Origin of the sequence: Nonomuraea sp. B19D2, assembly GCF_040137845.1 — a bacterium.
Taxonomy (GTDB): domain Bacteria; phylum Actinomycetota; class Actinomycetes; order Streptosporangiales; family Streptosporangiaceae; genus Nonomuraea.
This window is the reverse complement of record NZ_JBEFAK010000011.1, coordinates 172,519-283,089: the sequence shown is the minus strand read 5'-3', so window position 1 is coordinate 283,089 and position 110,571 is coordinate 172,519. Positions and strand designations below refer to the sequence as shown.

At 70.0% G+C, this 110,571-nt stretch carries 110 protein-coding genes, 3 tRNA genes, 3 pseudogenes and 1 riboswitch (1 of these 117 only partly in view); of the genes and pseudogenes, 42 read left to right on the top strand and 74 right to left on the bottom strand.

What is annotated here, in order from left to right:
• Both ABN273_RS22525 and ABN273_RS22520 read right to left on the bottom strand, forming a co-directional pair.
• Positions 1 to 169, bottom strand: the 5' portion of a protein-coding gene (locus ABN273_RS22525; RefSeq protein WP_349450917.1) for a hypothetical protein. Its footprint begins 137 nt before the window's first position; 169 of the gene's 306 nt are visible here — the first part of the coding sequence; the start codon lies at positions 167 to 169; its stop codon lies off the left edge, out of view.
• A gap of 192 nt (positions 170 to 361) precedes the next feature.
• Positions 362 to 937, bottom strand: a complete 576-nt coding sequence (locus ABN273_RS22520; RefSeq protein ID WP_349450916.1) for a helix-turn-helix domain-containing protein — start codon at positions 935 to 937, stop codon at positions 362 to 364.
• An 87-nt stretch (positions 938 to 1,024) separates the two neighbouring features.
• Here ABN273_RS22520 and ABN273_RS22515 point away from each other — a divergent pair, with 87 nt between their 5' ends.
• Complete coding sequence (locus tag ABN273_RS22515; protein ID WP_349450915.1) at positions 1,025 to 1,864, top strand: EamA family transporter; 840 nt, start codon at positions 1,025 to 1,027, stop codon at positions 1,862 to 1,864.
• 304 nt (positions 1,865 to 2,168) lie between these two features.
• Here ABN273_RS22515 and ABN273_RS22510 read toward each other — a convergent pair whose 3' ends face one another.
• Entirely contained in the window at positions 2,169 to 2,756 is a 588-nt protein-coding gene (locus ABN273_RS22510; RefSeq protein ID WP_349450914.1) for a sigma-70 family RNA polymerase sigma factor, read from the bottom strand.
• A 246-nt stretch (positions 2,757 to 3,002) separates the two neighbouring features.
• Here ABN273_RS22510 and ABN273_RS22505 point away from each other — a divergent pair, with 246 nt between their 5' ends.
• Complete coding sequence (locus ABN273_RS22505) at positions 3,003 to 4,079, top strand: PLP-dependent cysteine synthase family protein (RefSeq protein ID WP_349450913.1); 1,077 nt, start codon at positions 3,003 to 3,005, stop codon at positions 4,077 to 4,079.
• 19 nt (positions 4,080 to 4,098) lie between these two features.
• Here the strand turns inward: ABN273_RS22505 and ABN273_RS22500 are convergent, their stop codons facing one another.
• Positions 4,099 to 5,058 carry an ABC transporter substrate-binding protein gene (locus ABN273_RS22500; protein ID WP_349450912.1) on the bottom strand — a complete coding sequence of 320 codons (960 nt, stop codon included), beginning with the start codon at positions 5,056 to 5,058 and terminating at the stop codon, positions 4,099 to 4,101.
• Between the two features lie 105 nt (positions 5,059 to 5,163).
• Here ABN273_RS22500 and ABN273_RS22495 point away from each other — a divergent pair, with 105 nt between their 5' ends.
• The 3 genes from ABN273_RS22495 to ABN273_RS22485 are packed head-to-tail and all read left to right on the top strand — an operon-like array spanning position 5,164 to position 8,041.
• Positions 5,164 to 6,198 carry a FecCD family ABC transporter permease gene (locus ABN273_RS22495; RefSeq protein WP_349450911.1) on the top strand — a complete coding sequence of 345 codons (1,035 nt, stop codon included), beginning with the start codon at positions 5,164 to 5,166 and terminating at the stop codon, positions 6,196 to 6,198.
• Entirely contained in the window at positions 6,198 to 7,241 is a 1,044-nt protein-coding gene (locus tag ABN273_RS22490) for a FecCD family ABC transporter permease (RefSeq protein WP_349450910.1), read from the top strand. Before ABN273_RS22495 ends, ABN273_RS22490 begins: the two co-directional genes overlap by 1 nt.
• The gene (locus ABN273_RS22485) at positions 7,238 to 8,041 is read left to right on the top strand and encodes an ABC transporter ATP-binding protein (protein WP_349450909.1); all 804 of its coding nucleotides are present in this window, start codon (positions 7,238 to 7,240) and stop codon (positions 8,039 to 8,041) included. Before ABN273_RS22490 ends, ABN273_RS22485 begins: the two co-directional genes overlap by 4 nt.
• 58 nt (positions 8,042 to 8,099) lie before the next feature.
• On the opposite strand, the gene ABN273_RS22480 is transcribed toward ABN273_RS22485, so the two are convergent.
• The 6 genes from ABN273_RS22480 to ABN273_RS22455 form a co-directional block, all read right to left on the bottom strand.
• Positions 8,100 to 9,776 carry a tetratricopeptide repeat protein gene (locus tag ABN273_RS22480; RefSeq protein WP_349450908.1) on the bottom strand — a complete coding sequence of 559 codons (1,677 nt, stop codon included), beginning with the start codon at positions 9,774 to 9,776 and terminating at the stop codon, positions 8,100 to 8,102.
• 242 nt (positions 9,777 to 10,018) lie between these two features.
• Positions 10,019 to 11,197: a signal recognition particle-docking protein FtsY gene (ftsY, locus tag ABN273_RS22475; RefSeq protein ID WP_349450907.1), complete on the bottom strand. Its 1,179-nt coding sequence runs from the start codon at positions 11,195 to 11,197 to the stop codon at positions 10,019 to 10,021.
• 88 nt (positions 11,198 to 11,285) lie between these two features.
• Positions 11,286 to 15,026, bottom strand: a complete 3,741-nt coding sequence (gene smc / locus ABN273_RS22470) for a chromosome segregation protein SMC (RefSeq protein WP_349450906.1) — start codon at positions 15,024 to 15,026, stop codon at positions 11,286 to 11,288.
• Positions 15,027 to 15,204: 178 nt separating this feature from the next.
• Complete coding sequence (locus tag ABN273_RS22465) at positions 15,205 to 15,399, bottom strand: hypothetical protein (protein ID WP_349450905.1); 195 nt, start codon at positions 15,397 to 15,399, stop codon at positions 15,205 to 15,207.
• 190 nt (positions 15,400 to 15,589) lie between these two features.
• Positions 15,590 to 15,877 carry an acylphosphatase gene (locus tag ABN273_RS22460; protein ID WP_349450904.1) on the bottom strand — a complete coding sequence of 96 codons (288 nt, stop codon included), beginning with the start codon at positions 15,875 to 15,877 and terminating at the stop codon, positions 15,590 to 15,592.
• A gap of 11 nt (positions 15,878 to 15,888) precedes the next feature.
• Entirely contained in the window at positions 15,889 to 16,791 is a 903-nt protein-coding gene (locus tag ABN273_RS22455; protein WP_349450903.1) for a LysR family transcriptional regulator, read from the bottom strand.
• A gap of 97 nt (positions 16,792 to 16,888) precedes the next feature.
• On the opposite strand from ABN273_RS22455, the gene ABN273_RS22450 reads away from it, so the two are divergent.
• On the top strand, positions 16,889 to 18,052 hold the full coding sequence (locus tag ABN273_RS22450) for an MFS transporter (protein ID WP_349450902.1): 1,164 nt from the start codon (positions 16,889 to 16,891) through the stop codon (positions 18,050 to 18,052).
• Here ABN273_RS22450 and mutM read toward each other — a convergent pair.
• The 8 genes from mutM to ABN273_RS22410 all read right to left on the bottom strand — a co-directional run bounded on the left by mutM (position 18,000) and on the right by ABN273_RS22410 (position 25,823).
• A complete protein-coding gene (gene mutM / locus ABN273_RS22445) occupies positions 18,000 to 18,845 on the bottom strand; it encodes a bifunctional DNA-formamidopyrimidine glycosylase/DNA-(apurinic or apyrimidinic site) lyase (RefSeq protein ID WP_349450901.1) in 846 nt (281 codons plus the stop codon). The two genes, ABN273_RS22450 and mutM, sit on opposite strands and share 53 nt — an antisense overlap.
• A gap of 115 nt (positions 18,846 to 18,960) precedes the next feature.
• Positions 18,961 to 19,680: a ribonuclease III gene (rnc, locus tag ABN273_RS22440; protein WP_349450936.1), complete on the bottom strand. Its 720-nt coding sequence runs from the start codon at positions 19,678 to 19,680 to the stop codon at positions 18,961 to 18,963.
• Positions 19,681 to 19,896: 216 nt separating this feature from the next.
• Positions 19,897 to 20,076 (bottom strand): 50S ribosomal protein L32, encoded by a 180-nt coding sequence (gene rpmF, locus ABN273_RS22435; RefSeq protein WP_139632166.1) that lies wholly within the window; start codon positions 20,074 to 20,076, stop codon positions 19,897 to 19,899.
• A 1-nt stretch (position 20,077) separates the two neighbouring features.
• Positions 20,078 to 20,647 carry a YceD family protein gene (locus ABN273_RS22430; protein WP_502911111.1) on the bottom strand — a complete coding sequence of 190 codons (570 nt, stop codon included), beginning with the start codon at positions 20,645 to 20,647 and terminating at the stop codon, positions 20,078 to 20,080.
• Between the two features lie 53 nt (positions 20,648 to 20,700).
• Entirely contained in the window at positions 20,701 to 21,177 is a 477-nt protein-coding gene (coaD, locus tag ABN273_RS22425; protein ID WP_349450900.1) for a pantetheine-phosphate adenylyltransferase, read from the bottom strand.
• 14 nt (positions 21,178 to 21,191) lie between these two features.
• Positions 21,192 to 21,758: a 16S rRNA (guanine(966)-N(2))-methyltransferase RsmD gene (gene rsmD / locus ABN273_RS22420; RefSeq protein ID WP_349450899.1), complete on the bottom strand. Its 567-nt coding sequence runs from the start codon at positions 21,756 to 21,758 to the stop codon at positions 21,192 to 21,194.
• 285 nt (positions 21,759 to 22,043) lie between these two features.
• A complete protein-coding gene (gene recG, locus ABN273_RS22415; RefSeq protein ID WP_349450898.1) occupies positions 22,044 to 24,218 on the bottom strand; it encodes an ATP-dependent DNA helicase RecG in 2,175 nt (724 codons plus the stop codon).
• A 57-nt stretch (positions 24,219 to 24,275) separates the two neighbouring features.
• Positions 24,276 to 25,823 (bottom strand): DAK2 domain-containing protein, encoded by a 1,548-nt coding sequence (locus ABN273_RS22410; RefSeq protein ID WP_349450897.1) that lies wholly within the window; start codon positions 25,821 to 25,823, stop codon positions 24,276 to 24,278.
• A gap of 210 nt (positions 25,824 to 26,033) precedes the next feature.
• On the opposite strand from ABN273_RS22410, the gene rpmB reads away from it, so the two are divergent.
• Positions 26,034 to 26,219 (top strand): 50S ribosomal protein L28, encoded by a 186-nt coding sequence (gene rpmB / locus ABN273_RS22405; protein WP_043618345.1) that lies wholly within the window; start codon positions 26,034 to 26,036, stop codon positions 26,217 to 26,219.
• Between the two features lie 176 nt (positions 26,220 to 26,395).
• Here rpmB and thiD read toward each other — a convergent pair whose 3' ends face one another.
• From thiD to ABN273_RS22390, 3 genes are all read right to left on the bottom strand, one after another.
• Positions 26,396 to 27,199 (bottom strand): bifunctional hydroxymethylpyrimidine kinase/phosphomethylpyrimidine kinase, encoded by an 804-nt coding sequence (gene thiD, locus ABN273_RS22400; protein ID WP_349450896.1) that lies wholly within the window; start codon positions 27,197 to 27,199, stop codon positions 26,396 to 26,398.
• Positions 27,200 to 27,207: 8 nt separating this feature from the next.
• Positions 27,208 to 28,848 (bottom strand): hypothetical protein, encoded by a 1,641-nt coding sequence (locus ABN273_RS22395; protein ID WP_349450895.1) that lies wholly within the window; start codon positions 28,846 to 28,848, stop codon positions 27,208 to 27,210.
• A 268-nt stretch (positions 28,849 to 29,116) separates the two neighbouring features.
• Positions 29,117 to 30,082, bottom strand: coding sequence for a thiamine-phosphate kinase (locus ABN273_RS22390; protein ID WP_349450894.1), 966 nt, complete (start codon positions 30,080 to 30,082; stop codon positions 29,117 to 29,119).
• Positions 30,083 to 30,129: 47 nt separating this feature from the next.
• Here ABN273_RS22390 and ABN273_RS22385 point away from each other — a divergent pair, with 47 nt between their 5' ends.
• Together ABN273_RS22385 and ABN273_RS22380 are read left to right on the top strand one after the other, a co-directional pair.
• Positions 30,130 to 30,363 carry an Lrp/AsnC family transcriptional regulator gene (locus tag ABN273_RS22385; RefSeq protein ID WP_344991475.1) on the top strand — a complete coding sequence of 78 codons (234 nt, stop codon included), beginning with the start codon at positions 30,130 to 30,132 and terminating at the stop codon, positions 30,361 to 30,363.
• 13 nt (positions 30,364 to 30,376) lie between these two features.
• The gene (locus ABN273_RS22380; protein ID WP_349450893.1) at positions 30,377 to 30,808 is read left to right on the top strand and encodes a DUF3515 domain-containing protein; all 432 of its coding nucleotides are present in this window, start codon (positions 30,377 to 30,379) and stop codon (positions 30,806 to 30,808) included.
• A gap of 40 nt (positions 30,809 to 30,848) precedes the next feature.
• Here the strand turns inward: ABN273_RS22380 and ABN273_RS22375 are convergent, their stop codons facing one another.
• The 3 genes from ABN273_RS22375 to ABN273_RS22365 all read right to left on the bottom strand — a co-directional run bounded on the left by ABN273_RS22375 (position 30,849) and on the right by ABN273_RS22365 (position 33,692).
• Positions 30,849 to 31,943: a D-alanine--D-alanine ligase family protein gene (locus ABN273_RS22375; RefSeq protein WP_349450892.1), complete on the bottom strand. Its 1,095-nt coding sequence runs from the start codon at positions 31,941 to 31,943 to the stop codon at positions 30,849 to 30,851.
• Positions 31,944 to 32,020: 77 nt separating this feature from the next.
• On the bottom strand, positions 32,021 to 33,031 hold the full coding sequence (locus tag ABN273_RS22370) for an NAD(P)H-dependent glycerol-3-phosphate dehydrogenase (RefSeq protein WP_349450891.1): 1,011 nt from the start codon (positions 33,029 to 33,031) through the stop codon (positions 32,021 to 32,023).
• 4 nt (positions 33,032 to 33,035) lie between these two features.
• On the bottom strand, positions 33,036 to 33,692 hold the full coding sequence (locus ABN273_RS22365) for a lysophospholipid acyltransferase family protein (protein ID WP_349450890.1): 657 nt from the start codon (positions 33,690 to 33,692) through the stop codon (positions 33,036 to 33,038).
• A 134-nt stretch (positions 33,693 to 33,826) separates the two neighbouring features.
• Between ABN273_RS22365 and cofC the strand changes: the two genes are divergently transcribed.
• A complete protein-coding gene (gene cofC, locus ABN273_RS22360; protein WP_349450889.1) occupies positions 33,827 to 34,462 on the top strand; it encodes a 2-phospho-L-lactate guanylyltransferase in 636 nt (211 codons plus the stop codon).
• Here cofC and ABN273_RS22355 read toward each other — a convergent pair.
• A complete protein-coding gene (locus ABN273_RS22355) occupies positions 34,457 to 35,668 on the bottom strand; it encodes an MFS transporter (protein ID WP_349450888.1) in 1,212 nt (403 codons plus the stop codon). The genes cofC and ABN273_RS22355 overlap by 6 nt on opposite strands.
• 57 nt (positions 35,669 to 35,725) lie before the next feature.
• Here ABN273_RS22355 and ABN273_RS22350 point away from each other — a divergent pair, with 57 nt between their 5' ends.
• Positions 35,726 to 35,965, top strand: coding sequence for a hypothetical protein (locus ABN273_RS22350; RefSeq protein ID WP_349450887.1), 240 nt, complete (start codon positions 35,726 to 35,728; stop codon positions 35,963 to 35,965).
• A 107-nt stretch (positions 35,966 to 36,072) separates the two neighbouring features.
• Here ABN273_RS22350 and ABN273_RS22345 read toward each other — a convergent pair whose 3' ends face one another.
• The 4 genes from ABN273_RS22345 to leuC form a co-directional block, all read right to left on the bottom strand.
• On the bottom strand, positions 36,073 to 36,372 hold the full coding sequence (locus ABN273_RS22345) for an HU family DNA-binding protein (RefSeq protein WP_349450886.1): 300 nt from the start codon (positions 36,370 to 36,372) through the stop codon (positions 36,073 to 36,075).
• A gap of 99 nt (positions 36,373 to 36,471) precedes the next feature.
• Positions 36,472 to 36,699, bottom strand: coding sequence for an SCO5555 family protein (locus ABN273_RS22340; protein ID WP_349450885.1), 228 nt, complete (start codon positions 36,697 to 36,699; stop codon positions 36,472 to 36,474).
• The gene (gene leuD / locus ABN273_RS22335) at positions 36,678 to 37,265 is read right to left on the bottom strand and encodes a 3-isopropylmalate dehydratase small subunit (protein ID WP_349450884.1); all 588 of its coding nucleotides are present in this window, start codon (positions 37,263 to 37,265) and stop codon (positions 36,678 to 36,680) included. Before leuD ends, ABN273_RS22340 begins: the two co-directional genes overlap by 22 nt.
• A 13-nt stretch (positions 37,266 to 37,278) precedes the next feature.
• Positions 37,279 to 38,664 (bottom strand): 3-isopropylmalate dehydratase large subunit, encoded by a 1,386-nt coding sequence (leuC, locus tag ABN273_RS22330; protein WP_349450883.1) that lies wholly within the window; start codon positions 38,662 to 38,664, stop codon positions 37,279 to 37,281.
• A 122-nt stretch (positions 38,665 to 38,786) separates the two neighbouring features.
• Between leuC and ABN273_RS22325 the strand changes: the two genes are divergently transcribed.
• On the top strand, positions 38,787 to 39,503 hold the full coding sequence (locus ABN273_RS22325; RefSeq protein WP_139632184.1) for an IclR family transcriptional regulator: 717 nt from the start codon (positions 38,787 to 38,789) through the stop codon (positions 39,501 to 39,503).
• A 58-nt stretch (positions 39,504 to 39,561) separates the two neighbouring features.
• The gene (locus ABN273_RS22320; protein ID WP_349450882.1) at positions 39,562 to 41,274 is read left to right on the top strand and encodes a hypothetical protein; all 1,713 of its coding nucleotides are present in this window, start codon (positions 39,562 to 39,564) and stop codon (positions 41,272 to 41,274) included.
• Positions 41,275 to 41,416: 142 nt separating this feature from the next.
• Here ABN273_RS22320 and ABN273_RS22315 read toward each other — a convergent pair.
• The 4 genes from ABN273_RS22315 to ABN273_RS22300 all read right to left on the bottom strand — a co-directional run bounded on the left by ABN273_RS22315 (position 41,417) and on the right by ABN273_RS22300 (position 43,162).
• A tRNA-Glu gene (locus ABN273_RS22315) sits at positions 41,417 to 41,489 on the bottom strand.
• Positions 41,490 to 41,509: 20 nt separating this feature from the next.
• Positions 41,510 to 41,585, bottom strand: a tRNA-Glu gene (locus tag ABN273_RS22310).
• A 79-nt stretch (positions 41,586 to 41,664) separates the two neighbouring features.
• Positions 41,665 to 42,246: a hypothetical protein gene (locus ABN273_RS22305; RefSeq protein WP_349450881.1), complete on the bottom strand. Its 582-nt coding sequence runs from the start codon at positions 42,244 to 42,246 to the stop codon at positions 41,665 to 41,667.
• 91 nt (positions 42,247 to 42,337) lie between these two features.
• Entirely contained in the window at positions 42,338 to 43,162 is an 825-nt protein-coding gene (locus ABN273_RS22300; protein WP_349450880.1) for a sensor histidine kinase, read from the bottom strand.
• Between the two features lie 89 nt (positions 43,163 to 43,251).
• Here ABN273_RS22300 and ABN273_RS22295 point away from each other — a divergent pair, with 89 nt between their 5' ends.
• Positions 43,252 to 43,443, top strand: a complete 192-nt coding sequence (locus ABN273_RS22295) for a hypothetical protein (RefSeq protein WP_349450879.1) — start codon at positions 43,252 to 43,254, stop codon at positions 43,441 to 43,443.
• Positions 43,444 to 43,449: 6 nt separating this feature from the next.
• Here the strand turns inward: ABN273_RS22295 and ABN273_RS22290 are convergent.
• Positions 43,450 to 43,521, bottom strand: a tRNA-Gln gene (locus tag ABN273_RS22290).
• 156 nt (positions 43,522 to 43,677) lie between these two features.
• On the opposite strand from ABN273_RS22290, the gene ABN273_RS22285 reads away from it, so the two are divergent.
• Complete coding sequence (locus ABN273_RS22285) at positions 43,678 to 45,645, top strand: M3 family metallopeptidase (protein ID WP_349450878.1); 1,968 nt, start codon at positions 43,678 to 43,680, stop codon at positions 45,643 to 45,645.
• A gap of 186 nt (positions 45,646 to 45,831) precedes the next feature.
• Here ABN273_RS22285 and gltX read toward each other — a convergent pair whose 3' ends face one another.
• Positions 45,832 to 47,205 carry a glutamate--tRNA ligase gene (gene gltX, locus ABN273_RS22280; RefSeq protein WP_349450877.1) on the bottom strand — a complete coding sequence of 458 codons (1,374 nt, stop codon included), beginning with the start codon at positions 47,203 to 47,205 and terminating at the stop codon, positions 45,832 to 45,834.
• Positions 47,198 to 47,974: a fumarylacetoacetate hydrolase family protein gene (locus tag ABN273_RS22275; protein ID WP_349450876.1), complete on the bottom strand. Its 777-nt coding sequence runs from the start codon at positions 47,972 to 47,974 to the stop codon at positions 47,198 to 47,200. Before ABN273_RS22275 ends, gltX begins: the two co-directional genes overlap by 8 nt.
• Positions 47,975 to 48,170: 196 nt before the next feature.
• Between ABN273_RS22275 and ABN273_RS22270 the strand changes: the two genes are divergently transcribed.
• The 7 genes from ABN273_RS22270 to ABN273_RS22240 are packed head-to-tail and all read left to right on the top strand — an operon-like array spanning position 48,171 to position 51,173.
• Positions 48,171 to 48,707 carry an Asp23/Gls24 family envelope stress response protein gene (locus ABN273_RS22270; protein WP_502911110.1) on the top strand — a complete coding sequence of 179 codons (537 nt, stop codon included), beginning with the start codon at positions 48,171 to 48,173 and terminating at the stop codon, positions 48,705 to 48,707.
• Entirely contained in the window at positions 48,704 to 49,036 is a 333-nt protein-coding gene (locus tag ABN273_RS22265; protein ID WP_349450874.1) for an Asp23/Gls24 family envelope stress response protein, read from the top strand. The genes ABN273_RS22270 and ABN273_RS22265 overlap by 4 nt, the downstream gene beginning before the upstream one ends.
• On the top strand, positions 49,033 to 49,206 hold the full coding sequence (locus tag ABN273_RS22260; RefSeq protein WP_349450873.1) for a DUF2273 domain-containing protein: 174 nt from the start codon (positions 49,033 to 49,035) through the stop codon (positions 49,204 to 49,206). The genes ABN273_RS22265 and ABN273_RS22260 overlap by 4 nt, the downstream gene beginning before the upstream one ends.
• Positions 49,203 to 49,580, top strand: coding sequence for an Asp23/Gls24 family envelope stress response protein (locus tag ABN273_RS22255; protein ID WP_349450872.1), 378 nt, complete (start codon positions 49,203 to 49,205; stop codon positions 49,578 to 49,580). Before ABN273_RS22260 ends, ABN273_RS22255 begins: the two co-directional genes overlap by 4 nt.
• 22 nt (positions 49,581 to 49,602) lie before the next feature.
• Entirely contained in the window at positions 49,603 to 50,220 is a 618-nt protein-coding gene (locus ABN273_RS22250) for a DUF6286 domain-containing protein (protein ID WP_349450871.1), read from the top strand.
• On the top strand, positions 50,217 to 50,795 hold the full coding sequence (locus ABN273_RS22245; protein ID WP_349450870.1) for an Asp23/Gls24 family envelope stress response protein: 579 nt from the start codon (positions 50,217 to 50,219) through the stop codon (positions 50,793 to 50,795). The genes ABN273_RS22250 and ABN273_RS22245 overlap by 4 nt, the downstream gene beginning before the upstream one ends.
• 18 nt (positions 50,796 to 50,813) lie before the next feature.
• Positions 50,814 to 51,173, top strand: coding sequence for an antibiotic biosynthesis monooxygenase family protein (locus ABN273_RS22240; protein ID WP_349450869.1), 360 nt, complete (start codon positions 50,814 to 50,816; stop codon positions 51,171 to 51,173).
• On the opposite strand, the gene ABN273_RS22235 is transcribed toward ABN273_RS22240, so the two are convergent.
• Positions 51,170 to 51,766: an HD domain-containing protein gene (locus ABN273_RS22235; RefSeq protein ID WP_349450868.1), complete on the bottom strand. Its 597-nt coding sequence runs from the start codon at positions 51,764 to 51,766 to the stop codon at positions 51,170 to 51,172. The two genes, ABN273_RS22240 and ABN273_RS22235, sit on opposite strands and share 4 nt — an antisense overlap.
• 168 nt (positions 51,767 to 51,934) lie before the next feature.
• On the opposite strand from ABN273_RS22235, the gene ABN273_RS22230 reads away from it, so the two are divergent.
• Positions 51,935 to 53,566, top strand: a complete 1,632-nt coding sequence (locus tag ABN273_RS22230) for a heparinase II/III family protein (RefSeq protein ID WP_349450867.1) — start codon at positions 51,935 to 51,937, stop codon at positions 53,564 to 53,566.
• Positions 53,567 to 53,841: 275 nt separating this feature from the next.
• Here ABN273_RS22230 and ABN273_RS59540 read toward each other — a convergent pair.
• Positions 53,842 to 53,998: pseudogene (locus ABN273_RS59540) on the bottom strand (IS5-like element ISMt1 family transposase); the annotation flags it as partial.
• A 63-nt stretch (positions 53,999 to 54,061) separates the two neighbouring features.
• On the opposite strand from ABN273_RS59540, the gene ABN273_RS22220 reads away from it, so the two are divergent.
• Positions 54,062 to 54,610: a GNAT family N-acetyltransferase gene (locus ABN273_RS22220; protein WP_349450866.1), complete on the top strand. Its 549-nt coding sequence runs from the start codon at positions 54,062 to 54,064 to the stop codon at positions 54,608 to 54,610.
• Positions 54,611 to 54,674: 64 nt separating this feature from the next.
• Here ABN273_RS22220 and ABN273_RS22215 read toward each other — a convergent pair whose 3' ends face one another.
• The 5 genes from ABN273_RS22215 to ABN273_RS22195 all read right to left on the bottom strand — a co-directional run bounded on the left by ABN273_RS22215 (position 54,675) and on the right by ABN273_RS22195 (position 59,987).
• A complete protein-coding gene (locus ABN273_RS22215) occupies positions 54,675 to 56,180 on the bottom strand; it encodes a serine hydrolase domain-containing protein (RefSeq protein ID WP_349450934.1) in 1,506 nt (501 codons plus the stop codon).
• 99 nt (positions 56,181 to 56,279) lie between these two features.
• Positions 56,280 to 56,924 carry a response regulator transcription factor gene (locus ABN273_RS22210; protein ID WP_349450865.1) on the bottom strand — a complete coding sequence of 215 codons (645 nt, stop codon included), beginning with the start codon at positions 56,922 to 56,924 and terminating at the stop codon, positions 56,280 to 56,282.
• A complete protein-coding gene (locus tag ABN273_RS22205) occupies positions 56,915 to 58,030 on the bottom strand; it encodes a sensor histidine kinase (RefSeq protein ID WP_349450864.1) in 1,116 nt (371 codons plus the stop codon). The genes ABN273_RS22210 and ABN273_RS22205 overlap by 10 nt, the downstream gene beginning before the upstream one ends.
• Positions 58,031 to 58,494: 464 nt before the next feature.
• The gene (locus ABN273_RS22200) at positions 58,495 to 58,779 is read right to left on the bottom strand and encodes a hypothetical protein (protein ID WP_349450863.1); all 285 of its coding nucleotides are present in this window, start codon (positions 58,777 to 58,779) and stop codon (positions 58,495 to 58,497) included.
• Positions 58,780 to 59,108: 329 nt separating this feature from the next.
• Complete coding sequence (locus ABN273_RS22195; protein WP_349450862.1) at positions 59,109 to 59,987, bottom strand: LysR family transcriptional regulator; 879 nt, start codon at positions 59,985 to 59,987, stop codon at positions 59,109 to 59,111.
• Between the two features lie 83 nt (positions 59,988 to 60,070).
• On the opposite strand from ABN273_RS22195, the gene ABN273_RS22190 reads away from it, so the two are divergent.
• From ABN273_RS22190 to ABN273_RS22170, 5 genes are read left to right on the top strand one after another with little or no spacing between them, the layout of a single operon-like run.
• Positions 60,071 to 60,526 (top strand): nuclear transport factor 2 family protein, encoded by a 456-nt coding sequence (locus ABN273_RS22190; RefSeq protein ID WP_349450861.1) that lies wholly within the window; start codon positions 60,071 to 60,073, stop codon positions 60,524 to 60,526.
• On the top strand, positions 60,523 to 61,200 hold the full coding sequence (locus ABN273_RS22185) for an SDR family oxidoreductase (protein ID WP_349450860.1): 678 nt from the start codon (positions 60,523 to 60,525) through the stop codon (positions 61,198 to 61,200). Before ABN273_RS22190 ends, ABN273_RS22185 begins: the two co-directional genes overlap by 4 nt.
• A 21-nt stretch (positions 61,201 to 61,221) precedes the next feature.
• Positions 61,222 to 62,052 (top strand): NAD(P)H-binding protein, encoded by an 831-nt coding sequence (locus ABN273_RS22180; protein ID WP_349450859.1) that lies wholly within the window; start codon positions 61,222 to 61,224, stop codon positions 62,050 to 62,052.
• A gap of 35 nt (positions 62,053 to 62,087) precedes the next feature.
• Complete coding sequence (locus ABN273_RS22175; protein ID WP_349450858.1) at positions 62,088 to 63,446, top strand: MBL fold metallo-hydrolase; 1,359 nt, start codon at positions 62,088 to 62,090, stop codon at positions 63,444 to 63,446.
• Between the two features lie 18 nt (positions 63,447 to 63,464).
• Positions 63,465 to 64,358 carry an alpha/beta hydrolase gene (locus ABN273_RS22170; RefSeq protein ID WP_349450857.1) on the top strand — a complete coding sequence of 298 codons (894 nt, stop codon included), beginning with the start codon at positions 63,465 to 63,467 and terminating at the stop codon, positions 64,356 to 64,358.
• 289 nt (positions 64,359 to 64,647) lie between these two features.
• Here the strand turns inward: ABN273_RS22170 and ABN273_RS22165 are convergent, their stop codons facing one another.
• From ABN273_RS22165 to ABN273_RS22150, 4 genes are all read right to left on the bottom strand, one after another.
• Complete coding sequence (locus ABN273_RS22165) at positions 64,648 to 65,013, bottom strand: hypothetical protein (RefSeq protein WP_349450855.1); 366 nt, start codon at positions 65,011 to 65,013, stop codon at positions 64,648 to 64,650.
• 150 nt (positions 65,014 to 65,163) lie between these two features.
• Positions 65,164 to 65,697 (bottom strand): hypothetical protein, encoded by a 534-nt coding sequence (locus ABN273_RS22160; protein WP_349450854.1) that lies wholly within the window; start codon positions 65,695 to 65,697, stop codon positions 65,164 to 65,166.
• 222 nt (positions 65,698 to 65,919) lie between these two features.
• Positions 65,920 to 67,497 (bottom strand): citramalate synthase, encoded by a 1,578-nt coding sequence (cimA, locus tag ABN273_RS22155; RefSeq protein WP_349450853.1) that lies wholly within the window; start codon positions 67,495 to 67,497, stop codon positions 65,920 to 65,922.
• Between the two features lie 194 nt (positions 67,498 to 67,691).
• A complete protein-coding gene (locus tag ABN273_RS22150; protein ID WP_349450852.1) occupies positions 67,692 to 68,336 on the bottom strand; it encodes a DsbA family protein in 645 nt (214 codons plus the stop codon).
• Positions 68,337 to 68,395: 59 nt separating this feature from the next.
• On the opposite strand from ABN273_RS22150, the gene ABN273_RS22145 reads away from it, so the two are divergent.
• On the top strand, positions 68,396 to 69,040 hold the full coding sequence (locus ABN273_RS22145; RefSeq protein WP_349450851.1) for an O-methyltransferase: 645 nt from the start codon (positions 68,396 to 68,398) through the stop codon (positions 69,038 to 69,040).
• Positions 69,041 to 69,107: 67 nt separating this feature from the next.
• Here ABN273_RS22145 and ABN273_RS22140 read toward each other — a convergent pair whose 3' ends face one another.
• The gene (locus ABN273_RS22140; protein WP_349450850.1) at positions 69,108 to 70,205 is read right to left on the bottom strand and encodes a branched-chain amino acid aminotransferase; all 1,098 of its coding nucleotides are present in this window, start codon (positions 70,203 to 70,205) and stop codon (positions 69,108 to 69,110) included.
• Positions 70,206 to 70,420: 215 nt separating this feature from the next.
• Entirely contained in the window at positions 70,421 to 71,467 is a 1,047-nt protein-coding gene (locus ABN273_RS22135; protein ID WP_349450849.1) for a 3-isopropylmalate dehydrogenase, read from the bottom strand.
• Positions 71,468 to 71,586: 119 nt separating this feature from the next.
• Positions 71,587 to 71,731, top strand: a riboswitch (cyclic di-AMP (ydaO/yuaA leader).
• A 207-nt stretch (positions 71,732 to 71,938) separates the two neighbouring features.
• On the opposite strand from ABN273_RS22135, the gene ABN273_RS22130 reads away from it, so the two are divergent.
• Positions 71,939 to 72,343: a C40 family peptidase gene (locus ABN273_RS22130; protein ID WP_349450848.1), complete on the top strand. Its 405-nt coding sequence runs from the start codon at positions 71,939 to 71,941 to the stop codon at positions 72,341 to 72,343.
• A 110-nt stretch (positions 72,344 to 72,453) separates the two neighbouring features.
• Positions 72,454 to 73,269, top strand: a complete 816-nt coding sequence (locus tag ABN273_RS22125; protein ID WP_349450847.1) for a class I SAM-dependent methyltransferase — start codon at positions 72,454 to 72,456, stop codon at positions 73,267 to 73,269.
• 422 nt (positions 73,270 to 73,691) lie between these two features.
• Here ABN273_RS22125 and serA read toward each other — a convergent pair whose 3' ends face one another.
• The gene (serA, locus tag ABN273_RS22120) at positions 73,692 to 75,281 is read right to left on the bottom strand and encodes a phosphoglycerate dehydrogenase (protein ID WP_349450846.1); all 1,590 of its coding nucleotides are present in this window, start codon (positions 75,279 to 75,281) and stop codon (positions 73,692 to 73,694) included.
• Between the two features lie 235 nt (positions 75,282 to 75,516).
• Here serA and ABN273_RS22115 point away from each other — a divergent pair, with 235 nt between their 5' ends.
• On the top strand, positions 75,517 to 76,371 hold the full coding sequence (locus ABN273_RS22115; RefSeq protein WP_349450845.1) for a hypothetical protein: 855 nt from the start codon (positions 75,517 to 75,519) through the stop codon (positions 76,369 to 76,371).
• 58 nt (positions 76,372 to 76,429) lie between these two features.
• Here ABN273_RS22115 and ABN273_RS22110 read toward each other — a convergent pair whose 3' ends face one another.
• Genes ABN273_RS22110 through ABN273_RS22100 form a run of 3 tightly spaced genes read right to left on the bottom strand, consistent with a single transcriptional unit; the run spans position 76,430 to position 80,192 of the window.
• Positions 76,430 to 79,009, bottom strand: a complete 2,580-nt coding sequence (locus tag ABN273_RS22110; protein WP_349450844.1) for an FtsX-like permease family protein — start codon at positions 79,007 to 79,009, stop codon at positions 76,430 to 76,432.
• Positions 79,006 to 79,686 (bottom strand): ABC transporter ATP-binding protein, encoded by a 681-nt coding sequence (locus tag ABN273_RS22105; RefSeq protein ID WP_349450843.1) that lies wholly within the window; start codon positions 79,684 to 79,686, stop codon positions 79,006 to 79,008. Before ABN273_RS22105 ends, ABN273_RS22110 begins: the two co-directional genes overlap by 4 nt.
• Positions 79,683 to 80,192, bottom strand: a complete 510-nt coding sequence (locus tag ABN273_RS22100; RefSeq protein ID WP_349450842.1) for a PadR family transcriptional regulator — start codon at positions 80,190 to 80,192, stop codon at positions 79,683 to 79,685. Before ABN273_RS22100 ends, ABN273_RS22105 begins: the two co-directional genes overlap by 4 nt.
• An 88-nt stretch (positions 80,193 to 80,280) precedes the next feature.
• Here ABN273_RS22100 and ABN273_RS22095 point away from each other — a divergent pair, with 88 nt between their 5' ends.
• From ABN273_RS22095 to ABN273_RS22085, 3 genes are all read left to right on the top strand, one after another.
• Positions 80,281 to 80,832, top strand: coding sequence for an FHA domain-containing protein (locus ABN273_RS22095; protein WP_349450841.1), 552 nt, complete (start codon positions 80,281 to 80,283; stop codon positions 80,830 to 80,832).
• Positions 80,833 to 80,934: 102 nt separating this feature from the next.
• Positions 80,935 to 82,479: a D-alanyl-D-alanine carboxypeptidase/D-alanyl-D-alanine endopeptidase gene (gene dacB, locus ABN273_RS22090; RefSeq protein WP_349450840.1), complete on the top strand. Its 1,545-nt coding sequence runs from the start codon at positions 80,935 to 80,937 to the stop codon at positions 82,477 to 82,479.
• A 167-nt stretch (positions 82,480 to 82,646) separates the two neighbouring features.
• Positions 82,647 to 83,408: a CAP domain-containing protein gene (locus ABN273_RS22085; RefSeq protein WP_349450838.1), complete on the top strand. Its 762-nt coding sequence runs from the start codon at positions 82,647 to 82,649 to the stop codon at positions 83,406 to 83,408.
• A gap of 151 nt (positions 83,409 to 83,559) precedes the next feature.
• On the opposite strand, the gene ABN273_RS22080 is transcribed toward ABN273_RS22085, so the two are convergent.
• Complete coding sequence (locus tag ABN273_RS22080; RefSeq protein ID WP_349450837.1) at positions 83,560 to 84,012, bottom strand: ABC transporter permease; 453 nt, start codon at positions 84,010 to 84,012, stop codon at positions 83,560 to 83,562.
• Positions 84,013 to 84,075: 63 nt separating this feature from the next.
• On the opposite strand from ABN273_RS22080, the gene ABN273_RS22075 reads away from it, so the two are divergent.
• Both ABN273_RS22075 and ABN273_RS22070 read left to right on the top strand, forming a co-directional pair.
• Positions 84,076 to 85,014, top strand: a complete 939-nt coding sequence (locus ABN273_RS22075; RefSeq protein WP_349450836.1) for an adenosine deaminase — start codon at positions 84,076 to 84,078, stop codon at positions 85,012 to 85,014.
• Between the two features lie 46 nt (positions 85,015 to 85,060).
• Entirely contained in the window at positions 85,061 to 86,290 is a 1,230-nt protein-coding gene (locus ABN273_RS22070; protein WP_349450835.1) for an acyltransferase family protein, read from the top strand.
• Here ABN273_RS22070 and map read toward each other — a convergent pair.
• The 16 genes and pseudogenes from map to ABN273_RS21990 all read right to left on the bottom strand — a co-directional run bounded on the left by map (position 86,277) and on the right by ABN273_RS21990 (position 100,437).
• Complete coding sequence (gene map / locus ABN273_RS22065; protein WP_349450834.1) at positions 86,277 to 87,044, bottom strand: type I methionyl aminopeptidase; 768 nt, start codon at positions 87,042 to 87,044, stop codon at positions 86,277 to 86,279. The genes ABN273_RS22070 and map overlap by 14 nt on opposite strands.
• A 70-nt stretch (positions 87,045 to 87,114) precedes the next feature.
• Entirely contained in the window at positions 87,115 to 87,840 is a 726-nt protein-coding gene (locus ABN273_RS22060; RefSeq protein ID WP_349450833.1) for a siderophore-interacting protein, read from the bottom strand.
• Positions 87,837 to 88,367, bottom strand: a complete 531-nt coding sequence (locus ABN273_RS22055) for a PadR family transcriptional regulator (protein WP_349450832.1) — start codon at positions 88,365 to 88,367, stop codon at positions 87,837 to 87,839. Before ABN273_RS22055 ends, ABN273_RS22060 begins: the two co-directional genes overlap by 4 nt.
• 111 nt (positions 88,368 to 88,478) lie before the next feature.
• A complete protein-coding gene (locus ABN273_RS22050) occupies positions 88,479 to 88,943 on the bottom strand; it encodes a hypothetical protein (protein WP_349450831.1) in 465 nt (154 codons plus the stop codon).
• Between the two features lie 52 nt (positions 88,944 to 88,995).
• Positions 88,996 to 89,415, bottom strand: a complete 420-nt coding sequence (locus ABN273_RS22045; protein WP_349450830.1) for an HIT family protein — start codon at positions 89,413 to 89,415, stop codon at positions 88,996 to 88,998.
• A gap of 46 nt (positions 89,416 to 89,461) precedes the next feature.
• Positions 89,462 to 89,899 (bottom strand): NUDIX hydrolase, encoded by a 438-nt coding sequence (locus ABN273_RS22040; protein WP_349450829.1) that lies wholly within the window; start codon positions 89,897 to 89,899, stop codon positions 89,462 to 89,464.
• Between the two features lie 168 nt (positions 89,900 to 90,067).
• Positions 90,068 to 90,532 (bottom strand): pyridoxamine 5'-phosphate oxidase family protein, encoded by a 465-nt coding sequence (locus ABN273_RS22035; RefSeq protein WP_349450828.1) that lies wholly within the window; start codon positions 90,530 to 90,532, stop codon positions 90,068 to 90,070.
• An 11-nt stretch (positions 90,533 to 90,543) separates the two neighbouring features.
• Positions 90,544 to 91,071 (bottom strand): annotated as a pseudogene (locus ABN273_RS22030) (zinc-binding dehydrogenase); the annotation flags it as partial.
• Positions 91,072 to 91,164: 93 nt separating this feature from the next.
• Positions 91,165 to 91,310: pseudogene (locus ABN273_RS22025) on the bottom strand (winged helix-turn-helix transcriptional regulator); the annotation flags it as partial.
• Positions 91,311 to 91,461: 151 nt separating this feature from the next.
• Entirely contained in the window at positions 91,462 to 92,175 is a 714-nt protein-coding gene (locus ABN273_RS22020) for an RloB family protein (protein ID WP_349450827.1), read from the bottom strand.
• Positions 92,175 to 93,368, bottom strand: a complete 1,194-nt coding sequence (locus ABN273_RS22015; protein ID WP_349450826.1) for an AAA family ATPase — start codon at positions 93,366 to 93,368, stop codon at positions 92,175 to 92,177. The genes ABN273_RS22020 and ABN273_RS22015 overlap by 1 nt, the downstream gene beginning before the upstream one ends.
• A gap of 455 nt (positions 93,369 to 93,823) precedes the next feature.
• Complete coding sequence (gene ilvC / locus ABN273_RS22010) at positions 93,824 to 94,807, bottom strand: ketol-acid reductoisomerase (protein WP_349450933.1); 984 nt, start codon at positions 94,805 to 94,807, stop codon at positions 93,824 to 93,826.
• A 23-nt stretch (positions 94,808 to 94,830) separates the two neighbouring features.
• Positions 94,831 to 95,355, bottom strand: a complete 525-nt coding sequence (gene ilvN, locus ABN273_RS22005; protein ID WP_349450824.1) for an acetolactate synthase small subunit — start codon at positions 95,353 to 95,355, stop codon at positions 94,831 to 94,833.
• Complete coding sequence (locus ABN273_RS22000) at positions 95,348 to 97,087, bottom strand: acetolactate synthase large subunit (protein WP_349450823.1); 1,740 nt, start codon at positions 97,085 to 97,087, stop codon at positions 95,348 to 95,350. Before ABN273_RS22000 ends, ilvN begins: the two co-directional genes overlap by 8 nt.
• Before the next feature lie 204 nt (positions 97,088 to 97,291).
• Positions 97,292 to 99,970, bottom strand: coding sequence for a putative bifunctional diguanylate cyclase/phosphodiesterase (locus ABN273_RS21995; protein WP_349450822.1), 2,679 nt, complete (start codon positions 99,968 to 99,970; stop codon positions 97,292 to 97,294).
• Between the two features lie 176 nt (positions 99,971 to 100,146).
• A complete protein-coding gene (locus tag ABN273_RS21990; RefSeq protein WP_349450821.1) occupies positions 100,147 to 100,437 on the bottom strand; it encodes an NAD(P)-dependent oxidoreductase in 291 nt (96 codons plus the stop codon).
• A 116-nt stretch (positions 100,438 to 100,553) separates the two neighbouring features.
• Here ABN273_RS21990 and ABN273_RS21985 point away from each other — a divergent pair, with 116 nt between their 5' ends.
• Positions 100,554 to 101,600: a PQQ-dependent sugar dehydrogenase gene (locus tag ABN273_RS21985; protein WP_349450820.1), complete on the top strand. Its 1,047-nt coding sequence runs from the start codon at positions 100,554 to 100,556 to the stop codon at positions 101,598 to 101,600.
• 57 nt (positions 101,601 to 101,657) lie between these two features.
• Here ABN273_RS21985 and ABN273_RS21980 read toward each other — a convergent pair whose 3' ends face one another.
• The 3 genes from ABN273_RS21980 to ABN273_RS21970 form a co-directional block, all read right to left on the bottom strand.
• Positions 101,658 to 103,652: a VanW family protein gene (locus tag ABN273_RS21980; protein ID WP_349450819.1), complete on the bottom strand. Its 1,995-nt coding sequence runs from the start codon at positions 103,650 to 103,652 to the stop codon at positions 101,658 to 101,660.
• A 92-nt stretch (positions 103,653 to 103,744) separates the two neighbouring features.
• Positions 103,745 to 104,407, bottom strand: coding sequence for a response regulator (locus ABN273_RS21975; protein WP_349450818.1), 663 nt, complete (start codon positions 104,405 to 104,407; stop codon positions 103,745 to 103,747).
• A 141-nt stretch (positions 104,408 to 104,548) separates the two neighbouring features.
• The gene (locus tag ABN273_RS21970; RefSeq protein WP_349450817.1) at positions 104,549 to 106,123 is read right to left on the bottom strand and encodes an ATP-binding protein; all 1,575 of its coding nucleotides are present in this window, start codon (positions 106,121 to 106,123) and stop codon (positions 104,549 to 104,551) included.
• Positions 106,124 to 106,261: 138 nt separating this feature from the next.
• Here ABN273_RS21970 and ABN273_RS21965 point away from each other — a divergent pair, with 138 nt between their 5' ends.
• The 3 genes from ABN273_RS21965 to ABN273_RS21955 are packed head-to-tail and all read left to right on the top strand — an operon-like array spanning position 106,262 to position 109,227.
• The gene (locus ABN273_RS21965; RefSeq protein WP_349450816.1) at positions 106,262 to 107,233 is read left to right on the top strand and encodes a Bug family tripartite tricarboxylate transporter substrate binding protein; all 972 of its coding nucleotides are present in this window, start codon (positions 106,262 to 106,264) and stop codon (positions 107,231 to 107,233) included.
• Positions 107,233 to 107,718, top strand: coding sequence for a tripartite tricarboxylate transporter TctB family protein (locus ABN273_RS21960; RefSeq protein ID WP_349450815.1), 486 nt, complete (start codon positions 107,233 to 107,235; stop codon positions 107,716 to 107,718). Before ABN273_RS21965 ends, ABN273_RS21960 begins: the two co-directional genes overlap by 1 nt.
• Positions 107,719 to 109,227 (top strand): tripartite tricarboxylate transporter permease, encoded by a 1,509-nt coding sequence (locus ABN273_RS21955; protein ID WP_349450814.1) that lies wholly within the window; start codon positions 107,719 to 107,721, stop codon positions 109,225 to 109,227. It abuts the gene before it with no gap.
• Here ABN273_RS21955 and ABN273_RS21950 read toward each other — a convergent pair.
• Positions 109,211 to 110,551, bottom strand: coding sequence for an MFS transporter (locus tag ABN273_RS21950; RefSeq protein WP_349450813.1), 1,341 nt, complete (start codon positions 110,549 to 110,551; stop codon positions 109,211 to 109,213). The genes ABN273_RS21955 and ABN273_RS21950 overlap by 17 nt on opposite strands.
• Positions 110,552 to 110,571: the final 20 nt, after the last annotated feature.

Below are 110,571 nucleotides of genomic sequence, written 5' to 3'. Positions count from 1 at the left end.
GACGTTTCACCGCCCCTTCCTGCCAACGGTAAAAACCATCTCTATACCGCACGACCAGGCCTATCCACACCGAGATGGTCTCGCCGTCGCCTACCTCGTACGCGTTGGTGACGCCCAGAACATGAAGCTCCACCTGGAGCTTCTCTGTCGCCGCTCGGGCCTCACTCACCCGCCACCCCCTGCCGACGTGCCGTCGTACACCAGGGATGTACCCAACAACGGGCATCAGCCGTCCAAGACATGCGGTAATCGTCACCCGCCGGCGGCTGAGGCCCGTGACCTGCTGTCACGTGAGCATCACGAGCGCATACGTTACCGATCGTGACCGGGATTTTCCACAATGTTGCCGAGGGCGTTACCGCTACTGGTCGTGCGCCTCGCGCGGCTCGGCGACCACCATGATCAACCTGAGCTCCTCCTCGCCCCTGTTCGCGTAGCGATGGGGCCGGTCGGCGGTGAAGAGCACCGCGTCGTCCTTTCCGATCACGTGGCTCCTGCCGTACACCGTGAGCGTCAGCTCGCCGTCCAGCACGGTCAGCATCTCGCGGGTGCCCGGCGGGTGGGCGTCGCCGTCGTGGTGCTCGCCGGGCGCCAGCCGCCAGTCCCACAGCTCCAGGATCATCGGCACGTCCGCGCCCACCAGCAGCCGCGCCTGCACGTCCCCCTGCTCGAACGTGACCACGTCGGACTTGCTCACGATCCGCACCGTGGGCACGTCGGCGACCTCGACGAGCCTGGCCACGGTGACGCCCAGGGCGGAGGCGATCCGGGTGAGCGTGGAGACGCTGGGGTTCGTCCTGCCCTGCTCCACCTGGACGAGCATGCCCCTGCTCACCCCCGACCTGGCGGCCAGCGCGTCCAGGGTCAGCCCGCGGTGCGCGCGCTGGGCACGCACGTTGTTCGCGATGGCCTGGTTGATCAGTTCCGGATCTTCCACGCAGTGCAGTCTAGTGAATTCCATGTGCAGCGGAATGTACTCTATGTGTTGTACTGAGAGTGCAACCTGTTGAACTGGAGGGTACCGGTGACGGTGATCCTGGCGACCGCGTGCGCAGTGGTGTACGGCACGGCCGACTTCTTCGGCGGCCTGGCCACGAAGCGCTCTCAGGTGCTGTCCGTCGTCGCGTTATCGCAGCTCGCGGGCCTGGCGCTGATCCTCGGCCTGCTGCCGCTGCTGCCGGGCACGGTCAGCACTCAGGCTCTGGCGTGGGGCCTGGCGGCGGGCCTGTCGGGCGCGACCGGCCTGGTGCTGTTCTATCGGGCGCTGGCCACGGGCGTCATGTCGGTGGTGGCCCCGACGACGGCCGTCACCTCCGCGGCACTTCCCGTGGTGTTCGGGCTGGCGACGGGCGAGCGGCCCGCGTTCTGGGCACTGGTGGGCGTGGTCCTGGCGCTCGGCGCGGTGCTGCTGGTCAGCCAGGACAAGTCCGCCGACCGGCGCGGTTCGCTCACCTCGGTGCTGACCGCCCTGGCCGCGGGGGCCGGGTTCGGCGGCTTCTTCATCCTGCTCGCCATGGCGCCGCACGAGGCTGGTCTGTGGCCGCTGGTGGGCGCCAGGCTGTCGTCGGTGACGGCCGTGGCGCTGCTGGCCGTGGCCACGCGGCGGGCGCTGAAGCCGGGCCCAGGCTCGCTGCACATCATCGTGGCGGCGGGCGTGCTCGACATGGCGGCGAACGTGCTCTACCTGCTGGCCCAGCAGGACGGCCTGCTCAGCCTGGTCGCCGTGCTGGTCTCGCTCTATCCCGCGAGCACCCTGCTGCTGGCGAGGCGGGTGCTGGGCGAGCGGCTGCACGGCATCCAGGTGGCCGGTGTGGCATGCGCGCTCGGGGCGGTGGCGCTGATAGCCGTTGCGCAGCCCCACTAGCGCTTGCTAAAAGGCGGCCGGGCCGGTCGTCTCAGGGCGTGGAGACCTCCAGACGGTAGTCGGGTCCGCGAAGCGCCAAGCACCCCGTTCCATAGCTCGCAGCGTCTGCGCCGCGAGTTCCCGCCAAAGGCGGGACGGGAGTCCTCGCCGTCACGGCGAGGTGCAGGTCAACCGGCTACATACCACCTGAGCCCGAATCCCCTCGGGGATACGGGCTCTGGATCAGCCGGCAGCTCTGCGATCTCGTGGAGCTGCGCAACGAAGGCGGCGTGTTACGCGTCCGCCTTCATTTCACTATGGGGTCTTAGGCCGCGGCGCGCTGGGCGGGGAGCCGGACGGCGCCTTCCTCGCGGGCGTACTCCTCCAGCATGCCGCGCAGCTGGCGGCGGCCCCGGTGGAGGCGGGACATGACGGTGCCGATGGGCGTGCCCATGCGCTCGGCGATCTCCTTGTACGCGAAACCCTCGACGTCGGCCAGGTAGACGGCCACGCGGAAGTCCTCGGGGAGCGCCCGCAGGGCGTTCATGACGACGCTGTCGGGCAGCCGGTCGAGCGCCTCGGTCTCGGCCGAGCGCAGACCGGTGGAGCTGTGCGACTCGGCGGCGTGCAGCTGCCAGTCCTCGATGTCCTCGGCGGCCGACAGCTTCGGCGAGCGCTGCTTCTTGCGGTAGTCGTTGATGAAGTTGTTGGTGAGGATCCGGTGCAGCCACGCCTTGAGGTTGGTGCCCTCCCGGAACTGGTGATACGACGTGTACGCCTTCGCCACCGTCTCCTGTACCAGGTCTTCCGCGTCAGCGGCGTTGCGGGTCAGGCGCATGGCGGAGGCGAACAGCTGCGACGTCACGGGCACGACATCGCGCTCGAACCAGTCCTGACGCTGCTCATCGGTCATAGTGATCAATTCATTCCCCCTTGCGCTATCCCCCGTTCCGGCACAAGCCGCCTGCGGGCGGATTCCATCATGGCAAGTCCCAGGTAAGGGACGCGTTAGAGATCCGCCTTGGTCAGAGGGGGTTTCCGTCCATCTGCTCGCGGCGCATACGGTCACGTCCACGGCCGGACAAGTCTCAGTATCATAACACTACCCGTCCAATTTTTCGGAAATAGTGGCGAGAGTCACATGGGATAGCGTATGGGCATGAGTTTCGTGGACCGTCACGACCTGGGGACGCGCCGCTGGCTGGCGGAGGCCATACGCAAGGTCGAAGCCGACGCCAACCGTAGCTGCGACACACACCTGCACGTCTTTCCGCTGCCCTCGCACTGGGGTGTAAACCTCTACTTGAAAGACGAGTCGGTGCACCCCACAGGTTCACTCAAACATCGGCTGGCTCGCTCTCTCTTCCTCTACGGCCTGGCCAACGGCTGGATCGGCCCCACCACGACGATCGTGGAGGCGTCGAGCGGATCTACGGCCGTGAGCGAGGCGTACTTCGCCCGCCTGCTCGGCCTGCCGTTCATCGCGGTCATGCCCGCGTCCACGTCGCCGGAGAAGTGTCACCTCATCGAGTTCTACGGTGGGAAATGTCACCTCGTCGCGGACCCTCGCGCGATCTATGACGAATCTCACCGTCTGGCCACCGAGACCGGCGGCCACTTCATGGACCAGTTCACCTACGCGGAGCGGGCCACCGACTGGCGCGGCAACAACAACATCGCCGAGTCGATCTATTCCCAGATGTCCATGGAGCCCCACCCCGAGCCCGCGTGGATCGTGGTGGGCGCCGGCACCGGCGGCACGTCCTCCACCATCGGCCGCTACATCCGCTACCGCCGCCACCCCACCCGCCTGGCCGTCGTCGACCCGGAGGGCTCGGCCTTCTACCCGAGCTGGGTCTCCGGCGACACCTCGGTCACCGCGCCCGGCTCGCGCATCGAGGGCATCGGCCGCCCCCGCGTGGAGCCCTCGTTCCAGCCGTCCGTCATCGACCGCATGATCGCCGTGCCCGACGCCCGCTCGATCGCCGCGATGCACTGGACGCGCGAGGTCACGGGGCTGGACGTGGGCGGCTCGACGGGCACGAACATGGCGGCCTGCGTGGACCTGATCGACGAGATGCGGGCGGCGGGCGAGCAGGGCAGCATCGTCACGCTGATCTGCGACAGCGGCGACCGCTACCGCGGCACGTACGGCAACCCGCAGTGGCTCGCCGACCATGGCCTCGACATCGACCCCCACCTGGCGGAGCTCCGCGCGTTCCTCAGCGCCTCATGAACGAGGCCTGGTAGCCGGGTCAGGTCCGCGCGGGGTCCACGGAGAAGAGCTTGGCCACGTCGTCCAGGATCGCCTGGGCCCCCTGGAGCCCCACCGCGGTCATCCAGGTCAGGTCGTCGACGTCGTGCTTGTCGCCCTTGAGCTTGCCCCAGAGCGGGTTGTTCACGAACTTCTCCTTGGGCCCCTCGGCCGCCGGATCCTTAACGGTCGAGACGAAGATGTGGTCGGCGTCCAGGTCCGAGGTCCGCTCCTGGCTGACGTCCACCGCGATGGCGTCCTGCTTGGTCGGCTGCCCCTCGGGCCTGGGGAATCCGACGTCCTTCAGCACGAGTCCTGAGTAGGACTTCTCCACGTACAGCCGGACCGTCGGCTCGCCGGCGAACCGCACGACCGAGATCGTCGGCAGCTCGCCGTCCTTCGCCTTGATGGCTGCGCCGATCTTGGCCGCCCGGCCCTCGTACTCCTTGATCCTGGTGTCGGCGAGTTGCTCCTTGCCCAGGGCCTGTCCCATGAGCCGGACGTTCTCCTTCCAGATGGCCCCGGTGGTCTCGCTGAACACGGTCGGCGCGATCTTGGACAGCTTGTCGTACAGGGCCTCGTGCCGGACCTTCGCCGAGACGATCAGGTCGGGCTTGAGCGCTATGATCTTCTCCAGGCTCGGCTGCTCCAGCGTGCCGACCGGGGTGGCCTCCTTGCCGTACTGCTCGGCGACGGTCCCGAGGTAGGCGGGCAGCTTGTCGTCGAGCGACCGGTATGTCGTGTACCCCACCACCGGCGTCTCCAGCGTGAGCACCGCGTCGACGAAGCTCTGGTCGAGCGCCACCACCCGCTTCGGCTGGGCAGGGATCGCGGTCTCGCCCATGGCGTGTTTGACGGTCCTGAACGCAGAGGGGGCGGCCTCGGTCTCGCCCGCGGAGGTGCCGCAGGCCGCGAGCCCCGCCACCAGGACGGCGCCGACCAGCACGCGCAACGATCTCATCAGATCCCTTTCCCGAATCCAAAAGTAAGGTAAACCTAAATTAGGTTAGCCCTGCCTAAGCTGGCATACTTCTGCAGGGTCGAGCAAATGTTGAGGAGGACGCGGGTGAGTGCGACCGCCGTGGCACCGCGTCTCCAGGGCATCCGCCAAAGGCGGCTCACCGTACTCCTCGCCCTGCTCGCCGCCGTGCTCGTCGCGATTGTGCTGAGCATCACAGTCGGCTCCAAGTCCGTGCCGCTCCCCGACGCCTGGCACGCCCTCACCGCCCCCACCGGGACCGAGAACGACATCGTCATCCGCTCGCTCCGCGTCCCGAGAACCGTCTTGGGGGTTCTCGCCGGGATCGCGCTCGGCGTGGCGGGCGCGCTCATGCAGGGCCACACCCGCAACCCGCTCGCCGACCCCGGGCTGCTCGGCGTCACGCAAGGGGCGGCGTTCGCGATGGTCTCCTCGATCATCCTGCTCGGCGCCTCCAGCCTGCTCGCCTACATCTGGTTCGGCCTGGCGGGCGCGCTGATCGCCAGCGTCGGGGTGTTCGCGCTCGGCATGGTGGGCGGCAGGGGCGGCCCCACCCCGGTCACGCTGGCGCTCGCGGGCACCGCGGTGAGCGCTCTGCTGTACGCCCTGACCTCGGCCATCGTGCTGCTGGACGAGCAGGCGATGGACGTGTTCCGCTTCTGGCAGGCCGGCTCGATCGCGGCCAGGGGCGCGGACGTGGTCTGGCAGGTGCTGCCGTTCATCCTCGTGGGCCTGGTGCTCGCGATGGTCAACGCGCCCGGCCTGAACGCGCTCTCCCTGGGCGAGGACGTGGCCAGGAGCCTCGGCCAGAACATCCCCATGACCCGCACCGTCGGCGTCGCCGCGGTGACCCTGCTGTCCGGCGCGTCCGTCGCGGCGTGCGGCTCGCTGGCGTTCGTGGGCCTGATCGTGCCCCACCTGGCCCGCCCGTTGTCGGGCACCGACCACCGTTGGCTGCTGCCGTTCTCGGGGCTGGTCGGCGCGGCGCTGCTGCTGCTCGCCGACGTGATCGGCCGCGTGGTGGCCCCACCGGGAGAGCTGGAGGTAGGCGTGGTGCTCGCGCTGCTCGGCGCGCCCTTCTTCGTCGCGCTCGTACGGCGCAGGAAGCCAGTGCGACTGTGATGACCGCTCTCCCCTTGCGCGTCGGCGGCCTGTCCTGGCGGGTACGACTGCGCGGCGTCGCCGTCACGCTGACAGGACTCGCCCTCCTCGTCCTGCTCATGGCCATGAACATGCGCATCGGCGAGCTCCAGATGACGCTGCAGGAAGTGTTCACCGGCACGTTCGACGTCAACAGCGCCGCCCACTTCGTCATCATGGAGCTGCGCCTGCCGCGCGCCCTCACCGGTGTCCTGGTCGGCGCCGCGCTCGCGCTGTCCGGCGCGATCATCCAGTCCATCGCGCGCAACCCGCTCGCGAGCCCCGAGATCCTCGGCGTCACCACCGGCGCCTCCGTGACGGTCGTGGCCGGCGTCGTGGCCAGCGGCAGCGTGTACGGCGGCACCAGCGGCCTGCTGGCCACCCTCGGCATCCCCGCGCTGGCCCTGCTCGGCGGCCTGACCGGCGCGGCCGTCGTCTACGGGCTGGCCTGGCGGCGCGGCCTGGACGGCTACCGCCTGGTGCTGGTCGGCATCGGCGTGGCCGCCGTGTTCACGAACATCAAGTTCTGGCTGCTGACCGTCGGCGACGTGAACGACACCGGCCGCGCCATGGTCTGGATCAGCGGCTCGCTCAACGGCCGCGGCTGGGAGCACGTGATGCCCACGGCGCTGGCCCTGGCCGTGCTCGTGCCGCTGACCCTGCTCGGCACCCGCTCACTCGACGCGCTGCGTTTCAGCGACGACACGATCGCCGGGCTCGGCGTCCGTACGAACCTGGCCCGCGCGCTCATGATCCTGGCCGCCGTGCTGCTGGCCGCCGTGGCCACCGCCTCCGCCGGTCCGATCGCGTTCGTGGCCCTCGCCTCGCCGCAGATCGCGCTCAGGCTCACCCGCTCCGCCCAGCCGCCGCTGCTGTGCTCGGCGGTCGTCGGCGCCGTGCTCGCCGCCGCCGCCGACCTGATCGCCAGGACCGCGTTCTCCCCGCTGGAGCTGCCCGTCGGCATCGTCACCGCCGTGCTGGGCGCCCCGTACCTGATCCATCTGATCTGGAGGTCACGCAAATGAGGCTGCAGGCCGCCGGCGTCAAGCTCGGGTACGGCGACCGCCTGGTGGTCGACGGCCTCGACCTCGGCATCGAGGCGGGCACCGTGACCACGATCATCGGCCCGAACGGCTGTGGCAAGTCCACGCTGCTGCGCGCGCTCGGCCGCCTGCTCAAGCCTCAGGGCGGCGAGGTGCTGCTGGACGGCAAGCGCATCGACAAGATCCCCACCCGCGAGGTCGCCAAGATCCTCGGCGTGCTCCCCCAGGCGCCCACCGCCCCCGAAGGGCTGACCGTGGCCGACCTGGTGGCCAGGGGCCGGCATCCCCACCAGACGTGGTACCGGCAGTGGTCGTCGGACGACGAGGGCGCCGTCGCGGCCGCCCTGGACATGACGGGCCTGGCCGAGCTGGCGGAGCGGCCGCTGGACGAGCTGTCGGGCGGCCAGCGGCAGCGGGCGTGGATCTCCATGGCCCTGGCCCAGGGCACGGACCTGCTGCTGCTCGACGAGCCGACCACGTTCCTGGACCTGGCGCACCAGGTGGAGGTGCTGGAGCTCGTACGGCACCTGCACCAGGAGGCCGGGCGCACGGTCGTCATGGTCCTGCACGACCTCAACCTGGCCGCCCGCTACGCCGACCGGCTGGTGGCCATGCGCGCCGGCAAGGTGATCGCCGCGGGCACCCCGCACGAGGTGCTCACCGAGGAGCTGCTGCGCGAGGTGTTCGACCTGGACGCCAAGGTCATCGAGGATCCGGTGGCGGGCACTCCCCTGGTGGTGCCGATCGGGCCGCGCCCGCATCATGGAGAGCCGCGAGCCTGACCCGCCGCGGTGGCGAGCCGGCTCCACCCGGCGGCGGCCGTCAGCGCCCGCCCACGGGTCACACCTCGGCGAGCGCCCGCCCGACGTCCTCGTCGTCAGGGGCCAGCTGTGCGGCTCTGAGCAGGTCCTGCCTGGCCTGGCCCGCCAGCCCCGCGGCCCGGTAGACCACGGACCGGTTGAACAGCAGCTCGGCCGTCTCCCCCAGCTCGAGGGCGTGCGTCAGGTCGGCCAGCGCCGCGTCGTGCTCGCCGCGCTCGAAGGCCAGCTCGGCCCTTCCCGCCCAGGCCGCCACCAGTCCAGGGTCGATCTCCAGCGCCCCGTCGAACGCGGTCCGCGCCTCCGGGTGCCTGCCCTCGGCCAGCTCCACCTGCCCGAGCACGCACAGCAGGTGGGGATCGCGCGGCGTCAGCCCCAGCCCGCGCACCACGTCCTCCCTGGCGCTCGCGTACTCCCCCTGACCCGCACAGATCCCGCTGCGGTTCACGTACGCGGGCGCGAACTCGGGGTCCAGCTCCAGCGTGTGGTCCAGGTCGGCACGGGCGCCGTCGAGATCGCCCGAGGCGAACCGGAGCTCGGCCCGGTTGTAGTACGCCTCGGGGAAGGGCGGGCTGAGCCGCATGACCGCCTCGTAGTCGGCCAGCGCCTCGTCCGGCCGGCCGAGCCGGTGCAGCAGGTTGCCGCGCTCGAGGTAGTAGTCGGGATAGCCGGGGTCGGCCTCGATCGCCCGCGTGTAGTCGGCCAGGGCCTCATCTGTCCTGCCTGCCATGGCCAGGAGCTGTGCCCTGTTGGCGTACAGCACGAGCCGGTGGATCGGGTGCTCGCCGGGGAGATCCGCCTCCGCCAGGTCGATGGCCTGCTGTACGAGCTCCGCCGCGGCCTCGTAACGACCCCTGCGCACCTCCACCAGGGCCTTGCCGTTGAGGTCGAACCCGAGGTGGAAGGCGCGCTCGCGGCGGTCAGGCAGCAGCGACGTGATCGTGACCGCCTCGTTGACCCAGGCCAGGGCCTCCTGCGGGTCGCGCCGGGCCGGGTCGTGGTGGCGTACCAGGATCATGGCGGTGGCGTACGCGATGGTGGCGCGGTGTTTGGGGTCGGTGCTCTCGCGCCTGGCCCTGTCGTACAGCTCGCGGGCCTCCTCCTCGCGCTCGATGGCCTCCAGGGCGGCGGCGACGCGCTGCAGGAGCTGTTGCCAGCCCTCCGGGTCGTCCGCGTACGCCATCCCGCGCAGCGCCTCCAGGCCCGACTCGGCCATGGCGTGGTGGAAACCCTCGTCGCGATAGCGGTCGAAATCCGCACATAACGGCAAGGCACTCGGAGCCGACGGGCCCTCGTCGATGCGGAGCAGCCCCGGGTCGATCCTGCGCCGCAGCACGGCCACCAGCTCGGCGTCGGTGTGGTCGGCCTCGCCCAGGTTGGTCACGGCCACGGCGAGCGGGCCCGCGCGGCGCAGGTGGTCACGGACGAACTCGGCCAGCCCGTTCGCGATCCGGAGGCTACGCCGGGCGCCCGGCACGAGAATGCGCTGCCCCCTCGGCAGGCTGCCGGCCAGCGAGGTCCTGCGCTCGGGCACGGCCTCCCGTAAGCCCGGCGCGGCGGCGCGGATCTCGATGTCATGCGCGGCGACCAGGCCGGGCCAGTGCTCCAGGGCCTGGGGAACAAGGTGGCCGAGGAGCCCGGCCGCGAGCGTGTAGGGTCCGGCGATCCGGCGGTCGGCGTCGAGAATGATCGTGTCCATGAGAGACCCTGGGCCGGCGCCCCCAGCTGAGACGCCAGCCTTAGTGGTTCAGGCCTGGTGCCTCGGCGCGGCCGCAGCAGCTGGCTTCACGGTCCCGGGCCTGTGAACAACGATCTTCTTCATGGGCGCCCTTCCAAGTGTCTTCGATGACCGATCAATGTCAGCACATGGAAAAGTCGCGATCAATGTTTATTCGGTAATGGCTCTTCCGCCGTTAATTACCGTATGTCCGGAATGCGCCGTCAGTCCCCCAGGATCGCGTCCACGAACACCTCGGGGTCGAACGGCGCCAGGTCGTCGGGCCCCTCGCCCAGCCCCACGAGCTTGACCGGCACGCCCAGCTCCCGCTGCACCGAGATCACGATGCCGCCCTTGGCGGTGCCGTCGAGCTTGGTCAGCGCGATGCCTGTGATATTGACCACCTCGGCGAACACCTGAGCCTGGCGCATGCCGTTCTGGCCGGTGGTGGCGTCGAGGACGAGCAGCACCTCGTCGACCGTGGCCTTCTTCTCGATGACCCGCTTGACCTTGCCCAGCTCGTCCATGAGGCCGGTCTTGGTGTGGAGGCGGCCCGCGGTGTCGACGATGACGACGTCGACCTTCTCCTCGATGCCCTTGGCGGTGGCGTCGAACGCCACGGAGGCCGGGTCGCCGCCCTCGGGGCCGCGCACGACGTCGGCGCCCACCCGCTCGCCCCAGGTCTGGAGCTGGTCGGCGGCCGCCGCCCGGAACGTGTCGGCCGCGCCGAGCACGACCTTCTTGCCGTCGCCGACGAGCGAACGGGCGAGCTTGCCGGTGGTGGTGGTCTTGCCGGTGCCGTTGACGCCCACGACGAGCACCACCGCGGGCCGCTCGCCGTGCCTCTTGACCTGGAGCGTGCGGTCGAGGTCGGGGTTGACCTGGGCGAGCAGCTCCTCCTTCAGCAGCCCGCGCAGCTCTGCGGGGGTGCGGCTGCCCAGCACCTTGACCTTGGTGCGCAGGTCCTCGACGACGGCCTGGGTCGGCGCGACACCCATGTCGGCGCTGATCAGCTTCTCTTCGACCTCGTCCCACACCTCGTCGTCGAGCCGGTCGCGGGAGAGCAGCTCGAGCAGCCCGCGCCCGAGCGCGCTCTGCGAGCGCGCCAGCCGCGAGCGCAGCCGCACCATCCGGCCCGCGGACGGCGGCGGCACCTCGATCTCCGGCTTGACGACGGCCGGCTCGGCGGGCTTGACCGGCGGCGGGAGCGTGGTGGTCGCGCCCTCGCCCTCCTCGCCGACTCCGGCGGGCCGCTTCTCCTTCTCCTCGGGAAGCACGGGCGTCTCGGGCGGCTTGACCGGCGGGGCCGCCTTGCGACCCGGCCTGAAGTACAGCAGAAGACCGCCGACCGCCAGCAGGGCGACGACGGCCACGATCACTATGACGCCGAGGTAACCATCCACAACATGTCAGTTTTCCAGATCGACCGGCATGGTCATGCCCAAGGCCACTCCGATCAGCCCCAACTCACGTTTCTTCGGAGATGGGGTGTCAGGCCGACTCGCGCTCGCGCAGCCGCTGGCTGACCACCTGTGTCACGCCGTCGCCGCGCATCGAAACGCCGTAGAGCGCGTCGGCGATCTCCATCGTGCGCTTGTTGTGGGTGATGACGATCAGCTGCGAACTCTGCCGCAGCTCCTCGAACAACGTCAGCAGCCGCTGCGTGTTCGTGTCGTCGAGGGCGGCCTCGACCTCGTCCATCACGTAGAAGGGCGAGGGCCGCGCCTTGAAGATGGAGACCAGGAACGCCACGGCGGTCAGCGAGCGCTCGCCGCCCGACAGCAGCGACAGCCGCTTGACCTTCTTGCCCGGCGGCCTGGCCTCGACCTCGATGCCGGTGGTCAGCATGTCGTTGGGCTCGGTCAGCACCAGCCGGCCCTCACCGCCGGGGAACACCCTGGTGAAGATCTGCTCGAACTCCCTGGCCACGTCCTCGTACGCCGAGGCGAACATCTGCTCCACCCGGTCGTCGACCTCCTGGACCACGGTCAGCAGGTCGCGCCGGGTCTTCTTGAGGTCTTCGAGCTGCGAGTTGAGGAACGCGTGCCGCTCCTCCAGCGCCGCGAACTCCTCCAGCGCCAGCGGGTTGACCTTGCCGAGCTGGTTCATCTGCCGCTCGGCGGCCCTGGCCCGCTTCTCCTGCTCCTCGCGCACGTACGGCACGGGCGGGTCGCCGGGGACCGGGGCCTCGGGGCCGTACTCGGAGATCAGGGCCTCGACCTCGACCCCGAACTCCTCCAGCGCCCGCTGCTCCATCTGCTCCAGCCGCAGCCGCTGCTCGGTGCGGGCGACCTCGCTGCCGTGCACGCGGTTGACCAGCTTGTCCAGCTCCTGGCCGAGCTCGCGCACCCGGAGGCGGACCTGCTTGAGCTCGGCGTCGACCGCCACCCTGGCGAGGTCGGCCTCGTCGCGCTCCCTGGAGGCGAGCTGGACGGAGGATTCGAGCGCTTTGAGCACCTGCCTTGCGCCCTTGCTGACGGACTCGGCCACGGCCGCCTGCTGGCGGCGCCTGGCGCGCTGGGCGGCCGCCTGGGCGCGCTCCTGGCGCTCGCGCTGGGCGGCCCGCATGAGGCCGTCGGCGCGGCCCTCGATGCCCTTGACGCGCTCCTCGGCGGTGCGGACCTGCAGGCGGGTGTCCATCTCGCGCTGCCTCGCGGCCTCGCAGGCACCCGCCAGGTCGTCGCGGAGGTCGGTGGTGGGCTCGGACTCCAGCTCCTGGGCGTACTCGGCCTCGGCCAGGCGGATCTCCAGCTCGGCGAGCTCCTCCTGGCCTTCGGTACGCGACTCCTCCGCTCTGGTGACGCTCTTGGCGAGGCGCTCGGCCTCGTCGCGGGCGGCGTTGGCGGCGGCCTCGAGCTGGGCCAGGCGCTTGGCGGCGGCGGCGTTGCGCTGGTCGGCCTCCCGCTGGCGGCCCCTGACCTGGTCGAGGGCGCCCTGGGCGGCGCTCACGCCCGCCTGGGCGGTGGTGACCGCGGTCTGGGCCTCGTTGACCTTCGCCTGGGCGGCCTCCAGCGCCGCCTGGGCCGCCTGCTCCCGCTCGATCGCCTCGTCCAGCGCCTCGGCCGTCTCCTCGGCCCTGCGCTCGGCCTCCGCCAGGTCGCTGACCGCCTCGTCGAGCGCGGCCCGCACCTGCAGCACGGAGGTGCCGCCCTCGGCGCCGCCGCTGGCCAGGTGGGCGCTCACCAGGTCGCCCGCCTCGGTCACCGCCCTGAGCTCGGGGTGGCGGTCGACGACCGAGCGTGCGGCGTCGAGGTCCGCCACGACCACGACGTCCTCGAGCACGTGGTCGAGGGCGGGCCGTAGGTGGTCGGGGACCGTGACGAGGTCGGCGGCCCACTGACCGCCCTCAGGAGCCGCCGCACGCGTGCGCCGGGCTCCGCCGTGCCCGTCCTCCCCGGCGGTCCCTGTAGCGCTCCCCGACGCCTCGGCGTCGCCGGTGCCACCCGGGAGTGCCACCAGGAGAGTCGCCTGGCCCGCGCCTTGGGCGCGCAGCAAATCGAGCGCCTCCACGGCCGTGTCCAGGGTCTTGACCGCGATCGCCTCGGCGACGGGACCCAGCACGGCCGCCACCGCCAGCTCGGCACCGGGCGTGACCTGCATCGAGGCCGCCAGCGGCCCCAGCACCCCGGCCAGGTCCGCCTCCAGCAGCGCCGCACCGCCGTCGCCCTTGGCGAGCCCCAGCTCCAGGGCGTCCCGGCGAGCGACCAGGGCGGCCACGGACCGCTGCGCCTGCTGGTCGGCGGCGCGCGCGGTGACCACCCCCGACTTGGCGGCCTGCAGGGCGGCGCGCGGCGCGTCGAGGCCCGACTTGGCCTCCTCCACCGCGGCCCGCGCCTCGTCGGCGACGGCCCTGGCCTCCTCCACCAGGGCCTGCGCCGTGGCAAGCTCCTCAGCGAGCGCGGGATCGACCGCGGGCTCCTCCAGCCGCTGCGTCTCCAGGTCCGCCCTGGCCTGCCGCTCGCGTTCGGCCGCGTCGGCCACGGCCTGCTGGAGCCGCCCGATCTCCTCCTCGGCGGCCCGTGCCCGGCTCCGTACGGAATCAACCTTGCCGCGCAGCTTGGCCAGCCCCTCGCGGCGGTCGGCGGCGGCCCGGGCGGCCAGAGCGAGCCGCTGCTCCTCGGCGCTCAGCTCGGCCTCGGCCGCGGCCCGCGCCGCGACGGCCTCCTCCAGCAGCTCCTGTGCCTGCTCCAGCTCGGCCTTGAGGATCAGCTCGCGCTCGCGCACCTCGGCCGCCTCGCGTTCGAGGTCCTCGGGGTCGCGACCGCGGCGTTCGATGGCGGCGGCGTCGAGCGCGTGGCGGTGGCGCTCGGCGGCGAGCTGCGCCAGGCCGGTGATGCGCTCGCGCAGCGACGAGAGCCGGAAGAACGTCTCCTGCGCGGCGGCCAGGCGGGGCTGCGTCTCGGCCTCGGCGGCCTCCAGCGCCGCCTCGCGCTGCTGGCCCTCGGCCAGCTCGGTCTCCACCTGGTTGCGCCTGGCCATGACCGCGGCCTCGTCGGCGGCCTCCCGCTCCAGCGTCGTACGCAGGATGCGCACGTCGTCGGCCAGCAGCCGCAGCCGGGCGTCACGGAGGTCGGCCTGGATGACGGCGGCCTTGCGGGCGATCTCCGCCTGGCGGCCCAGCGGCTTGAGCTGGCGGCGCAGCTCGGTGGCGAGGTCCTGGACGCGGGTCAGGTTGGCCTGCATGGCGTCGAGCTTGCGCAGCGCCTTTTCCTTGCGCTTGCGGTGCTTGAGCACGCCGGCGGCCTCCTCGATGAAGGCCCGCCGGTCCTCCGGCCCCGCGTGCAGCACGGTGTCGAGCTGGCCCTGACCGACGATCACGTGCATCTCGCGGCCGATGCCCGAGTCGGACAGCAGCTCCTGGATGTCGAGCAGGCGGCAGGTGTCGCCGTTGATGGCGTATTCGCTCTGCCCCGACCTGAACATCAGCCGGCTGATCGTGACCTCGGTGTAGTCGATCGGCAGCGCGCCGTCGGAGTTGTCGATGGTCAGCGTCACCTCGGCGCGCCCGAGCGGCGGCCTGGAGGAGGTGCCGGCGAAGATGACGTCCTCCATCTTGCCGCCGCGCAGCGACTTGGCGCTGTGCTCGCCCATGACCCAGGCGAGGGCGTCGACGACGTTGGACTTGCCCGAGCCGTTGGGGCCGACGACGCAGGTGATGCCCGGTTCGAAACGGAGGGCGGTCGCGGAGGCGAAGGACTTGAAGCCGCGCAGGGTGAGGGTCTTCAAATACAAGCGCGACCCCCTTCTCCCTGATGCCGGACTCGGGAAAGCCTACTGGGTCAGCACTGCCCCACGTGGGCACGTACATTCTGGACCGGAGCGGCCTGGGCAAAGGAAGCTTTTGGAAGGTGCGCAAATAACAAGGGACGCCTCTCCGAGACGTCCCTGGGGTCTTGCGCTCCGATCACTCTCAGGTGAGTGCCGGCTCGCGCTCTTGCATGCGGTTTAGCGCCTCATCGCGAGTTTGCGCTGCAAGAGCGTCATTCGTGGCCTGAAGTCGGATAAGTTCTGCCTCCAGATCCCGGATACGCTGCTGCAGGCGGCGCATCTCCGAGACCATTCGAGGGTCAGGACCGCCGACGTGGCCGAGTAGAGCCTTCGCCATGGTAAAGGGTCCTCCACGCTGAGTGACCAGACTGGTTCGCGCACTTCTATTCCGCGGGAGGGGTGCGCGTGGTACCTAACAAGAGTCGCACCGGCAGTGTGGGCGGTCAAGTCGAACCAACCGCTGAGCCCTACTGATGGGCACTCCCAACATACAACTATACCCTATTTGGGCGGTTTAACGGAAGGTACTAACGTTCCACAAACCCGCCCAAACTACCTCGGGCTTCGCTCCAACGTTCTACTACTCCATCCACTCTCCCCGGCGTGTCGCAACCTCTCAGCAGCTCCAGCAGCTTGACGCACGCCTCGCGGGGGCCCTCCGCGACCACTTCCACCCGGCCGTCGGCCGTGTTGCGCGCCCAGCCCTCGAGGCCCAGCTCCAGCGCCCGGGCACGGGTCCACCAGCGGAACCCCACACCCTGGACCCTGCCCCTGACCCAGGCGGTCAATCGGGCGTTCTCGCTGTTTTCCTGCATGTCCTCTCCCGTCAGGCCACAAGGGACTCCACCCCGAGTGCGTGCCCGACCGCCGCCTCGTTGAACGCCCTGATCGCGGCGGTCTCGGCGGCCTTCACCCAGACCAGGCCCATGATGGACGGGGGCAGCCCGATGACTGGGACGAAGCTCACATCGGGCCGCCTGTGGTGGGCCGCCGTCGGGGTGCAGAACAGCATGCCACCCCGGTTGAGCGCCACCTGGGTCAGGCCCTCCTGGCTGGTGGCCACCGTACCGGCCAGGGGAATCGGGCGTCCGGAAGGGGTCACCGAGGGTGTCACCCGCTCCCGCCAGTCCCGCGGGGCCGGCCCGCCCAGTCCGATCAGCGGCACCCGCGACAGCTCCTCCGCGGCGATGCTCGCGCGGGCGGCCAGCGGGTGGCGGATGGAGACGCCCAGCTGGTAGGAGACGTCGTTCAGCCCCGCACCGGTCATCAGGTCGGGCTCGTCCACCGGGAGCAGCGTGAACGCGAGGTCCACCTGCCCGGCCCGCAACTTGCTGAAAGGATCCGAGAGCGGGATCTCGACCAGCTCCACCTCGCACCCGGGATACCTGCGTTCGAAGGCCTGCACGCTTCCCGTGACGACCTCCGTGGGCGTGGCCAGGAAGCCCACCTTGATCGCGCCGGTCACCTCGCGGGCGGCCGCCTTGGCCCGGCTCACCGCGCCCGCCAGCCCGTCGTACGCGGGCCGCAGGTCGGCCAGGAAGCGCTCGCCGAGCGGCGTGAGGCGCACCCTGCGGCTGGTCCGGTGGAAGAGCCTGCCGCCGATCCGGGTCTCCAGCGAGCCTATGAGCTGGCTCACCCGCCCGGGCGACAGGTAGAGGCGCTCGGCCGTACGCGCGAAGTGCAGCTCCTCGCTGAGCACCACGAAGCACTCAAGCTCCCTGAACTCCATCTCCACCACCTCAGGATCGGGATCGCTTAGCCCACCTAAACCAAGCCTTCGGACTTCGCCATTGTTCCCGCCGGCGGCCGGGCCAAGGCTGAGTGGCATGACCATCACTGAAGTCTCCCCTGATACGAGGGCTCGCTGGCTGGCCGTGTCGACGGTCGCGGTGGGCACCTTCACCATCGTGACCAGCGAGATGCTGCCCGTCGGGCTGCTGTCCTCGATCGCCGCCACCCTTGGCGTGTCCGAAGGGACCGCCGGGCTGATGATGACGGCCCCCGGGCTGGTCGCCGCCGTGTCCGCGCCTGTGCTGGCCGTCACCACCCGCCGGCTCGACCGGCGTGCCATGTTGCTCGGGCTGATGGCGGTGCTGGCGGTGGCCAACCTGGTGGGCGCGTTCGCGCCGAGCTATCCCGTCATGCTGGCGGCCAGGGTGCTGGCCGGGGTGAGCATCGGCGGGTTCTGGGCCTTCGCGGCCGGCCTGGCGACGCGCCTGGTGCCGGAACGGTCCGTCGGGCGGGCCACGTCGATCATCTTGGGCGGTGTCTCGGTGGCGTCGGTGCTCGGCGTGCCCGCGGCGACGTTCATCTCGTCGTTCGCGGGGTGGCGGACGGCGTTCGCCGCGATGGGGGTGGTGGCGCTGGTCCTGATCGCGGTCCTGTACGCCACGCTGCCGCCGCTGCCGGGCGAGGCCCCCGCCCGGGCCTCCGGATCCCGGCGGGAGTGGCTCTCGGGGCCGCTCAAGACCGTCCTGGTCATGACCGTCCTGATCGTGTGCGGCCACTTCGCCGCCTACACCTACGTCCAGCCGTTCCTCGAGCAGGTCTCGCACGCCGGTCCCGCCCTCATCAGCATCATCCTGCTCATGTACGGCGCCGCGGGCGTGGTGGGCAACTTCACAGCCGGGACATGGGCCGCCAGGAACCCCAAGCCGGTCCTGATCACGTGCGCCGTCCTCATCGCGCTGGGCACGGCGGCGCTGCCCACGATCGGCCTGCCCCTGGCCGTGCTGGTCGTGTGGGGCTTCGGCTACGGGGGCGTCGGCGTGACGCTGCAGCTGTGGATCATGCGCGCGGGCGGCGGCGAGCTCGGCACGGCGCTCTTCGTCGGCGCCTTCAACGTCTCCATCGCGCTCGGCGCGTTCGCCGGCGGCAGGGTCGTGGACGGGCTCTCGCTCTCGGCCGCGATGTGGCTGGGCACAGGGCTGGCCGTGCTCACCGCGGCCGTCGCTGGCATTTGGGGCAGGAGTACGACGACCGGTTCATGAACGGCTCGCGCCTGATCGGGGTGCCGCAGCGCGAGCAGGGCAGGTCGCGCCGGCCGTACACCTCCAGGGAGCGGTCGAAGTAGCCGCTCTCGCCGTTGACGTTCACGTACAGGCTGTCGAACGAGGTGCCGCCCGCCCGCAGCGCGGACGCCATGACCGTGCGCACGGCGGCCAGCAGCTCGGCGATCTTGGGACGCGTGAGCGTCTGCGTGGGCCTGGCCCAGTGGAGCCGCGCGATCCACAGGGCCTCGTCCGCGTAGATGTTGCCGACGCCGCTGATCAGCGACTGGTCGAGCAGCGCCCGCTTGATCTCGGTGTGCTTGGCCCTGAGCCTGCGCGCGAACTCGGCCTCGTCGAACACCACCTCGAACGGGTCGGGGGCGATGTGGGAGATCGGCTCCGGCACGCCGCCGACCAGGGACGTGACCATGACGTGGCCGAACGTCCGCTGATCGACGAAGCGCAGGTCGGGGCCGCCGTCCTCGAAGCGGACGCGTACCCTGAGATGCTTCTCCGGCGGCGAGTCCTGGTCGACCACCAGCAGCTGGCCGCTCATCCCCAGATGGGCCATGAGCGCCTCCTCGGCGCCCGACAGCCGGAGCCACAGGTACTTGCCGCGGCGCTCGGCGGAGAGCACCTCGCGGCCCTTCAGCCGCGCCGTGAACTCGTCGGCCCCGGGCAGGTGCCGCCTGATCGCGCGGGGGTGCAGCACCTCCGCCGAGGCGATCTCGCGCCCGGTGACCCATTGCGCGAGGCCGCGCCTGACGACCTCGACCTCCGGCAGCTCAGGCAACTCAGCCCCCTAAAACTCGGGCGCCGCAAACCTCTGGCCACCCGGGCAACCGGGCCGCCAGACGCTTCTGGCAAGCAACTTCATTGTCGCCCTCCGGACACATCCGGACGGCCGTTCAGCTCGCGGGCTGGCTCTCGCGCTGCTCGCGCCTGGCCCTGATGCGGGTCCAGGCCGCCTCGGCCGCCTGCTGCTCGGCCTCCTTCTTGCTGCGCCCGGTGCCCGACCCGTACGACTCGCCGCCGACCCGCACCATGGCCGTGAACGACTTGGCGTGGTCGGGGCCGCTCTCCTCGACGTGGTATTCCGGCACGCCGAGCGCCTCGGAGGCGGTCAGCTCCTGCAGCGAGGTCTTCCAGTCAAGCCCGGCCCCGAGCGAGGCCGAGCGGACGATCAGCGGGTCGAACAGCAGGTGCACCACCCGGAACGCCTCGTCGAGCCCCTTGTCGACATAGACGGCGCCGATCAGCGCCTCGAGGGTGTCGGCCAGGATGGACGACTTGTCGCGCCCGCCGGTGCCCTCCTCGCCCCTGCCGAGCCGCAGGAACCGGCCGAGGCCCAGGTTTCTGGCCACGTCGGCCAGCGCCCGCATGTTGACCACCGCGGCACGCAGCTTCGCGAGCTGGCCCTCGGGCAGGTCGGGGTGGTTGCGGTAGAGGGTGTCGGTGACCACCAGGCCCAGCACCGAGTCGCCCAGGAACTCCAGGCGCTCGTTGGTGGGCAGGCCGCCGTTCTCGTACGCGTAGGAGCGGTGGGTCAGCGCCCGCTCCAGGATGTCGGGGTCGAGCCCGACCGACAGGACCCGCTCGAGCTCGTCTCTGGCGACCTCCACGGCCACCGGCTTAGGACCTGCGCCCACGTCTTTCCTCCTCGGACATCTTTCGCATGGCGCGCGCCGGCTGCGGAAGATGCCCGAAAACGTGGTGGGCGTCGGGGTAACGCGTAGCCCCGGCGTCCACCACGGCCGCGGGCGAACCGCCGCCGTACGCATCTGAGACGGTAACGCCGACCGAGGCACAATGGCACCCGGTCGGCATCACGTCAAGCAGCGGGATCAGGCGGACGGCTCGATGACCTGACGACGGTTGTAGGTGCCGCAGGTGGGGCACGCGATGTGCGGCTGCTTGGGGGAACGGCACTGCGGGCAGCTCACCAGGGCGACAGCAGTCGTCTTCCACTGGGAGCGACGGTGGCGGGTGTTACTCCGCGACATCTTTCGCTTCGGGACGGCCACGTCACTTCTCCTGATCGTTATCTTTGTCGGTAATCAGACCTTGCAACGACGCCCAACGGGCATCGATCTTCTCGTGCCGGTGATCGTCGCCGGCCTCGGCCAGCTTGATCCCGCACTCCGTGCAGAGCCCCTCGCAGTCCTCACGGCACACAGGGCTCAACGGCAGTGCCAGCACCACCGCGTCGCGGAACGTCGGCTCGAGGTCGAACAGCTCACCGTCGAGCAGTGAGTCCTCCTCCGAGGCGTCCTCGTCGGAGTAGAAGAACAGCTCCTGCAGGTCAACCTCGATGTCCGAGGCGACCGGGTCGAGGCAGCGCGCGCACTCCCCGGCGAGCGGGGCCTGCGCCGTGCCTGACACGAGCACGCCTTCCATCACTGCTTCGAGCCGGAGGTCCAGCTCGACTTCGGCGTCCTTGGGGACACCGATCATGTCGACGCCGAGATCCGCCGGTGCCGGGAGGGCCAGGGTCAACTGCCGCATCGTGCCCGGCCGCTTTCCCAGATCATGAGTGGAGATCACCCACGGGGAGCGGGGGTCGAGGTGCTCAGTCATCCTGCTCTCGCTAGGCATGGCGAGATGATCGCCGTCGTACAAGGCCGAAATGAAAGGATAGCAGGTCGCACTCAGCCCCTGAGCCGCTCGATGAGCAGCTTGTGCACAAGATCGGGTACGAGGCCCGACACGTCCCCACCGTACCTGGCGATCTCCTTCACCCGGCTGGAGGACAGGAACGAGTATTCGGGATTCGTGGGCATGAAAAGCGTCTCGACGCCTGACAGCCGATAGTTGAGCTGCGCCATCTGCAGCTCGTAGTCGAAGTCGCTGACCACCCTGATGCCCTTGACGATGGCGGGGATGTCGTTCTGCCTGCAGAAATCGACCAGCAGCCCATGGAATTTCCGCACCTTGACGTTCGGAAATTCCTTGGTCACGGTCTGCAGGATCTCGATTCGCTCGTCCACCGTGAACAGGCTGCTTTTCTCGACGTTGATGAGGACTGCCACGGTCACCTCGTCATACAGGCGGGCTGAGCGGCCGATGATGTCGAGGTGGCCATTGGTGATGGGGTCGAACGACCCCGGGCAGACTACGCGGCGCAAGACGCCTCCCAGGTCTACGGGTTCCCGGCGGCGCGACCGTACCAAACGGACGCTTCACCATAACGACGGACCCTCTCCTCAACGTAGCCTTCTGGCCACATCAGGGCCTTTCCCCTGCTTTCCCTCTCGAATGCCACCAACGCCTCATCCGCCAGCCAGCCGTTGTCCCGCAGCAGCTCGAGCACCTGCTGGACCTCGGCGTCGGACACGGCATAGGGCGGGTCGGCGAACACGATGTCGTACGGCTCCCCGGGGATCTTCCCGAGCATCCGCTCCACCTTGTCCGCGATCACCTTGGCGCCTTCGAGGCCGAGCGCCTGGACGTTCGCCTTGATCGTCCGCACCGCCCTGGGGTCGGACTCGACCAGCGCGGCCTCCTTCGCTCCCCTGGACAGGGCCTCCAGGCCGATCGCCCCCGATCCGGCGTACAGGTCGAGCACGCGGGCGCCCTCGAGTCCGTACAGCGAGTCGAGCGTCAAGAAGATCCCTTCTCTCGCCCTGTCGCTGGTCGGCCTCGTGCCACGCCCCGGCGGCACCGCGAGCCGCCTGCCACCCGCGATGCCTGCGATGATCCGCGTCATGTGACCCATTGTTCCGCATATTCATGCAGGTCAAGAGTGGACAAGTGTCTGCCTCGAGTACGCAAGGGTGATTCACATCGGATCGGTCGGCCCGCATGATGAGTTCTGCGGCCTTCAAGGTGACCCACATGAAGGCCGACCGGCGTGATCGTGAGCCCTTCCGCACGCCGGTTCCCTCGGCACCTGACCCGAGGGTGGGCCCAGCCGGGGACGGCATTCGGGGGGAGGCCGTCCCCGCGGCTGGGCCTTTTTCTTTGTCCTTATTTGCGCGGCGTATCCGCCGCGTCAGGTCTTCTCCAGGTACTCGGCGCGTTCGTCGGCCAGCAGGCGGACGATCTCGGCCCGCAGACCCTCGTGCGAGTCCAGGTCGGGGTCCTCGGCCAGCAGCGCGGCCGCCTCGTCGCGGGCGGTGGCGATCACGTCCTCGTCCCGCAGCAGCTGCAGCAGCTTCAGCGACGACCGCTTGCCCGACTGCGCCGCCCCCAGCACGTCGCCCTCCCGCCGCTGCTCCAGGTCCACGCGCGACAGCTCGAAGCCGTCCAAGGTGGCGGCCACCGCGTCCAGGCGGGCGCGGGCCGGGGTGCCCTCGGGGAAGTCCGAGACCAGGAGGCACAAACCCGGCAGGCCGCCACGGCCGACGCGGCCGCGGAGCTGGTGGAGCTGGGAGACGCCGAAGCGGTCGGCGTCCATGATGATCATGACGGAGGAGTTGGGGACGTCGACCCCCACCTCGATCACCGTGGTGGCCACCAGGACGTCCAGCTCGCCCCGCGTGAACGAGCGCATGAGCGCGTCCTTCTCCTCCGGCGGGAGCTTGCCGTGCAGCGTGCCGACGCGCAAGTCGTGGAAGGGGCCGCTCTTCAGCAGCTCGGCCACGTCGAGGACCGCGAGCGGCGGGCGGCGCTCGTCGTCGCCCGCCGCCGCCAGGTCACCCTCGTCGCCCTCCAGGTCGCCGATGCGCGGGCACACGATGTACGCCTGGCGCCCCAGTGCCACCTCCTCCCGCACCCGCTCCCACGTGCGTTCGAGATAGTGCGGCTTCTCGGCCGCCGGGACGACATGGGTGGAGATGGGGGCGCGCCCGGCCGGGAGCTGGGACAGCGTGGAGACCTCCAGGTCGCCGAAGACCGTCATGGCGACCGTGCGCGGGATCGGGGTGGCCGTCATGACCAGGACGTGCGGCCGCCCGCCCCCCGCCTTCTCGCGCAGCGCGTCACGCTGCTCGACCCCGAACCGGTGCTGCTCGTCCACCACGACCAGCCCCAGGTCGGCGAACTGCACGTGCTCCTGCAGCAGCGCGTGCGTGCCCACGACGATCCCCGCCGTGCCCGAGGCGGCATCCAGCAGGGCCGAACGGCGGGCGGCGGCGCCCATCGAGCCGGTCAGCAGCGTCACCGCCGTGCCCCCGAACATGCCACCCTGCGCCAGGTCTCCCAGCATGTTCGTGATCGAGCGATGGTGCTGCTGGGCCAGCACCTCCGTGGGCGCCAGCAGCGCCGCCTGGCCGCCCGCGTCGACCACCTGGAGCATCGCCCGCAGCGCCACGACCGTCTTGCCCGCGCCGACCTCGCCCTGCAGCAGCCGGTGCATCGGGTGCTCGCGCGCGAGATCGTCGGCGATCTCCTCGCCGACCTCCGCCTGCCCCTCCGTCAGCGAGAACGGCAGCCGCGCGTCGAAGTCGGCCAGCATGCCGCCGGAACGCCTGGGCCTGGCCTTGGCGGGCAGCGCGGTGGCGGCCTGGCGCCGCTGCAGCAGCACGGCCTGCAACACGAACGCCTCGTCGAACTTCAGCCGCTTACGCGCCCGCCCCACCTCGGCGAAGTCCTTCGGCCGGTGGATGGCCACCAGCGCCTCGCCCAGATCCTGCAGCCCGTGGCGGGCGCGCAGGCCGGCGGGCAGCGGGTCGTCGAGCGGGCCCAGCGTGTCGAGCACGACGCCGACCGCGCGCCTGATCGCCCACGGCGTGAGCTCCTTGCCGGCCGGATAGATCGGCACCGGCGCCGACGCGAACTCCTCCGCGCTCGCCTCGCTCTCCTCGAACAGCTCGAACTCCGGGTGCGCGAGCTGCCAGCGCGGGTTCGTCCGCGACCCGAACAGCCCCACCTTGCCGGCGAACATGCCGCGCCGTCCCGGCTTGAGCCGCGACTCCGCCACATGGGAGCCCTTGCCGAAGAACGACAGGTAGATCTTGTTGCCGTTTCCGTCGACGACCTCGACCTCCAGCCAGGTGCCGCCACGGTTGCGCATGGGCTTGCGCATGAGCCTGGTCACCTCGCCGACCACGGTGACGTGCTCGTCGACCTCCAGCGCGTCGAGCGAGGTCAGCTCGCCGCGCTCGGCGTAGCGCCGCGGGTAGTGGCGCAGCAGGTCGCCGACCGTCTCCAGGTCGAGCACGCTGTGCAGGAGCTTGGCGGTCTTCGGGTCGAGCGCCTTCGTCAGAGGCTCGTCGAAACGGCTCACGGCATTAAGTTCTACCGCCTCAGCCCGACAGGAATCCCGTTCATCGCCGGCGTCGGGTCACTCCACGCCGATCAGGAGCGGATAACCCCCCTGCTCGCCGTCGTACACGACCAGGTCCACGTCCGGCCGCGTACGCCTCAGGTGCTCCTCCAGGTCCGCCGCCAGCCCGGGCGGCGCCTCAGAGCCCGTGACCAGGGTCACCAGCTCGCCGCCACCCGCCACCATCCGGTCCACGACCATGGTCGCCACGCGGTCGAGCGAGCCGCCGATCACCGCGACATCCCCGTCGATCATGCCGAGCACGTCCCCGGGACGGCACACCCCCGCGCTCGTGACCGCCTCACGGTCCGCCACCGTCACGTGCCCGTACCGCGTGTGCCCCGCGGCGTCGGTCATCGCCACCACGTCGTCGTCGAAGCGCCGCAGCGGGTCGTGCACGGCCAGCGCCGCCAGCCCCTGGACGGTCGCCTCCGTCGGCAGCACGCTGACCGTGACCCCGTCCTCGCGGGCGATCTCCGCGGCCGCGGCGGCGATGGACCTGACGCCCTCGTCGTTCGGCAGGACCGCGACCTCGGTGCCGGCCTGCCTGATCGCGGCCAGCATGGCGGGAAGCGTGGGCCGCGTGCCCGGCGCGCGCCGGACCACGACAGCGCCGGACTCCTCGAAGAGCGCCGCGATCCCGTCCCCCGCGGCCACCGTCACCACGCCCCTGCCCGCGCTGCCGCGGTGGGTGCGCTCGGCCAGGTACGTGATCCTGATCCGGTGCGGCCGGCCCGCCCGCACGCCGGCCTCCACGGCGGGGCCGGCCTCGGCCACGTGGACGTGCACGTTCCACAGGCCCCCGCCGCCGACCACGACCAGCGAGTCACCCATGGCGTCGAGCTCCTCGCGCAGCGCGGCCACCGCGGCGTCGTCGGCCTCCAGCAGGTACATCACCTCGTACCCGGCGCCCACTTCGGCCATCGGCGAGACCTTGGCGGTCGGCGCCGGCACGTCGTAGTGGTCGGTGTAGGAGCCGGTGAGCACGGCGGCCAGGGTCTCCAGCACGATCGCCGCCCCCGCCCCGCCCGCGTCCACCACGCCGCTGCGGGCCAGCACCTCGAGCTGGCCGGGCGTGCGCCGCAGCGCCGCGCGGGCCTCGCCCGCCGCCTGCCGCGCCACCTCGGGCAGATCGTCCCCGTCCACGTCCTGTACGGCCCGCGCGGCGGACTCCAGCACGCTCAGCACCGTGCCCTCCACCGGCCTGGCCACCGCCTCCCTGGCCAGCACGGCGGCCCTGAGCAGCCCGGCCCGCAGATCGGGGCCGTCCTTCAGCACCTCGGCGAGACCGCGTAACGCCTGACTGACGATCACCCCGGAGTTGCCGCGGGCCCCGACCAGGGCGCCGTACGAGAGCGTCTGCCACATCACGGCCGCTTCCACCTCATCCGGCAGCGACTCGACGGCCTCGGCCGCGGACAGCATGGTCAGGTGCAGGTTGGTGCCGGTGTCACCGTCGGCCACCGGGAACACGTTGAGCGCGTCGATCTCCGCGCTGGCCCGGCCGAGCGCGTCGGCGGCCAGGCGGGCCCAGCGGCGCACCGCGGGCGGGTCGAGGATCTTCATCTGCACCCTCCGAAACCAGCCGACCCCAACCGAATGCGCTACTGTTGCCGAAGGAGAATATCGCTGCTGGGTCTCCGGTCCTAGCGTTCCAGTTCGCGCCCATCGGTGTGGATCGGATATTCTCGTCTGGCTGGCCGGTTGTCCCGGCATGCCCTCCGCCCGGAAAGCATCAGCGGACAGGGCTACATCGACTGTTTTAAGGAGCGAACCGTGGCTTCCGTCTGCGATGTTTGCCGCAAGGGCCCGACCTTCGGCAACAACGTGTCCCACTCGCACCGCCGCACCCGTCGTCGTTGGAACCCCAACATCCAGACGGTTCGCGCGGTCGTCGGCGGCACGCCGAAGAAGCTGAACGTGTGCACCTCGTGCATCAAGGCGGGCAAGGTCACCCGCTAGTCCCACACTTCTCGCGCAAGCCCGTCGCTCTCTCGGGGAGCGGCGGGCTTGCGCGCTTTCGTGCGTTTCCCCGGCGGCCACGGACGGCCCCTCGTCGGCCGGCCGGTTCGCGCACCGGCTCACCACCCGTGGTCCGCGGCGTTCACCGCGCCGGGAGCCGGGCTACCCGCCCCGCGTCAGCGCCAGCGCCAGGCGTGGTCCACCGGGCCGATGCCGCCGCCCAGGGGGAAGCCGCGAGCGATCGCGCCCGTCACGTACTCCTTCGCCTTGCCCACCGCCTCCGGCACCTCGTCACCCAGCGCCAGCCGGGAGGCGATGGCCGAGGCCAGCGTGCAGCCCGTGCCGTGGGTGTGGCGGTTGTCGAGGCGTTCGGCGGCGAAGCGGTATTCGCTCGTGCCGTCCGTGAGCAGGTCGACCGGCGCCCCGGGCAGGTGACCGCCCTTGATCAGCGCCCAGGCGGACCCCAGCTCCAGCACGGCGTCCGCGGCCCGCCGCAGCCCGTCCTCGTCCTCGACCTTGACGGAGGTGAGCTGCTCCACCTCCCACAGGTTCGGCGTCGCCACGGTGGCCACGGGCAGCAGCAGCGTCCGGACCGTCTCCACGGCCTCGGGCGCGAGCAGCGAGTCGCCGTGCTTCGACACCCCGACGGGATCCACGACCACCGGGGCGGCGTACGAGCCGAGCACGCCGGCCACCGTCTCGACCAGCGCGGGAGAGGCCAGCATGCCGGTCTTCACCGCCTGTGCGCCGATGTCGCCGAGCACCGAGTCGAGCTGCGCCCGCACGGCCTCGGGCGGCAGCTCCCAGTAGCCCTGGACGCCCAGCGAGTTCTGCGCCGTCACCGCGGCGATGACACTCATGCCGTGGACGCCCATGGCCATCATGGTCTTCAGGTCGGCCTGTATGCCCGCGCCGCCCCCTGAATCGGAGCCGGCGACGGTCAGCACACATGGAGGAGTCAAAACCGTCATGTCCCCCATCCAACCACTCAGCTGACGGCGCAATCCCCGCTGACCAGCCCGCAGTTCGCGGCCTTCTCACCCTTGCCCGTGGCGGTGAACGAGACGGCGACCGAGTCACCCGCCGCCAGCGAGGCCGACAGGTCGAGGATCAGCAGGTCGCCGTCCTGCGTCCACTGGGCGCCGGTCACGCTCACGACCTTGCCCTCCACCGGGACGGACACGGTGGGGTTCTCGAGCGTCTGCTGGGACGTGTTCGAGAGCGTCATGTCGGCCTTGTAGGTGAGCACGCCCTGCCTGATGCTCTGCCGGACGTTCATCGAGCCGCCCTGCCCGGACCCGAAGGTGCCCGTGCTGGTGGGGGCGGCCGAGACGCCGCTGGTGGACGCGCCGCCGGTGTCGGAGTCGTTCAGCGTCGAGGGCTCCGCGGCCGGAGTCTCGGACACGCTCTCCTCGACGGGCGGCGTCGGCTCCTTCGTCGGCTTCGCGGACGTCTTCACCTTGGTCCTGGTGGGCGTCGGCGTGGCGGACGAGGTGCGCCGCGGCGTGCGGGCGCTGTAGGAGGCCGTCGGCGACGGAGCCGTGGAGGGCGTGGCGGTGTCCTCCTCGCTCGGCTCGTCCGTCGGCTCCGCCTCGGGCTCGGTCGGCTCCTCGCTCGGCTGGGAGACCTCGGGGCCCGGCTGGTTGCTGGACGCCTGTACGGCGGCGCAGGTCGTACCCGCGCACTTGCCCGGCTCGCTCGACGAGCTCATGAACTTGACGCCCGCCACGGTGCCGCCCAGCACGACGGCCACGGCGGCGACGGACAGCAGCGCGACCCGGCCCTTGCCTCCGCCCGAGGGGGGCGCGGCGAGCACGTCGTCGCCGCCGCGTCCGCCTTTACGGCGCCCGCGCCGGCCCTTCGGGTCGTCCGGCCCGTCGAAGCCGGAGCCGGAGCGGGAGTCGGACGACCAGTCGGAGCCGAGAAACCCGGTCTCGGCGTTCGCCCAGGCGGGAGCCTGCACGGCCGTCGGCTCCCCGGCCACCTTGACGTCCCCCGGCTCGGGCGGGCCGGGCGACACGGGAACATCGAACCTTCCGGTGCGCTCGCCGGGTCCCGAGCGATCGCCGCGAGGCCCGCCGAAGGCGGCACCAGGCGCGTCCGGACCGTCGAAGAAAGCCGTGCGCTCAGCGGGGCCCGGCGCATCCGGGCCGTCAAAGAAGGCCGTGCGCTCGGAGGGACCCGGCGCATCTGGACCGCCGAAGAAAGCCGTGCGCTCAGTGGGGCCTGGCGCGTCCGGGCCGTCGAAGAAGGTCGTGCGCTCCATTGGCCCGTCAAAGGGACCCGGCGGGTCGAAGGGGCCCCGCCCAGCGGACGGGCCCGGTGCACCAGGGCCGGGCATCGGGCCGTGGCCGGGCGTCCGGTCGGGGCCGCCGAAGACGGCCGTCTGGTCGGCGGGGCCGTCAAAGGGACGGTCGGCTGGTGGGCCCCACTCCGACGGGCGGGCGAAGGCGCCCGTCGTCTCGAACGGCCCGGCCTCCTCCCCCGGCCTCGGCGGGAAGGCACGCGCGGGGTCGTTGGCCGGGGGGAAACCGCCGGCGGGGTCGTTGGGCAGCGCGAAGGCCCCGGTGGTCTCGAACGGCTCGGACTGCGGCCCGCGCGGCGGCGGCCCGTCCGTGCGCCGCGGCATGGGAGCCCACTGGCCAGTCACCTCAGGTTCGTCCGGCAACGAGGGCCAGCCCGGCGGCTCGGCCTGCTCGTCAGGACCCCAGAATGCGCTGTTGTTCCCCCGTTCATCCCCATCGTCGGATCCACCTGTGCCGTGGCGGCCCATGGCTGCCCTTTCTCGCGGTTACAGTGGCCGCCAATCTTCATAACACCTTTGCTACGCGGTTGTCACAGCAATCCCCGCAGTCCCACCACAAATCAGGAAAATTTCATGTAAATCGGACAAGTCGTCACTCAAAGTGATCCCAGCCGCGCCGGCCGATCTCCCGCCCCTGCACCAGCACGCCCTCACCCGTGATCACCCGGCCCACGACCTGCCAGGATGGCGGCAGCCGTACATCTGCGGGGAAAACCGCGGCGAGCGCGTGATCCTCACCGCCTGTGAGCACCCACTCCAGTGGATCGGCCCCCAATTCCTTGGCCGCGACGGACACGGGCTCCCCCACCGCGAACGCCCGCGGATCCAGCTCGATGCGCACGCCGCTGGCCTCGGCGACGTGGCCGAGGTCCTGCAGCAGCCCGTCGCTGACGTCCAGCATCGCGCTCGCGCCCAGCTCGGCGGCCCGCGGCCCCATCTCGTACGGAGGACACGGCCGCCGATGCGCGACCACGGCCTCCTCGAGAACGGGGTTCAGCGGCACCCCGGCCTCCAGCAGCGCCCACCCGGCGGCGGCGTACCCCAACCGGCCGGTCACCGCCACCACCTGCCCGGGCCTGGCACCCGAGCGCGTCACAGGCGCCCGGCCGCCGAGGTCGCCCAGCGCGGTCACTCCGATGACCACCAGGTCGCACTTCGTGATGTCGCCCCCGGCCACGCTCGCCCCGACCACCGCGCACTCGTCGCGGAACCCGTCCGTGAGGTCGTCCAGCCACTTCAGGGGAAGGTCGGCGGGCATGCCCAGCCCGACCACGATGGACGTCGGCCGGGCGCCCATGGCGGCCACGTCGGCCAGATTCTGGGCCGCGGCCTTGCGGCCCACGTCATAGCCGCTGGACCAATCGCGCCGAAAGTGTCTACCCTCGATCAGCAAATCCGTTGAGACCACGACACGGCCGTCGGACGCGCCGATGACAGCGGCGTCGTCACCCGGGCCTAGCATCACCGCCGCGCCCTGGGGCAGACGTCCGGTAATACGATTTATCACTCCGAACTCGCCGAGATCTCCGACTGTGATGACGCACCTCCTGACGCACACAGGGTACGGTGGCCCTTCGGCGTGATCCAATCGCCTGGGAGGACGTGATGGTGCAGGCCTACATCCTTATTCAGACCGAGGTCGGCAAGGCCGCTGCCGTGGCTCAGGAGATTTCCGGGATTCCCGGCGTCACCCAGGCTGAAGACGTGACAGGGCCCTACGACGTGATCGTTCGTGCGGAGGCCAACAACGTCGACGAGCTGGGCAAGCTCGTGGTGGCACAGATTCAGGCAGTGGAGGGCATCACGCGTACTCTTACGTGTCCGATCGTCCATATCTGAAGGTAGTCGTCGCATGCGTGCCGCCGCCGTCCTGCTCGTTCTCCTCGCACTCGCCGGTTGCGGCGGCACCGTACAGGTCGATCCACCCAAGCCGCAGGGCGACGCGGTGGCGGCCTGCGACAAGCTGGCGACGCTGCTGCCCCAGACGCTCGACGGCGACCGGCGTGGCACGTCCACGCCGGAGTCGCCGTACGTGGCCGTCTGGGGCGAGGCCGCCATCGCGCTGCGCTGCGGCGTGCCCAGGCCCGCCAGGATGGCGCCGACCGACCAGCTCCAGGAGATCGGCGGGGTGGGCTGGTTCGCCGACCCGGACAGGCCCACCCTGTTCACCGCGGTGACGGACACGGCCTATGTGGAGGTCACGGTCGGCGGCGAGCACGTGGCCGCCGAGGTGCTCGCGGACCTGTCGAAGCCGATCTCCCAGGTCTCCACGCCACCCCGCTGAGCCGTCAACGCAGCCGTGACAGCGCGAGCCGGCTGAGCCGTCAACGCAGTCCCGTCGGCCGTGACAGCGCGAGCTGGATGAGCCGGTCGACCAGCGCCGGGTAGTCCAGGCCCGAGGCGGCCCAGAGCTGCGGCGCCACCGACAGCGACGTGAAGCCGGGCATGGTGTTGATCTCGTTGAAGATCAGCTCGCCGTCGGGCGTGTAGAAGAAGTCGACCCGCGCGAGCCCCTCGCAGTCGAGCGACTCGAACGCGCGCACGGCCATCGCCCGCAGCTCCGCAACCGTCTCCTCGGGAATGTCGGCGGGCACGGTGAGCGACATCTGGTCGGGGTAGTACTTCGCCTCGAAGTCGAAGAACTCCTGGCCGCCCTCGACCTTCACCTCGCCGGGCAGCGACGCCGCCGCGGGCTCGTCGCCGAGCGACTCCAGCACCGCGCACTCGATCTCGCGGCCCTCGATCGCGGCCTCGATCAGCACCTTCGGGTCGTGCTGCCTGGCGAACTCCACGGCCGACTCGAGCTCGGCCATGTCGGAGGCCTTGGAGATGCCCTGCGACGAGCCCGCCCTGGCGGGCTTGACGAACACCGGCCAGCCGAGCGACTCCGCCTCCTTGAGCACGCGGCCCCGGTCGAGCCGCCAGTCACGGTCGCGTACGACGACGTAGCGGCCGGTCGGCAACCCCGCGGCGGCCATCACGGTCTTCATGTAGGCCTTGTCCATGCCCACGGCGCTGGCCAGCACGCCGGAGCCGACGTAGCGCACCCCGGCCATCTCCAGCAGCCCCTGGATCGTGCCGTCCTCGGCGAACGGCCCGTGCATCACGGGGAAGACCACGTCCACGGTGCCGAGCTCCACGGGGATGCTGCCGGCGTCGTACGCCACCAGCGAGCTCCCGCCGGACGGCAGCGCCAGCGCCGCGCCCGAGGTGTCGACGACGGGCAGCTCGCCCGACTCGATGGCGTACCGCTGGTCGGAAGCTGCCAGCACCCACCTGCCGTCCTGGGCGATCCCGACGGGGATGACCTCGTACTTGCTCCTGTCGATCGCATCCAGAACGCTGCCCGCGCCCATCAGGGACACGGCGTGCTCAGAATTGCGGCCTCCGAAAACGACGGCGACGCGTGGCTTGCTCATGGTCTCCGAATCTACCGGGGTGTTCTGGTCACAGCGAGCCGAGCACGCCGTAATCAGGTCTTTCTCCCACCGTAAGCTCAGATTCCGTAGCGTTCCGGCTTGGGTGAGCGGGACATGAGCAGCATGCCCGCCTCGGCGGGAGACATGCCGTCGTGCACGACCCCGACGACGACCTCGGTGATCGGCATCTCGACGTCGTGCTTCCTGGCCAGCTCCAGCACGGACTCGCAGGACTTCACGCCCTCCGCGGTCTGCTTGGTGGCCGCCACGACCTCGTCGAGGGTCATGCCCCTGCCCAGGTTCTCGCCGAAGGTGCGGTTGCGCGACAGCGGCGACGTACAGGTCGCCACGAGGTCCCCCATCCCGGCGAGCCCCGCGAACGTGTGCTGGTCGGCCCCCAGCGCCGCGCCCAGGCGGGAGATCTCGGCCAGCCCCCTGGTGATGAGCATGGCGCTGACGTTGTCGCCCATGCCCATGCCCGCGGAGACGCCCACAGCAAGCGCGATCACGTTCTTCACCGCGCCGCCGAGCTCGACCCCGACCACGTCGGGGTTGGTGTACGGGCGGAACCACGGCGGCAGGTGGCAGATCGCCTGGAGGCGGGCGGCGACCGACTCGTCGGTGCAGGCGGCGACCGTGGCGGCGGGCTGGCGTTCGGCGATCTCCCTGGCCAGGTTGGGGCCGGAGATGACCGCGACCCGCTCCTCTGGCACCTCGGCGACCTCGCGGATCACCTCGCTCATCCGCTTGGTGGTGCCCAGCTCGATGCCCTTCATCAGGCTCACCAGAACCGCGTTCGGCGGGATGTGCTCGCGCCATGCGGCCAGGTTGGGCCGCAACTGCTGCGAGGGCACGGCCAGCACCACGAACTCGGCCCCGTCGAGCGCACGCGCCGGATCGGTCGTCGCGCGCAGCCTCTCCGGGAGGGCGATGCCCGGCAGGTAGTCGGGGTTGACGTGGTCGCGGTCGATCGCCTCGACCAGCTCCTGCCTGCGCCCCCACAGCGTGACCTCGTTGCCCGCCTCCGCGAGGATCATCGCGAACGTGGTGCCCCACGAACCCGTGCCGAACACGGCCACCTTCGTCATGCCATCACCGCCCGGCCGGATCGTAGGGAGTCTCAGGTGCCTGCTCGCCACGCAGCTCGGCGAGCTGCTCGGTGATGGCCGCCATGATGTCGGCCGTCGCCTCGCGCAACACGTCCGCATGCAGCGGCTTGCCCTCGTACTTCGACAGGTCCACCGGCGGCCCCACCGTCACGTGGAACGTCTTGCGCGGGAACAGCCTGGGCTTCTTCTCCCCATATGGCAGGAGCTCATGCGCGCCCCAGTGGGCCACCGGGATGACCGGCGCGCCGCTCTCCAGCGCCAGCCGGGCCGCGCCCGTCTTGCCCACCATGGGCCACAGGCCGGGATCGCGGGTGCACGTGCCCTCCGGGTAGAACAGGATCGCGCTGCCGTCCTTGAGCCGCTGAGCGGAGACTTGCAGCGACTTGGCCGCCTCGGCGCTGGCGCGGTAGACCGGGATCGCGAGCAGCCCCGTCACGGCCCTGCCCAGGAACGGCACCTTGAACAGCGCGGCCTTGGCCAGGATCACCGGCCAGCGGCCGTTGTTGTAGAGGAAGTGGGACAGCAGGACGGGATCAGTCCAGGAGAGGTGGTTGGCCGCGATGATCACGCCGCCGGTGCGCGGGATGCGCTCTCCCTTGCGCCAGTCCTTCTTGACCAGGAGCCGGGACAGCGGTTTCACGATAACTACTGCCAGGGTTTCCCAGAAACGCGACGGTCTCGTGGGGCGGCTCATGGTCTCCTCCAACACGTACGGGGTGCGCCCCAAGTCTCCCGGGTGGCCGCGTGGGATGTCGAGGCGGGATGCTTAAGACTATGAGCATCCGCTGGTCACTGGTGATCCCGGTGAAGACGCTGGTCGCGGCGAAGACAAGGCTGGCCGCGGCGACGGGACCGCATCGCACCCGGCTGGCAGTGGCGGTGGCCAGCGACACCGTGGCGGCGGCGCTGTCATGCGCGCAGGTCGCCCGGGTGATCGTGGTGACGGCCGATCCCGCCGCCGCGGGGCCGCTGGGCGCGCTGGGGGCCGAGGTGGTGCCCGATCCGGACCGCGGGCTGAACACCGCCTTACGGACAGGGGCCGCCCACGCCGTACGCGTCGCGCCCGGCGACGCGGTGGGGGCGCTCCAGGCGGACCTGCCTGCCCTGCGCTCCTCCGAGCTGGGAGTGGCGCTGTCGGCGGCGGCCGAGCTGGACCAGGCCTTCGTGCCGGACGCGCTCGACGTGGGGACGACCTTCTACGGGGTACGGCCCGGGATGCCGTTCACGCCCAGGTTCGGCGGGGAGTCGCGGGCCAAGCATCTGGCGGTCGGGGCCAAGGAGCTGTGCCTGCCGGGGATCGAGTCCGTACGGCGGGATGTGGACACGCCCGACGACCTGCGCGCGGCCATCGCGCTGGGCCTCGGCCCGCACACGGCCGCGGTGGTCGCCGAGCTGTGGCCCTCCTCATGAGAGGGAAGCGGGCGCCTTCATGATGGCGGGCGAGGTCACCACCGCCAGGTGTGCCAGGCCCATCAGGGCCACGCCCGCGGCGAAGACCGTGTAGCCGCCGAACCACTCCCCCAGCGCGCCGCCGACCAGGCCGCCCAACGGGAAGGCGCCCCACATGAGGAAGCGCATGCTGGCGTTGACCCGGCCGAGCAGATGGTCGGGGGTGATGCGCTGGCGGTAGCTGAGCTGGGCGATCCCGAAGATCGAGCCGGCCACGCCGTACAGCGACCCGGCCACCGGGAAGATCAGCAGCCGCCAGCCGGGGCCGGTCGCCAGGGCGGGCAGGTAGAGCACGGTCGCCAGGACGGCGGAGCCGTACAGGGTGCGGCCGGTGCCGAAGCGGGCCGTGACGCGGGCCGCCAGCACGGCGCCGACGATGGAGCCGACGGCGGCGGCCGACAGCAGCAGCCCGTACTGGGCGGAGCCGACGCCGAGCTGCTTGATCAGGTAGAGCGGCAGGCCGACCGCGCAGACGCTATTGGCGATCATGACCAGCGCGCCGCTGACCGCGATCCTGCGCAGCACCCGCTCTCCCGCGACGAACTTGACGCCTTCCGCCACCTCGTGCCGCAGTAATCCACGCTCGCCGCGCCGCGGAGTCTCCTGAGCCCGCACGCCCGACAGCAGGAGCGCGGAGGCGAGGTAGCTGACGGCGTCGGCGAGCAGCGCGATCGGCGCGGTGAGCGCGGCGGCCATCCAGCCCCCGACGCCCGGTCCGGCGAGCACCGAGACGGTCCTGGTGACCTCCAGGAGGCCGTTGCCGCGTTCGAGGCGCTCCTTGGGCACGATGGCGGGCAGGAAGCTCAGGTGGGCGACGTCGAAGAACACCGTGCCCACGCCCAGCACCAGCGCGACGACGTAGAGCTGGGGCAGCGTCAGCACGCCGAGCCAGGCCGCCACCGGGATCGACAGCAGCGCCACTCCGCGCGCGACGTCGGACCAGATGAGGATCGGGCGGCGCCGTGCCCGGTCCACCCACACGCCCGCGGGCAGGCCGATCAGCAGGAAGGCGATCATCTGGGCCGCCGACAGCAGGCCGAGCTGGAAGGCTCCGGCGTCCAGCGTGAGGAGCGCCGTCAGCGGCAGGGCCACGACCGTGACCTGGGTGCCCATTTGCGTGACGCCGTTCGCCCACACGAATCGCCAGAAGTCACCCGCACGTGCCATGATCCGCGATTCTGGTGGCCTCGCCGGGTGAGGGGCAAACCAATTACGCTGATCTGCGTGCAGGGAACGGTACGCAGCTTCGACGAGGCCACGCGCTCGGGCACGGTGTTCCTGGACGACGGGACCGTGCTGGAGTTCGGCACACCCGCCTTCGACGCGGGGCCGCTGCGGCTGCTGCGCACGGGCCAGCGGGTCAACCTCGCGATGTCCGGCGGGGAGATCACCTACATCACGCTCTCGACTTTCCCGGTCCCAGACTCATTCGCTCAGCCGCGGCCGGCGAACGACACGGAGTAGCGGTCGGGGGCGGGCACGAAGCGGCGGCCCGGCGGCGCTTTCGGCGGATTGCGCGAGGCAAATGCGAACGCCCGGGCCGACGGCCCGGGCGTACTGGTTCGCTGGGATTACTTCTTCTTCCCGGCTTTCTTGCCGCCCTGGTTGACCAGTTCCTTGAAGTCGGACCCCGGGCGGAACTTCGGCCCCCAGCTCTCGGGAACGTTGATTTCCGCGCCGGTCGACGGGTTCCTGGCCGTGCGGGCGGGCTTGTGCACCATCTCGAACGCGCCGAAGCCCGTGATCGAGACCTTGTCGCCGCTGGCCACGGCTTTCTGGACGGCGTCGATGACCGCGTTTACGGCCTCGGTGGCCGTCTTCCTGTCGCCCACCCGATCCGTGATGGCCTCGACGAGTTCTCGCTTGTTCATGAAAGTCCTGCTCCCCCAGTTACGGCTCGGGGTTCCAGCTCACGAGTTCGACGTAGAAACCCCTTACGCGCTCGAAAGTAGGCTGGATCGCGAGGGAACTCAATCACCAAGCGTATTTTCGCCACTACGTGGCGTGTCGAGAGCGGCCAGAAAGGCGTCCAAACGGGCGGCGGCCCTTTCCGGATCCCGCTTCGCCAGGTCGCAGATCGCGAGGTAACGGCGGCCCAGCCGGGCCTTCTCCGTGGCGGGGAGCATGCGGACGCGGCGGTGCGCCTCGCGCAACCGCCGCGCCAGTTCGTCGTCTTCTAGACGGTCGTCGGCAGCCATGGCTGCCGACCATTCTCGTACGCCGCCACATCGTCGGCGTGACGCAGGGTCAGCCCGATGTCGTCAAGGCCCTCCAAGAGCCGCCAGCGGGTGTAGTCGTCGATCTCGAACGGCACGACCTCGCCGGCCCAGCGCACCTGGCGTTCCACCAGGTCGACGGTGACCTCCAGCTTCGGGTCCGCCTCCACGGCCGTCTGCAGGGCCTCGACCTTGTCGCCGGGCAGGACGACCGGCAGCAGGCCCATCTTCGTGGAGTTGTTGCGGAAGATGTCGCCGAAGCGGGCGGCGATCACGACGCGGAACCCGTACTGCTGCAGCGCCCAGACCGCGTGCTCGCGCGAGGAGCCGGTGCCGAAGTCGGGGCCGGAGACGAGGATCGAGCCGCCCTCGTAGGCCGGGTCGTTCAGCACGAACGTGGGGTCCTCGCGCCAGGCCGCGAACAGGCCCTTCTCGAAGCCGGTGCGGCTGACCTGCTTGAGCCAGACGGCCGGGATGATCTGGTCGGTGTCGACGTTGCTGCGGCGCAGCGGCACCGCCGTACCGGTGTGGGTGGTGAATGCTTCCATCGGTGAGGTCTCCTTACAGGTCGGCGGGCGCAGTGAGGCGGCCGGTGACGGCGGTCGCGGCGGCGACCTGCGGCGACACCAGGTGGGTACGGCCACCCTTGCCCTGGCGGCCCTCGAAGTTGCGGTTGGAGGTGGAGGCGCTGCGCTCGCCGGGCTTGAGCGTGTCGGGGTTCATGCCCAGGCACATAGAGCAGCCGGCCTCACGCCACTCGGCGCCGGCGGCCTTGAACACCTCGTGCAGGCCCTCCTGCTCGGCCTGCAGCTTGACCAGCATCGAACCGGGCACGATCAGCGTGCGGGTCTTCACCTGGCGGCCGCGCAGGATCTCGGCGGCCGAGCGCAGGTCCTCGATGCGGCCGTTGGTGCACGAGCCGACGAACACCGTGTCGACCTCGATCTCGCGCAGCGGCGTGCCGGCGGTCAGGCCCATGTACTCGAGCGCCCGCTCGGCGGCCGAGCGGGCGACCGGGTCGGAGAAGCTCTCCGGTGCCGGGACGGACTCGCCCAGCGGCAGGCCCTGCCCGGGGTTGGTGCCCCACGTGACGTACGGGGTCAGCGTCGAGGCGTCGATCTCCACGACCTTGTCGAACACGGCGTCGTCGTCGGTGCGCAGCGACTTCCAGTATTCGACGGCCTGGTCCCACGCCTCGCCCTCGGGCGCGTGCGGGCGGCCTTTGAGGTACTCGAACGTGGTCTCGTCCGGCGCGATCATGCCGGCGCGGGCGCCCGCCTCGATCGACATGTTGCAGACCGTCATCCGGCCCTCCATGGAGAGCTTGCGTACGGCCTCGCCGCGGTACTCGACGATGTAGCCCTGGCCGCCACCCGTGCCGATCTTGGCGATGATGGCCAGAATCAGGTCCTTGGCCGTGACGCCGGTGGGCAGTTCGCCGGAGACCTCGATGGCCATCGTCTTCGGCCGGTACGCGGGCAGCGTCTGCGTGGCGAGCACGTGCTCGACCTCGGAGGTGCCGATGCCGAACGCGATGCCGCCGAACGCGCCATGCGTCGAGGTGTGAGAGTCGCCACACACGATCGTCATGCCCGGCTGCGTCAGCCCGAACTGCGGGCCGATGATGTGCACCACGCCCTGGCCGGCGTCGCCCATCGGATGGAGCCTGATGCCGAACTCGGCGGCGTTCTTGCGCAGCGTCTCGACCTGCGTCTTGGACACCGGGTCAGAGATCGGGCCGAGCACGGTCGGCACGTTGTGGTCCTCGGTGGCGATCGTGAGGTCGGGCCGCCGCACCTTCCGGCCGGCGAGACGGAGCCCGTCGAACGCCTGCGGGCTGGTCACCTCGTGAATGAGGTGCAGGTCGATGTAGAGCAGGTCCGGTTCGCCCTCGGCGCGCCGGACTACGTGTTGCTCCCAGACCTTCTCGGCCAGTGTGCGGCCCATGATTCTTCCTCCCGTTTGTTAGCGATGCACCGTCGCACCGCTCGCTTGGGGTCCCAATCTCCCCTCGCGTGGAGTTTGCCTCCGACTTGCTTTCTCATATGTCGAGACGGCAGTATCGGTGTATGGACAACTCTAGCGGAGTCGGAGTACTCGACAAGGCAGTTCTTGTACTCAATGCCCTAGAAGCGGGACCCGCTTCACTGGCGCAGCTCGTCCAGGCCACCGGTCTGGCCCGCCCCACGGCCCACCGGCTGGCCGTCGCACTTGAGCACCACCGCATTGTGAGTCGTGACACACAGGGCAGATTCGTACTTGGTCCCCGGCTTTCCGAGTTGTCCACCGCGGCCGGCGAGGACCGACTGCTGGCGGTGGCCGCACCCGTACTGATGCAGCTGAGGGATCTCACCGGGGAGAGCGCGCAACTTTACCGCCGCCAGGGCGACGAGCGCGTCTGCGTGGCGGCCGCCGAACGCGCCAGCGGCCTGCGGGACACCGTGCCGGTCGGCTCCGCGCTGCCCATGACGGCGGGCTCGGCCGCGCAGATACTGCTGGCCTGGGAGGAGCCGGACCGGCTGCACCGGGGCCTGCGCGGCGCCAAGTTCAGCGCCGCCACCCTCGCCTCCGTACGCCGCCGCGGCTGGGCCCACAGCGTCGGCGAGCGCGAGCAGGGGGTGGCCAGCGTGTCGGCCCCCATCAGGGGCAGCGGCGGCAAGGTGATCGCGGCCGTGTCGGTCTCCGGCCCCATCGAACGGCTCACGAGGGCCCCCGGACGGCTCCACGCGGTGCCCGTCATGGCAGCCGCCGAACGTATAACGGAGGCAATGCGTCGCACGTCATGATCGGCGAAAGCAGGTATTTGGGGAGCCGAGTGCGTCGTGGGCGCACTAGCCTGAGTGCGTGACAGATCGCATCGAGGTAGCCGCCACTGAGCTGCGACCCCTGCTCGAAGAGTTCATCATGTGGGCGCGTGCGAACGCGCCCGGAAGCGACCCCGAGCTCGTGGGGCCTGCAGCACTCTGGCACCGTCTCGCCTTCTCGCAGGACCTCGGCACCTGGAAGCGCGCCGACCTGCGTAACCTGCTGCTCGATCGCATGCCCAAGGTCGTGGAGGATCCCGACGCCGCCGCCGACGGGATGCTCCCGGCCGTGGACGCGTACCTCACGTTCCTCTCCCAGACCGGCAGGCTGGCCAAGGGCTCTGACTCCCTCGCCGATCTGCAGGCGGAGCTGGACGACGTCGAGGACGAGTTCGTCGACCTCATGGAAGAGCTGCTCGACGACACCGAGGGCGACGACGACGAGGAGGACGAGGTCGGCGACCTTGGCGATTTCGAGCCGTTCGCGGACGAGCTCGCCGATCTCGCCACGATCCGGTTGCGGCCCGACGCGGAGCTGGCAGAGGCGGCCCGGCAGGCGCCGCTGGTCACCAAGGCCCGCGACCTCGCCCTGTGGGTCGGCTCCGGCCGCCGGGTGGGCGAGGAAACGCTGCTCACCGACGCCGAGGTGGAGGAGGCGCTGGCGGCCACCGGGCTGCCCAGGCCCGAGACCGACGGCCCGGTCGCCGAGGCGGTCCCGCAGCTCTGGAACATCTGGAACCTGGCCGTGGACCTGGAGTTCCTCCAGCCCGGCGAGGGCAACACGGTCGCGGTGCAGGACGACACGTCGGAGTGGCCGTTCGACGACGACGAGGACGTGCTCGACGCCTGGATGCTGGGTCTCCACTCGGTCGACTACGGCGACCCTGAGCTGGACGACGAAGACCTCACGATGGCGCTGGCGGGCCTGACCCGGGGTCTGCTGGTCCGCCTGCTGCTGGCGGGCGGCTCGCGCGAGCTGGACGAGCTGGCACAGGACCTGGCCGAGGCCGCCGCCGACCTCGACGAGCTGGGGGCGGACGCGTGGGAGGCGGCGGGCGACCCGCTGACGCCCGCGATCGACTGGCTGATCGGCTACGGCATGGTCGAGCGCGACGGCGACACCGTCCGCCTCACGCCGCTCGGCACCGAGGGCGTCGTCCACCTGGTGGACGACGCCGACATCGAGGTGGACGCGCGGCCCGCGATCGAGTCCATGAGCGCCCACGAGCTGCTGGCGCTCAGCGCCGAGCTGCCGGAGGACGAGGCCGACGCGGAGTTCGCGGCCTGGATGCGGCTGCGGGAGCCCGGCAAGGCCGCTGAGGAGCTGCTGGAGGCGGCGGCCGAGGACGAGAGCGACGCGCTGATCAGGGTGCAGGCGGCCAGCGTGGTCGGCACGCTGGGCGAGGCCGCCATCCCGGCCTGGCAGGCGGCGCTCAAACAACCCTCGCTGCGGCCCTACGCCGCCACGCATCTGAGCCAGCTGGAGATCGAGGGGGCGCCTGAGCCCACGCAGGACGACACACACTGGCTGATTCTGGACATGTGGACGATCTCTGCCGGTCTTGGACGGTCGGAGTTCGTGAGCAGCCTGCGGGACATCGGACCTGAGATGGTCAACAGCCTGCTCGAGGTGGTCTGGCGGATCCCGCACGCCCACGTGGAGGAACTGCTGGACCTGATCTCCCAGGTCCACCCGGACAAGCAGGTCGCCAAGGCGGCCCGGCGCGCGCTCTTCAAGGCCCGTTCCATGTGAGCCGCCGCTTCTCGGAGGCCCTCGCCGTTCGCGGCGGGGGCCTTTTCCGTCCGGAGCCTTCCCGGAACCTTCCCGGAGCCTTCAACGGCCGGAAAAACAAAACGCTCCGGAGCTGTGCGCTCCAGAGCGGGTGTGGTAGACGTAGTCCCGACCGGATTCGAACCGGCGCTACCGCCTTGAGAGGGCGGCGTCCTGGGCCACTAGACGACGGGACCTTCGCAGGGCTTGTGACAAGTGGTAGTCCCGACCGGATTCGAACCGGCGCTACCGCCTTGAGAGGGCGGCGTCCTGGGCCACTAGACGACGGGACCCTGTCCACAAGCTGGTGATGCCGGGCCTCCCCGGCAACGCAGGTAACTCTACCGCACCCCGGAGACCACACCAAACCGCTTATGAGCCCATCAGATCGGGCCTGCGGCGCCGAACCCAGTCCCCCATCGGCCCTCGTTCCCACAGCGGATCGACCTCCCCCAGCGGGATCGCCACCTCCGGGCGACCGGTCACGGGGTCCACGGGGACGCGGGCCAGCCGGTCCCGCATCCAGCCGGGTATGCGGGGCGGCACCGTCCGCTCGCCCCACCCGATGAGCCCCGCGGAGCGCAGCGCCTGCGCCCGCACCCGCATGCCACCCAGGCGGCCCATGACTCTCGGGTCGGCCAGCTGGGTGTCCACGATGTCGATCCTGGTGATGTCGGGCCAACGGAGGTGGACGCGGAAGCCGTACGAGTCGGTCAGCTCCACGCCGTCCTCCGAGAACCGGACCACGGTTCCGATGGTCAGGCGGCGGTGCTTGACCGCCAGCACGGCCAGGAGAACGGCGCCGGCCAGGGCGCCGATGACCATGCCGAGCAGGGTGCTGCCGGTCAGGATGGCGCCGAGGAGGAGGCATACGGCGAAGAAGAGGACGAGCGGGGCGATGAACGGGGCAACGAAGCGCGGGAAGCTGCCCGCGCGAACACGAAAGACATCCATAAGCCGGGCGGACTCTACCCGCACTGCCGCACGTCCACACCCGGCCGACCGGGTGAAGCGCGCATCTTCGGTGGGGACACCATCGGCGCTCTCACGGGAGCCTCCGGCGGGGGACGGCATCGGCACTCTCACGGGAGCCTCCGGCGGGGATGGCGGGGATGGCGGGGATGGCGGGGACGGCGGCGGCCACGGCCGTGCCCTGGCCCGGCTCGGACTCGATGTCGAGCGTGCCGCCGACGCCGCGGACGCGTTGCCGCATCCCGTCCAGGCCGAAGCCGTCAGCGGGCTTCTGCGGGGCGAAGCCGGTCCCGTCGTCGCGAACGTCAAGGAGGACCGTTTCGTCCGTGTAGGACAGCGTGAGGCCCGTCCTGGTGGCTCTGGCGTGCTTGGCGACATTGGCCAGAGCCTCCTGGGCCACGCGGAACAGGGTGGCCTCCACGTCGGCGGCCAGGGCGACCGGGGTGCCGGTGATCTCGAGCATCAGGTCCACGCCGGCCGCCCGCGACCACGACTCGGCCATGCCGGTGATCGCCTCCGGGAGTCTCGCGCTCTCCAGCGGCTCGGGGCGCAGGGCGCGTACGGATCTGCGAGCCTCGGACAGGCTCCGGCGGGCCAGCTCGGCGGCCTGGTCGAGGTGGCGGCGGCGCGCGGGGGCCGCGCAGGCGCGGTCGGCGGCGTTGAGCTGGCCGATCAGGGCGACGAGGTCCTGCGCCACCGTGTCGTGGATCTCACCCGCCACGCGGTGCCGCTCGTCGAGCACCCCTGCCCGCCTGGCCTGGTCGAGGAGCCTGGCGTGGAGATCGGCGTTCTCCGCCATGGTGGTACGCAGCCGCTCGACCAGTCGGCGGCGCTTGTCGTGCTCGCCGGAGACGTACCAACCGGCGATGACCAGCGGCAGCGCCACGCCCGCGAGCACGGCGAGAAGGGTGTCCCGGGCACCCGGGCCATGAGAGTCTCCTGGTGGGAAGCGCCGACGCTCGGGGGCGCAAGGAGGCGTGGGGACGAGTGCCGCGCGTCTACATCAGGCACACGCGAGACAGGACGATCCCGCTCGCGCTGCAGGACCGGATGATCAAGGAAGCGAACGCGGCTACGCCGGACAACCAGTTCAAGATCTTCTCGGTGGAGGCATCCCATGCGCCGACGGCGAAAAAGTACCGGGAGATTACCGAAATCCTGCACAGACTGGCGAAATAAGAAGTGCTGGGGTACCAGGACTCGAACCTAGACTAACTGAACCAGAATCAGTCGTGCTGCCAATTACACCATACCCCACCGCTGGCGGCCCCTCTCGAGGCGCGCTCTTGGCGACGTCCGAAAGAATAGCCCAGCTCTGGGGCTAAGACCAAAACGATTACTCGGCGGCTCACAGCAGGGGCCTGATCGTGCCAAGCTGAAGGGGACAAAACACCACGTGGAGGAGCCCCACCGTTGGCCGGTAACCCGTTCTTCGCCCCCAGCACCCTGCCGTACGAGCTGCCGCCCTTCGCGGACATCCGCGAGGAGCACTACCTGCCCGCGTTCGAGCGCGGCATGGCGGAGCAACTGGCGGAGGTCGACGCGATCGCAGGCAACTCCGAGCCGCCGACCTTCGACAACACGATCGCCGCGCTCGAGCGGTCAGGACGGATTCTCGACCGCACGGCCACGGTCTTCTTCAGCATCGCCGCCTCCAACACCAGCGACGGCATCATGGAGATCGAGAAGGAGATCTCTCCCCAGCTGACCCGCCACATGGACGCCATCCGGCTCAACCGGGCGCTGTGGGCGCGGATCAAGCAGGTGACGACCGAGGACGCCGAGGAGTCCTGGCTGCTGGAGAAGTACCGGGACGACTTCATCAGGGCGGGGGCCGACCTGTCGGAGCCGGAGCAGGACCGGCTGCGGGGGATCAACGAGGAGTTGTCGAAGCTCTCGACGGAGTTCGCGCAGAGCCTGCTGAAGGCTTCGACGGAGTCGGCGCTGGTCGTCGAGGACCCCAAGGAGCTCGACGGCTTCGACCAGGCCAAGATCGAGTCGCTGCTCGAGGACGGCAAATACGTCCTGCCGCTGCTCAACTTCACCGACCAGCCGGGCCTGGCCCTGCTCACCGACCGCGACGTGCGCCGCAGGCTCTATGAGCTGAGCGTGGGCCGGGCGCCGGGCAACTTCGAGCTGGCGGCCAGGGTTGCGGCGCTGCGGGCCGAGCGGGCGGCGCTGCTGGGCTTCCCCAGCCACGCCGCGTACGTGGTGGCCGACCAGACCGCCAAGACCGTCGAGGCGGTCGAGGAGATGCTGGGCCAGCTCGTCGGCCCCGCCGTGCGCAACGCGCGGAAGGAGGCCGAGGAGCTGACGGCGCAGGCCGGGTTCGAGATCGAGCCATGGGACTGGTCGTACTACTCCGAGAAGGTGCGCCAGGCCCGCTACGACTTCGACGCGGACGCCATGCGGCCGTACTTCGAGCTCAACCGGGTCTACCGTGACGGCATCTTCTTCGCGGCCGGGAAGCTGTACGGCGTCACCTTCGCCGAGCGCCCCGACCTCGGCGGATACCACCCCGACGTGACGGTGTTCGAGGTGTTCAACGAGGACCGGAGCCGGCTGGGGCTGTTCGTGCTCGACCCGTACGCGAGGGCGACCAAGCGCGGCGGGGCGTGGATGAACAACCTGGTGGGCCAGTCGTTCCTGTTCGGGCTTGCGCCCGTGGTGATGAACAACCTCAACGTCACCAAGCCCGTCTCCGGGCCGACGCTGCTGACGTACGACGAGGTGAACACCGCCTTCCACGAGTTCGGCCACGCGCTGCACGGGCTCTTCTCGCAGGTACGGTTCCCGCGGGTGTCGGGCACCAGCGTGCCGCGCGACTTCGTCGAGTACCCGTCGCAGGTCAACGAGATGTGGGCGACCTGGCCCGAGGTGCTGGCCAACTACGCCAAGCACCACGAGAGCGGCGAGCCGATGCCGGCCGAGCTGGTGGAGAAGCTGAAGGCGGCGGAGAAGTTCAACCAGGGCTTCAAGACCGTCGAATACCTGGCCGCCACGCTGCTCGACTGGGCCTGGCACAAGCTGGCGCCCGGCGAGACGGTGGCCGACCCCGAGGCGTTCGAGTCGGCGGCCCTGGAAGCCGCCCAGATCGCCGTCGCACAGGTCAGGCCGCGCTACCGGACCAACTACTTCGCGCACATCTTCTCCGGCGGCTACAGCGCCGGCTACTACTCCTACATCTGGAGCGAGGTGCTCGACGCCGAGAGCGTGGAGTGGTTCAAGGAGAACGGCGGGCTCACCAGGGCCAACGGCGACCACTTCCGCCGCGAGCTGCTCTCCCGCGGTGGCAGCCTCGACCCGCTGACCGCCTTCCGCAACTTCCGCGGGCGCGAGCCCAGCATCCAGCCGCTGCTCGCCCGCCGCGGCCTCGACTGAGTCCGCCTCGCCGGGCCTTCCGCGCTTTGCCCGCGCCCCTCCATCCACCGCACTTCGGCGGAGGTCCTTTGAAAGAAGGATCGAGGGGCGCGGGAAGCATGCCCAAAGCGGCCGAAAGCAGGGCACGCCAGGCGACCCACCGCCGGGCCGCCAGGCGCCGGGCCGCCGGGCATCGGGCCGTCGGGGTCAGCCCTGAAGGCGGGCCAGGGCGGCGCGCAGGCGTTCCTCGGCGCGCTCGCGGCCGAGCACCTCGATCGACTCGAACAGCGGCAGGCCCACCGTCCGGCCGGTGATCGCCACGCGCACCGGCGCCTGGGCCTTGCCGAGCTTGAGCCCGTAGGCCGTGCCGACCGCCTCCAGCGCCTCCTTGAGCGACTCGGGGTCCCAGCTCACCGTGGCAAGCCGGGCCAGGTAGTCGGTGAGGATCTCCACCGGGGAGTTCTTCATCGCCTTGTCCCAGGACGCCTGGTCGAAGACCGGCTCCTCGAGGAAGAGGAAGTCGACGTTCTGCCGGATCTCCGACAACACGGAGATGCGGGTCTGCGCCAGCGCCGCGACCTTGCTGAACAGCTCACGGTCCCAGGAACCGTCGAGGTAGGACGCGCAGCGCTCCTCGAACGTCTCCAGCGGCAGCGCCCGGATGTACTCGCCGTTGAACGCGCGCAGCTTCTTCTCGTCGAAGAACGCGCTGGCGGAGTTGACGTCCTCCAGCTTGAACAGCGGCGCCATCTCCGACCACGGCATGATCTCGCGGTCCTCGCCCGGGCCCCAGCCGAGCAGCATCAGGTAGTTGACCATGGCCTCCGCGAGGTAGCCCTCCGCGCGGTAGTCCTCCAGGGCCACCTTGTCGCGGCGCTTGGACAACTTCTTCCGCTGCTCGTTGACGATCACCGGCAGGTGCGCCCAGACCGGCGGCGTGGCGCCCAGCGCGGGCCACAGCAGCATCTGCTTGGCCGCGTTGCCCAGGTGCTCCTCGCCACGGACGACGTGGGTGATGTTCTGGGTGATGTCGTCGACCGCGTTGGCCAGCACGTAGAGCGGCGAGCCGTCGGTGCGGGCGATGACGAAGTCCTCCTGCGCCTCGTTGGGGAACTCCACGTTGCCGCGGACGAGGTCTTCCACGACCGTGACGCCCTCGTCGGGCGTGCGGAACCGGACCGCGCCCTCGGTCAGGCCGCGGTCGCGGCAGTAGCCGTCATAGCCCCTGTGCTCGGAGCCGGTGCGGGCCACCAGCAAGTCGCGCGTGCAGTCGCAGTAGTAGGCCCGGCCGTCGGCCAGCAGCTTCGCCACCGCCTCGCGGTGCTGCGCCTCGTACGCCGACTGGAAGTAGGGCCCCTCGAACGCCGGGTTGCCGCCGTGGATGCCGATCCAGTCGAGCGCGGAGATGATGCCTTCCGTCCACTCCGGACGGTTACGCGACACGTCGGTGTCTTCGATGCGCAGCACGAAGCGGCCGCCGGACTGCTCGGCCAGCGCCCAGTTGAACAGCGCCGTACGGGCGCCGCCCACATGAAACATGCCGGTTGGGGACGGGGCGAACCGCACCCGTACTTCAGTCACGGGAGACCACCTTGTTCGTGAGTGTGCCGATGCCTTCGATGCCGACGCTGACCTCGTCGCCGACCTGGAGGGGGCCGACACCCGCCGGGGTGCCGGTCAGGATGACGTCGCCGGGGATCAGGGTCATGACCGCACTGACGTAGGCCACCAGCGCGGGGATGTCGTTGATGAGCTGGCTCGTGCGCCCGCTCTGCCGGATCTCGCCGTTGACCGTGGTCGTCAGGGCCAGATCGCTAGCGTCGAGGTCGGTCTGGATCCACGGCCCGAGCGGGCAGAACGTGTCGAACCCCTTGGCCCGGGTGAACTGCACGTCCTTCTTCTGCAGGTCGCGGGCGGTGACGTCGTTGGCGCAGGTGTAGCCGAAGATGACGTCCTTGACCCGCTCGACCGGCACCTCTCGGCACAGCCTGCCGATCACCACGGCCAGCTCGCCCTCGTAGTCGACGCGGTCGGACAGCGTCGTGGGGTACGCGATGTTCTCACCGTGGCCGATCACCGACGTCGACGGCTTCATGAAGATGAGCGGCTCTTCGGGGACCTCGTTGCCCAGCTCAGCCGCGTGCTCGGCGTAGTTTCTGCCGATGGCGATCACCTTGCTCGGCAGCATCGGGGCCAGCAGCTTCACCTGGGACAGCGGAAACCGCTCGCCGGTGAACTGCACCTGACCGAACGGGTGGCCGGCGACCGTGGAGACGAACTCCTCGCCCGGACCGCCCTCGACCACGCCGAACGACACGCCTTCGCCTATGGAGAACCTCGCTATACGCACCCGACAAGGCTATCGCCGCCACCGCGGGGCTCCGCCCAGCGCACGCCGCCCTCGTGCCACGTCCGACCTCGAACGAGTCAGGAATTGTCGATAAATGCCCCCAAAGTCCGTTTTGTTGGGTATCAGCCGTGTCCATGGCGGTTATCAGTCTCTACTAGGGAGGACAAACAGGGGGGTGACGGTCGTGTCAGACACAATGTCTAACCGGAGCACCGAAGCCGGTCAGGCCGCGACCGTACCGAGGGCCAGGACGTACGAGGGCGGCCCTGCGAGCGCGCTGGTGACCGACAAGGGCACCACCACCATCGCCGACGGTGTCGTTGCCAAGATCGCCGGACTGGCCGCTCGCGAGGTATCCGGTGTCTACGCCATGGGCGGAGGCGCGGCGCGCGCGCTGGGCAGCATGCGCGGCATGGTCGGCGTCGAGGAGAGCGTCTCGCAGGGCGTGTCGGTCGAGGTGGGCGAGCGGCAGGCCGCCATCGACCTCGACCTGGTGGCCGAGTACGGGACGGCGATCCCCGATCTGGCGGGCGCGGTACGGAAGAACGTCATCAACGGCATCGAGCGGATGTGCGGGCTCGAGGTGACCGAGGTCAACATCAGGATCGACGACGTCCATCTGCCCGAGCAGGACCGTGAGCGGGAGACCGGCATGACCCGCGAGCGGGAGACCGGCATGACCCGCGGCGGGCAGCAAAGGACGGACACCGAGACGGAGCCGCGGGTCCTATGACGGAGACCGGCCCGGCCCCGGGGGCCGACGCCGGGACGGGCACCGCGAGCGGTGGCGCGGACGAGCCGCGGGCGATCGCCGAGCGGGCGCGTTCGTGCCAGGGCGTGGCCGGGCTCTCCGGCGGCCCGTTCGGGACAGTGGCCACGTACCTGCCGGGCGACCGGCTCATGGGCGTCTCCGTGAACGACCGCGCGGTCGAGATCGCCATCGTCGCCACGATGGAGCGCCCGCTCCCGGAGACGGCTGACGAAGTGCGGCGGGCGGTGACGGACCTGGCCGGAGACCGCCGGGTGAACGTGCGCATCGACGACGTCGTGGAGGGATCATGAACAACCAGTGGATGCCGGTGATCGGCATGGCCGTCGGCATCGTTCTCGGGCTCGTCGCGGCGTTCGGTGGGCTCTTCGCGTTCCTGCTCGTGCTCGTGCTCGGCGCGGTCGGCTTCCTGGTCGGCCGGATCGCCGAGACCGGCCAGCTGGACCTGTCGAGGCGGAGATGACCACTGCCACCGGCGCCGGCACCGTGACTGTGCCCGCGCAGCGCCCGGCGCCCCAACCACCGCCGGAGCTGCGCGGGCGCACCGAGGTCACCGGCCGGGTGGTCGCCAAGATCGCTTGCTGCGCCGCCGTGGAGGTCCCGGAGGTGCGGGTGGCGCATCTCGGGGGGCTGCCGTGGACGCGTACGTCGGGCGCCGAGGTACGGGGCGAGCAGGCCGTGGTCTGGCTGAACGTGAGCGTCGCCTACCCGTCGCCGCTGCGCGCCGTGGCGGCGCGGCTCAGGGAGCACGTGATCGGCCGCATCGCCGCCCAAACCGGCCTGAACGTCACCCGCCTGGACGTGACCATGACCGACCTCGGTGGGGAGTTGCCATGACCGACCTCGATGGGGAGTCGCCATGACCGGGCCTGCCGAAAGCGGGTCTGCCGAGGGCAGGGGCACGCGGAGGGCGACGCGCGACAGGGCCGCCGACCGGGCGGTCGTGCGGGCGTTCCGGCCGTACCGGAGGGTTCCGGCCATCGTGGTGGCCGTCCTGCTGACGCTCCTGAGCTTCCTCGTGGCCGCCGAGACGATCTCCGCGCTGGTCGGCCGCCCGCTGCGCTGGGTGCCGTACGACCGGATGCTCGGCTGGGCGTCCGGCACGCTGTGGTCGAACCCGCTGTTCCTGCTGGCCTCGGCGGTCGTGGCGCTGCTCGGGCTGGCGCTGCTGGTCACCGCCCTGATCCCGGGGCGGCCGAGCATGATGCCCGTACGGAGCGGCGACCCCGACGTGATCATCGGCCTGCGCCCCAAGACCGTCAGCAGGGCCCTGGCGCACGCGGCCGAGGAGGTGCCGGGCGTGCACTCGGCCCGCGCCACGATCCGCGGCCGCACGGTCGCCGTCACGCCGGCCACGTCCGGGTGGGACCAGGAGAGGTTCGCCCAGGAGGTACGCACTGCGGTGCTCACCAGGCTGGCCGGGCTGGACCCCGTGGAGCCGTACCGGGTGGCCGTGAACGTCAAGGAGCGCAAGTGAACAGGAAGACCAGCCGCGGCAACCGGTGGGGACTGGCACTGGTCGGGCTGGCGCTGGCCGTCCTGGGCGGGCTCGCGCTGGCCCGCGGGCTGGGCGTCTGGGGAACGGCGCGCACGCCGATCGTGGACGACGGCGTGTGGGGGTTCTTCACGCGTAACAGCCCGGCCATCTGGTGGCTCGTGGCGCTCGTGTCGGTCGCGGTGGCGCTCCTGGCGCTGCGGTGGCTGTTCGTGCAGGGGCGCAGGGAGATCACGCACGGCGCGGTACGGCTGGAGAGGTCGCCGACCGGCACCACCGAGGTGTCGGCGCCCGGGATGGCGCACGCGGTCGCCGCCGACGTCGAGTCCAGCCCGGTCGTGTTCCGCGCCGCCGCCGACCTGGTGGGCTCGCCTACCCGTCCCGAAGTGCGGCTACGCGTGGTCGCCGACGAGTCCGCCCCCATCAGCGAGCTCAGCCGGCACCTGTCCACGGTGGCGCTGCCGCACATGCGCGACGCGCTGGACCGGGATCATGTGCCGGCGGTGGCCCGCGTTAGCCTGGAGCCGTCACCAGCCCCGCACCGGGCGGTGCGCTGACGAGAGAGGGGTTCCCCGTTGTCCGTCGTGAAGATCAACGTGCTGAACGTGCCCGCCGAGATGCGCCAGGAGCTCGAGCGCCGCTTCTCCAACCGCGCGGGGATGGTGGAGTCGGCCGACGGGTTCGAGTGGTTCGAGCTGCTCAGGCCGGTGGAGGGCACGGAACGGTACCTCGTCTACACGCGTTGGCGCAGCGAGGAGGACTTCCAGAAGTGGCAGCAGGGTGAGGCGTTCCAGCGCGGGCACGCCCAGGCGGCGCAGGCCGCCCAGGGGCAGGGCCACGGGCACGGGCACGGACAGGGGCCCGCGGCGACCGGCTCGGAGCTGTGGACGTTCGAGGTCGCCGAGAGCACCGGTCCCAAGCCGGCCGAGGGTTAGGCGTCCAGCGGGTTGCGGGCGATGCGGTCCACAATGCCATCGCGTACGAACTGACCGGCGAGGCTCGACGGCTTGCGCGCGCCCTGCTCGGAGACGCACGCGCTGAACTCCTTGGCGATCTCCAGCCGCGGGTAGCGCTCGAGGACCTCCCGCCGTATCCCCTCGGGGATCTCGTCCGTCCGGCGGCCCGAGATGTCCATGCCGGTCGAGAGCTCCAGCAGGTGGCCCTCCGGGTCCTCCTCGACCGGCACCTCGTCCCACATGTGCCGGATGATCACCTCGCGGGCGCGTACCCGCCGCTCGGGCGACCAACCGGCACCGGCGCAGAAGACCCACGCCACGTCCCCGCCGGACTCCTCGAAGGGCACGTTGTGGCTGTCGAATTCGGCGACCAGCCCCATGTCGTGCAGCATGGCCGACACGTACAGCAGCTCCGCGTCGAACGCGATGCCGTGGTCGCGCGCGTACGCGGCCGCCCACAGGTAGGCGCGGATCGAGTGGTTGAGCAGCGAGGGCGTGTGGTAGCGGGTGGCCACTTCAAGAGCGCCACGGCAGGCGGGCGTGTCCGGGATCACGAGGTCGTCGAATGTCACGGGACAAGCATGTCCCGACCTGTACGGTCTCCGCCATCCGGGACACCCGCATGTCGCCACCTCGTTCGGGCATCGGGCGTCTAACGAATCCGACACACAACTTGACCGGTTGATCGCGATTCGGACAGCATGTTCCGCCTTCACTTTTTTGTCCCGAAAGGAACTGGCGTGCGCCAGCTTGCGATACCTCTTGCTCTCATGCTGGCACTCGGCGGGTTAGCGAGCCCCGCGCATGCCGACAAGGTGACCCGCACCACGGAGTGCCAGGGCGACTGGCTGCCCGGCACGCCGACCGCCGACGACGTCATGAAGGGCGAGATCTCGCTGGTGGGGCTGCCCGCGTACAAGCTGGGCAAGAAGATCAACTGGGGCGCGAGCCCGTACAAGAACCGGTCGTGGGAGTTCGTGTTCCAGTCGCTGCGCTGGATGGGCACGCTGGTCGTCGCGTACGAGAACAGCGGAGAGCGCCGCTACCTGGACCGTGCCACCGAGATCACCAAGGACTGGGTCGCGAACAACAGGCACGGCGCGCGCGGCACGAAGCCGTACGTGTGGAAGGACCACCCGGTCTCGCTGCGCACGCAGCCGCTGCTGTGCCTGAGCATGCACGTCAAGGAGAGCTGGCTCAAGGACAGCCTGGCCGAGCACGCCAAGCTCCTGTCGGACTCCCGGCTCTACAAGAAGGGCCACAACCACGGCATCGACCAGGACATCGCGCTCATGGGCATCGGCTGCCGCTACGGCCGCAAGGACTGGGCGAACCTGGCCTCCCGCCGCCTGACCGGCACGGTGAAGCTCGACGTCGACTCGCAGGGCGCGCTCATGGAGCAGGCGCCCCGCTACGCCGTGTACGTGTACGACCGGCTGCAGGTCGCGATGACCAACATGAAGGCGTGCGGCAGGAAGGTGCCCGGCGAGATCGCCAAGCGGACCGATGCGCTGAAGGACTTCGTCGCCCACGCGACCATGCCGAACGGCTACATGGTGCCCATCGGCGACGGCACCGCCGAAACCGAGCCCAAGATGGACACGGGCACGCCGAAGCAGGAGGTCAAGGCGTACCGGGCCGGTTACGTCTTCGGCCGCACGGCCTGGGGCAAGCAGGACTCGGCGTACTACTCGATCCGGTTCGGGCCGGGGCTGAAGTTCCACGGCCACGAGGACCACCTGGGCGTCACGTACTACGCGCAGGGGCGCGACATCCTGGTGGACGGCGGCTTCCACTCGTACGAGAAGAGCTCCTACCGCTACTGGACGCTCTCGCCCGAGGCGCACAACGTGCCGACGGTGGTCGGCGCCCGCTTCCGGCCGCGCGCCTCCTCCAAGCTCGTCGGTACGAAGTACGGCAAGGACCGGCAGTCGTTCAAGCTGACGGACAAGGCGTACGGGGTGAGCCGTACCAGGTCGGTGCTGGTGAACCACGGCGATGACCTGATGGCGGTGCTGGACACGGCGTCGGGCGGCAAGAAGATCCGAAACCTGTGGCGCTTCGACCGGTCGCTCAAGGTGCTCTCCAGCGGCGGGGGCAAGGTGGTGCTCGGGGACGGCAAGTTCAAGGTCACGCTGCTGCAGTTCGGGGCGTCGTGCGAGCGGGTCGGGGGGCAGAAGGTGGAGCGCGGCGGGAAGCTGGGGTGGGTCTCGCCCACGTACCTGTCGAAGAATCCGACCAATGTGGTGGTGTCACCGGCGGCCAAGTCGCTGCTGACGGTGATCGTGCCGGGCACGGACTCGCCCAAGGTGTCGTGCTCGGGCCGGAAGGTCACAGTGGAGGGCACCACATTCCCCTCCACTGCGTTCTAGGCGGCCTCCGGTTGCGCTTGAGTCGGTTGATCGCGCACTCCACGGCATGGCGTTCGCGGTAGTCGGGTCCTGTCGAACTTGGGTGGCCGGCCGCCCCGCGAACCGCGGTTGAGCCGGTGAGCGGCCTGGTCCTTTCTTCTCCGGGATCGTGCAGTTGATGCCGCGCCTGCACAGGTAGGCGCGGTTGGCGCGCGAGGAGTAAGCCTTGTCCGCCTGGACCCGGTCCCGCCGGGTACGCGGACGGCCTCCAGCGACAGCGGCTTCTGGCCCTGCTCCACGGCCAGATGCAGCTTGCTGGTCAGCCCACCACGCGACCGCCCGAGCACATGATCCGCGGGTTCGCGGCGCACCCCACCCGGCGATTCCTCTGCTCATCCCCCTTTTTCGCGCACCGGCGGCATGCTGGTGCGCGCGGGAGATGGTCGAGTCGACCGAGACATCCCAGATGGATCACTCGGGCGATCCACTGCTCACAACAGGCCCTAACGTTGGTCCATGTCCGGAATGTCATCACGGGTCGAACTGCACCCACTCACCCTCTCCGACCAGGACGAGTTCTGCTCGCTCGTGCAGGCCAGCACCAACCTGCACCTGCCATGGATGCAGCTGCCCGCGACCGCTGAGGAGTTCCAGGTCTGGATGCGCCGCTTCGATGACGGCACCAACCTGGGGTTTCTGATCCGTGTCCGGGAGACCGGCGCAGCCGCCGGCACGGTCAACATCAACTCGATCATCCGGGGCCGCTACCAGGGCGCGTCCCTCGGCTATGCGGCCTTCACCCCGTGCGCAGGGCAGGGCTACATGACCGACGGGCTCACCGTCACCCTGCAGCACGCCTTCACCGACCTGCGGCTCCACCGGCTGGAGGCCAACATTCAGCCGGCGAACAAAGCATCCCTGGCCCTGGCCCAGCGCCTGGGCTTCCGTTACGAAGGGCTGTCGCCCGCCTACCTCTACATCGACGGGGCCTGGCGCGACCATGAACGCTGGTCCATCACCGCACCAAACCCCTGGAAACCCGATCCCTCCCTTCCAGAGGTATGAGCCACACGGCACCGCCTGTGAAACAGCCCTGGAAGTCGTGAAGCCACGGCGCCAGTCCCGGTGCTCACGTCCCGGTCGTAGAGGTGTGCGCCTGTGGATGCAGTGGTGCCGAAGCCGACTGGCGACGCTGCTGTCGCAGGAGAGCGCGGATGCGGGCGGTGGTGACCATGATCCCGGTTGCTGCGGTCAGGCCGGCCGCGGCGAGGAAGGTCGGCCAGATGTGAGACAGCAGGACAAAGGTGACGCCGCGGCCGCCGGCGATCAGTTCCAGGATGCGCGGCAGGAAGGCAAGCACCGGCAACGGCAGCAGATAGGGGACCAGCCGGAGCGTCGTCCTCCAGGGAGCAGCGGTGGCGCGGCGCTGCGCCCAACGTCGCGCTCGGCGAGCTTTGACGGCCCCGCCGGCCGCGATCGCGATCGCGGCGGCGAGGGCGGTCAGGTCAGCGATGAAGGCGAGCGGGAGCGGGGCGCCCGTGCCGGGCGTGCCCTGGGTCAAGGCAATGAGGTCTTCCATGATGGCCTCGACGTCGGCCTCCAGCGGCATGCGGCTGTTGGACATCAGCGCGATGCCGTACCCGCTGCCGGGCACGAGCACCATGGTGGCCGTGGAGGTGAAGGACGATCCGGGGTGCGTGATCTGCCGGGGCCCGTTGTGGGGGTCGGGGTTGTCCCAGCCGAGGGCGTAGTGTCCGTCGGGTGCGCTGGGCCGGTGCAGCTCGCGCAGCCCCTTCTTGGACAGGACGGTGCTCGCCGTGCCACGGGTGTGCAGGGCCAGCCACTTGGCGAGGTCGTCGGCGGTGGTGACGATGCCGGCCGAGCCGGCGACGAACCGGTCGGGCTCGATGCGTGGCCAGGTGATACCGAGAAAGCGGTTGTGCCCGTCGATGAGGCCGGGGACCGGGTCCTGCCAGTTGTCGACGGTCACGGTCGAGGTCATCCGCAACGGGGTGAACACCCGCTGGGTGAGGTATTCGGCGAAGGGCAGCCCGCTCACCACTTCCACCAGCCGGGCGGCGACCCAGTAGTTGGGGTTGTGGTATTCGTGTCGCCGGCCTGGTGGGGCGGCCAGCTTGGCGCGGCGCAGGTCCGCCACGGCCTGGCGCAGGGAGTCAGGCTGGCGTAGACCAGCCTCGGGGTAGGTGGTATCCGACATGCCGGAGCTGTGGTCGAGCAGCTGGCGAATGGTGATCTGCTCGGCTCTGGGGTCGGCCAGGGAGAATTCCGGCAGATGCCGCACGACGGGGTCATCGAGCCTGAGGTCGACGGCCTCGGACAACTGCATCACGGCCAGGGCGGTGAACGACTTCGACAGTGACGCGATCCGCATCGGTGTCCGGCTCGTGACCGGCTCGCCACGCGCGTCATGCCCGTATCCGCCGGTGTGCAGGACGCGCCCGTTCTTGACGAGTGCCACCGCGACGCCGGGCAGGCGAGTAGGGCCGAGGTTGGCCTCCACAACCCCGGCGATCGCGGCCGGGTCCGGCTGCGCCGCTGCGGCGGCGGGTGAGACCGGCGAACCGAGGCAGAACGCCACCACGGCGGCCGCGCTGGCCATGAAGTGCCTTGTCATCAGGTTCACACGTACTCCTGTGCAGAGGGTCGGAGGGAAGAGGGCAGGGCTGAGCGACCGGGCGGCCCTGCCGGCCGTCCAGTGATCAGATCCGGGGGGTTAGTCGTTGAGGAAGCGCACGATGGCCAGGACCCGGCGGTTGTAGCCGTCGGCGTGGGCGAGGCCGAGCTTGTCGAAGATGGAGTTGGCGTGTTTCTCCACCGCGCTGCGCGACACATGCAGCCGTCCGGCGATCGACTCGTTGGTATGTCCCTGTGCCATCAGGGCGAGCACCTCGTGCTCGCGCACGCTCAGCCGGGCCAGGGATGTGGTGTCGCGGGCGCGGTTGAGCAGCCGCCGGACGACCTCCGGGTCGAATGCCGTACCGCCGGCGGCCACCCGCCGCAGCGCCTCCAGGAAGTCGCCGACCTCGACCACCCGGTCCTTGAGCAGGTAGCCGATCCCGCGTACGCCGCCGTCGACGAGCTGGGCGGTGTAGCGGGTGTCGACGTACTGCGACAACACCAGCACGCCGATCCCAGGGTGCCGGCGCCGCACGGCGAGCGCGGCCCGCAGGCCCTCGCTGGTAAAGGTCGGCGGCATGCGCACATCGGCGACGACCACCTCCGGCCGATGCTCATCACACGCGGCCACCAGCCCTTCCCCGTCGCCGACGGCCGCCACAACCTGGTGGCCGTCCTCGCTCAGCAGCCGGGTCAGGCCCTCGCGCAGCAGCGTGCTGTCTTCGGCCAGGACTATCCGCATGGCAGGTCCACCCGCAGCGTCGTCGGCCCTCCGGTGGGGCTGTCGAGGTCGAAGCAGCCGTCGTAGGCGGCCGCCCGGCGGGCCAGGCCGGACAGGCCGCGTCCGTCGGGGCGGGCGCCGCCGACGCCGTCGTCGCGGACACGTACGCGCAACATACCGGCGGCTTGGCGGACCTCGACCTCGACCCGTTGAGCCTGGCTGTGTTTGAGCGCGTTCGTCACCGCCTCACAGACCACGAAGTAGGCGACCGTCTCCTGGGCCGGGCCCAGTCGCATCGGAACGTCGTAGTCCAGGTTGATCGGTACGCTGGAGCGTTCGACGAGCGACTCCAGCACCGCCGGCAGCCCGCCGTCGTCCAGGGCCACCGGGTAAATCCGCCAGGCCACCTCCCGCAACTCCTCCAGTGCGCGACGGGATTCCTCCCGCGCCTGCCGGAACAGCGCGGCGGCAGCGCCGGAGTCGTCGAGGCGATGGGCGCGGCCGAGCAGCATGCCCAGCGCGACCAGTCGCTGCTGCACGCCGTCGTGCAGGTCCCGCTCGATCCGCCGCCGCTCGTCGTCGACCGCCTCCAGCACCTCTGCCCGCGTCCGCGACAGTTGCTCGACGCGGCTGCGCAGCACCTCCTTGTCGCTGGGCGCGAGTCCCCATTCCGCCAGCCGTCGTTCCAGCGCCGCCAGGCCGATCAGGGCCTGCGCCGCCAGGAAGATGACGAGGAGTCCGAACGCCGTCCAGGTGATCGGGTCGTACCAGCTCATCTCGGCACGTTGCCCGGTACCACCGGAGAGCGCCCGCCAGCTCAACGTCACCCAGATCCCGACAAGCACCAGCACCCCGCCACCGAGCCCGCCGACGATGCCGCGCATCGCCACGTACGCCAGCGCACGCCCCTCGGCCAAACACGGGGCGACGGTGCCACCCAGCCAGCGATTGACGCGGACCCGATCAGCCTCGGCCAGCCACCCGGCGCCACGGAACGACCAAGGCCGGGTAGACGGCATGGCCAGCAGCGGCATCGCGATGACGACCCACGCCAGCTCGACCACGGCCATCACCGCCCCGAGCACCAGCCCGACCATGCCACGTACTGCTGCCCACGCCACAACCATGGTCACGAACTCTAGACAGCCGCCCAGCGACAGCACATTGAAGGTTTCCACAAAGCCGGCCAACCGCGAGTGTCCTGGGCGGGGGACCTATTCCGCCGTACCGGTTCACTCAAGCCGGGCCGTGGTACCGGCTGTAGATGCAGATCGAGACTGTTATCACACAGCTACTTTGGAGCTGGTCGCGCGGACTGGAGTGGGGGCCCTTCATGGGTACGTTTCACACGTCCCGCCTTTGGCACCGACCTATGAAACAAAGGAAGCCCAGCACGCGCTGGGGCGATGGCGGCTGTTTCACAGGCGACCGCTTGTGAAACACGTCCTCGACGCGGTGCGAAGGTGGAGGCCGGCGAGGTGACTCTCAGGGTCTGCCGTAGCGGGTGGCGATGCCTCGCCAGGCCTTCAGCTTGTTGATCAGGAGGCCAAGAGGACGGATCCCGCAGATTGATCACCACCGAATGCGCACCCTAATGGCGCTGTTCGTCAGATTCGCTGAAGAGGTCCTGGAGTGCCTGGGCAGTCACGGCGCGGCTGGTCCAGTGTTCGAGTTGGGCGACATCGGCGCAGGCGGTGATCCTTGCGCGCACGTCGTCTGGGACGTCAAAGCCACGGGCGCCCAGCACCAACAGGAGCATCCTGGCCGCCTCCTCTGCCTTCCCCTCTGCCTTGCCTTTGGTTTGGCCTTCTTCGAGGCCACGGCCGTAGTGTTCGCGGGCCCAGGGCGTGTAGACCGGCCAGTCGGTGGACGTCATTTTGAAGGTGCTTTTCTCCGTCTGGATGAGCGAGGTGTCGGGCAGCTCTGCGCCCAGGGGTCACGCAGGGTGTCATGTCGAGGGGACGGCATGAAACTTATTGCCACATGACTATAAGTGACGGAGATTGTCCGATAGGGAGTGCGCAACGGAGGTTTCACCAACTGCCGAGCCCGAACCCCCTGCCCAGTTAACTACGCAACGCGACCATGATTACTCAGCGCTACCCTGGGTCCTTGCAGCCACCCGAGCGTCGGGCTGAAGAGGCCAACAACGACAACGATTGCCTCCGTCGGCGTTTCCAGGAGGCCACCAGGAGCGTACGGGGATCACGTCCGGGGGCGCTGCGGCTCGGGCGACAGGGCCTCGACCAGGTCGCGGATGGTGCTGCGGTGATCGCCGCGCCGCCACGCGAGGGCGAGCACGCTCGGGGACAGACCCGTGACCGGGATGGTCATGATGCCCGGCCGCCGGTAGATCTCGGCGTTGCCGGCGGCGAGCAGGACGATGTTGTCGCCGCTCTCAAGCGCCGCGAAGGTCTCCTCGGCGTTCGTCACGGTCGTGCAGACCACCGGTGGCCGCCCGCCGCGCTCGTCGGTGGCGAGCCAGTGGTCGCGGAGCGGGCCGGCGCTTTCGGGGAGCGCCAGGAACTTCTCGTCCAGGAGCTCGGCGAAGTCGACCTCGTCCCGTTCGGCCAGCCAGTGGTCGTGCCGGAACGCGACCCAGCGCGGCTCTCGGGCCACGACCCGGACGTTGAGATCATCCTGACCGGGAAACGGCAGCCAGACGAACGCCACGTCGACCTCGCCCTCGGCCAGGCCCGCCGTGGGGTCGGTCCAGTTGATCTGGCGCAGCCGCAGGTCGCATCCCGGCCGGCGTTCGGTGAACCGTTTCCGCAGCGTTCCCAAGAGGCCGCGTCCGACACTGGTCGACATGCCCACGGTCAGCCGTGAGGCTGCCGCGGCGGCGGCGTCGGCGACGGCCCGCTGGGCCTCGCCCCACTGCTGGAGCAGCTCGCGGGCGGCCGGCAGCAGCGCCTGGCCCGGCGCGGTGAGCCGCACCGTGCGCCGGTCGCGGTCGAACAGCCTCACCCGCATCAGCTCTTCGAGCTGGCGTATCTGCTTGCTGAGCGTCGGCTGCGAGATGAACAGGCGCTCGGCCGCGCGGGTGAAGCTGAGCTCCTCCGCCACGGTCACGAAATACCTCATGTCACGCAAATGAGCATCCATAGCCGTCGGCTATTACAGCAGATATTGGACGTGCGAGGAAGGTCGACGCCACGATTGCCGGCATGAGCACCACGGAGGATCGCCTGGCGATCATCGAAACCTGCACCCGCCTGGCATGGCACGCCGACCAGCGCGAATGGGACCGCCTGGGCGAGGTGTTCGCGGACTCGGTGACCCTGGACTACACCAGCCTGAACGGCGGCGAGCCTGCCGTGCTGACGCCGGCGCAGATCGTAGAGGCATGGTCGGGCCTGCTCGGCGCGTTCGACGCCACGCAGCACCTGATCACGAACCACCTGGTTACCGTCGACGGCGACACCGCGCTCTGCACGGCGTCGTTCCAGGCCACGCACCGCCTCGCCGATCCGTTCGGCTCGCCGCTGTGGACGCTGGGCGGCACCTACCGCTTCGACCTGGTCCGGTCGGACAGGGCGTGGAAGATCGCCGCTGTGGTGATGACCGCCACTTGGGCCGACGGCAACCGGAACCTGATGTCCCTGGCGGCGGGAAACGGATGATCGCCCTCGTGACCGGCGGCAACCGGGGGATCGGCCGGGAGGTCTGCCGCCAGCTGGCGGCACTCGGCCACACCGTCCTCCTCACCGCCCGATCGCCGGAGGCGGCCGAGATCGCGGCCAGGGAACTCGAAGGTGACGTCGTCCCGCTGCGGCTCGACGTCACCTCCGAGGCGGACATCGCGGGGGCGGCCGCTGTCGCCGAGCGGTATGGGCGGCTGGACGTTCTGGTCAACAATGCCGCCATCACCTACGACACCTGGCAGAGCGGCGTGTCCGCCGACCTGGACGTCGTCCGCGAGACCGCCGAGACAAACCTGTACGGTCCCTGGCGGCTGATCCAGGAGTTGCTGCCGCTCCTGCGCGAGAGCGCGCATCCCCGGATCGTCAACGTGTCCAGCGAGGCGGCCTCGCTGACCAACATGGGCGGCGGCACCCCGGCGTACGGCACCACCAAGGTGGCCCTCAACGCCCTGACCCGCATGCTGGCGGCGGAGCTTCGCGGTGACGGCGTCCTCGTGAACGCGATCTGCCCGGGCTGGGTCGCGACGGACATGGGAGGCCCGGGCGGCCGTCCCGTCCTCGAGGGCGCGGCCGGCATCGTCTGGGCGGCCACACTGCCCGACGACGGCCCGACCGGCGGGTTCTTCCGCGACGGCCGTCCCCTGCCCTGGTAAACGCTCTGTGAAGGAAATGAAATGATCTTGGTGACGGGTGCGACAGGCAACGTCGGCTCCGAAGTGGTCCGGGCCCTGGCCGCAGCCGGTGAACCCGTCCGGGCGCTGGTGCGGAAGCCGGACACCATACCGCTGCCGGACGGCGTCGAGGCGGTGACGGGCGACCTCAACCGGCCGGAGAGCATGACCGGCGCGCTGGGCGGGGCCCGCGCGGTGTTCCTGCTCCCCGGATACGAGGACATGCCTGGCCTGGTGGCCGAGGCCCGGCGTGCGGGAGTGGAACAGGTCGTGCTGCTGTCCGGCGGCTCGGCCGGGAGCGGCGACATGACCAACGCGGTGACCCGTTTCATGGCCGGGTCCGAGTCCGCCGTGCGGGAGTCCGGGCTGCCGTGGACGTTCCTGCGGCCGAGCGCGTTCATGTCCAATGCCCTGCGCTGGCTGCCGCAGCTCCGGTCCGGCGATCGGGTGCGGGTCCCGTTCCCGGACGTCCGCACGGCGAGCGTCGACCCGTACGACGTCGGGGCCGTCGCCGCCCGCGCGCTGCTGTCGGACGAGTACCGAGGCGAGATCCTCCGGCCGACCGGTCCGGTCGCGATGCCGCCCGCCGACCAGGTCGCCGTGCTGGCCAAGGTCCTCGGCCGCGATCTGGAGTTCGTGGGCCTGACGAACGAGGAGGCGCGCACCGACCTGCTCGCCACCATGCCCGTCGAGTACGTGGACGCGTTCTTCGACTTCTACGTGAACGGCTCGCTCGACGAGTCGATCGTCCGCCCGACCGTCCGCGAGGTCACCGGCCGCGAGCCCCGCACCTTCGAGCAGTGGGCACAGGCCCACGCGGACGACTTCCGCTGAACCCCCCTCGCATCCCAACTCCACGAAGGCTCTAGATGAACCAGAGATTGCGGCGCCTTCTCGCCGCAAGCTCCGCCGCCGCATGCGCGATCGCGTCGGTGGCGGGCTGTTCGAACGACGACAAGCCCGCGGCGCCGCCCGCGCAAAAGGACGACAAGCCCGCGGCGGCGCCGACGCAAAAGGTGGAGCCGGGACGCTTCGCCTCGTCCAACCCGGGTTCGGTCAACACCTATTGGATCCAGGCACCGGAGGGCCTGGTTCTCATCGACACCCCGCGCACGCCGACTGATGCCCGGAAGGCGGTGGCGGAGATCAAGAAGACCGGCAAGCCGGTCGCCGCCATCCTGCTCACCCACTCCCATCCCGACCATGTGGGCGGGGCGGGCGCCTTCCACGAGGCATTCCCCAAGGCCCCCATCTACGCGTCCAAGGCGACCGACAAGACGATGCGGGAGGACGATCGGGGCTTCTATCCGCTGGCCCGTTCGGCGAACGCGGACTTCCCCGCCAAGCTCACCTACGCCGACCGGACCTTCGAGGACGGCGCACCGTTGCAGGTCGGCGGCCTCCGCTTCGAGACCGCCACGTTCGCCCACGGCGAGTCCGACACCGCGAACGTCTACTACCGTCCCGACACCGGCGACCTCTTCTCCGGTGACCTGGCGACCGGTAAGGTCACGCCCGCGCTGATCGAGGGGACCAGCTGTGGCTGGCTCCAGATCCTCGATCAGCTCGGTGCGCGCTTCTCCGGGGCCAGGACGATGTACCCGGGACACGGTGCCGCAGGCCCGGCCCGCGCGTTGATCGACGAGCAGCGCCGGTATCTCCAGGTGTTCCGCGGTCTGGTCCGGCCGGCCGTCGCCCCGGACTCGCCCGAGGGCAGGACGGTCGGCCCCGGCGAGCAGAAGTCGATCATTGCCGAGCTGGACCGCGTCTACCCCGGCTATCCACCGGTGGCGGACCTTCCGACCATCGTGCAGGAGAACATCAAGGCCGTCGCGCGGGAGCTGTCCGCTGAGGACCCCGCGAAGACGCCTGCCGCCTGCGCCGACACCCCCCAGGAAGGGGCGGACGGGCTGCTCGCGCCGGTGCGCACCTACGTCACCGCGGTCAACGGCCGAAATCTCGACGCGCTGGCGGGAGCGTTCGCCGCCGACGCGGAGCTCATTGACGTCGGGCGGCGTTTCAAGGGTCGCGCCGCGATCCGCGACTGGGCCCGGGCCGAGGTCATCGGCGGCAGCCTGACCGTCATCAAGGTCGCCGAGAACCGGCCCGGTCACCAGCGCCTCCTGGTGCGCTTCGCCCCCGGCGGCCAGGGAGGCTTCGATGCCTACTACGCCTTCACCGTCGACGGCTCGTCCATCACCAAAGCCGAACTGACCTATGCGAACTGATCGAAGGAGCCAACGTTCATGACCACCGTGCAGAAGGTGAAGTTCTCCGCCGGCGACGTGGCGCTGACCGGGAACCTGTTTCTGCCCGACGGCCCCGGTCCGGTGCCGGGCATCGTGGTGGCGGGCACCTGGACGAGCGTCAAGGAGCTGATGGCCGACCGGTACGCCGAACGGCTCGCCGACCGCGGGTTCGCCGCCCTGTCCTTCGACTTCACCGGCTATGGCGAATCCGAGGGCGAGCCTCGCGACTACGAGGTGCCGGAACGGAAGGTCCGCGACATCAACCACGCGGTCACCTTCCTCGCCGAACATCCTGCAGTGAACGCCGCCCGGCTCGGCGCCCTCGGCGTCTGCGCGGCCGCGATGTACATGAGCGGGAACGCGGTCGACGATCCCCGCATCCGGTCGCTGGCGCTCGTCGCGCCCTGGCTGCACGACCCCGAGATCTGCCGGGAGGTGTACGGCGGCGAGGAGGGCGTCGCGGGCAAGCTCGCCGAGGCCGCAGGGGCACGCGCGAAGTACGAGGCGACCGGCGAGGTCGAGTACGTGCCGGTGGTCAGCGGCTCCGACCCTCGCGCCGCCATGCCGTTCGACATCGACTTCTACCTCAACCCCGACCGCGGCGGCCTCCCGCAGTGGCCCAACCGCTTCGCGGTGATGGCATGGCCGGGCTGGCTCGACTACGACTCGATCTCCCTTGCCGCCCGCCTCACCCAACCCGTCCTGCTCGTCCACAGCGAGGACGCCGCCATCCCGGACGGGGCGCGGCGCTTCCACGCCGCGCTGGCCGGGCCCAAGGAGTTCGTCTGGACCGAGGGCGACCAGTTCGCCTTCTATGACCAGGAACCGCAGGTCACGACGGCGGTGGACGCCGCGGCGGCCCACTTCGCCCGCACGCTGCCCCGCGAATAGCCGAATGCTCGACCTTGCTGGGAGGTCCTACGGAGCGATCTCGCAACACCAGACCGCGCCGGTGCATGGCGCTCAGCGCCTTTCGCCCTGATACGTCGATGCGATCCCGGCCCGGTGTGCGCGTCTCCAGGCACCGGGCGCTCCACGTGCCTTGCCCGTCGGTCAGCTGTCGGCAGCTGCCAGGCTCGAGCGGAGTTGCGACACCGTGAGGGTGTCGCCGGGGTGTGCGGCGGCGGCGACCCTGCCGAACGCGGGGATCTTGGAGGTGGTCGCCGGGTCGACAGGGACGTCAAAGGGTGTTGACGAACTGTGTCGCTTCGCCGTGTCCCATGCCGGTCTCACCGATGACGAGGTGGATGGCCTGGTCGGTGCGCCCCTCCTGCTTGAGACGCCGTACCCGAGTGGCGAGATCGTCCTGGGATTGCCGAGGCTGGGAGGCGGGAGGTGCGGCGAACGGGGGCTGCGGCGGCGCCTGCCCGGATGCGAAGCCGTTGGGCGGTGGTGCCATGGGGTGCATCGGCCGGCTCGGTCGGGTGGCTCTGACAATGACGATGATGAGTGCCGTGACGCCGCCGACGACGAGGGCCAGCACGACAAGGATGATGAGGAGTTCTGCGACGCCGATGCGCGACGCCTCGGCTACCAACACGCTCATGTTCGCCACGTTATCGTGGGTCTGATCACCATCCTTGTGAAAGAGCCGAACCCGTCTGGGCTCGGGCGGTCTCGGCGTCAGCAGGAAGAGGGCCGAGCTCGTCCGTCCATGGCAGGGCAGGTCAGACGGACGAGTTCACGTGACGGTCCGCTATCCCAGGCAGGTCTGAGCGGTCAGGACCAGAGTCACACCGAGGACCATGTTCTTCGACACGAGGAAGACGTAGGACGCTTTGGGGTTGCCCGGCACGGTGGCGACGGTGCCGTACAGCGGATCATTCTGCTTCAGGTTGGGGTAGGCGGCCTTCAACTGCGCGGGAGTGGAGCCTATGCCGATGCCCTGCGGCGTTCTGACGCTGCGGCCGGGCGCGGAGATCGTGACCACGCCCTGCTTCTTCGAGATGTACAACCCCGCCCGGTTGCCGCTGTACCGCCGCTCCTTCAGGTCATAGGCGGAGCACTTGGTGGGGACGTTGATCGTCTTGCGGACGATCAGGCCGGTCGCCCTGGCCTTCGCCTCGGTCATCCCGAGCTTGATGCCGCCGTACCCGAACGGCCCCAACGTCCTCTTCTGGGTGGTGGCAGCGGCGTTCGCGGCGGGCGCGACGCCCGCCAGCACGACGCCTCCGGCCAGCGCCGCCACGAGCGCCGACCGGCCGATCCGCAGGGCTATGGTCTGCTTCATAGTGCTTCCTCCATGATCGTGAATTTGCAACCATAGCCCGGACGCGGTCCGGTCGTGGATGATTCACGCGATCAGCAGAGGTGCCCGCCGCCCATCACGGCCGTACGGTGCGGCTCGGGGGTGCTGGGGTCCCCTGGGAGGCACTGCCCGGAGCTCTCGTCGAGCGGAGCACACCCCCATTGCGGAGGACCAGACTGTTCCCTCGCCCGCCCGTACACTCCCTTAGGCGGGTTTGTGGCCGGCGCGGAGGAGGCCGTACGTTACCGCCTGCTCGAGTGCCTGCCACGACGCGTCGATGATGTTCTCCGCCACCCCGACCGTGGCCCACTCGGCCGTGTCGTCGCTGGACGTGATGAGGACGCGGGTTATGGCGCCCGTGCCGTGGGTGCCCTCCAGGATGCGGACCTTGTAGTCCACCAGCTCCAGCTTCGCCAGCTCGGGGTAGAGCTTCTCGAGCGCCAGACGTACCGCCTTGTCGAGGGCGTTGACGGGGCCGTTGCCCTCGCCCGTCGCGACGATGCGCTCGCCCTTGGCGTGGAGCTTGACGGTGGCCTCGCTGACCAGTTCGCCGCCCTTCGTGCGCTCCACGATGACCCGCCACGACTCGACCTCGAAGTGGCGCTTGCGCTCCCCGTGTACGGTGTCGCGCAGCAGCAGCTCGAACGAGGCGTCCGCGGCCTCGAAGGTGAAGCCCCGCGCCTCCAGGTCCTTGACCCGGGCCACCAGGCTCTTCGTGTTCTCCGGGGTCAGTTCGTAGCCGAGCTCGCGGCCCTTGAGCTCCACCGAGGCCCGGCCGGCCATGTCGGAGACGAGCATGCGCATGTCGTTGCCGACCGCGGCCGGGTCGATGTGCTGGTAGAGGTTGGGGTCGACCTTGATGGCGCTGGCGTGCAGGCCGGCCTTGTGGGCGAAGGCGGACATGCCGACGTACGGGGCGTGGGAGTTGGGGGTGACGTTCGTGACCTCGGTGATCGCGTGCGCGATGCGGGTCATGTCGGCCATGGCGTCCGCGGGCACGAGGTCGAAGCCGCGCTTGAGCTGGAGGTTCGCCACGACCGTGAAGAGGTTGGCGTTGCCGGAGCGCTCGCCGTAGCCGTTCGCGCAGCCCTGTACGTGCGTCGCGCCCGCCTTGACGGCGGCCAGGGTGTTGGCGACCGCACAGCCGGTGTCGTCGTGGCAGTGGATGCCGACCCTGGCGCTGGTCTGCACGGCCTCGTGGACGATTTCGGCCAGCTCGTCGGGGAGCATGCCGCCGTTCGTGTCGCACAGGGCGATGACGTCGGCCCCGGCCTCGGCGGCGGTCCTGAGAACCTCGAGCGCGTACGCTGGGTTGGACTTGTAGCCGTCGAAGAAGTGCTCGGCGTCGAGGAAGACTCGCTGGCCCTCCGCACGAAGGTGAGAGACCGTGTCGCGGATCATCGCGAGGTTCTCCTGGAGAGTCGTACGGAGGGCGAGCTCCACGTGCCGGTCGTGGCTCTTGGCGACAAGGGTCACGACCGGCGCGCCGGATTCGCGCAATGCGGCCACCAATGGGTCGTCGGCTGCCTGCACACCGGCCCGGCGGGTCGCGCCGAACGCGGCGAGTTGCGCGTGCTTCAGGTCGAGCTCTGTTCGAGCGCGCCTGAAGAACTCTGTGTCCTTGGGGTTGGCGCCCGGCCAGCCCCCCTCGATGAAGCCGACGCCCAGGCCGTCCAAGTGGCGCGCGACGGCGAGCTTGTCGGCGACGGTGAGGTTGAGCCCCTCCTGCTGAGCGCCGTCACGCAGCGTCGTGTCGTATACGTGGAAGCGGTCGTCGGCCATGAGTCTCTCTTCTCTCAAAAATTCTCTGGAAAGCAAAAAGACCCCTCACGGACGTGAGAGGTCTGCGCGCTGGCGGTGTCCCTTGTCAGCCAGCGCGCCTGCCGATAATGAGCAGACCGTAGAACATGGTGCCGTCCAGTCTGCCATATGGATTCACCATCTGGCACACCGATCTCACCTCCTGGGACAGTCCGCTACACCGTGACGCCGTCTCCCCCGGTGATGACGCGCTCCAGCGCCGCCGCGTCGAACGCCTCGTTGCCCAGCGTCCGCCCGTCGAGCACCACCGTCGGCGTGCCCTCGAGCCGCACCTTCGCGCTCTCCTCCACATGAGCCTTCGCGTACGACTGCGACCTGACGCATTCGTCCACCGAGGCCCCCGCCTGTCTGGCCGCCTTGACCAGGTCCTCGACGGCGAAGCCGGACGCCTCGCCGTGCGGCGCGGGCTGCATGGCGTACAGCTCGTCCCTGAAGGCGAGCCAGCTGTCCTCGGGGACGCAGCGGGCGGCAGCGGCGGCGCGGATGGAGTTCGAGCGCATGGGCTCGTCCTTGAAGATCGTCACGGGGTGGAAGACGACCTTGACCTTGCCTTCCATGGCCAGCTTCCTGATGGTGGCGTCTACTCTGGTGTGCAGTTCCTTGCAGACGGGACAGTCGAAGTCCTCGTACAGGTCGAGCACGGGAGCCTCGCCCGAACGGTCGGCCAGGACCATGGAGCCGTCCACCTGCCGGGCCAGCCGCACCCCGTCGGACGACTCGCCCGGCTTCGAGAACGCCAGCACCCCGAGTACGGCGATGGCCACGCACGCGAGCGCCACCGCCAGCAACCGCTTCATCATCAGCCCACTCTCACCTCATTGATCGCGCAGACCCTACCCGATACCGGAAGAATGGCTACATGAAGGCATATCTTCTCGACCCCGCCGTCGCACAGTACGTCTTCGCCCACTCCTCCTCGCCCGACCCCCTGCTGGAGGAGCTGGCGAAGGAGACGGCCGAAGCCACGGGGAACGCCGCAGAGATGCAGATCTCCCCCGATCAGGGCGTCTTCCTCACCATGATCACCCAGCTCGTGGCACCCCAGGTGGCCGTCGAGGTCGGGACCTTCACCGGCTATTCGTCCGTGTGCATCGCCAGGGGGTTGTCCGGCGGGCGGCTGCACTGCTTCGACGTGAGCGAGGAGTGGACGTCCATCGCCCGCCGCTACTGGCAGGAGGCCGGGGTGGCCGACCGGGTGACGCTGACGCTCGGGCCCGCGCTGGAGACGCTGGCCGCCTTCGACCAGCCCATCGACCTGGCGTTCCTCGACGCCGACAAGGGCAACTACCCCGGCTACTACGAGCTGCTCATGGAGCGCCTGCGGCCCGGCGGGCTGATCGTGGCGGACAACACGCTGCGCAGGGGGTACGTGGCGGACCCGGCGCACAACGAGGCGACGACCGTGGAGATCAGGCAGTTCAACGACCTGGTGATCGAGGATCCGCGGGTGACCGTGCTCATGCTGCCCGTGGCGGACGGGATGACCTTGATCAGGAAGAACTAGCCGCCGGTTCGCGGGGCCGACATCGTCACCGGAGTGGCCGGGTCCCGGGAGACCCGGCCGCTCCGGGCTAGGCGATCTTGTGGATCCAGTTGTGCGGGTCGGGGCGGGCGCCGTACTGGATGCCCACGAGGTCCTCGCGCACCCGCATCGTCACGGGACCAGGCGTCCCGTCCCCGATCGTCCAGGAGCGGTCGGTGCCCCTCACCGAACCCACCGGCGTCACCACGGCCGCCGTGCCGCATGCGAACACCTCGGTGAGCTCACCGGACTCGCACCCCGCCTGCCACTCGTCGACCGAGATGAGGCGCTCCTCGGTCTCCAGGCCCAGGTCGCCGGCCAGCTCCAGGATCGAGTCCCTGGTGATGCCGGGCAGCAGGGTGCCGGTCAGGGCGGGGGTGACGAGCTTGTCGCCGAAGACGAAGAACAGGTTCATCCCGCCCATCTCCTCGACGTACTTGTGCTCGTGGGCGTCCAGCCACACCACCTGGTCGCAGCCGTTCGCCACCGCCTGCCGCTGTGCCACGAAGGCGGCCGCGTAGTTCCCGCCGCACTTGGCGAAGCCCGTGCCGCCGGGGGCGGCACGGGTGTACTCGGTGGACAGCCACACCGAGACCGGCTTGATGCCACCCGTGAAGTACGAGGCCGCCGGGGAGGCGATGACCATGTACTTGTACGACTTCGACGGGTAGTTCACGCCCAGCCCCGCCTGAGTGGCGATCATGAAGGGGCGCAGGTAGAGGCTGTGGCCCTCGGTCGTGGGCACCCACTCCTTGTCGGTCTCGACGAGGAGCTCGAGCGACTCCACGAACGCCTCCTCGGGCAGCTCCGGCATGGCCATCCGGACGGCCGAGCGGTTGAAACGGGCGGCGTTCGCGTACGGGCGGAACGTCACGATCGAGCCGTTGACCTGGCGATACGCCTTGAGCCCCTCGAACAGCTCCTGCGCATAGTGGAAGACCGACGTGGCCGGGTCAAGCGACAGCGGGCCGTACGGCATGAGCTTGGCGTCGTGCCAGCCCTGCCCTTCGGTGTAGTCGATCGAGATCATGTGATCCGTGAAGATCTGCCCGAAACCGGGGTTCGCCAGTACCTGCTCCCGCTCGGCCGCGGTGCGAGCGTGGTCGGATAGCTGCACGTCGAAGCTGAGCTTCTGAGCGATGGTCATGACGGAGGTCCTTCTCTCTGCGAAATCTGCCCAAATCTACAGAACACTGCGGATAGGCGGTGGCGGGTGGCACTGCTCGCAAGCAGCCCCGTACTTCTTATTGTCTCGCTATATGGGATGGCAAGCGGCCGATGGGATGGTTAGGCCGTTTGGACGCGAAAAAGCGCCCGGCGGTCCTCTGCGGACCACCAGGCGCTTGCGGGGCTAGGCGGTCCCTAGCCGGATACTCGCGCGGTGATGTCGTCACCGATCTCGTGAGTGGTGCGGCCGGCCCAGCCGGTCAGCCGCTCGAGGATGTCGTCGGCGACCGCCTGCTCGACCTTGGCCGCCTCGGCGTGCAGCCCGAGGTGGTCGAGGAGCATGGCGACGGACAGGATGGTCGCGGTCGGGTCGGCCTTGCCCTGACCGGCGATGTCGGGCGCGCTGCCGTGCACCGGCTCGAACATGCTGGGGGCGGTCCGCTCGGGGTTGATGTTGCCGCTGGCCGCCAGGCCGATGCCGCCGGCGATGGCCGCGCCGAGGTCGGTGATGATGTCACCGAACAGGTTGTCGGTGACGACCACGTCGAACCTCTCGGGCTGGCTCACGAAGAACATCGAGGCCGCGTCGATGTGGCAGTAGTCGGTCGTGACCTCGGGGAACTCCTCCGCCACGCGGTTGACCGTGCGCTGCCACAGGTCGCCGGCGTAGGTGAGCACGTTTGTCTTGTGGACGAGCGTCAGCTTCTTGCGGGGGCGTGACTTGGCCTTCTCGAAGGCGTAGCGCACGACGCGCTCGACGCCGTGGGCGGTGTTGAGCGACTCCTGGGTGGCGATCTCGTGCGGCGTGCCTCGCCGCATGACGCCGCCGGTGCCCGCGTAGAGGCCCTCGGTGCCCTCACGGACGACGATCATGTCGATGTCTTCGGCGGGAGTGTCGGCCAGCGGGGTCTCCACGCCGGGGAACAGCTTGACCGGGCGCAGGTTGACGTAGTGGTCGAACTCGAAGCGCAGCCTGAGCAGCAGGTCGCGCTCGAGGATGCCCGGCGGGACGCTGGGGTCGCCCACGGCGCCGAGCAGGATCGCGTCGTAGCCGCGCAGCTCCTCCAGCACCGCGTCGGGCAGGGTCTCGCCGGTGCGGTGATAGCGTGCGGCGCCAAGGTCATAATGCGTGGGCTCGATCTTCGTGCCCACTGCCTCCAGAACCTTGAGGCCCTCGGCCACGACCTCGGTGCCGATGCCATCGCCGGGGATGACTGCCAGACGGATGTTGCGCGACTCCATGAGCCGTACCTTACCGCGTCGTCTCGACTGACGAACACTCCATCTCATCTATCGGACATCCGTTCTCATTTCCCGGACGTCCGTTTTGCCCCTATTGCGATCCTTTGACCGTTTCGTTAGAGTCCGTCGAGCCTAATCCACGCAGCGGTTGCGTGGAGCCGGGGACCCACTTTCCCCCTGGGGCGAATCGGCACCCCCATGCCGTAGGGCTACTTCCAGGCCCGAGCCCGTCAGCTAACCCGGCCGGCCGTATGGAAGGACAGACCCCTGTCTCGCATTGCCATTGCCCTGGCGGCGGGCGCCGTCGGGCTCATTCTGGCCACCCCCGCCCAGGCGACCCCCGCCCAGGCCGCCCCCGAGGACGACCCCACCACTCTGACCGACCCCACCACCCTGACCGGCGCGGACATCAAACGCATCCGGCAACAGCAGGCGCCGAAGCCCGCCTGGAAGATCGCCCTCAATTTCGCCATGAGCAAGCGCGGCACCCCGTACGTGTGGGGCGGCGCCAGCCCGAGCGGATACGACTGCTCCGGGCTCATGCTCAGGGCGTACCAGCACGGGGGGATCGAGCTACCCCGCACCGCGCGCGAACAGTACGCCGCGTTCGACAAGAAGATCGCCTGGAAGGACCTCAAGCCCGGCGATCTGGTCTTCTTCCACAACCTCGGGCACGTCGGGATGATCTCCCGCCCCGGCCACATGGTCCACGCGCCGCGCACGGGTGACGTGGTCAAGGAGGAGCGCCTGAACGCCTGGCGCAGGAACTCCTTCGTGGGCGCCATCCGCCCCGACCCCAAGGGTGTGCGCCTCTGGGCCGAGCTGAAAGAGCAGCGCAGCGCCCCGGCGCCCGCCACGCTCAAGGCGACCGTGTAGGAGGCACGCCGGCGGCGTGGCCGTGGCGCTGTCGTCATCGGCCGTCGCCCCTGCGCGGGGCGGCGGCATGATGGGCGCCGCGGACCCGCGCGCGGCGTTAGCGTAGTGGCATGGCGCCAGAAAAGGTGCAACTCACCGAGGAGAAAGCGACGCTCCTCGCCACCCTGTACGGACGCGCGCTCGACGCGAGATCCCGGCACCCGATTCTCGGCGACGACATGGCCCTCGAAGCGGTCGGCCGGATCGACTTCGACTTCCGCAAGACCGGCATGAGCCCCGCCCTGGCCGCCGCCGTCGCGCTCAGGGACCGCTTCATCGACCGGTGGGCCGCCGCGTACCTCGCCACGCACCCCGAGGCCACCGTGCTCCACCTGGGCTGCGGCCTCGACACCCGCTTCTACCGGCTGGCGCCGCCGCCCACCGTCCGCTGGTACGACGTGGACTACCCCGAGGTCGTCGAGCTGCGCGGCCGGCTGTTCCCCGAGCGGCCGGGCCACCGCGTGATCGGCTCGTCGGTCACCGACCTGAAGTGGCTGGAGCAGGTCCCGGACGGCGCTCCCGCGCTGGTCGTCGCCGAAGGTCTGGTCTACTACCTCGACCCGCACGACGGCCGGGCACTGCTGCGGGCGATCGTGGACCGCTTCCCCGGCGGGCAGGTCGTCTTCGACGCCATGAGCAGGCTCGGCGTCCGGCTACAGAAGCTCAACAGGCCCGTGCGGAAGGCCAGGGCCACGCTCCACTGGGGCATCGACGGCCCCGGCGAGCTGGTGTCGATCCATCCGAGGCTGCGCTGTGTGAGCGCGGTGAGCGCGTTCGACATCGACGGGTTCGACCGCCTGTCGCCGCCGCACCGGATCTCCGCCTGGGTCGCCGGGGCGATACCGGGGGTGAAGCGGTCGGCGGTGTTCTACCGGCTCGAGTTCTGAGGAGCCCCGCCGTTGTCCCGGCGGTCCAGGGCGGTCTGCACGGCCTCCGCGGCCTCGTCCTCGTGCTCTTCCGAACGGTTCCAGGCATACATCTCGTACATGTGACTCATCTCATTTCGCGAGCGTTCCAGGGGGGACGTCGGACCCCGGTCGCGAATCCGACCGGGCCTGCTCTCGCAGGGTCCGGGTCACGGACCGGGCGAACGGGACTTACTGGCCGACACAACGCCACTCACCGCGGCGAGTCGTCGACCTGCCCTAACAGGCCCCGCCGCGGCAGGTAATAAGTACGAGCACCTGGCGCATTTCCTGCAACAGTACCTCAGCAATCTCGTTGGATGTCCTACTATCTCGCATGCTGAGACGCAAAAGGCCGCCACCCGGAACGATCCGGGTGGCGGCCTCAGGGCCAGAAAGGGCGGTCAGTCCTCCAGGTCCACCGAGCGGCCGCTCTCAGCGCCGATCTCGCTCACGATCTGGTCGATCACGTCGGCCGGGATCGCCGAGTCGACGGTCAGCGCGATGAGCGCCTTGCCGCCCTTGGTGGAGCGGGCCACCTGCATCGAGGCGATGTTGACGCTGTGCTCGCCGAGGAGGCGGCCGACCACGCCGACGATGCCGGGACGGTCGGTGTAGGTGAAGAACGCCAGGTGGGACGTCGGCTCGATCTCCATCTCGTAGCCGTTGACCTCGACGATCTTCGTGATCTGGCGGGGGCCGGAGAGCGTGCCGGAGACCGAGACCTGGCGGCCGTCGCCGAGCAGGCCGCGCACGGTCACCACGTTGCGCCAGTCGGGGCTCTCCGAGCTGGTCACCAGCTCCACGGTGAGACCGCGGTCCTTGGCCAGCAGCGGCGCGTTGACGTACGTGACCTGCTCCTCGATCACGTCGGTGAACACGCCCTTGAGCGCGGCCAGCTCGATCACCCGCACGTCCTCGGAGGCGATCTCGCCGCGCACCTCGACGTCGAGCTTGGTGGCGACCTCGCCGGCCAGCGCGGTGAACACGCGGCCGAGCTTCTCGGCCAGCGGCAGGCCCGGCTTGACGTCCTCGGCCACCACGCCGCCCTGGACGTTGACGGCGTCCGGCACGAACTCGCCCGCGAGCGCCAGCTTCACGCTCCGCGCGACCTGGGTGCCGGCCTTCTCCTGGGCCTCGTGCGTGGAGGCGCCGAGGTGCGGCGTGACGACGACCTGGTCGAGCTCGAACAGCGGGCTGTCGGTGCACGGCTCCTTGGCGAACACGTCGAGACCCGCTCCCGCGACGCGCCCCTCCTTGATCGCCGAGTAGAGCGCGCCCTCGTCCACGATGCCGCCGCGGGCGACGTTGATGATGCGCACCGACGGCTTGACCTGGTGCAGCTCCCTGTCACCGATGAGACCGAGGGTCTCCTTGGACTTGGGCAGGTGGACGGTGATGAAGTCGGCCTGCTTGAGCACCTCTTCCAGGCTGAGCAGCTTGACGCCCATCTGCGCGGCGCGGGCCTGCGGCAGGTAGGGGTCGTAGGCGATCAGCTCGACGCCGAACGGCTGGAGCCGCTGGGCCACCAGCTGGCCGATCTTGCCCAGGCCCAGGATGCCGATGACCTTCTCGTCGAGCTCGACACCCGTGTACTTCGACCGCTTCCACTCCCCGTTCTTCAGCGCGGCGTGGGCCTGGGCCGTGTTGCGCGCGCTGGCCAGGATGAGGGCGACGGTCTGCTCGGCGGCGCTGGTGATGTTGGAGGTCGGCGCGTTGACGACCATGACACCGGCCTTGGTGGCGGCTTCGACGTCGACGTTGTCGAGACCGACCCCGGCGCGGGCGACCACGCGCAGCTTGGGCGCGGCGGCGATGGCCTCGGCGTCGACCTGCGTGGCGGAGCGGACGATCAGGGCGTCCACGTCGGCGAGAGCGGGCAGCAGCTGGGAACGGTCGGCGCCGTCGGTGTGGCGGACCTCGAAATCAGCCCCGAGTACGGCGAGGCCAGCCTCGGACAGCTCTTCTGCGACCAGAACGACGGGCTTGTTCACTGGTGTGGATCCTTAACGGCACGGCGGGCTTGGGGGGACACGGGTCCCCCGGCTGTCCCACAGAGTCTATCCGTCGCTTGTGAACGAGTTCACGAGGCACCCCACCATCTGAGACGGCCCTGGCCCTACCCCTCAGGCGACAAACTCATCCACTCCGCATACATCTTTGTCTTGATCGGGAGATTTATTCGCCATTAGCCTGATAAGCCGTGGCCGAGTACCTAGGGTTCGTCTTATGAGCATCGGGAATCCTGCGCTTGCCGACGTGCTCGCACAGCATGGCACACCGCATCGCCTGCTGAGCGCTGTCGCCGACGGTGGAGTCCTGGTGGCGGTGCGACCAGATCGCTCAGTCGTCCTCGGGACGACGCAGGCCGGTGACCGGGTTCTGCTCGGTTACACCAGCGCCGCCACCTACGCCAGGCACCGCGGTAGTCATTCCCTATCGGCGTGCGACGCCGACACCATCCTGGACATCCAGCGCGTCACCGGCGTGCGGGAGATCGTGATCGACGCGGCCGGACCAGCCGCCGCGGCTGTGCCCATCGACGATCTCCAGCGCTTCCTCACCTCGACGCGCACGGGGCCGACGCCCGTCCTGTCAGGGGCGGTGCCGGCCGCGTACGCGACGGGTGCGATGGCGACCGTGTCACGCGGTGCCGCGCTGGCCCAGGCGGCGCCCCCGACGCCGCACGCGCCCACGCTGCCGTGGGTGCCCGCGCCTCGGCCGCACCTGTCGGGGCCCATGCAGCAGGTGGACCCCGGCTACCGGCGGTGCACCCATCCGATCCTGCCCGCGCTGCGGCAGGCCATCGGACAGCTGCTCATGGACTTCCCGCTCGTGCACCACGTCTGGATCTCCGAGGCGCGTACGGCGTCCGGGGCACCCGGGATCATGCTGCACGTGAAGGTGCACATGTCGGCGGCCGAGGACGTCGTACGCGACCTGCACCGCCTGGTCCGCGCCCGCCTGCCGCAGTTCGCGGCCTCCGGGGCGCCGATCCTCATGGCCAGGGTGGCGGACGCGCGCAGCGAGCGCCGGATGATCGAGATCGGCGCGCACGTGGTGTGCGCCAGCGTCACCGACTGACGCTCAACATGGCGAAACGGGGCCCGGGAGTCCGGGCCCCGTTCGCTGTGCCTTGGGTTCAGGCCATCCTGCGCGCCAGCACCAGCCGCGTCCGCGTGCACAACCCGGCGACGAGCGCGGCCAGCAGTGGCAGCCCCACCACGACCCCGGCCAGGAAGAGCCAGGGAATGGCGATCGTCGTGGACCGTGGAAGATCGTAGACAACGTCGCCGGAGCCGAGGAAGCCCGAGCGAGTCGTCTGCCAGTTCACCGCGACCCCGCTGGCGACCCCCGCGACGAGCCCCACCAGGGCACCGAGGCCGGCGATGTAGGCGGCCTGGGCCGCCACCACGAGCCTGCGGACCCGCGGCGCCCCGCCGACGGCCGAAAGGGTGTCGAGGTCGCGGCGCATATCGGCCGCGGCCAGACCGGTGGCCGCGAACGTGCCGCCGAACACCAGGACCATCGCCGCCCCGAGCAACATCAGCAGCGCCGTGAAACGGTCCCTTTCGGTGCTCTCCTGCACGTGGGCGAAGACATGGTCGCCGACCAGGGTCCTGAGCTCGGTGGTCAGGCGTTGCTCGTCGGGGAAGACGTGGTCCGCGTACAGGATCCGCTCCTTCGCCTTGAGCCCTGCCTGCTTGAGCACCGACTCCGGGATGACCACGGCGACCTGGGAGGGGTCTGCACCGCTCGCTGCCACGGCGGGCACGCGCAGTTCCTTGATCTCCTGGTTGCGTGGCTCATCCCAGTAGTACGCATCCAGCGTGACCACGCCGTCGCGCACCAGGTCGGGGCCGAACGCCACGGCCTTGCCGGCGGCCAGCGCCGCCGCGGCCTGCGGGTCCCGGCGCTTCTGGAGGAAGGCGAGCAGCCGTTCGTCGCCGACCGGCATGGGGTAGAAGCGGTCCCCGGGCTGCCGGCAGTCCAGCGTACAGTCGGTCCGCCAAGAGAGGCTCAGGGTCATGGGACGTCCCTGCGCGTCGGTCGTCTGCAGCCCGCTGACCAGGCTCACTCCGGGCAGCTTCGCCTGGACGGCCTCCTTCACCTTGGCCCACCCCTGATCGTCCACCGCGGTGGGGGCGGCCTGGATCATCGTGGTGTTCAGGGGCAAGTATGAGGCTCGGTCCGCCTCCTGCTGGATGAAGGAGCTGTTCGCGCTGATGCCGATGGCGATCGCCACCGCCGTGGCCGCCATGACGGCCGCGCTGGCGGAGGCCGTACGGACCCGGTGGCGCGAGGCGTCGCGCACGGACAGGCGCAGTGGGAGCGGCAGCCGCCCGGCGAGCCGCCCCGTGGCCTGGACCAGCCACGGCATCAGCGCGACCAGGCCGAAACCGACCACCATCGCGGCCACCACGACGGACAGCGCGTCCCTCCGCACGGCCCACACGCCCGCGGCCACCCCCAGCACCACCAGCACGATTCCGAGGACGGGCCGGCCCGCGCGACCGTGCGTGTCCACTGCGGCGCGCCCGGCCAGCACTTGCACGGGACTCTGCCGGCTCGCCTGGATCGCGGGCACGAGGGCGGCGGTCAGCCCGCTGACCACGCCCAGGACGGCCACGCCGAGCACCTGCCCCCACGGCACGTCCACGGGGCCGTGCATCCAGTCCAGCCGGCGGGCCGCGTACGACTCCACCAGCAGCCCGGCACCGATGCCGAGGGCGGCGCCGAGCAGGGCCGCCGCGCCGCCGAGCACCAGGCCGTCGGCCAGCACGATCGCCTTGAGCTGGCGCCCCGAGCCGCCCTGCGCGGCGATCACGGCGAGCTCCCTGCGCCTGCGCCGCAACCCGACGGCGAAGGCGGGCCCCGCGAGCAGGACGGTCTCCGTCACGATGAGCACGACGGCGACGCCCAGCTGGACCAACCCGTGCGGGTCCGGCAGCCCGGAATCGTCGAAGTCGGAGCCCTCGATCACGGCGCGGGAGCTGACGGACAGGCCCGCCTGGTTGAGTCTCTCCACGTCCGACCAATGGACCGGGGCGGCGGTGTCGATGAGCCAGCCGCTGCTGTTGCCGTCGTTCTGGTGCGGGAGCAGCCCTTCCGGCAGGGCGACCATCTCGCGCAGGCCAGGCCGGTTAGGGTGCTCGACGACCCCCACCACGCGCACGGTACGGTCAGGCCGCCACACCTTGATCGTGTCGCCGATCCGGACACCCCTGTCGATCATCTCGGGCGACACCGCCACCTCGCCGGGCGCGGCGGCGAACCTGCCCTCGACCAGGCGGCGCATCCCCTGGGTCAGCGGGTCGCGCATGTCGGCCTCGAAAACGTCGGCCTGGTCGTAGCCGTCCGCGAAGCGGGCCTCGACGACGTTGGACTGCCAGCGGAGCATGCGTCCCTGGAGCAGGGTGCCGATCTCGGCGGGCGTCCACGGCCGTTCGGAGCGCCGCGCGGGGGGCTGGTTGGCCACCTCTCCGTCCGCGCGCTGCTCGACGGGGGTGCGGAACGGGAGTGTGACGATGCGGGCGTCGGCCGTCCCCAGCGTCGAGTCCAGCTTGTCACGCAGGGTGATGCTTGTGGTGGCCCCGCCGGTGAGGACCGCCGTGATGACCAGGACGGGGAGGCCGATCATCACCATGATCAGCGCGGTGCGGCCCTTGAAACGCAGGGCGTCCCTGCGGGAGATGCGCAGCGCGGCGCGGAACGCGCTCATCTGGCGCTCTCCAGCCGCACGGCGTTCGACTCCACGATCAGGCCGTCACGCAGGTAGACCACCCGGTCGGCCCAGGCCGCGTAGCGCGGCTCGTGGGTGACGAGCAGCACCGCGGCGCCCTCGTCGCAGCGGGTGCGCAGCAGCTGCAGGATCTCGTCGCCGGTGGCGGTGTCGAGCGCGCCGGTCGGCTCGTCGGCCAGCAGCAGCAGCCGCTCGCCTGCCAGCGCCCTGGCGATGGCCACGCGCTGGCGCTGCCCGCCGGACAGCTCCTCGGGGAAGCGGTCGGCGACCTCCCCGGCCCCCACCTCGGCGAGTACGGCCAGCGCCTCCGTACGTGCCCGCCCGGACCGTACGCCGTCGAGCTCCCTGGGCAGCATCACGTTCTCGGCGGCCGTGAGGGACGGGATCAGGTTCAGGTCCTGGAAGACGTAGCCGACGCTGCCGCGCCTGAGCCTGGCCAGGTCCTTCACCGTGGTGAGGTCCCGGCCCTCGATCGTCACGGTCCCCGAGGTGGGCCGGTCGAGGCCGCCCGCCACGTTGAGCAGGGTCGACTTGCCCGAGCCCGACGGGCCCATGACCGCGACCAGCTCCCCCGCCGACACCTCCAGGCTCACCCCTTTCAGGGCGTGCACCTGGCCGTGCTCGCGGGTGACGTCCCGCAAACTCACCACAGTCATGACGTCTTCTCCTTGGAAACGGCCTCGCAGTGGTCCAGCCAGCGCTGCTCCGCCTCGGCCTTGAAAATCAACGAATCGAGGACCAGCCGCTGGGCCATCCCGCCGGTCGCGGCCCGCTTGGCCCTGATGAGCTCCTGCAGTCCTCGCATGGTGGCCACGCGCTGGGTCTGGATGACCTCGGCCACGTCCACGCCACCGGCCACCGCCATCGCGATCTTGATGGCCAGCTCGTCCCGAGGCCGGTCGGTCTGGGCGACGGGGGTGCTGAACCATCGCTCCAGCTCCTCCCGACCGGCCTCGGTGATCGTGTAGACCGCGCGGCCCTGCTCGTCGGCGCCCCCTGGCGCCACCAGGCCATCGCGCTCAAGGCGGGACAGCGTCGTGTAGACCTGGCCGATGTTCAGCGGCCAGGTCGCCCCCGTGGACGCCTCGAACTCCACCCTCAGCTGGTAGCCGTAACGCGGTCCGCTGCTCAGCAACGCGAGCAGTCCGTGTCTGATCGACATAGATACTGAGTATGCATACTGAGTATGCCCTCGGCAACTGATTCGCGTTTTCTGGACAGCGAGCATCCTTCAGTCGGATACTCGCTACATGAGTTCCACGCATCCGCCCTTTCGCGCGTCCGACGGGGAACGCGACCGCGCGATCGAGGAGCTCAAATACCGCGCCGTGGAGGGCCGGATCTCGCACGACACGTTCGTGGGCCGGGTGGACCAGGCGCTGCGCGCACAGAACCGGCACGAGCTCGACGAGCTGGTCGCGGACCTGCCGCGACGGCCTTCGCTCCGGCAGCGGCTGACCGACGCCGTCGCCTCGGTCTCCGAGTTCACCACCCGGTTGCAGTCCGCGTGGCGGCGCCCCCGGCTGCCCCGGCTGGCGCTGCCCGATGACGACCGGCTGCGTTACGTGGTGGGGCGGGGGTCGGCGTGCGACCTCGTGCTGTCGGATCTGACGGTGTCCCGGGTCCACGCCGAGCTGCGGCGCGAGGGCGACGGCGGGTGGATGCTGGTGGACCTGGGCTCGCTCAACGGCACCCGGCTCAACGGGTGGCGGCTGGTGGGTCCCGCGCGGGTGCGGTCGGGCGACGAGATCTCGTTCGGCGACTGCGGCTTCCTGCTGACCTCGGGCCAGCCCTCCCTCTGACGTCGCGCCCCCGCAGGCCCGATAAATACGGATATTTGCGGATTACATCAGGGCTGGGGTGATTCATGCTCTCATGCGATCCCCCAGTCACTTGGAGACCCCATGCGGCGCACCTCAGCATCCCTCGTCGCGGGCGCGCTCGTCGCGGCCCTCGCGTGGGCGCCCAGCTCCTCCTCCACTGCCGTCGCCCTGGAGCCCTCCGCGGGCGTGGCCGACCTGACCCAGGACATCAACAAGATCCTCAGCGACTCCCGGCTCACGATCGCGAGGGCAGGCGTCGTCGTCAAGAGCGCGGCCACCGGCGAGGAACTGTACGCCACGGACGCCGGCAAGCTCCTCACCCCCGCGTCCAACACGAAGCTGTTCACCTCCGCCGCGGCCGCGGAGACGCTCGGGCTCGACCACCGCTTCCCCACCACCGTGCTGAGCGCCGGCCGCAAGGTCGGCTCGGTGCTGACCGGCGACCTGGTGCTGCGCGGCACCGGCGACCCGACCATGCTGGCCGAGGACTACGACGCGCTGGCCGCCAAGGTGGCCGCCGCGGGCGTCAAGGTCGTCACGGGCAGGCTGGTGGCCGACGACACCTGGTTCGACTCGCAGCGGCTCGGCAACGACTGGTCGTGGGGCGACGAGACCGCCTACTACGCGGCGCCCATCTCGGCGCTGACCGCCTCCCCCGACAGGGACTACGACGCCGGCTCGGTGATCGTGTCCGTGGCGGCCGACGGTGACAAGGCCAAGGTGTCCACCACGCCGGAGACCGGTTACCTGAAGATCGTCAACAGGGCCACCGTGGGCTCCGAGACCGATGTGCTCATCGAGCGGCAGCACGGCACGCGTACCGTCGTGGTCACCGGCACGGTGAAGGACCCGTACCAGGAGTGGGTGGCCGTGGACGACGCCACGGCGTACGTCTCCTCGCTGTTCCGCGGCGCGCTGGCCAAGCACGGCGTCAGGGTGCTCGGGCCGACCGTCACGGGCGCGGCCCCCGACGGGGCCGCGGAGCTGGCCGAGCACGAGTCGATGACGCTGGGCGAGCTGCTGGTGCCGTTCATGAAGCTGAGCAACAACATCCACGCCGAGATCCTCACCAAAGCCATGGGACGCAAGGTCGCGAACCTGGGCACGTGGCCGGCCGGCCTCAAGGTCAGCACCGACTTCGCCAAGGCCAACGGGGTGCAGGTGATCAACATGCGGGACGGCTCCGGGCTGTCGCGCCGCGACGGCTTCTCGCCGGGCTCGATCGTGCAGCTGCTGACGGCCGTGCGGAGCAAGCCGTGGTTCAAGACCTGGTACGAGTCGCTGCCCATCGCGGGCAACGCCGAGCGCTTCGTCGGCGGCACCCTGCGCAGCCGGATGCGCAACACGCCGGCCGCGAACAACGTCCACGCCAAGACGGGCTCGCTGACCGGGGTCACGTCGCTGTCCGGGTACGTCACGAGCGCCGAGGGCGAGCCGCTGATCTTCTCGATCATGCTGAACCAGTACCTGTCGTCCTCGCCCAAGGACATCGAGGACAAGATCGCCATCCGGCTCGCCCAGTTCTCGCGCGCGAACCCGACCGCGGACGCCGTGCAGCTCCGCGCCACGGACCAGGGCGCGGCGGGCGACCTCGAATGCTCCTGGCTCAAGCCCGCGCAGTGCTAGTGATTCTTTGAGACCGCGGCGGCCCGCCGACGTTCAGGGGGCCGCTGCGGTTTACCGGAAGGCAAACTTGGAGCTCCAGGATGGATGCGAAATTTCCATACATAGCCGACGCTGGAGCGCCAGAATTCGGGTTCGACGCTGTGTCGAACCCTGAACCGGAGGACAGAATGCGCAGACTGCTCCAGGCACTCACCTGCCTAGGGAGTCTGGCGGCATTGTGCCTCCCCGTGCCCGCCGCGCAGGCGGCGGCCTCGTCGGCGTGCCGCGTGCTCGCGGCCGAGCCGGTCGCGACCAAGGGCGTGGTACGCGGGACCGCCACCAGGACGGGCTGCACGGACCAGGCCCGGCTGAGGGTACGGATCATGGTCGTCGTGCCGGGCGCCGACCGGGTCGTCAAGAGCGGCTCGAAGGTCATCGGCACCGGGCGGGTGACGGCGGGCGTACAGTGCTCCGCCACCCCGCGCAGCTATTACGTGGTCGCGACCGACGCACAGGGGCACACCAGGCAGTCGCGCCCGGTGAAGCTGTCGTGCGCGTCGGGCGGCGGCTTCGCCGCCGCGGTCGAGGAGGAGGCCGTCCGGCTCACCAACGAGGCCAGGGCGAAGAAGGGCTGCCGTCCCCTCGTCCACGACCCCAAGTTGCACCTGGCCGCCGAGCGCCATTCGGCGGACATGGGAGCCCGCAACCGCCTCACGCACGACTCCAGCAACGGGCGCACGTTCGACCAGCGCATCAAGGCGGTCGGCTTCTCGGCCAGCGCGATCGCCGAGAACATCGCCCAGGGCCATCCCACCGCCCGCGCCGTGGTGAACGCCTGGCTCAAGAGCCCGGGACATCGGGCGAACATGCTGAACTGCTCCTTCACCCACATCGGTGTCGGGCACCACACCAAAGGACCCTCCTGGACCCAGGTCTTCGCCGCCCACTAGAGCCAACCACCCGCCAGAGCCAAGGGAGCGTCGGGCCTCCACCGGCCACACCCGAGCCGGTTTCCCACCGCACGCCCAATGCGCTCCCTTCCGAGCGGGCCCGGCCGCGCCTCCCCCCGCACTCAGGACCGCGGCCGGGCCCGCACCCCCGTCAGGGGCGGGTGCGGGCGTCCGAGAAGCGGGCCAGGACGAGCGACTCGACCACGCCCACGACCGCGTACGCCAGGATGGACACGGCCGTGACCACCACGATGTCCGCCCACACCTCGTCATACCTGAAGCCGCCGATGGCCCGCAGGATCTCGGCGCCGATCCCCCGCCCGGTGGCCAGCCACTCGGCGATGAGCGCACCGATGATGGAGGCGGGCACGGAGATCCGGGCCGAGGCGAAGACCGAGGGCATCGCCGTCGGCACGGCCACCTTGCGCAGGACGGTCATGCGGGTCCCGCCGTACGCCATGATCAGGTCGGTGGCCTGCGGCGAGGCGGACCGCAGCCCGAAGGCGATGTTCACCAGCGCGGGGAAGAACACGACGATGCCGCCGATGACGGCCACGCCCAGCACGTCCCGGCCGAAGATCAGCGTGATGTTATGCCAGCTCAAAGGCTGAGACTTCAGAGGTTCGCACGATACTCCCACCATGCGGGGTCCGGTTTACTCGTTGTCATGCGTCCCAAAGCAGAGCTCCATCTGCACATCGAAGGCACCCTCGAGCCCGAGCTCGTCGTCGAGCTGGCCAGGCGTAACCGGATCGACCTGCCGACCTTCGACGTGGACGCCATCCGCGCCCGCTACTCCTTCACCGATCTGCAGTCGTTCCTGGACGTCTACTACGAGCACATGGCGGTCCTGCGTACCGAGGAGGACTTCTACGACCTCGCCGCCGCCTACCTGCGGCGGGCCCGCGAGCAGGGGGTGCGGCACGCGGAGATCTTCTTCGACCCGCAGGCGCACCTGAGCAGGGGCGTGCCGCTGGAGGTGGTGTTCGGCGGGCTGTCGGCGGCGTTGAAGGACGGCGACGTGTCGGCCGCGCTCATCCTGTGCTTCCTGCGCGACCGCGGCGCGGAGGAGGCCGAGCAGGTGCTGCGGGCCGCCCTGCCGTACCGGGACTCCTTCATCGGGGTGGGGCTGGACTCGGCGGAGGTGGGCTATCCGCCGTCGCTGTTCCGGCGGGTGTTCGACATCGCGGCCGGCGAGGGGCTGCGGCGGGTGGCCCACGCGGGCGAGGAGGGCGGCCCCGACTACGTGTGGGAGGCGCTGGACGTGCTGCGCGTGGAGCGGGTGGACCACGGGATCAGGGCGATGGAGGATCCGCAGCTCGTGGCCAGGCTGCGGGAGGAGCGGATCCCGCTGACCGTGTGCCCGCTGTCGAACGTGCGGCTGCGCGCCGTGCCGTCCCTGCGCGACCACATCCTGCCCGCGATGCTGGACGAGGGCCTCGTCGTGACCGTCAACTCGGACGACCCCGCTTACTTCGGCGGATATGTGGAGGACAACTACGTGGCGCTGCAGCGGGAGCTGGGGATGACCGACGAGCAGCTCGACCGGATCGCCCAGAACTCCTTCGACGCCTCTTTCGCCTACGACGAGACGACCATGGCGTAGGCCCCGCCGGGGCATCACACTGGTGCGTGTCACGGGGAGGCCGATCATGACCGCATCTACCGGGCCGTCGCAGCAGGCGGCCCCAGAACGCCGCCCGGAGCTCGACGCCATGCGCGCTCTCGTGGTGGTCGGGCTGGTGTTCTTCCACGCGTCGCTGGTGTTCGACACGAGGGACGACTACTACGTCAAGAACGCCGAGACGACGCAGATCACGTTCTTCATCGCGGCACTCTGCGTGATCTGGGCGATGCCGCTGCTCTTCCTCATCGCCGGGCTGGGGTCGTGGCACTCGATGCGCCGCCGCGGCCCCGGCGGGTTCGCCGTGGAGCGATTATTGCGGCTGGGGGTGCCGCTGGTCTTCGCCACGGCCACGATCATGCCGGTGCCCCAGTGGCTGCGGCTGCGGGCCGATCCCGCCTACCACGAGTCCTACCTGGCGTTCCTGCCGAAGTTCTATGCCGTGCGGGTCGATCTGAGCAACTTTCCCTTCATCCTGCGAGGAACGTACTTCGAGACCGGCCACCTGTGGTTCGTGGTGCTCCTGCTGACGTTCTCGCTGCTGCTCGCGGCGGTGGCGCACTGGACGCCGCCTGCCCTCGAGTGGCCCGCCGCCCTCTCCCGGCCGCGCGGCGGGCTGCTGGTGCTCGGGCTGCCGATCGCGCTGGTCTGCGCGTTCGTGGGGCTGGAGGAGTCGTTCAGCGGCTGGAGCCGGTGGGCGTTCCTGCTGTTCTTCCTGTACGGGTACTTCTTCGTGAGCGAGCCCCGATTCCGCGCGGCGATACGGCGTGACTGGGTGCCCGCCGCGGCCGTGGGCGTCGCACTGATGGCGGTGGGGGTGCCCGGCTTCGTCATCGCGGGCGACGCGCCCGGCGCGGACCCGTTCACGGACATGACCCCGCTCGCGATCGGCGCCCGCGCCCTGTACGGCCTGGCCGGGTGGTGCTGGCTGGTCGCGATACTCGGCGCCCTCGACCGGCCGCGCTCCCCCTCAGGCTCCCTTGACCGGCCGAGCCCGCCCTCCGCCGGCGCCGGGAAACCGCCGCGCCGGCTGTACGCCTACCTGTCCTCCGCCGTGCTCCCCCTGTACGTGCTGCACCAGCCGATCGTCGTGGCGGTGGCCTACTTCGTGGTGGGCTGGAAGGCGCCGATCCTGGTCGAATACCTGGTGATCGTGGCGATCTCCCTCGTCCTGACCGTGGGCGTCTACGACCTGCTGGTGCGGCGTACCAGGGTGACCAGGTTCCTGTTCGGGATGCGGGAGCCTACGGCAAGGTGAGGATGACCGGGCCGTCCGCGGTGATCGCGACCGTGTGCTCGACGTGCACGCTCCTGCTGTCGTCGCCCGAGCACACCGACCAGCCGTCCTCGGCCATGTAGTAGTCGTCGTCACCCCCGGCCATCAGGCTGGGCTCGATCGCGATCACCAGCCCCGGCCGCAGCCGCAGGCCGCGGCCCGCGGTGGCCTCGTTGGGCACGAACGGCGACTCGTGCATGGCCCGCCCGATGCCGTGGCCGCCGAAGTCGTTCTGCATGCCGTACCCCGCGCCGCGCCCGACCGTGGACATGGCGTGGCCGATGTCGCCCATCCGGCCGCCGGGCACGGCCGCCGCGATGCCCGCCGCCAGCGTCTCCTCCGCCACCCTGATCAGCTTGAGGTCCTCCTCGCGCGGGTGCCCGACGGTGAAGCTGACCGTGCCGTCGGCATGCCAGCCGTCGATGATCGCGCCGCAGTCGATGCTGATCAGGTCGCCGTCACGCAGCCGGGACGTGGTCGGCAGGCCGTGCAGCATGACCCCGTTCACGGAGGTGCAGATCACCCCCGGGTACGGCGTCGCACCGAACGACGGGTGATATCCCAGGAACGACGCCCCCGCGCCGGCGTCCTCGATGACCGTCCTGGCCACCTCGTCGAGCTGCTGCAACGACACCCCGACCGCGGCCTGCTCCCGCACCGCGGCATGGACCGCGGCGACGACCCTGCCCGCTTCGCGCATCGCGTCTATCTCACCGGCCGACTTGAGCTCGATCACGACTCCTCCTTAGCTCGTGGAGTCAATAACTATACCGGTATTATTATCGCGATGTCGAAGAAGCCCGAGGTCAGTCGAGCCCCTTTCTGCCCGGCGTCCAGAACGGCTTCGTGCGGACGTCCCTGCGCTGCCAGCCCCGCTCACGGACCAGATGGGCACGGACCGCCTGGATCGTGCGCGCCTCCCCCGCGAGGTAGGCGACCCCCGGCCCGTCCGGCAGGTCCAGCGCCCGCACCGCCTCGACCAGGGCCTCGGAGCCGGCCGCGGAGGCGCCGGCCCGGCACACCCGCACCAGCTCCCTGGGCAGGTCGAGGTGGTCGCCGGGCCCGTCGGCCTCCACCGCGCCGAACACCCGCTCGCCGCCCGGCAACGCCCGCAGCATCGCGCCGAACGCCACCGAGGCCGTCTCCTCGCCCGCGAACACGTGGTAGGGCGCCTCCTGCTTGACCACGAAACCGCCGTCCGGCCTGGTGAAGGCGACCTCCATGCCGAGCTTGGCGTTCCTGACCCACGAGGCGCCCGGCGAGTCGCCGCCGTGGTCGTACCCGATCAGGTCGATCGCCTCCCAGCTGGGGTCGTACTGCCAGATCGAGTAGGTGCGCAGCACCCCGCCCAGCAGGCCGCCGCCGTCGCCGATCAGGAGCCGTACGTGCTGGCCGGGCGTCCATTCCAGCCCCGCGAGCGCCTCTCCCCCGATCCTGACCCGCCGCATGCGGGAGGTCAGCTGCTCGACCTCGAGCACCTCGCCCGTGACGAACATCCGGTCGAGCAGCCTGCGGGCCATCGTCTGCCTCATCGGTCCTCCTTCCACCGCTTCCTGGGGTCCAGCCGCTCGATCCTGCGCCGGGCCTCGACGAAGATCTCCTGGATCTCCTCGACCACCCTGGGGTCGCCGTGGGCGTGCGCGAGCGTCTTCACGGCGGCCTTGACCAGACGCAGTGCCGGCCCGACGATCTCGGCGGCCTCGGGTTCGCGGAACATCCCCCACTCGGCCCGGCCGGCCGCCCGGCCCCAGAGCCGCTCGATCTCCTCGGCCCGCTTGTCGGCCGCCCGCCTGCCCTCGTCGGTGACGTGGTAGACCTTGCGGCCGTCGGCGGGCTCGACGCGTACGAGACCCTCGTCTTCGAGCAGTTGCAGGGTGGGGTAGATGGAGCCGGCGCTCGGCTCATAGGTGCCGTTGAAGCGGTCGGCGAGGCGGCTCATGACCTGGTAGCCGTGGCCGGGCTGCTCGGCGATGAGGGCGAGGATGGCCAGGCGGAGCTCGCCCGGCCCGAAGAAGCGCCCCGTCGGGCCCGTCCCGGGGGCGCGGCGCGCGTTCATCATGAGTCGGATGCTATATCGAACGATATAGCGTTGGTAGCAACTTCCGCGAAGCGATGCCCACTCGATCCTTACCTCCAGGTGTACGCGAGGCCGGGGTGCACCAGCCGGACGTCACTGAGCACGGCCGGGATCCGTGGCGCGGAGCGCGTCCTCGTACTGCTGCCTGGCGAAGTCGAACGGCCCGAGCGCCGGCTCCCAGTCCCTGTGGTTGTTGCGGAACCCGGACCACCGCACGACCGTGTCCCCGACCTCGATCTTCGCCAGGAGCGCCCAGCACTCGGGGACGCCGCAGGTGCAGCCGAGCAGCATGATCTCGTCGTCCTCCTGGTTGTGGACCACGTCCGCGGGCTCGCCCAGGTAGTGGCGGCTGGGCCAGCCGAACCCGCGGCGCGGGAAGTAGGCGTAGTCGCCCGCCAGCAGGGGCGCGGGCTCGGGGGCGAACTCCGCCGCGCGTTCGAGCTGCTCCTCGCGCGCGTACGGGAGCTCCGCCTCCCGCACCAGGTCAAGCAGGGGAACGTCGTCGATGATGATCTCGACGAGATTGTGCCCCTCGGTCCGGAACTCGATGTGCCGCACTCCGCCTCCTCCAGTCGTCTGCCATTGTGGGGCTACGCAGCGTCGTGTGCTCTCAGCCGGCGGCCTGGTTGCGGATCTCCGCCGCCAAGCTGCCAAGAGACTCGACCGGATGCTCGACCTCCGTCCAAGGGAGCACCAGATCGGTGACGTCGTAGCGAGGGACCACGTGGATGTGGAAATGAAAAACGCTCTGCCAGGCCGTCTCACCGCTCGCATGCCAGAGATTGACGCCTTCCGCCGGTAACGTGCCGGTGAGCCGCCGGCTCACCAGGACCGTGGCACGCATGACCGCCGCGGCCGCCTCGAGCGGGATGTCCGCCAGGCTCCTGTGATGCTCTCTCGGGACGACCAGAGTGTGTCCCTTAGTGACCTGGGCGAGGTTGAGGAAGGCGACCGCGTGCTCGTCCTCGTAGACGGTCTGGGAGGGCTCCGCGCCCCGGACGATCCTGCAGAAGACGCACGGAGAGGCCATGGATCATGATCCTCGCAGCCCGCTCTTCACGCTCTCAACTGTTTATTCAGCGCTCGAACAGCCGGTGGAGGAGGGCGCCCTGACCGGATTGCAGCACGTGGCCGTGTTCGAGAGGTATCCAGAAGCACTCGAACCACGTGGGCTCCCCCGCCCCGTCGTGCTCTTCGCGGCTCATCCAGCGCTCCGGGGTCTCCTGGTGGAGAGCCAACTGGAAGACGTGGCGGCGCTGGACCTCGGCGCGGTAAGGGGTGATGTCGTACTCGGCCACCCCGAGCTTCCGCACGATGCCGAACTCCTCGAGCCCGGTCTCCTCCCGCGCCTCCCGGAGTGCCGCGTCCTGAGGGTCCTCCCCCGCCCTGACCGTCCCCGCGGGGACTTGTACGCCGACCTCCTCCCAGCTGTAGTCCACGTGGCGGAAGACGAGAAGCCTGTCATCCCGGACGATGTAACAGAGAACTTTCTCGATGATCGCCTTGTTCGCCAACGGTCGGCCTCCCGTGCCGGAGAGCGCTGAACCTGGGCGATGATCGTATAGCGTTCGTCGCCCACCGGGCCGCCCCACAGGTCGACGTCGCCGCTGAGCGACTCGACGCGCAGGCCGGCGAAGCCGCCCGACCCATTCGCGGTGAGCTCAGGCATGGCGCCGATCCTCTCACCAGCCACCACAGAACGCCGCGCCGTGGATGCAGCTGAACTCCTTGCCGAAGTCGAACGTGCGCCACCGCTCCGGCCGGATCCGGATGGTGACCCAGTTCGCCAGATCCTTCTCGATCGCCTCGAAGAACCGCGCCCCGGACGAGGGGCCGAGGTATCGGCTGGCCCATTCGCGGTATTCCTCCGGGTCGGTCGGCTCGTATGCGACGACGGGCCCGTCGACGGAGACGAACTTGTACGGCATCTCCTCCTGCTGCACCGCGAAGCCCACGTAGCCGGCCTCCCGGATCAGACTCAGCTTGCGGCTGCCGGCCGGCGTGCTGATCCTGATCTCGCCGCCGGGCGTGTAGGCGTACCAGATGGGGATGAGCAGCGGCGCGCGGCCTTCGGGGACGCTGAGCACGCCGATGTGCGTGCCCGCCAGGAAGGTCTCGCGTTCCGCGACGGTCATGCGCGTGGACATGGCGACCTCCTTCAGACCAGGCGGACGAGCATCTTGCCGGTGTTGGCGCCGCGCAGCACGCCGAGGAAGGCGGCGGGAGCCTGCTCGAGGCCCTCGACCACCGTCTCCGCGGTACGCAGGCTGCCGTCCGCGAGCCAGGCGGCGGCCTTCGCGATGTAGCCGGGGAAGCGGTCGAGGTGGTCGGTCACCAGCACGCCGCGCAGGTTCAGCCGCTTGGTGGCCACGTCATACATGTTGCTTGGGCCCGGAACGGGCCCTGTGGCGTTGTACTGGCTGATCATGCCTACGAGGGCGGCCTTGCCGTGTACCTTCAGCGCGCCGATGGCGGCCGCCAGATGGTCGCCTCCGACGTTGTCGACGTACCCGTCGATGCCCTCGGGCGCGAGCTCGGCGAGCCGCTCGGCCAGCGAACCGGCTCGGTAGTCGATCGCGGCGTCGAACCCGAAGTCCTCGACGACCTTCTTGACCTTGTCGGGGCCCCCGGCCGAGCCGATCACCTTGGCGGCGCCCAGCTTGCGGGCGATCTGCCCGGCGACGCTGCGCTCCAGGGACGATGCCTCCAGCATCATGTCGGCGTGCCGGTAAGCCCACTCGCCGAGCGCGCGGGTCGGGATGAGCAGGTCCTTGCTCGCCGCCGTCAGCCCGTACTCCACCCTGGGCGGGGCCTCGGCATAACGGTGGCGCTCGACCAGGCCCAGCGCTCCATCCGGCGCAGTGTCTGGGTCAGCACCTTCTGGCTGATGCCGCCGATGATCTGCCGCAGCGCCCCACGTCGCATCGGGCCGTCCTTCAACGCGAACACCACCACGGGGAGCCAGGCGTGGGCGAACAGATCCACTGCCAGCCAGGCCGGGCAATCAGCGATGAAGTCTCCCTACGGCTCAACGCGGTGGACGCCGTCAGAGTGGTGTATTCGGCCGAGCGTCGCGTTATGAGACGAGCCCGAGAACCTCGAGAATTCGGTAAACATCAGTTGACGGGTCGCGCAAGAGGATGTCGCAGGTCGAGGCATGGCCCGACGCGCCCAGCTCGGACGCCTGGCCGCAGCGCCCGCTCGGGCAACCGGACACGAGGCGTTGGGCCAGCTTCACTGCTTTCGCTTGCCGCTCTTCCTTGATCAACTCCTCGAAGTGATGAGACGCGACAATCTTTTCGAAGTCGCCGAACTCCTTGATTCTGCGGAGCTTCGCCGGGATCACCGCACGATTGCCGCCAAGCCGACCAGGTAGACCAGGCGCGAAGTGAAGCCAGAGCCAGAGCTCGAAATGCGGATGCGAGAAGGCAACGTTGATCCCGTTCTGGCGGGCGAGGCGAAACGCCTCATAGACGTCGTCATTCTCATCACGGTCGAACACCGCCCAGAACTCGGTGTTCTTGATTCCCTTCGCGGACTTCTTGAGCCGGATCGCTTCTCGGACCGCTGGAGCGGGTTTGTAGCCGTTGAACTGCTGTCCTTCAGTGACCTTGCGCGGGGTGAGCTGGATCTGGAAGTTGTACTCCGCGCCGTAACAGTGGTTGAGATGATGGAAGTAACTCCGCTCGGTCTGCCCCTCGCAGACGACGAACAGGACTTTGTTCTTTCTAGGACCACCTGGGCCCGGACGCGGAGCCGAATTTCCGCCGGGCGCTCCGCGTTTGGCCATCAGGCCGACACCTCCGCCTCGCGCTCGGTGAGCGGCCCAGCAAGTGCCTCGGCGATCTCGCCCACCGTCAGCGTCGGCACACCGCCATAAGCGCCGGCGAGGTAGTTACGGTCCAGCGCCTCGGTCTTGCGGGGACGCGCATCGGTCAGCGGGTAGATCTCGGATGCGCCATCTCGGTTCTTGACGGTGATACGCACCTGGTCGCGTTCCAGCGGCTGGAAGATATGCGTACGACCAAGCAGGCTCGCGTCGTGGACGGTGCACACCAGTTGCGCGTTGTTCGGATTGGCCGCCGCGTCCTGGAAGAGACGAAGGACGTCGGCGGCGAACAGCGGATGCAGGCTCGTGTCGAGTTCGTCAACGAGAAGGGCTGCTCCTCTGTCGAGGGCGGTGAGCAGAGGACCGATGAATGCGAACCAGGACCGGGTCCCCATGGACTCCTGCCCTTCGTAGCTCAATGGAACGGGACCATTCTGCCCTTGGTGCAGAAGACGGAGTTCGCCGGTCAGACTGTCGATCTCGGTCCCGACGACGCCCAGGTCCGCGACCTTGAGGAGCCCAATGATCCGGTCCCGCTGCCGGGGATCGTCGAGCATCTTGCGGGTGAAGCTCTGACGTTCCGTGAAGTCGCGGCCAGGGCTGATCCACCAGAGATTGCGGCTGAACCAGTCATGGATTGGCTTCAGATATGGCTGGTTGAAGGCCGCCGCAACTGTCAGGAACAGTGCGTTGGGACGAGTCTGCGAAACGAGGCTTTCCTTCGCTCCCTTCAGCCCTTCACCGGGAAAAGTGAAAAGCTCTTCGGAGTCGACGTCGCGCTCGAACCACACCTGCCTGCGTGCCTGGCCAGCCGGATACGCGTGCAGCCATTCGGTCTCGACCCGCTCATCGGACACCTCGAAGCCGTAGACATACCGGTCACCGTCGAGAACGATGTCGACCTCGAACAGCGAGGAATCCGCACAAGCCGCCGGGTCGAGCTCGTAGGGCTCACGAGGAATGCCGTCGAGCGTGGACCAGCCGTGCACAGAATTAAGAACAGCCTGCCGCATCCAGCGGATGGCGTGGAGGACGTTCGACTTGCCAGAGGCGTTTGAGCCGTAGATCGCAGTCGTTGGCAGGTAGGCCAGATCAGGGTCCTCGGCGAGACCGGCAGGGCGGCGTGCCCCTTGGTTGAACTTGCTTGCGGCCAACCAGACTTCGAATTCGTTACGAAATGATCTATGGTTGGCACCTCTGAAGCGAAGCAACACAACTGGCCCCCTAGTCCGGACTCTGGATCCATCTTAGGGACATCTATGCAGGTTATCTACACGACGATCGTCCTCGCCTTGGCTGCCACTTCGAACGGCGTCTTGGGGCGTACGTGGCGCAGGCGGAGCCTGCGCTCAGAACATCAAACGCCTGAGCGAAGCGAAGCCCTCCAGGGGTCGGGGCTCCGGCCCGACTGGAAGCAGCGGCTGAGCCGCCGGGCGCGAAGCGCCGCCTCGCGATGACCTTCGCGCGCCGCCAGGCGCGCCCGGGGAAGAACGCCCGAGCGAAGCGAGGACCGCTCGGGGCGGGCTCCAGGAGGCCTACCCGGTAACCGGGCAACGGGTGGGTGAGCCTCGGCCCACCTACACACCCGTTACCCGCGTCCCAGCGAGAACTACGCCTTGAGCCAGCTCATCATCGGACGGAGCTTCGCGCCCGTCTTCTCGATCGCGTCCTCGGCCAGCTCCTCGCGGTAGCGCTTGAACTCCTTCTGGCCGCTCTCGAACTCCTCGACGAGCTGCCGCGCGAAGGTGCCGTCCTGGACCTCGCCCAGGATCCGGCGCATCTCCTGCCGCGTCTCGTCGGTGATGACGCGCGGGCCGCGGGTGTAGCCGCCGTACTCGGCCGTGTCGGAGACCGACCAGTACATCTTCGAGATGCCGCCCTCGTACATCAGGTCGACGATCAGCTTCATCTCGTGCAGGCACTCGAAGTACGCGACCTCGGGCTGGTAGCCGGCCTCGATCAGCGTGTCGAAGCCCGCCTTGATGAGCTCGGAGACGCCGCCGCACAGCACGGCCTGCTCACCGAACAGGTCCGTCTCCGTCTCCTCCTTGAAGGTCGTGCGGAGAGCTCCGGCGCGCGTGCCGCCGATGCCCTTCGCGTACGACAGCGCCAGGTCCAGCGCCTTGCCCGAGGCGTCCTTCTCGACGGCCACGAGGACGGGCACGCCGCGCCCGGCCTCGAACTGGCGGCGGACGAGGTGGCCCGGGCCCTTGGGGGCGACCATGCAGACGTCCACACCCTCCGGGGCCTCGATGAGGCCGTAGCGGATGTTGAGGCCGTGGCCGAAGAACAGCGCGTCGCCCTCGACGAGGTTGGGGGCGACGTGCTGGGTGTACAGGTCGCGCTGGATGTGGTCCGGCGCGAGGATCATGGTGAGGTTGGCCTCCTCGACCGCCTCCGCCGGAGTGACGACCCGCAGCCCGTCGTTCTCCGCCTTCTCGCGGCTCTTGGAACCCTCCGGCAGGCCGACGCGGACGTCCACGCCGGAGTCACGCAGGGAGAGCGCGTGGGCGTGGCCCTGGCTGCCGTACCCCAGCACGGCCACGTGGCGTCCCTGGATGATCGACAGGTCGGCCTGGTCGTCGTAGTAAATCTCGGTCACTTGCTCAAAACCTTTCAGGCGGTACGGTCCAATGCCCTGAGGGACCGGTCGGTGATGGAACGGGCGCCGCGGCCGATGGCCACCATGCCCGACTGGACGAGTTCTTTGATCCCGAACGGCTCGAGCACCTTGACGAACGCCTCGAGCTTGTCGGGAGTGCCGGTGACCTCGATGGTCACGGCGTCGGCGGCCACGTCGACGCAGCGGGCGCGGAAGAGGTTGACGAGCTCCAGCACGTGGGAACGGCTGTCGGCATCGGCCTTGACCTTGATCAGCATCAGCTCGCGCTGGACGGACTGCGACGTGTCGAGCTCGACGATCTTCAGTACGTTCACCAGTTTGTTGAGCTGCTTGGTGACCTGCTCAAGCGGCAGCTCCTCGACGCTGACCACGATGGTCATGCGCGAGATGTCGTCGTGTTCGGTCGGCCCCACTGCCAGCGAGTCTATGTTGAAGCCCCGCCTGCTGAACAACGCGGACACGCGCGCCAGGACGCCCGGCTTGTTCTCGACAAGCACCGACAGAGTATGCCTACTCATCCTCGTTCTCCCACTTAGGCGCCATGTCACGGGCGATCTTGATGTCGTCGTTGCTGGTGCCTGCCGCGACCATGGGCCAGACCATGGCGTCCTGGTGGACGACGAAGTCGACCACGACCGGCACGTCGTTGATCTCCATGGCCTTCGCGATCACGGCGTCCACGTCCTCGGCACGCTCGCAACGCAGGCCCACACAACCATAGGCCTCGGCCAGCTTGACGAAGTCCGGGATGCGGCGCGTCGTCTGCAGGTCGGTGTTGGAGTAACGCTGGTCGTAGAAGAGCGTCTGCCACTGGCGGACCATGCCGAGGTTACCGTTGTTGATGACGGCGATCTTGATCGGCACCCCCTCCAGGGTGCAGGTGGCCAGCTCCTGGTTGGTCATCTGGAAGCAGCCGTCGCCGTCGATGGCCCACACCGTGGCGTCGGGGCGGCCCATCTTGGCGCCCATCGCGGCCGGGACAGCGAAGCCCATCGTGCCGAGGCCGCCGGAGTTGATGAACGTGCCGGGGTTCTCGTAGTCGATGAACTGCGCGGCCCACATCTGGTGCTGCCCGACCCCGGCCACGTAGTACGTGTCGGGCCCGGCGATCGCGCTCAGCCGCTCCATGACGTACTGCGGCGCCAGCGTGCCGTCCTCGAACGTCTCGTAGCCCAGCGGGTAGGTCTGCTTGAGGCCGTTGAGGATCGTCCACCAGGCGGTGTAGTCGCCCTTCTGCTCCGACGCCTCGATGGCGGCGACGAGATCGCCGATGACCTCCTTGCAGTCACCCACGATCGGCACGTCGGCGTGGCGGTTCTTGGAGATCTCCGCCGGGTCGATGTCGGCGTGCACGACCTTGGCGTTCGGCGCGAACGACGCCAGATCGCCGGTCACCCGGTCGTCGAAGCGCACGCCCAGGCCGATGAGCAGGTCGGCCTTCTGCAGCGCGCCCACGGCCGACACGCTGCCGTGCATCCCCGGCATGCCCATGTGCTGCGGGTGGCTGTCGGGGAACGTGCCCCTCGCCATCAGGGTGGTGACGACCGGGATGTTGGTCAGCTCGGCGAGCTGGAGCAGCTCAGCGGACGCGCCCGCCTTGTGGACGCCGCCGCCGACGTACAGGACCGGCCGCTTGGACTCGGCGATCAGCTTGGCGGCCTCGCGGATCTGCTTGGAGTGCGGCCTGGTGACCGGGCGGTAGCCCGGGAGCTGCATGGTCGGCGGCCAGCTGAAGGTGGTGTCGGCCTGCAGCGCGTCCTTGGAGATGTCCACGAGCACTGGGCCGGGACGACCGGTGGAGGCGATGTGGAAGGCCTCCATGATCGTGCGGGGGATGTCCAGGGGGTCCGTGATCAGGAAGTTGTGCTTCGTGATCGGCATGGTGATGCCGGAGATGTCCGCTTCCTGGAACGCGTCCGTGCCGATGGCCGCGCTGGCCACCTGACCGGTGATCGCCACGATCGGCACCGAGTCCATGTACGCGTCGGCAATCGGCGTCACCAGGTTGGTGGCACCGGGACCGCTGGTGGCCATGCACACCCCGACCTTGCCGGTCGCCTGCGCGTAGCCCTCGGCCGCGTGACCGGCGCCCTGCTCGTGGCGTACGAGCACGTGCCGGACCTTGGTCGAGTCGTAGAGAGGATCGTAGGCCGGCAGAATGGCACCGCCCGGGATCCCGAACACTGTGTCGACTCCAACGTGCTCCAAAGCCCTCACCAGGGCCTGTGCACCTGTCATCCGTTCGGTCATCGGCTCGTTCCTTGCGTGGCTACTCGCTTAAGGACATAAAAAATGCCCCTTCCCACCGGATGGCGGGTCTGGGGCGGCGCGCAGGTCGTCGTGCTTCGCTATCGGCCTGCGCGCCGGCGAAGTACTACGAGAATCTCACTGCGAAGCATGGCCCATACCATAGCCGCTCGGAACGCCCTGGCGCCAACTTCGTGGACACATGTCTCAAACAGTGAGACTCGTACGCATCAACGAGTCGACTCCGCGGGCCGCCATCGGCCGTGCCACCAGGAAACCCTGTCCCTTCGTGCACCCCATCCGCTTGAGCAGTTCGAGCTGCTCAGGACGTTCGATGCCCTCGGCCACCACGACAAGGCCGAGGTCGTGGCCGAGCCGCACGATCGTACGGGTGAGCAGCGTCAGCGTGTCGTCCTTGCCGAGCCCCGACACGAACGACGGATCGATCTTGATCATGTCGACGGGGAGCTGCCGCAGGAACGCCAGCGACGCGTAGCCCGTGCCGAAGTCGTCGATGGCCAGCCGCACCCCGAGCGCCCGGAGCTCGGACAGCCGCTTGATCGTCTCCTCGGCGTCCTCGACCAGCATCTCCTCGATCACTTCGAGGGTGAGCGCGGAGGCGGGCAGCCCGCTTTCGCGCAGCGCCTCCTCGACCGTCTCGACGAAACGCGGCGCGGTGATCTGGCGGGCGGACAGGTTGAGCGACAGGCCGATGTCCCAGGACGAGGCCCGCCAGGCGGCCACCTCGCGGCAGGCCTCGCGCAGGATCCACTCGCCCAGCGGCACGATCAGCCCGGTGTCCTCGGCGGGGCCGAGAAACTGCTCCGGCGGCACGAACACCGACCCCCGCCACCAGCGCACCAGCGCCTCGACCGCGGTGACCCGGGACGTGGCCAGATCGACCACCGGCTGGTATTCGATCGCGAACTGCTGCTCGATCAGCGCCCGCTGCAGGTCGGCCGCCAGCTCCAGCCTGCGCACCACGTCGGCGTGCATCTGCGCGGCGAACACCTCGACCCGGCGTCCGCCCAGCTCTTTGGCGCGTGCCATTGCGACGTCCGCGTTGCGGATGAGGTCGCCGGCGGGCATGTCGTCCTCGGTGAAGGCCACGCCCACGCTGGCGGTCAGCGCCACGTCGCGGTCGGCGACGCGGAACGGCTCCTGCGAGACCGCGCGTACGAGCCGCTCGGCCAGGTCGACCGCGACCTGCGCCTCGCCGCCGGTCTCGACGAGCACGGCGAACTCGTCGCCGCCCCAGCGGGCGAGCGTGTCGTCGGCGCGTACGGCGCCGCGCAGCCTGCGCGCAGCCTGGCCGAGCAGGTAGTCGCCGCTGGCGTGCCCGACCGAGTCGTTGACCGAGGTGAACCCGTCCAGGTCCAGGAAGATGACCGCGACATGTCCCGAGGTGCGCCCCGAGAGCACCTCGCGGGTGCGCTCCTCGAAGTAGGCGCGGTTGGGCAGCCCGGTCACGCCGTCGTGGAAGGTCAGGTGGGCGACCTGGTTGCGCAGCGCCTCCTCGTCGCTGACGTCCCTGGTGGTGACCAGCATCAGGTCCTCGCCGCGGACGTGGCGGGTGGCGACGGACTCGGTGGGCCGCCAGGTGCCGTCGGCCGCGCGCACCCGGCAGGCGATCAGGCAGGCGCCCGGTGCCGTGGTGTTGTCCTCGTCGAGGTGCATGGCGCGCAGCGCGACCTGGATGCCGGGGACGTCCTCCGGGTGGATGTAGTCGAAGATCGACCTGCCGACCACCTCGTCGGGGTGATAGCCGTACGTGACCTCGACCCCCGGGCCGATCTCACCGACCACGCCCGTGTAGTCGCAGGTGAACACCACGTCGCCGGTGCTCTCCGCCAGCTCCTTGAGCTGCCGTTCGCCGAGCCTGACCTGGCCGCGCAGGCGCATGTTGGCCGCCGAGACCACGAACAGGCGCACCAGCAGGAGCAGCACGACGGAGACCGCGACCACCACGACGCCGGTCACCGGACGTTCGGGGCGCTCGCCGGCCAGGTGGGCGAGCCACGTGCACGCGGCCACGGCGACCAGAGCCAGCGGCACGAGCGCGACCACGTTCCCCACTGCGGTCCTGTCCGACTCGCGCGCAGACGGGCCCCAGGGCACGGCCGCGAGCAGCAGGAACGCGACGGGCGCCAGCATGACGCTCCAGATCTGCGGGTTGCCGCCGTCGAGCCTGGCCACCGCGGCCGCCAGGCCCGCCACGGTCATGGTGGCGAGCACGCCGACGCCGGCCAGGGCCAGCAGCCAGGAGGAGGCCCGGCTGGTGAGCACCGACGGGATCACCGCGCACGTCACCAGCAGCGCGATCATCGGCGGCAACATGACCAGCGTGAACGCCGCGGGATCGGCGGCATCGTCGTAGACGTGGCGCAGTGCCACGACCCAGCCGATCAGGAAGAGTGAGGCGGCACACAGATAGGAGTCGGTCACATGCCGTAAAACGATCCTGGCCGGGAACCTGCGGTCGGCGGCGATCAGCGCCCCGCCGGCCGTTACCACGGTGCCGAGCAGCACGAACAGGTCCGCGAAGCTGACCAGGAAGCTCTCGGCGAACGGGCGCAGCGCCACCCCGGCGGCCCAGATGACGGCTCCGCCGCCCATCCAGCGGGCGCCCAGCGCCATGGGCCGGTCCGCCGCCGACTTCACCGAGGCGACCAGCAGGGAGCAGGCGGCGATCAGCGCCGCCAGCCCGCCGGCGAGCGCGCCGGTGAGCAAGGCCTGACGGCCTACGCTGAGCGCAGCGGCGAACGCCACCGCGCCTGCCGCCGCCGCGGCGGTCAGCGGCACCCGTGGATCACGCCAGCGGATCACAGTCGTTGCCCATCCCGTCTCGAACTCTGCACCTGTGACCGCCGAAGCCCGGTCGATCACTTCGCCAGTGTGTGCGCTCGTGGGTGCGCGGGTGGTGACAACGGCGATGTCGTCACCGATCTGATAACCACAAAGACCAATTTCCGCCAAGAGCTCCTTGACAGCGAGTCAGGAACTCCCTGCAAGTGCCACGGTACGCACCGAAGGTCACGGACCAGCCACGGTCCGGGATCCTCTCAGTACGTGTCCGTTATGACGTTGACCAGCGGTTCGCCTGCGAGGTGACGCAGAAGCTGGGCACGGATCAGGCGCAGCACGCGCCGTCCCGACGCCGGAGTGCTGCCCGCGATGTGCGGGGTGATCAGTACGCCCGGAGCGCTCCAAAGGGGGTGGCCCTCGGGCAGCGGCTCGGGCGCGGTCACATCCAGCGCCGCACGGAGCCTACCGGTTTTGAGCTCCACGATCAGTGCGTCCGTGCCGGCGATCCCACCCCTGGCGGCGTTGACCAGCACGGCGCCGTCCCTCATCCGCGTAAATCGCACATTCAATCCCAGGCAGGTCGGAGCAACATCAGCCACCGAATCGGATGGAACCCAGGTCTTCATGCCGAGAACCTTACGACTCGCCGGGAAGTATTGAACACATGAGAAAGCTCTTGACGATCATGCTCATGGCCATGTCGACGGCCTGTTCCAACGGCCTGGCCAGCGACGGGGACGTGCCCCCGACGGCCACGGGCGGCCCCGGAGAGCCCAAGGACGTGGTGACGGGGCTGTCCGTGCCGTGGGCGATCGCCTTCCTGCCCGGCGGCGACGCGCTGGTCACCGAACGGGACTCGGCGCGGGTAGTGCGGGTCCGCCCGGACGGGAAGGTGACGTCGCTGGGGACGATCTCCGGGGTGCGGCCCGAGGGCGAGGGCGGGTTGATGGGGGTGGCGGTCAAGGATGAGCAGGTCTTCCTCTACTACAGCGCGGAGCAGGACAACCGGATCGTCCGCTACCGGCTCTCCGGCGACCGCCTCAGCGACGAGCGGGTCCTGGTGCGGGGCATCCCGAAGGGCGGGATCCACAACGGCGGGCGGCTGGCGTTCGGGCCGGACGGCTACCTGTACGCCGCCACGGGCGAGACGGGCGACGACCAGCTCGCCCAGCAGCGCGACTCGCTCGGCGGCAAGATCCTGCGCATGACCGTGGACGGCGCCCCAGCCCCTGGGAACCCGTTCGGCACGCTCGTCTACAGCTACGGGCACCGCAACGTCCAGGGGCTCGCCTGGGACCCCTCTGGGCGGCTGTACGCCACGGAGTTCGGCCAGAACACCTACGACGAGGTGAACCTCATCAAGGCCGGGGGCAACTACGGCTGGCCGGAGGTCGAGGGGCGCGGCGACGATCCCCGCTTCGTGAACCCCATCGTCACGTGGACCACCGATGAGGCGTCACCGTCGGGGATGGCGTACGCGAAGGACTCGTTGTGGGTGGCCGCGCTGCGGGGGGAGCGCCTGTGGCAGGTCCCGCTGAAGCCGGACGGGTCGGCGGGCGAGCCGGTCGCCCGCTTCACCGACCGCTACGGCCGCCTCCGCGCCGTCACGTCCGCCCCCGACGGCACGCTCTGGGTCGGGACCAGCAACAAGGACGGCCGCGGCTCCCCACGGCCGGGCGACGACCGCATCCTCTCGATCATCCCCTCGTGACCCGCCCGCTGGTCCGGGGGCCCGGGCCGAGCCCCGCGGCCCCCGTGCGTGCGGCCCTCAGCCGGTCGCCGTGCAGGTCGTCTGGGGCTGGGCGCGGTACTTGGTGGTCACCTTCTTGTCCTTCTTGACCACCTTGCCGTCCTTGTGGAACACGCGGGTGACGTCGATCGTGAATCCCTGCTGTCCCTGCGTGGGCAGGCAGTCGGCCGCGGAGCTGCTCTCGGTCCGGAACGGCACGAAGTCCCGCCGGTCCGACTCCACCGCCTCGATTTCGTCGTACCGCTTGGTGCTCCACAACGTGACCGTCACCGACGTGTCCGTGAAGGCCGTCTTGATCAGCACCCCGTGCTCGGAGTCGTTGCGCCACTTCAGGTCCGTTTCCGGATACAGCAACGTGACGTCACGCCCGGCCGGGTAGCGAGGTGCGAAGTAGTCCATCGGCTTGTGCTCGACGAGATCGAAGCCGCCGAAGAACGCCGCGTTGTACATCGTCGTGGCGAACTGCGACACGCCGCCGCCCACGATGTTCACCATCCGGCCGCCGACGATCTGCCCCGCCTCGACGTACCCGTCCTCGACGGTGCGCTCCCCCACGAGCTCGTTGATCGAGAACGTCTCCCCCGGCTTGACCAGGTGCCCGTCGAGCTCCTGCGCGATCCGCTGGATGTTCTTCACCCGCGCCTGGCAGCAGTCGAACGTCGTGTTGAACGTGCCCACGACCTCCTGGATGCCGAGGCCGCGTACCTGAGCGGTCGTGACGGTGGGGGCGACGGCGCCCAGCCGGACGGGGACGGTGCGGCTGCCGCCCTGGTCGAACACCCGCTCGGCGTCCCTGGCCAGCAGCTTGTCGTTCACGCCCCGTCCCGTGCGCGCGGGCACCAGCACCGGCTTGTCGTTCACGATGTCGTACGTGGCGTCGCGCGGCTGCTGGGCGGCGTCCACCAGCCGGCTCTCCACGGCGGCCAGCACCGCCTTGGCGTTGAACGCGGGCGCGAGCCCGCCGGAGCCGTCGGAGCTGTAGGTCAGGTTGGCGGCGATCATGGCCGGCGGGATCTGCGCCTGCTTGTCGCCGAGGGTCAGCGTGATGGGCGCGGAGACGGCCTGCTTCGCCTTGGCCAGGGCCGCCTCGACGGCCTGCGGAGTGGTGACGGGCTTGGCCGGCCGCAGCGTCAGCACGACGTTGCCGCCCCCGCGCAGGAAGGCGCTCCCGACCCTGCGTACGGCGTCGTCCCGGTCGAGCAGCACGCCGTCCTCGGGCCGGCGGATCTTCGGCTGCAGCCCGGAGAAGAACACCCGGCCCTCGCGCGCCTTCTTGTCGGCGGCCTCCGCCAGGCCCTCGACGGTCCTGGCGAGCTGGGAGGAGTCGAGGTTCACCTTCGGCTGGAGCTCGGTCTTGCCGGTCAGCCCCTGCCACACCTCCTGCGGGCTGGGGAACCCGCTGGGCGCCTGCCCGATCGTGCTCACCACGTCGAGCTCGAGCCCGGCCTCGTCGGGCTGGATGGTCTCTTTCCGGCCGGCGATGTCGACCACGACCGGCTTGCTCAGCCTGGTGCCGAGCTCGTTGCGGAGCTTGTCGGCCGCCTGGGTGACGGTCAGCCCGCCGATGTCGACGCCCGCCACGTGGGTGCCGCGCAGCACGGAGCCCGACATGAGCACGGCGGGCACGACGTACGCCAGCCCTGCCAGGACGACCACGAACGCCAGCAGGCCGGGCAGGAGGCGGCGCCGCCTGGGCGGCTCGGGCTCATACGCGGGCGGTCGCTCCGCAGGCGTGCCGAACACGGGGGCGGCCGGGGCCGGCGACTGCTTGTCGTTCATGGGCCACGGCTGCGCCGGCGGCGCCACAGGGGGCAGCGCGCCGCCCGAGGGACCGCCCGGGGCGCTCGGGCCTTGGGCCGGTCGGGGCTCGTGCCTGTCCGGCGGGCCGAAGATGTCCCGGGAGACGCCCGGGGGCAGGCCTTCGATCCGCGGCTTCCTGGAGACACCTGACGTGGGTAACGGCACCGAGGCGAACGGGTCGGTCGGTGATTCGATCGGTCCGGCGTTACGCACGCCTCAATCTCCTCCCGGTCCGCAGCCAAGTCTCAGGCAACAGTAAGGCACGCGGATCCACATATGTCACGGGAAATGGCTACGGAAGTGTGTCAACCTAGCCACCGGTAGCGATGTTCGGGCCGGCCGGCCGTGCCGTACCGGGGCCGGAACTCGGCCTGACCCGCCGCGCACAGGTATTCGAGATAGCGGCGGACGCTCACCCGCGACAGGCCCGTGAGCTGGGCCGCCTCGGTCGCCGACAGGTCGCGGCCCGCCTCCCGCAGGGTATCCGCGACCAGCGCGCACGTGGCCGCGGACAACCCTTTTGGCATGGGTGCGGCGGTTTTGGGGGTGCCGAAGAGCCGATCGACGTCGTCCTGGCGGGCCTCGGTTCCGATGGCGGACAGGCGCCTGCGGGTGTCGGCGTACTGCTGGAGGCGCTCGGTCAGGGCGGCGGCGGTGAACGGCTTGATGAGGTAGTTGACGGCGCCGCCGCGCATGGCCTCCTGGACGGTGGGCACGTCGCGGGCGGCGCTGATCATGAGGACGTCCACGTCATGGAGCTGCTTGAGCACCTCAAGTCCTGACATGTCGGGCAGGTAGATGTCGAGCAGCACGAGGTCGGGCCGCTGCTCGGCCACCGCGGCGAGCGCGTCGGCCCCGGTGTGCGCGACGGCGACGACCCGGAAGCCCGGCATCCGGGACACGTAGCCGCTGTGGATGCGGGCGACCATGAAGTCGTCGTCCACCACGAGCACGCGCAGGTCGCTCATGGCCTCACCCCGTTCGGCGGCTCGGTCCCCACGGTGCCGCCTACCCTCATCACTCCGGTCACCACGCGTCCGCCGCTCCGCCAAGTGGTGGTGCTGCGGCGTCCATGGACCCCATGCCCGGTCGCCGGGCGCCATCGCGGGTCATGGGTGCGCCTTCGGCGGAAGCAGGGCCGTGAAGACGGCGCCGCCCGAGTTGCGCACGCGTACCCAGCCGCCCCTGCGCAGGCACGCCTGCCGGGTCAGCGCCAGCCCCAGCCCGCGCGGGCCCGATCGGGCGGCCTTGGTGGTGAAGCCCTCCCTGAACACCTCTTCCACCAGGTCGGGCGCGATGCCGGGCCCCGAGTCGCCCACCCGCACCCGCAGCCCGTCGGCGTCGGCCTGCACCGACACCTCGATCGTGCCCTCGGCGCCGTCGAGGGCGTCCATGGCGTTCGCGACGAGGTTGCCGACCACGAGGACCGCGTCCTGCGGGTCGCCCAGCGTGCCCTCGGGCACGCAGGAGTCCTCCGACAGCACGAGCCGGGCGCCGCGCTCGGCCGCCTCGGCGGACTTGGCCAGCAGCAGGGCGGCCAGGGTGGGCTCCTGGACGCGCTCGCGCAGGTCGGTGGCGTACGTGCCGCGGGTGGTGCTGGTGATGAAGTTGATGGCCGCCTCGTGCTCGCCCAGCTCCAGCAGCCCGACGACGGTGTGCATCCGGTTGGCGAACTCGTGCGCCTGGGCCCGCAGCGCCTCCGTCGCGCTGCTGGTGTCGTGGAGCTCGCGGGCCAGGCGGGTCAGCTCGGTGCGGTCACGCAGGGTGATCACCCAGCCGCGGTGCCGGCCGCGTACCCATACCGGAGTGCGGTTGAGCACCAGCACCCGCTCGCCGTGCAGCACGACGCGGTCCTCGCCGGGGTCGGCGCCCCCGAGCACGTCGCGCATGCGCTCGGAGACGGGCATCTGGGTCAGATCCTCACCGACGTCGCCGAGCAGCTCACGGGCGGCGTCGTTGACCAGCGTGACGCGGCCGTTGAGGTCGAGCGCGAGCACGCCCTCCTTGACGCCGTGCAGCACGCCCTCACGCTGCTCCAGCAGCGCGGCGATCTCGCGCGGCTCCAGCCCGAACGTCTGCCTGCGCACCCGCGCGGTGATCACCGCGGCCAGCGCCAGCCCGGCGAGCAGCACGGCCAGCGCCGTCCAGATCAGCGGCGGGAGCGCGGCGCCGAGCTGGCCGACGACCGTGGTCTCCAGCACGCCGACCGAGACCAGGCCGATCACGTTGCCGTATTCGTCGCGGATCGGTGTCTTGCCCCTGACCGTGGTGCCGATCGTGCCGGTCTCGGTGCCGACCCAGCTCCTGCCGGTCCGCAGGACGGTGGTGCCGTCCGTGGAGAGCTGCTTGCCGATCAGCGTGGTGTTGGGGTGTGCATAGCGCTTCTGCTGGTCGTTGGCGATCACGACGTAGTCGGCGCCGGTCTCGTGCTGCACGCTCATGGCCAGCGGCTGCAGCACCGTCTCCGGATTCTTGAGCTTGAACGCCTCGCGCACCTGCGGGAGCCCTGCCACGGACTGCGCGATGGCCAGCGCGCGCTGCTGGTGCAGCGAGTCGAGCTGGTCGCGCGTGTGCTCGGCCCACACTCCCGCAGTGCCCCCGACGGCGAGGATCACGATCACCATCTGGAGCACGAACAGCTGGGTCCCGAGGGAGGCGTCACGCACCCTTCTCACGTTGCACATGGAAACAAACGCAGGTCACGGCCAGGTCGCGACCAATACGACCACTATGACGGCAAGCGTGCAAAGCCTCGACGCGGACGGGCGAGGGCTTCACCATCCCAGTTTTACAACCGTGAAAAAACACCCCCTGGAGTGATCATGCGCTTGCGCGTACTCGCCGCTCTCGCGGCACTCTCCCTCGCCGCGCTGACCGGCTGCGGCGAGTCCGGCACCGGCACCTCCGCCAGCGGCTCGTTGCGGATCATGGCTCCGGCCGCGCCCGGCGGCGGCTGGGACCAGACCTCCCGCATCGCCGAGCAGGCGATCAAGGCCGCCGACTCCAAGCGCAAGGTCGAGGTGTTCAACGTGCCCGGCGCGGGCGGCACGATCGGCCTGGCGCAGCTCGCCGGCGAGAAGGGCAACGGCAACCTGCTGATGACCATGGGCCTGGTCATGGTCGGCGCCATCGAGCAGAACAAGTCCAAGGTCACGCTGGCCGAGACCACGCCCATCGCCAAGCTGACCGAGGAGTACGAGATCGTCGTGGTCCCGGCCGAGTCCCCGTACAAGACGCTGGCCGACCTGGTGGCGGCCTGGAAGACCGACCCCAAGAAGGTGTCGATCTCGGGCGGCTCCGCGGGCGGCACCGACCACATCGTGGCCGGCCTGATGGCCAAGGCCGCGGGCGTGGACCCCAAGCAGGTCAACTACATCGCCCACTCGGGCGGCGGCGAGGCGCTCAACGAGCTGCTCGGCAACAAGGTCAGCGCGGGCATCTCGGGCGTGGGCGAGTTCGCCGAGCACGTCAAGTCGGGCAAGCTGCGCGCCCTCGGCGTGACCTCCGGCCAGCGGATCTCCGGCCTGGACGCGCCCACGCTCAAGGAGGGCGGCCTGAACGTCGAGCTGTCCAACTGGCGCGGCTTCGTCGCCCCCGGCGGGCTCTCCGACGCCGACAAGAAGGCCCTGACCGACCTGGTCACCAAGATGCACGACTCGCAGCCGTGGAAGGACGCGGTGGCCAAGAACGGCTGGATCGACTCGTTCCAGACCGGCCAGCAGTTCACCGACTTCCTGAACGCCGAGCAGACCCGGGTCAAGGGCATCATCGCCGAGATGGGGCTCGTTTCCTGATGGCTCGCTGGTGGCGGCCCGAGCTCGGGCTGGCGGTCGTAGTGCTGGTGCTGGGCGTGTTCGTCGTGGTCGGAACGCTCGACGTCTCCGCCGCGGCCTCCCAGCTCGGCATCGGTCCGCGCTTCTTCCCCATGCTGGTGGGCGGCGCCATGGTGCTCATCGGCCTGCTCTACGTGGTGGACGTCATCCGCGGCGGCCACGGTGATCCCGAGGAGAGCGAGGACGTGGACGTCGACGCCCCCGCGGACTGGCGGAGCGTCGGGCTGGTCAGCGGGATCTTCCTGGCGTTCGCGGCGCTCCTGAACGTGGTCGGCTGGATCATCGGCGCGAGCCTGCTGTTCTTCGGCCTGTCGGTGGCGCTGGGCGCCGAGCACAAGCGGCGCGCGGCCGTGGTCTCGGTGGTCATGGGGCTCGCCACGTATCTGCTGTTCGTCAAGGGCCTCGGCGTGTCCCTGCCGGGCGGGCCGCTGGCGGGGGTGATCTAAGTGGAGTCGCTGCAGCTTCTGATCGACGGCTTCGCCGCCGCGCTCACCCCCGTCAACCTCCTGTACGCGCTCGTCGGCGTCACGCTCGGCACCCTGGTCGGCGTGCTGCCCGGCATCGGGCCCGCGATGACCGTGGCGCTGCTGCTGCCGATCACGTTCACGGTGCCGCCGGCCAGCGCGTTCATCATGTTCGCGGGCATCTACTACGGCGGCATGTACGGCGGCTCGACCACCTCCATCCTGCTCAACACGCCCGGCGAGTCCTCCTCGATGATCACGGCGCTGGAGGGCAACAAGATGGCCCGGCGCGGGCGGGCGGCGCAGGCGCTGGCCACGGCGGCCATCGGGTCGTTCGTGGCGGGCACGATCGCCACGGCGCTGCTGGTCGTGGCGGCGCCGGCGGTGGTGAGCTTCGCGATCTCGTTCGGCCCTGAGGACTACTTCGCGCTGGCGATCCTGGCCTTCACCGCCGTGTCGTCCGTGTTGTCCCGCTCGGTCGTGCGCGGCCTGGCCTCCCTGGGGCTCGGGCTGGTGATCGGGCTCGTCGGCATCGACCAGCAGACCGGGCAGGCACGGCTCACGCTGGGCATCCCGCAGCTGCTCGACGGCATCGACGTGGTGATCGTCGCGGTCGGCCTCTTCGCGCTCGGCGAGGCACTCTACGTGGCCTCGCGGCTGCGTCACGGGTCGCCCGAGGTGGTCCCGGTCGGCCGCGCCTGGATGGGCCGGTCCGACTGGCGGCGCTCGTGGCTGCCGTGGCTGCGCGGCACCGCGCTGGGCTTCCCGTTCGGCGCGCTGCCCGGCGGCGGGGCGGAGATCCCCACGTTCCTGTCGTACGCGGCCGAGCAGCGGCTGGCGCGCGGGGTCGCCCGGGAGGAGTTCGGCAAGGGAGCCATCGAGGGCGTGGCCGGCCCCGAGGCGGCCAACAACGCCTCGGCGGCGGGCACCCTCGTCCCGCTGCTCACACTGGGCCTGCCCACGTCGGCGACGGCCGCGATCCTGCTGGCCGCCTTCCAGCAGTACGGGCTCCAGCCCGGCCCGCAGCTGTTCGACCACAACCCGGCGCTGGTGTGGGGCATGATCGCGTCGCTGTTCATCGGCAACGCGATGCTGCTGGTGCTCAACCTGCCCCTGGCACCCCTGTGGGCCCGCGTCCTGCGTATCGAGCGCCCGTACCTGTACGCCGGGATCGTCCTGTTCGCCGCGCTCGGCGTCTACGCCCTGAACGGCACCGTGGTCGACCTCGTCGTCCTGTACGTCCTGGGCCTCCTGGGCTACGCCATGCGCCGCTTCGGCCTTCCGGTGGCCCCGGCGGTGATCGGCATGATCCTGGGTCCGATGGCCGAGATCCAGCTCCGCAGGGCGCTGGCCATCGGGGCGGGCGACGTGACGGTGCTGGTGAAGAGCCCTGTGGCGGTGGCGCTGCTGGTGCTGGCGTTCCTGGCCCTGCTCGCGCCGGTGTTCAGGAAGCTGTCGGCCCGGCGGCGCGCGGTCACGCCGGTCGAGTGAGCGACGCTGGAGACGGTTCCGCCGGCACGGCGGAACCGCTCTTCACCGACCGAGGGGCGATCGCCAGCCCGGCGAGCGCCATGACGAGGGTGGCGGCGAACACCGCCCAGTAGCCCGACCCGGCGGCCGCGAACAACGCGCCGGTGACGGCCACCGCCACCACCGAGAACACCGACTCGCCCACCTGCAGCGCCGAGCTGTTCTTCCCCTGCTCGCCGGGCGCCGACAGCTCCAGCGTGCGGACCGACAGCGTCGGGTACACCAGCCCGATCCCGAACCCCGTGATGATCCACGCCGGGTACGCCAGCGCCAGGGGCACCGCGGTGAACGTCACCGCGCCCATGAGCAGGATGCCGAGCGCGATCGCGGCCGAGCCGAGCCGCAGGTTCGTCATCTGGCTGAAGGTCTCGCGTCCCTGCAGCCACGACGCGAACGACCAGGTCAGGGAGCCGCCCATGATGGCGAACCCGGCCGCCAGCGCGGACAGGCCGCGCTCTTCGATCAGCATGAGCGGCACCATCACCTCTGCCGCGAAGAACGCGCCGGCGGCCAGGCCACGCAGCCCGACCACGGCAGGCAGCCCGCGCGCGGCCCGCAGGGTGCCGGCGGGAAGCAGCCTGGGCAGGGCCACGACCAGCACGACCAGGCCCGCGACCAGGAGGGGCAGCCGCCCGTCGCTGCCGTACTGCATGAGCCCCGCCCCGACGGCGGTCACGGCCGCCCAGGCGACCTTGCCCGGCAGCCCGGGCGCGGGCTCGGCCTGCCCGCCGCTCACCGGCTGCCCGGCCAGTCCGCGCAGCAGCACCAGGCCGCCCGCCACGGTCATGATCGGCACCAGCAGGAACACCCAGCGCCAGCCGAGCGTGTCGGTGACCACGCCCACGATGGCCGGCCCCACCATGGAGGGCACCACCCACGCGGTCGCGAACAACGAGAAGATCTTGGGATGCAGGTTCTCGGGATAGACCCGGGCCACCACCACGTACATCGCCACACTGACCAGCGCGCCGCCGAACCCCTGCAGGAACCGTCCGGCGATCAGCACCTCCATGCTCGGCGCCAGCCCCGCCACCGTCAGCCCGCCGACGAAGCCCGCGACGCCGGTCCACATTGGCGCCAGAGGGCCGCGCACGTCGGCCCACCGGCCGCCGAGCACGGTCCCGATCACGCTGGCGGCCATCGCGCCGCTGAACGCCAACCCGTACAGCTCCAGCCCGCCGAGCTCCCTGGCCACGACCGGCATGGCGATCGCGACCGCCATGTACTCGAAGGCCACCAGCGACACCATGGCCACCAGGCCCGCCGTCAATGCTTTCCTCGTCATGCGGCGAACGTACGGCGGCC

What these genes read in the sequence shown, in the direction of transcription:
- ABN273_RS22510 (WP_349450914.1), bottom strand. Translation starts at nt 2,756, where the DNA reads ATGACCGATGAGCAGCGTCAGGACTGGTTCGAGCGCGATGTCGTGCCC.
- ABN273_RS22505 (WP_349450913.1), top strand. Translation starts at nt 3,003, where the DNA reads ATGAGTTTCGTGGACCGTCACGACCTGGGGACGCGCCGCTGGCTGGCG.
- ABN273_RS22500 (WP_349450912.1), bottom strand. Translation starts at nt 5,058, where the DNA reads ATGAGATCGTTGCGCGTGCTGGTCGGCGCCGTCCTGGTGGCGGGGCTC.
- ABN273_RS22490 (WP_349450910.1), top strand. Translation starts at nt 6,198, where the DNA reads ATGACCGCTCTCCCCTTGCGCGTCGGCGGCCTGTCCTGGCGGGTACGA.
- ABN273_RS22485 (WP_349450909.1), top strand. Translation starts at nt 7,238, where the DNA reads ATGAGGCTGCAGGCCGCCGGCGTCAAGCTCGGGTACGGCGACCGCCTG.
- ABN273_RS22480 (WP_349450908.1), bottom strand. Translation starts at nt 9,776, where the DNA reads ATGGACACGATCATTCTCGACGCCGACCGCCGGATCGCCGGACCCTAC.
- ABN273_RS22465 (WP_349450905.1), bottom strand. Translation starts at nt 15,399, where the DNA reads ATGGCGAAGGCTCTACTCGGCCACGTCGGCGGTCCTGACCCTCGAATG.
- ABN273_RS22460 (WP_349450904.1), bottom strand. Translation starts at nt 15,877, where the DNA reads ATGCAGGAAAACAGCGAGAACGCCCGATTGACCGCCTGGGTCAGGGGC.
- ABN273_RS22455 (WP_349450903.1), bottom strand. Translation starts at nt 16,791, where the DNA reads ATGGAGTTCAGGGAGCTTGAGTGCTTCGTGGTGCTCAGCGAGGAGCTG.
- ABN273_RS22450 (WP_349450902.1), top strand. Translation starts at nt 16,889, where the DNA reads ATGACCATCACTGAAGTCTCCCCTGATACGAGGGCTCGCTGGCTGGCC.
- ABN273_RS22430 (WP_502911111.1), bottom strand. Translation starts at nt 20,647, where the DNA reads ATGCCTAGCGAGAGCAGGATGACTGAGCACCTCGACCCCCGCTCCCCG.
- rsmD (WP_349450899.1), bottom strand. Translation starts at nt 21,758, where the DNA reads ATGACGCGGATCATCGCAGGCATCGCGGGTGGCAGGCGGCTCGCGGTG.
- ABN273_RS22410 (WP_349450897.1), bottom strand. Translation starts at nt 25,823, where the DNA reads ATGAAGATCCTCGACCCGCCCGCGGTGCGCCGCTGGGCCCGCCTGGCC.
- thiD (WP_349450896.1), bottom strand. Translation starts at nt 27,199, where the DNA reads ATGGGGGACATGACGGTTTTGACTCCTCCATGTGTGCTGACCGTCGCC.
- ABN273_RS22395 (WP_349450895.1), bottom strand. Translation starts at nt 28,848, where the DNA reads ATGCCGCGGCGCACGGACGGGCCGCCGCCGCGCGGGCCGCAGTCCGAG.
- ABN273_RS22385 (WP_344991475.1), top strand. Translation starts at nt 30,130, where the DNA reads ATGGTGCAGGCCTACATCCTTATTCAGACCGAGGTCGGCAAGGCCGCT.
- ABN273_RS22380 (WP_349450893.1), top strand. Translation starts at nt 30,377, where the DNA reads ATGCGTGCCGCCGCCGTCCTGCTCGTTCTCCTCGCACTCGCCGGTTGC.
- ABN273_RS22375 (WP_349450892.1), bottom strand. Translation starts at nt 31,943, where the DNA reads ATGAGCAAGCCACGCGTCGCCGTCGTTTTCGGAGGCCGCAATTCTGAG.
- ABN273_RS22370 (WP_349450891.1), bottom strand. Translation starts at nt 33,031, where the DNA reads ATGACGAAGGTGGCCGTGTTCGGCACGGGTTCGTGGGGCACCACGTTC.
- cofC (WP_349450889.1), top strand. Translation starts at nt 33,827, where the DNA reads ATGAGCATCCGCTGGTCACTGGTGATCCCGGTGAAGACGCTGGTCGCG.
- ABN273_RS22355 (WP_349450888.1), bottom strand. Translation starts at nt 35,668, where the DNA reads ATGGCACGTGCGGGTGACTTCTGGCGATTCGTGTGGGCGAACGGCGTC.
- ABN273_RS22345 (WP_349450886.1), bottom strand. Translation starts at nt 36,372, where the DNA reads ATGAACAAGCGAGAACTCGTCGAGGCCATCACGGATCGGGTGGGCGAC.
- ABN273_RS22340 (WP_349450885.1), bottom strand. Translation starts at nt 36,699, where the DNA reads ATGGCTGCCGACGACCGTCTAGAAGACGACGAACTGGCGCGGCGGTTG.
- leuD (WP_349450884.1), bottom strand. Translation starts at nt 37,265, where the DNA reads ATGGAAGCATTCACCACCCACACCGGTACGGCGGTGCCGCTGCGCCGC.
- leuC (WP_349450883.1), bottom strand. Translation starts at nt 38,664, where the DNA reads ATGGGCCGCACACTGGCCGAGAAGGTCTGGGAGCAACACGTAGTCCGG.
- ABN273_RS22325 (WP_139632184.1), top strand. Translation starts at nt 38,787, where the DNA reads ATGGACAACTCTAGCGGAGTCGGAGTACTCGACAAGGCAGTTCTTGTA.
- ABN273_RS22305 (WP_349450881.1), bottom strand. Translation starts at nt 42,246, where the DNA reads ATGGATGTCTTTCGTGTTCGCGCGGGCAGCTTCCCGCGCTTCGTTGCC.
- ABN273_RS22270 (WP_502911110.1), top strand. Translation starts at nt 48,171, where the DNA reads ATGTCTAACCGGAGCACCGAAGCCGGTCAGGCCGCGACCGTACCGAGG.
- ABN273_RS22265 (WP_349450874.1), top strand. Translation starts at nt 48,704, where the DNA reads ATGACGGAGACCGGCCCGGCCCCGGGGGCCGACGCCGGGACGGGCACC.
- ABN273_RS22260 (WP_349450873.1), top strand. Translation starts at nt 49,033, where the DNA reads ATGAACAACCAGTGGATGCCGGTGATCGGCATGGCCGTCGGCATCGTT.
- ABN273_RS22255 (WP_349450872.1), top strand. Translation starts at nt 49,203, where the DNA reads ATGACCACTGCCACCGGCGCCGGCACCGTGACTGTGCCCGCGCAGCGC.
- ABN273_RS22250 (WP_349450871.1), top strand. Translation starts at nt 49,603, where the DNA reads ATGACCGGGCCTGCCGAAAGCGGGTCTGCCGAGGGCAGGGGCACGCGG.
- ABN273_RS22220 (WP_349450866.1), top strand. Translation starts at nt 54,062, where the DNA reads ATGTCCGGAATGTCATCACGGGTCGAACTGCACCCACTCACCCTCTCC.
- ABN273_RS22215 (WP_349450934.1), bottom strand. Translation starts at nt 56,180, where the DNA reads ATGACAAGGCACTTCATGGCCAGCGCGGCCGCCGTGGTGGCGTTCTGC.
- ABN273_RS22210 (WP_349450865.1), bottom strand. Translation starts at nt 56,924, where the DNA reads ATGCGGATAGTCCTGGCCGAAGACAGCACGCTGCTGCGCGAGGGCCTG.
- ABN273_RS22205 (WP_349450864.1), bottom strand. Translation starts at nt 58,030, where the DNA reads ATGGTTGTGGCGTGGGCAGCAGTACGTGGCATGGTCGGGCTGGTGCTC.
- ABN273_RS22200 (WP_349450863.1), bottom strand. Translation starts at nt 58,779, where the DNA reads ATGACGTCCACCGACTGGCCGGTCTACACGCCCTGGGCCCGCGAACAC.
- ABN273_RS22195 (WP_349450862.1), bottom strand. Translation starts at nt 59,987, where the DNA reads ATGAGGTATTTCGTGACCGTGGCGGAGGAGCTCAGCTTCACCCGCGCG.
- ABN273_RS22190 (WP_349450861.1), top strand. Translation starts at nt 60,071, where the DNA reads ATGAGCACCACGGAGGATCGCCTGGCGATCATCGAAACCTGCACCCGC.
- ABN273_RS22185 (WP_349450860.1), top strand. Translation starts at nt 60,523, where the DNA reads ATGATCGCCCTCGTGACCGGCGGCAACCGGGGGATCGGCCGGGAGGTC.
- ABN273_RS22180 (WP_349450859.1), top strand. Translation starts at nt 61,222, where the DNA reads ATGATCTTGGTGACGGGTGCGACAGGCAACGTCGGCTCCGAAGTGGTC.
- ABN273_RS22175 (WP_349450858.1), top strand. Translation starts at nt 62,088, where the DNA reads ATGAACCAGAGATTGCGGCGCCTTCTCGCCGCAAGCTCCGCCGCCGCA.
- ABN273_RS22170 (WP_349450857.1), top strand. Translation starts at nt 63,465, where the DNA reads ATGACCACCGTGCAGAAGGTGAAGTTCTCCGCCGGCGACGTGGCGCTG.
- ABN273_RS22165 (WP_349450855.1), bottom strand. Translation starts at nt 65,013, where the DNA reads ATGAGCGTGTTGGTAGCCGAGGCGTCGCGCATCGGCGTCGCAGAACTC.
- ABN273_RS22160 (WP_349450854.1), bottom strand. Translation starts at nt 65,697, where the DNA reads ATGAAGCAGACCATAGCCCTGCGGATCGGCCGGTCGGCGCTCGTGGCG.
- cimA (WP_349450853.1), bottom strand. Translation starts at nt 67,497, where the DNA reads ATGGCCGACGACCGCTTCCACGTATACGACACGACGCTGCGTGACGGC.
- ABN273_RS22150 (WP_349450852.1), bottom strand. Translation starts at nt 68,336, where the DNA reads ATGATGAAGCGGTTGCTGGCGGTGGCGCTCGCGTGCGTGGCCATCGCC.
- ABN273_RS22145 (WP_349450851.1), top strand. Translation starts at nt 68,396, where the DNA reads ATGAAGGCATATCTTCTCGACCCCGCCGTCGCACAGTACGTCTTCGCC.
- ABN273_RS22140 (WP_349450850.1), bottom strand. Translation starts at nt 70,205, where the DNA reads ATGACCATCGCTCAGAAGCTCAGCTTCGACGTGCAGCTATCCGACCAC.
- ABN273_RS22135 (WP_349450849.1), bottom strand. Translation starts at nt 71,467, where the DNA reads ATGGAGTCGCGCAACATCCGTCTGGCAGTCATCCCCGGCGATGGCATC.
- ABN273_RS22130 (WP_349450848.1), top strand. Translation starts at nt 71,939, where the DNA reads ATGAGCAAGCGCGGCACCCCGTACGTGTGGGGCGGCGCCAGCCCGAGC.
- ABN273_RS22125 (WP_349450847.1), top strand. Translation starts at nt 72,454, where the DNA reads ATGGCGCCAGAAAAGGTGCAACTCACCGAGGAGAAAGCGACGCTCCTC.
- ABN273_RS22115 (WP_349450845.1), top strand. Translation starts at nt 75,517, where the DNA reads ATGAGCATCGGGAATCCTGCGCTTGCCGACGTGCTCGCACAGCATGGC.
- ABN273_RS22110 (WP_349450844.1), bottom strand. Translation starts at nt 79,009, where the DNA reads ATGAGCGCGTTCCGCGCCGCGCTGCGCATCTCCCGCAGGGACGCCCTG.
- ABN273_RS22105 (WP_349450843.1), bottom strand. Translation starts at nt 79,686, where the DNA reads ATGACTGTGGTGAGTTTGCGGGACGTCACCCGCGAGCACGGCCAGGTG.
- ABN273_RS22100 (WP_349450842.1), bottom strand. Translation starts at nt 80,192, where the DNA reads ATGTCGATCAGACACGGACTGCTCGCGTTGCTGAGCAGCGGACCGCGT.
- ABN273_RS22095 (WP_349450841.1), top strand. Translation starts at nt 80,281, where the DNA reads ATGAGTTCCACGCATCCGCCCTTTCGCGCGTCCGACGGGGAACGCGAC.
- dacB (WP_349450840.1), top strand. Translation starts at nt 80,935, where the DNA reads ATGCGGCGCACCTCAGCATCCCTCGTCGCGGGCGCGCTCGTCGCGGCC.
- ABN273_RS22085 (WP_349450838.1), top strand. Translation starts at nt 82,647, where the DNA reads ATGCGCAGACTGCTCCAGGCACTCACCTGCCTAGGGAGTCTGGCGGCA.
- ABN273_RS22075 (WP_349450836.1), top strand. Translation starts at nt 84,076, where the DNA reads ATGCGTCCCAAAGCAGAGCTCCATCTGCACATCGAAGGCACCCTCGAG.
- ABN273_RS22070 (WP_349450835.1), top strand. Translation starts at nt 85,061, where the DNA reads ATGACCGCATCTACCGGGCCGTCGCAGCAGGCGGCCCCAGAACGCCGC.
- ABN273_RS22060 (WP_349450833.1), bottom strand. Translation starts at nt 87,840, where the DNA reads ATGAGGCAGACGATGGCCCGCAGGCTGCTCGACCGGATGTTCGTCACG.
- ABN273_RS22055 (WP_349450832.1), bottom strand. Translation starts at nt 88,367, where the DNA reads ATGATGAACGCGCGCCGCGCCCCCGGGACGGGCCCGACGGGGCGCTTC.
- ABN273_RS22045 (WP_349450830.1), bottom strand. Translation starts at nt 89,415, where the DNA reads ATGGCCTCTCCGTGCGTCTTCTGCAGGATCGTCCGGGGCGCGGAGCCC.
- ABN273_RS22035 (WP_349450828.1), bottom strand. Translation starts at nt 90,532, where the DNA reads ATGTCCACGCGCATGACCGTCGCGGAACGCGAGACCTTCCTGGCGGGC.
- ABN273_RS22020 (WP_349450827.1), bottom strand. Translation starts at nt 92,175, where the DNA reads ATGGCCAAACGCGGAGCGCCCGGCGGAAATTCGGCTCCGCGTCCGGGC.
- ilvN (WP_349450824.1), bottom strand. Translation starts at nt 95,355, where the DNA reads ATGAGTAGGCATACTCTGTCGGTGCTTGTCGAGAACAAGCCGGGCGTC.
- ABN273_RS22000 (WP_349450823.1), bottom strand. Translation starts at nt 97,087, where the DNA reads ATGACCGAACGGATGACAGGTGCACAGGCCCTGGTGAGGGCTTTGGAG.
- ABN273_RS21990 (WP_349450821.1), bottom strand. Translation starts at nt 100,437, where the DNA reads ATGAGGGACGGCGCCGTGCTGGTCAACGCCGCCAGGGGTGGGATCGCC.
- ABN273_RS21985 (WP_349450820.1), top strand. Translation starts at nt 100,554, where the DNA reads ATGAGAAAGCTCTTGACGATCATGCTCATGGCCATGTCGACGGCCTGT.
- ABN273_RS21975 (WP_349450818.1), bottom strand. Translation starts at nt 104,407, where the DNA reads ATGAGCGACCTGCGCGTGCTCGTGGTGGACGACGACTTCATGGTCGCC.
- ABN273_RS21970 (WP_349450817.1), bottom strand. Translation starts at nt 106,123, where the DNA reads ATGTGCAACGTGAGAAGGGTGCGTGACGCCTCCCTCGGGACCCAGCTG.
- ABN273_RS21965 (WP_349450816.1), top strand. Translation starts at nt 106,262, where the DNA reads ATGCGCTTGCGCGTACTCGCCGCTCTCGCGGCACTCTCCCTCGCCGCG.
- ABN273_RS21960 (WP_349450815.1), top strand. Translation starts at nt 107,233, where the DNA reads ATGGCTCGCTGGTGGCGGCCCGAGCTCGGGCTGGCGGTCGTAGTGCTG.
- ABN273_RS21950 (WP_349450813.1), bottom strand. Translation starts at nt 110,551, where the DNA reads ATGACGAGGAAAGCATTGACGGCGGGCCTGGTGGCCATGGTGTCGCTG.